106 protein-coding genes, 1 tRNA gene and 1 riboswitch (2 of these 108 only partly in view) are annotated in these 114124 nt (G+C 65.9%); of the genes, 49 read left to right on the top strand and 58 right to left on the bottom strand.

Annotated features, from left to right (window positions below; genetic code table 11):
* Positions 1-160 carry the beginning of an alpha/beta fold hydrolase gene (locus KIT25_24550; protein UYN98052.1) on the bottom strand. It extends 875 nt beyond the left edge of the window, so the window shows 160 of its 1035 coding nt (coding positions 1-160); its start codon is at positions 158-160; the stop codon falls past the left edge of the window.
* Between the two features lie 40 nt (positions 161-200).
* Positions 201-650, bottom strand: coding sequence for a hypothetical protein (locus KIT25_24545; GenBank protein UYN95144.1), 450 nt, complete (start codon positions 648-650; stop codon positions 201-203).
* Positions 651-666: 16 nt separating this feature from the next.
* Here KIT25_24545 and phaR point away from each other — a divergent pair, with 16 nt between their 5' ends.
* Together phaR and KIT25_24535 are read left to right on the top strand one after the other, a co-directional pair.
* Positions 667-1299 (top strand): polyhydroxyalkanoate synthesis repressor PhaR, encoded by a 633-nt coding sequence (phaR, locus tag KIT25_24540; protein UYN95143.1) that lies wholly within the window; start codon positions 667-669, stop codon positions 1297-1299.
* Positions 1300-1306: 7 nt separating this feature from the next.
* A complete protein-coding gene (locus KIT25_24535) occupies positions 1307-1498 on the top strand; it encodes a DUF1289 domain-containing protein (GenBank protein ID UYN95142.1) in 192 nt (63 codons plus the stop codon).
* On the opposite strand, the gene KIT25_24530 is transcribed toward KIT25_24535, so the two are convergent.
* Complete coding sequence (locus tag KIT25_24530; GenBank protein UYN95141.1) at positions 1495-2304, bottom strand: enoyl-CoA hydratase/isomerase family protein; 810 nt, start codon at positions 2302-2304, stop codon at positions 1495-1497. The genes KIT25_24535 and KIT25_24530 overlap by 4 nt on opposite strands.
* A gap of 74 nt (positions 2305-2378) precedes the next feature.
* Here KIT25_24530 and KIT25_24525 point away from each other — a divergent pair, with 74 nt between their 5' ends.
* The gene (locus KIT25_24525; protein UYN95140.1) at positions 2379-3983 is read left to right on the top strand and encodes a serine hydrolase; all 1605 of its coding nucleotides are present in this window, start codon (positions 2379-2381) and stop codon (positions 3981-3983) included.
* 12 nt (positions 3984-3995) lie between these two features.
* Here the strand turns inward: KIT25_24525 and KIT25_24520 are convergent, their stop codons facing one another.
* From KIT25_24520 to KIT25_24495, 6 genes are all read right to left on the bottom strand, one after another.
* Positions 3996-4772 (bottom strand): succinate dehydrogenase iron-sulfur subunit, encoded by a 777-nt coding sequence (locus tag KIT25_24520; protein UYN95139.1) that lies wholly within the window; start codon positions 4770-4772, stop codon positions 3996-3998.
* Positions 4773-4781: 9 nt separating this feature from the next.
* A complete protein-coding gene (locus KIT25_24515; protein ID UYN95138.1) occupies positions 4782-6614 on the bottom strand; it encodes a succinate dehydrogenase flavoprotein subunit in 1833 nt (610 codons plus the stop codon).
* 2 nt (positions 6615-6616) lie between these two features.
* Positions 6617-7003 (bottom strand): succinate dehydrogenase, hydrophobic membrane anchor protein, encoded by a 387-nt coding sequence (gene sdhD / locus KIT25_24510; protein UYN95137.1) that lies wholly within the window; start codon positions 7001-7003, stop codon positions 6617-6619.
* Between the two features lie 10 nt (positions 7004-7013).
* Positions 7014-7412, bottom strand: coding sequence for a succinate dehydrogenase, cytochrome b556 subunit (gene sdhC / locus KIT25_24505; GenBank protein ID UYN95136.1), 399 nt, complete (start codon positions 7410-7412; stop codon positions 7014-7016).
* A gap of 124 nt (positions 7413-7536) precedes the next feature.
* Positions 7537-8595 carry a MaoC family dehydratase gene (locus KIT25_24500; GenBank protein UYN95135.1) on the bottom strand — a complete coding sequence of 353 codons (1059 nt, stop codon included), beginning with the start codon at positions 8593-8595 and terminating at the stop codon, positions 7537-7539.
* Entirely contained in the window at positions 8592-9473 is an 882-nt protein-coding gene (locus KIT25_24495; protein UYN95134.1) for a CoA ester lyase, read from the bottom strand. The genes KIT25_24500 and KIT25_24495 overlap by 4 nt, the downstream gene beginning before the upstream one ends.
* Positions 9474-9540: 67 nt before the next feature.
* On the opposite strand from KIT25_24495, the gene pdxY reads away from it, so the two are divergent.
* Together pdxY and KIT25_24485 are read left to right on the top strand one after the other, a co-directional pair.
* On the top strand, positions 9541-10392 hold the full coding sequence (pdxY, locus tag KIT25_24490) for a pyridoxal kinase PdxY (protein ID UYN95133.1): 852 nt from the start codon (positions 9541-9543) through the stop codon (positions 10390-10392).
* 7 nt (positions 10393-10399) lie between these two features.
* Positions 10400-11095 (top strand): LysE family transporter, encoded by a 696-nt coding sequence (locus KIT25_24485; protein UYN95132.1) that lies wholly within the window; start codon positions 10400-10402, stop codon positions 11093-11095.
* Here the strand turns inward: KIT25_24485 and KIT25_24480 are convergent.
* The 5 genes from KIT25_24480 to KIT25_24460 form a co-directional block, all read right to left on the bottom strand.
* Positions 11092-11682 carry a malonic semialdehyde reductase gene (locus KIT25_24480; GenBank protein ID UYN95131.1) on the bottom strand — a complete coding sequence of 197 codons (591 nt, stop codon included), beginning with the start codon at positions 11680-11682 and terminating at the stop codon, positions 11092-11094. The genes KIT25_24485 and KIT25_24480 overlap by 4 nt on opposite strands.
* 57 nt (positions 11683-11739) lie before the next feature.
* Positions 11740-13161, bottom strand: a complete 1422-nt coding sequence (locus tag KIT25_24475) for a glycosyltransferase family protein (GenBank protein UYN95130.1) — start codon at positions 13159-13161, stop codon at positions 11740-11742.
* Positions 13162-13225: 64 nt separating this feature from the next.
* On the bottom strand, positions 13226-14239 hold the full coding sequence (locus tag KIT25_24470) for an aspartate-semialdehyde dehydrogenase (GenBank protein ID UYN95129.1): 1014 nt from the start codon (positions 14237-14239) through the stop codon (positions 13226-13228).
* Positions 14240-14287: 48 nt separating this feature from the next.
* The gene (locus KIT25_24465; protein ID UYN95128.1) at positions 14288-15259 is read right to left on the bottom strand and encodes a tripartite tricarboxylate transporter substrate binding protein; all 972 of its coding nucleotides are present in this window, start codon (positions 15257-15259) and stop codon (positions 14288-14290) included.
* A 14-nt stretch (positions 15260-15273) separates the two neighbouring features.
* Positions 15274-16686 carry a sulfatase-like hydrolase/transferase gene (locus KIT25_24460; protein UYN95127.1) on the bottom strand — a complete coding sequence of 471 codons (1413 nt, stop codon included), beginning with the start codon at positions 16684-16686 and terminating at the stop codon, positions 15274-15276.
* Between the two features lie 106 nt (positions 16687-16792).
* Between KIT25_24460 and KIT25_24455 the strand changes: the two genes are divergently transcribed.
* From KIT25_24455 to murJ, 9 genes are all read left to right on the top strand, one after another.
* The gene (locus tag KIT25_24455; protein UYN95126.1) at positions 16793-18004 is read left to right on the top strand and encodes a CoA transferase; all 1212 of its coding nucleotides are present in this window, start codon (positions 16793-16795) and stop codon (positions 18002-18004) included.
* Positions 18001-19215: a CoA transferase gene (locus KIT25_24450; protein ID UYN95125.1), complete on the top strand. Its 1215-nt coding sequence runs from the start codon at positions 18001-18003 to the stop codon at positions 19213-19215. The genes KIT25_24455 and KIT25_24450 overlap by 4 nt, the downstream gene beginning before the upstream one ends.
* An 8-nt stretch (positions 19216-19223) precedes the next feature.
* Complete coding sequence (locus KIT25_24445; protein ID UYN95124.1) at positions 19224-19559, top strand: DUF962 domain-containing protein; 336 nt, start codon at positions 19224-19226, stop codon at positions 19557-19559.
* A gap of 74 nt (positions 19560-19633) precedes the next feature.
* Positions 19634-20566 (top strand): co-chaperone YbbN, encoded by a 933-nt coding sequence (locus KIT25_24440; protein UYN95123.1) that lies wholly within the window; start codon positions 19634-19636, stop codon positions 20564-20566.
* Positions 20567-20587: 21 nt separating this feature from the next.
* Positions 20588-21301, top strand: coding sequence for an LON peptidase substrate-binding domain-containing protein (locus tag KIT25_24435; GenBank protein UYN95122.1), 714 nt, complete (start codon positions 20588-20590; stop codon positions 21299-21301).
* A gap of 20 nt (positions 21302-21321) precedes the next feature.
* The gene (locus tag KIT25_24430) at positions 21322-21537 is read left to right on the top strand and encodes a Trm112 family protein (protein UYN95121.1); all 216 of its coding nucleotides are present in this window, start codon (positions 21322-21324) and stop codon (positions 21535-21537) included.
* Positions 21534-21950, top strand: a complete 417-nt coding sequence (locus KIT25_24425) for a DUF971 domain-containing protein (protein ID UYN95120.1) — start codon at positions 21534-21536, stop codon at positions 21948-21950. The genes KIT25_24430 and KIT25_24425 overlap by 4 nt, the downstream gene beginning before the upstream one ends.
* Positions 21951-21955: 5 nt before the next feature.
* Positions 21956-23194, top strand: coding sequence for a flavin-dependent oxidoreductase (locus KIT25_24420; protein ID UYN95119.1), 1239 nt, complete (start codon positions 21956-21958; stop codon positions 23192-23194).
* A 118-nt stretch (positions 23195-23312) separates the two neighbouring features.
* On the top strand, positions 23313-24899 hold the full coding sequence (murJ, locus tag KIT25_24415) for a murein biosynthesis integral membrane protein MurJ (protein UYN95118.1): 1587 nt from the start codon (positions 23313-23315) through the stop codon (positions 24897-24899).
* On the opposite strand, the gene KIT25_24410 is transcribed toward murJ, so the two are convergent.
* On the bottom strand, positions 24868-25809 hold the full coding sequence (locus tag KIT25_24410; GenBank protein UYN95117.1) for a succinylglutamate desuccinylase/aspartoacylase family protein: 942 nt from the start codon (positions 25807-25809) through the stop codon (positions 24868-24870). The two genes, murJ and KIT25_24410, sit on opposite strands and share 32 nt — an antisense overlap.
* A gap of 140 nt (positions 25810-25949) precedes the next feature.
* Between KIT25_24410 and trpS the strand changes: the two genes are divergently transcribed.
* Positions 25950-27020 (top strand): tryptophan--tRNA ligase, encoded by a 1071-nt coding sequence (trpS, locus tag KIT25_24405; protein ID UYN95116.1) that lies wholly within the window; start codon positions 25950-25952, stop codon positions 27018-27020.
* Positions 27021-27224: 204 nt separating this feature from the next.
* Here the strand turns inward: trpS and KIT25_24400 are convergent, their stop codons facing one another.
* Complete coding sequence (locus KIT25_24400; GenBank protein ID UYN95115.1) at positions 27225-28937, bottom strand: heparinase II/III family protein; 1713 nt, start codon at positions 28935-28937, stop codon at positions 27225-27227.
* A 173-nt stretch (positions 28938-29110) separates the two neighbouring features.
* Between KIT25_24400 and KIT25_24395 the strand changes: the two genes are divergently transcribed.
* Positions 29111-29578, top strand: coding sequence for an Hsp20 family protein (locus KIT25_24395; protein ID UYN95114.1), 468 nt, complete (start codon positions 29111-29113; stop codon positions 29576-29578).
* A 19-nt stretch (positions 29579-29597) separates the two neighbouring features.
* Complete coding sequence (locus KIT25_24390) at positions 29598-29828, top strand: hypothetical protein (GenBank protein ID UYN95113.1); 231 nt, start codon at positions 29598-29600, stop codon at positions 29826-29828.
* A gap of 45 nt (positions 29829-29873) precedes the next feature.
* Here the strand turns inward: KIT25_24390 and KIT25_24385 are convergent, their stop codons facing one another.
* From KIT25_24385 to KIT25_24370, 4 genes are all read right to left on the bottom strand, one after another.
* The gene (locus KIT25_24385) at positions 29874-30344 is read right to left on the bottom strand and encodes a PTS sugar transporter subunit IIA (GenBank protein ID UYN95112.1); all 471 of its coding nucleotides are present in this window, start codon (positions 30342-30344) and stop codon (positions 29874-29876) included.
* Positions 30345-30435: 91 nt separating this feature from the next.
* Positions 30436-31971: an RNA polymerase factor sigma-54 gene (gene rpoN / locus KIT25_24380; GenBank protein ID UYN95111.1), complete on the bottom strand. Its 1536-nt coding sequence runs from the start codon at positions 31969-31971 to the stop codon at positions 30436-30438.
* Positions 31972-32050: 79 nt separating this feature from the next.
* The gene (locus KIT25_24375) at positions 32051-32662 is read right to left on the bottom strand and encodes a ribonuclease D (protein UYN95110.1); all 612 of its coding nucleotides are present in this window, start codon (positions 32660-32662) and stop codon (positions 32051-32053) included.
* Positions 32663-32689: 27 nt separating this feature from the next.
* A tRNA-Leu gene (locus KIT25_24370) sits at positions 32690-32774 on the bottom strand.
* A 116-nt stretch (positions 32775-32890) separates the two neighbouring features.
* On the opposite strand from KIT25_24370, the gene KIT25_24365 reads away from it, so the two are divergent.
* The 10 genes from KIT25_24365 to KIT25_24320 all read left to right on the top strand — a co-directional run bounded on the left by KIT25_24365 (position 32891) and on the right by KIT25_24320 (position 44741).
* Entirely contained in the window at positions 32891-33856 is a 966-nt protein-coding gene (locus KIT25_24365) for a complex I NDUFA9 subunit family protein (GenBank protein UYN95109.1), read from the top strand.
* A 257-nt stretch (positions 33857-34113) separates the two neighbouring features.
* On the top strand, positions 34114-35556 hold the full coding sequence (locus KIT25_24360) for an NAD(P)-dependent oxidoreductase (GenBank protein ID UYN95108.1): 1443 nt from the start codon (positions 34114-34116) through the stop codon (positions 35554-35556).
* An 8-nt stretch (positions 35557-35564) separates the two neighbouring features.
* Entirely contained in the window at positions 35565-36176 is a 612-nt protein-coding gene (locus KIT25_24355; protein ID UYN95107.1) for a glutathione S-transferase family protein, read from the top strand.
* An 8-nt stretch (positions 36177-36184) separates the two neighbouring features.
* On the top strand, positions 36185-36685 hold the full coding sequence (locus KIT25_24350; protein ID UYN95106.1) for a DUF2059 domain-containing protein: 501 nt from the start codon (positions 36185-36187) through the stop codon (positions 36683-36685).
* 20 nt (positions 36686-36705) lie between these two features.
* Positions 36706-36891, top strand: a complete 186-nt coding sequence (locus KIT25_24345; protein ID UYN95105.1) for a 4-oxalocrotonate tautomerase — start codon at positions 36706-36708, stop codon at positions 36889-36891.
* Positions 36892-36900: 9 nt separating this feature from the next.
* A complete protein-coding gene (gltB, locus tag KIT25_24340; GenBank protein ID UYN95104.1) occupies positions 36901-41460 on the top strand; it encodes a glutamate synthase large subunit in 4560 nt (1519 codons plus the stop codon).
* Between the two features lie 18 nt (positions 41461-41478).
* Positions 41479-42363 (top strand): DMT family transporter, encoded by an 885-nt coding sequence (locus KIT25_24335; GenBank protein UYN95103.1) that lies wholly within the window; start codon positions 41479-41481, stop codon positions 42361-42363.
* A gap of 11 nt (positions 42364-42374) precedes the next feature.
* Positions 42375-43175: an alpha/beta hydrolase gene (locus KIT25_24330; GenBank protein ID UYN98051.1), complete on the top strand. Its 801-nt coding sequence runs from the start codon at positions 42375-42377 to the stop codon at positions 43173-43175.
* A 50-nt stretch (positions 43176-43225) separates the two neighbouring features.
* Entirely contained in the window at positions 43226-43927 is a 702-nt protein-coding gene (locus KIT25_24325) for a CoA transferase subunit A (protein UYN95102.1), read from the top strand.
* A gap of 151 nt (positions 43928-44078) precedes the next feature.
* Positions 44079-44741, top strand: coding sequence for a CoA transferase subunit B (locus KIT25_24320; protein UYN95101.1), 663 nt, complete (start codon positions 44079-44081; stop codon positions 44739-44741).
* 4 nt (positions 44742-44745) lie between these two features.
* On the opposite strand, the gene KIT25_24315 is transcribed toward KIT25_24320, so the two are convergent.
* The 5 genes from KIT25_24315 to KIT25_24295 form a co-directional block, all read right to left on the bottom strand.
* Complete coding sequence (locus tag KIT25_24315; protein UYN95100.1) at positions 44746-45432, bottom strand: lipid-binding SYLF domain-containing protein; 687 nt, start codon at positions 45430-45432, stop codon at positions 44746-44748.
* A gap of 95 nt (positions 45433-45527) precedes the next feature.
* A complete protein-coding gene (gene cobU, locus KIT25_24310) occupies positions 45528-46097 on the bottom strand; it encodes a bifunctional adenosylcobinamide kinase/adenosylcobinamide-phosphate guanylyltransferase (protein UYN95099.1) in 570 nt (189 codons plus the stop codon).
* Positions 46097-46879: a class I SAM-dependent methyltransferase gene (locus KIT25_24305; protein ID UYN95098.1), complete on the bottom strand. Its 783-nt coding sequence runs from the start codon at positions 46877-46879 to the stop codon at positions 46097-46099. Before KIT25_24305 ends, cobU begins: the two co-directional genes overlap by 1 nt.
* A gap of 59 nt (positions 46880-46938) precedes the next feature.
* Positions 46939-47610, bottom strand: a complete 672-nt coding sequence (locus KIT25_24300; GenBank protein ID UYN95097.1) for a histidine phosphatase family protein — start codon at positions 47608-47610, stop codon at positions 46939-46941.
* Between the two features lie 10 nt (positions 47611-47620).
* Complete coding sequence (locus tag KIT25_24295; protein UYN95096.1) at positions 47621-48421, bottom strand: adenosylcobinamide-GDP ribazoletransferase; 801 nt, start codon at positions 48419-48421, stop codon at positions 47621-47623.
* 33 nt (positions 48422-48454) lie between these two features.
* Between KIT25_24295 and cobT the strand changes: the two genes are divergently transcribed.
* Positions 48455-49480, top strand: coding sequence for a nicotinate-nucleotide--dimethylbenzimidazole phosphoribosyltransferase (gene cobT / locus KIT25_24290; GenBank protein UYN95095.1), 1026 nt, complete (start codon positions 48455-48457; stop codon positions 49478-49480).
* Positions 49481-49516: 36 nt separating this feature from the next.
* Here cobT and KIT25_24285 read toward each other — a convergent pair whose 3' ends face one another.
* Positions 49517-50077, bottom strand: a complete 561-nt coding sequence (locus KIT25_24285; protein UYN95094.1) for a carboxymuconolactone decarboxylase family protein — start codon at positions 50075-50077, stop codon at positions 49517-49519.
* A gap of 41 nt (positions 50078-50118) precedes the next feature.
* Between KIT25_24285 and KIT25_24280 the strand changes: the two genes are divergently transcribed.
* Positions 50119-53304, top strand: coding sequence for a hypothetical protein (locus KIT25_24280; GenBank protein UYN95093.1), 3186 nt, complete (start codon positions 50119-50121; stop codon positions 53302-53304).
* Between the two features lie 2 nt (positions 53305-53306).
* On the top strand, positions 53307-54212 hold the full coding sequence (locus KIT25_24275) for an aldo/keto reductase (GenBank protein ID UYN95092.1): 906 nt from the start codon (positions 53307-53309) through the stop codon (positions 54210-54212).
* Between the two features lie 27 nt (positions 54213-54239).
* On the opposite strand, the gene dinB is transcribed toward KIT25_24275, so the two are convergent.
* A complete protein-coding gene (gene dinB, locus KIT25_24270) occupies positions 54240-55325 on the bottom strand; it encodes a DNA polymerase IV (GenBank protein UYN95091.1) in 1086 nt (361 codons plus the stop codon).
* A gap of 47 nt (positions 55326-55372) precedes the next feature.
* Between dinB and KIT25_24265 the strand changes: the two genes are divergently transcribed.
* A complete protein-coding gene (locus KIT25_24265) occupies positions 55373-55756 on the top strand; it encodes a nuclear transport factor 2 family protein (GenBank protein UYN95090.1) in 384 nt (127 codons plus the stop codon).
* Here KIT25_24265 and KIT25_24260 read toward each other — a convergent pair whose 3' ends face one another.
* From KIT25_24260 to KIT25_24225, 8 genes are all read right to left on the bottom strand, one after another.
* Entirely contained in the window at positions 55757-57253 is a 1497-nt protein-coding gene (locus KIT25_24260) for an efflux transporter outer membrane subunit (GenBank protein ID UYN95089.1), read from the bottom strand.
* Complete coding sequence (locus tag KIT25_24255) at positions 57250-60525, bottom strand: efflux RND transporter permease subunit (GenBank protein ID UYN95088.1); 3276 nt, start codon at positions 60523-60525, stop codon at positions 57250-57252. The genes KIT25_24260 and KIT25_24255 overlap by 4 nt, the downstream gene beginning before the upstream one ends.
* Complete coding sequence (locus tag KIT25_24250) at positions 60522-63647, bottom strand: MdtB/MuxB family multidrug efflux RND transporter permease subunit (GenBank protein UYN95087.1); 3126 nt, start codon at positions 63645-63647, stop codon at positions 60522-60524. Before KIT25_24250 ends, KIT25_24255 begins: the two co-directional genes overlap by 4 nt.
* A gap of 11 nt (positions 63648-63658) precedes the next feature.
* The gene (locus KIT25_24245; protein ID UYN95086.1) at positions 63659-64888 is read right to left on the bottom strand and encodes an MdtA/MuxA family multidrug efflux RND transporter periplasmic adaptor subunit; all 1230 of its coding nucleotides are present in this window, start codon (positions 64886-64888) and stop codon (positions 63659-63661) included.
* Between the two features lie 97 nt (positions 64889-64985).
* Complete coding sequence (gene thiC / locus KIT25_24240) at positions 64986-66797, bottom strand: phosphomethylpyrimidine synthase ThiC (protein UYN95085.1); 1812 nt, start codon at positions 66795-66797, stop codon at positions 64986-64988.
* A 45-nt stretch (positions 66798-66842) separates the two neighbouring features.
* Positions 66843-66963, bottom strand: a riboswitch (TPP riboswitch).
* Between the two features lie 36 nt (positions 66964-66999).
* The gene (locus tag KIT25_24235) at positions 67000-68193 is read right to left on the bottom strand and encodes a CoA transferase (GenBank protein UYN95084.1); all 1194 of its coding nucleotides are present in this window, start codon (positions 68191-68193) and stop codon (positions 67000-67002) included.
* 7 nt (positions 68194-68200) lie between these two features.
* A complete protein-coding gene (locus KIT25_24230; protein UYN95083.1) occupies positions 68201-68578 on the bottom strand; it encodes a hypothetical protein in 378 nt (125 codons plus the stop codon).
* A gap of 18 nt (positions 68579-68596) precedes the next feature.
* A complete protein-coding gene (locus tag KIT25_24225; protein UYN95082.1) occupies positions 68597-69127 on the bottom strand; it encodes a hypothetical protein in 531 nt (176 codons plus the stop codon).
* A gap of 112 nt (positions 69128-69239) precedes the next feature.
* Here KIT25_24225 and KIT25_24220 point away from each other — a divergent pair, with 112 nt between their 5' ends.
* The 8 genes from KIT25_24220 (at position 69240) to KIT25_24185 (ending at position 80094) form a co-directional block, all read left to right on the top strand.
* The gene (locus KIT25_24220; protein UYN95081.1) at positions 69240-70208 is read left to right on the top strand and encodes a tripartite tricarboxylate transporter substrate binding protein; all 969 of its coding nucleotides are present in this window, start codon (positions 69240-69242) and stop codon (positions 70206-70208) included.
* Between the two features lie 91 nt (positions 70209-70299).
* A complete protein-coding gene (locus KIT25_24215; protein ID UYN95080.1) occupies positions 70300-72153 on the top strand; it encodes an ABC transporter substrate-binding protein in 1854 nt (617 codons plus the stop codon).
* A gap of 22 nt (positions 72154-72175) precedes the next feature.
* Positions 72176-73270, top strand: coding sequence for a microcin C ABC transporter permease YejB (gene yejB / locus KIT25_24210; GenBank protein ID UYN95079.1), 1095 nt, complete (start codon positions 72176-72178; stop codon positions 73268-73270).
* Entirely contained in the window at positions 73270-74289 is a 1020-nt protein-coding gene (locus KIT25_24205) for an ABC transporter permease (protein UYN95078.1), read from the top strand. The genes yejB and KIT25_24205 overlap by 1 nt, the downstream gene beginning before the upstream one ends.
* Positions 74286-75917, top strand: a complete 1632-nt coding sequence (locus KIT25_24200) for an ABC transporter ATP-binding protein (protein ID UYN95077.1) — start codon at positions 74286-74288, stop codon at positions 75915-75917. Before KIT25_24205 ends, KIT25_24200 begins: the two co-directional genes overlap by 4 nt.
* 104 nt (positions 75918-76021) lie before the next feature.
* Complete coding sequence (locus tag KIT25_24195) at positions 76022-76984, top strand: TAXI family TRAP transporter solute-binding subunit (GenBank protein ID UYN95076.1); 963 nt, start codon at positions 76022-76024, stop codon at positions 76982-76984.
* A 124-nt stretch (positions 76985-77108) separates the two neighbouring features.
* Positions 77109-79166: a TRAP transporter permease gene (locus KIT25_24190; protein UYN95075.1), complete on the top strand. Its 2058-nt coding sequence runs from the start codon at positions 77109-77111 to the stop codon at positions 79164-79166.
* A complete protein-coding gene (locus KIT25_24185) occupies positions 79159-80094 on the top strand; it encodes a glyoxylate/hydroxypyruvate reductase A (protein UYN95074.1) in 936 nt (311 codons plus the stop codon). Before KIT25_24190 ends, KIT25_24185 begins: the two co-directional genes overlap by 8 nt.
* On the opposite strand, the gene KIT25_24180 is transcribed toward KIT25_24185, so the two are convergent.
* Positions 80095-80613: a hypothetical protein gene (locus KIT25_24180; GenBank protein UYN95073.1), complete on the bottom strand. Its 519-nt coding sequence runs from the start codon at positions 80611-80613 to the stop codon at positions 80095-80097.
* A complete protein-coding gene (locus KIT25_24175) occupies positions 80610-81986 on the bottom strand; it encodes a leucyl aminopeptidase family protein (protein ID UYN95072.1) in 1377 nt (458 codons plus the stop codon). The genes KIT25_24180 and KIT25_24175 overlap by 4 nt, the downstream gene beginning before the upstream one ends.
* A 72-nt stretch (positions 81987-82058) precedes the next feature.
* Between KIT25_24175 and KIT25_24170 the strand changes: the two genes are divergently transcribed.
* The gene (locus tag KIT25_24170) at positions 82059-82727 is read left to right on the top strand and encodes a glutathione S-transferase family protein (GenBank protein ID UYN98050.1); all 669 of its coding nucleotides are present in this window, start codon (positions 82059-82061) and stop codon (positions 82725-82727) included.
* A gap of 35 nt (positions 82728-82762) precedes the next feature.
* Here KIT25_24170 and KIT25_24165 read toward each other — a convergent pair whose 3' ends face one another.
* On the bottom strand, positions 82763-84328 hold the full coding sequence (locus KIT25_24165; protein ID UYN95071.1) for a sulfatase-like hydrolase/transferase: 1566 nt from the start codon (positions 84326-84328) through the stop codon (positions 82763-82765).
* A 41-nt stretch (positions 84329-84369) separates the two neighbouring features.
* Between KIT25_24165 and KIT25_24160 the strand changes: the two genes are divergently transcribed.
* A complete protein-coding gene (locus KIT25_24160; GenBank protein UYN95070.1) occupies positions 84370-84945 on the top strand; it encodes a DUF924 domain-containing protein in 576 nt (191 codons plus the stop codon).
* Here KIT25_24160 and KIT25_24155 read toward each other — a convergent pair.
* The 13 genes from KIT25_24155 to KIT25_24095 form a co-directional block, all read right to left on the bottom strand.
* A complete protein-coding gene (locus tag KIT25_24155) occupies positions 84908-85426 on the bottom strand; it encodes an O-acetyl-ADP-ribose deacetylase (protein ID UYN95069.1) in 519 nt (172 codons plus the stop codon). The two genes, KIT25_24160 and KIT25_24155, sit on opposite strands and share 38 nt — an antisense overlap.
* Positions 85427-85432: 6 nt before the next feature.
* On the bottom strand, positions 85433-85945 hold the full coding sequence (locus KIT25_24150; GenBank protein UYN95068.1) for a DUF882 domain-containing protein: 513 nt from the start codon (positions 85943-85945) through the stop codon (positions 85433-85435).
* Positions 85946-86160: 215 nt separating this feature from the next.
* Positions 86161-87570 carry a siroheme synthase CysG gene (gene cysG / locus KIT25_24145; GenBank protein ID UYN98049.1) on the bottom strand — a complete coding sequence of 470 codons (1410 nt, stop codon included), beginning with the start codon at positions 87568-87570 and terminating at the stop codon, positions 86161-86163.
* Positions 87570-90182 carry a molybdopterin-dependent oxidoreductase gene (locus KIT25_24140; GenBank protein UYN95067.1) on the bottom strand — a complete coding sequence of 871 codons (2613 nt, stop codon included), beginning with the start codon at positions 90180-90182 and terminating at the stop codon, positions 87570-87572. The genes cysG and KIT25_24140 overlap by 1 nt, the downstream gene beginning before the upstream one ends.
* 6 nt (positions 90183-90188) lie before the next feature.
* Positions 90189-91781, bottom strand: a complete 1593-nt coding sequence (locus KIT25_24135) for a sulfite reductase subunit alpha (GenBank protein ID UYN95066.1) — start codon at positions 91779-91781, stop codon at positions 90189-90191.
* Complete coding sequence (locus KIT25_24130; protein UYN95065.1) at positions 91778-93559, bottom strand: NirA family protein; 1782 nt, start codon at positions 93557-93559, stop codon at positions 91778-91780. Before KIT25_24130 ends, KIT25_24135 begins: the two co-directional genes overlap by 4 nt.
* Positions 93556-95256, bottom strand: a complete 1701-nt coding sequence (locus KIT25_24125) for a nitrate ABC transporter ATP-binding protein (GenBank protein ID UYN95064.1) — start codon at positions 95254-95256, stop codon at positions 93556-93558. Before KIT25_24125 ends, KIT25_24130 begins: the two co-directional genes overlap by 4 nt.
* A 13-nt stretch (positions 95257-95269) precedes the next feature.
* Positions 95270-96361 carry an ABC transporter permease gene (locus KIT25_24120; protein UYN95063.1) on the bottom strand — a complete coding sequence of 364 codons (1092 nt, stop codon included), beginning with the start codon at positions 96359-96361 and terminating at the stop codon, positions 95270-95272.
* Positions 96362-96391: 30 nt separating this feature from the next.
* Positions 96392-97792, bottom strand: coding sequence for an ABC transporter substrate-binding protein (locus KIT25_24115; protein ID UYN95062.1), 1401 nt, complete (start codon positions 97790-97792; stop codon positions 96392-96394).
* Positions 97793-97795: 3 nt separating this feature from the next.
* Complete coding sequence (locus tag KIT25_24110; protein UYN95061.1) at positions 97796-98947, bottom strand: ABC transporter substrate-binding protein; 1152 nt, start codon at positions 98945-98947, stop codon at positions 97796-97798.
* A 326-nt stretch (positions 98948-99273) separates the two neighbouring features.
* Complete coding sequence (locus KIT25_24105) at positions 99274-99861, bottom strand: ANTAR domain-containing protein (protein UYN95060.1); 588 nt, start codon at positions 99859-99861, stop codon at positions 99274-99276.
* Positions 99862-99897: 36 nt separating this feature from the next.
* On the bottom strand, positions 99898-101751 hold the full coding sequence (locus tag KIT25_24100; GenBank protein UYN98048.1) for a protein kinase: 1854 nt from the start codon (positions 101749-101751) through the stop codon (positions 99898-99900).
* A gap of 31 nt (positions 101752-101782) precedes the next feature.
* A complete protein-coding gene (locus tag KIT25_24095) occupies positions 101783-101959 on the bottom strand; it encodes a hypothetical protein (GenBank protein ID UYN95059.1) in 177 nt (58 codons plus the stop codon).
* 251 nt (positions 101960-102210) lie between these two features.
* Between KIT25_24095 and KIT25_24090 the strand changes: the two genes are divergently transcribed.
* Genes KIT25_24090 through KIT25_24080 form a run of 3 tightly spaced genes read left to right on the top strand, consistent with a single transcriptional unit; the run spans position 102211 to position 104450 of the window.
* Positions 102211-102966 (top strand): SDR family oxidoreductase, encoded by a 756-nt coding sequence (locus KIT25_24090; protein ID UYN95058.1) that lies wholly within the window; start codon positions 102211-102213, stop codon positions 102964-102966.
* Between the two features lie 11 nt (positions 102967-102977).
* A complete protein-coding gene (locus KIT25_24085; GenBank protein ID UYN95057.1) occupies positions 102978-103781 on the top strand; it encodes a putative hydro-lyase in 804 nt (267 codons plus the stop codon).
* Positions 103782-103784: 3 nt separating this feature from the next.
* Entirely contained in the window at positions 103785-104450 is a 666-nt protein-coding gene (locus tag KIT25_24080; GenBank protein UYN95056.1) for a DUF2848 domain-containing protein, read from the top strand.
* Here the strand turns inward: KIT25_24080 and KIT25_24075 are convergent.
* Positions 104417-105280 carry an alpha/beta fold hydrolase gene (locus KIT25_24075; GenBank protein ID UYN95055.1) on the bottom strand — a complete coding sequence of 288 codons (864 nt, stop codon included), beginning with the start codon at positions 105278-105280 and terminating at the stop codon, positions 104417-104419. The genes KIT25_24080 and KIT25_24075 overlap by 34 nt on opposite strands.
* 157 nt (positions 105281-105437) lie before the next feature.
* On the opposite strand from KIT25_24075, the gene KIT25_24070 reads away from it, so the two are divergent.
* Positions 105438-106640: a CoA transferase gene (locus KIT25_24070; GenBank protein ID UYN95054.1), complete on the top strand. Its 1203-nt coding sequence runs from the start codon at positions 105438-105440 to the stop codon at positions 106638-106640.
* A gap of 6 nt (positions 106641-106646) precedes the next feature.
* Here the strand turns inward: KIT25_24070 and KIT25_24065 are convergent, their stop codons facing one another.
* Both KIT25_24065 and KIT25_24060 read right to left on the bottom strand, forming a co-directional pair.
* On the bottom strand, positions 106647-106841 hold the full coding sequence (locus KIT25_24065) for a hypothetical protein (GenBank protein ID UYN95053.1): 195 nt from the start codon (positions 106839-106841) through the stop codon (positions 106647-106649).
* Between the two features lie 90 nt (positions 106842-106931).
* Positions 106932-107489 carry a hypothetical protein gene (locus KIT25_24060; GenBank protein UYN95052.1) on the bottom strand — a complete coding sequence of 186 codons (558 nt, stop codon included), beginning with the start codon at positions 107487-107489 and terminating at the stop codon, positions 106932-106934.
* Between the two features lie 67 nt (positions 107490-107556).
* Between KIT25_24060 and KIT25_24055 the strand changes: the two genes are divergently transcribed.
* A complete protein-coding gene (locus KIT25_24055; GenBank protein ID UYN95051.1) occupies positions 107557-108795 on the top strand; it encodes an amidohydrolase family protein in 1239 nt (412 codons plus the stop codon).
* A 12-nt stretch (positions 108796-108807) separates the two neighbouring features.
* Positions 108808-109482, top strand: a complete 675-nt coding sequence (locus tag KIT25_24050; protein ID UYN95050.1) for an aspartate/glutamate racemase family protein — start codon at positions 108808-108810, stop codon at positions 109480-109482.
* Here the strand turns inward: KIT25_24050 and KIT25_24045 are convergent.
* From KIT25_24045 to KIT25_24030, 4 genes are all read right to left on the bottom strand, one after another.
* Positions 109479-110102: a pyridoxamine 5'-phosphate oxidase family protein gene (locus tag KIT25_24045; protein ID UYN95049.1), complete on the bottom strand. Its 624-nt coding sequence runs from the start codon at positions 110100-110102 to the stop codon at positions 109479-109481. The two genes, KIT25_24050 and KIT25_24045, sit on opposite strands and share 4 nt — an antisense overlap.
* A gap of 9 nt (positions 110103-110111) precedes the next feature.
* Positions 110112-110549 (bottom strand): MarR family transcriptional regulator, encoded by a 438-nt coding sequence (locus KIT25_24040; GenBank protein UYN95048.1) that lies wholly within the window; start codon positions 110547-110549, stop codon positions 110112-110114.
* A complete protein-coding gene (locus tag KIT25_24035; GenBank protein UYN95047.1) occupies positions 110546-111604 on the bottom strand; it encodes an LLM class flavin-dependent oxidoreductase in 1059 nt (352 codons plus the stop codon). The genes KIT25_24040 and KIT25_24035 overlap by 4 nt, the downstream gene beginning before the upstream one ends.
* A 71-nt stretch (positions 111605-111675) precedes the next feature.
* Positions 111676-112575, bottom strand: a complete 900-nt coding sequence (locus KIT25_24030; protein ID UYN95046.1) for a transcriptional regulator GcvA — start codon at positions 112573-112575, stop codon at positions 111676-111678.
* Between the two features lie 135 nt (positions 112576-112710).
* Here KIT25_24030 and KIT25_24025 point away from each other — a divergent pair, with 135 nt between their 5' ends.
* Positions 112711-112914, top strand: a complete 204-nt coding sequence (locus KIT25_24025; protein ID UYN95045.1) for a DUF1127 domain-containing protein — start codon at positions 112711-112713, stop codon at positions 112912-112914.
* A 154-nt stretch (positions 112915-113068) separates the two neighbouring features.
* On the top strand, positions 113069-114124 hold the 5' portion of the coding sequence (locus KIT25_24020) for a tetratricopeptide repeat protein (GenBank protein ID UYN95044.1). Its footprint extends 120 nt past the window's final position; 1056 of the gene's 1176 nt are visible here — the first part of the coding sequence; the start codon lies at positions 113069-113071; the stop codon falls past the right edge of the window.

The following is a 114124-nucleotide window of genomic DNA, read 5'->3' as shown; positions in this document are numbered from 1 at the left end:
ACCGCGCGGCGCGATGCGTGGCGCCATAGTCGAGGATGCGCGTGTTGCCTTCGCTCCATACGGTCGGCGGCTCCGACAGCGAACGGTGCGCCGGGTGGCGGCGATAGGCCAGCACGCCTTCGGCCAGACGATCCATGCGTCGGGCAATCTCGCGATGCAGGGCGGCGGTAAAGCGCTCGGCGTCGGCCGGAGCGACCTGCTCAAGAACCGCGAAGCTTGGATTCGAGTTCGGCGATCCGCGCTTCCAGAGCCGCCACGCGTTTTCGCAGCTCGCCCAAGTCATCAGTGCCGTGCCCAGATGCAGCGGCAGCGGGCGAGGTCCCAGGCGGTGATGAGGCTGCATGGGTTGCTCCTTGGGCGGCTTGTATCACCGATGCCATTTGGGCATTCGCGCTGGCGAAGAGCCGGACGATCTGCTCGGTCAGCGCTTGATCCGACGCCAGCCCGGAGAGCTGGGTCTGCCATAGATCGAGATAGCGCCGCGCCAGCCGATCGACGTCGGACGCGTCGTCGTTTTCCGAAGCCATGGCGTCACTATAGCGGGTGTTTGCGAAAGGCGTGTTCGCAGCCGCAAAGCCCGCCTTGTCGCACTGCGGCACAGGCGCTAAGGTGATTTGTCGAAGTAAACGCCCGTTCACGTTCGAGACCATCAGGAGTGAGAGCGTAATGGCCGATCAGGCAGTCTCCGACGGCGGCCCCAAGCCCGCGCCGGTGGTCATCAAGAAATACGCAAACCGGCGGCTCTACAACACCGCGACCTCCGCCTACGTCACGCTCGAGCACCTGTCGCAGATGGTGAAGGACAAGACGGATTTCGTCGTCTACGACGCCAAGACCGGCGAGGACATCACCCGCCCGGTTTTGACCCAGATCATCTTCGAGGAAGAGAGCAAGGGCGGCCAAACGCTGCTGCCGATCCCGTTCCTGCGCCAGCTCATCTCGTTCTACGGCGACAGCCTTCAGGGCGTCGTTCCGCAATATCTCGAGATGTCGATGGCGCAGTTCGCGCGCAACCAGGAGCAGATGCGGCACTACCTGCAGAATGCCTTCGGCTTCAACCCGTTCCAGCAATTCGAGGCGATGGGCAAGCAGAACATGGCGATGTTCGAGCAGGCCATGCGCATGTTCAATCCGTTCGGCGCCAACCAGGGTGCACCGCCGGCGCCATCCAACGGACAGGACGCACACAAGTCGGAAAGCGCCCCGGCCACGCCCGCCAACGATGCGGCGATCGACGATCTCAAGCGCAAGCTCGACGAGCTGCAGAACCAGCTCGCCTCGCTCAGCAAGAAATCCTGATCCGGCGATGGCCGGGCAGACACCTCAGCCGACGCGGCGGGTCATGTCGCCCTGCATCGGCATCTGCATGATCGACCCCAAGGGCAGTGGTTTCTGCCTCGGTTGCAAGCGCACCATCGAGGAGATCGGGCGCTGGGCGATGATGGACGACTCGCAACGCCAGGCCGTGCTCGATCAACTGCCCGGCCGGACGTTCTAGCGCCCCTTGAACACCGGCTTGCGCTTCGCGCGGAAGGCCGACGTTCCCTCCCGGTAGTCGTCCGTCAGGCCGGTGAGCACGTTCTGATCGGCGTCCATGTGGGAGGCGAGATCGTCAAGGGCATGGGCGAGCCGGTTGATCGTCGTCTTGGTCATGCGCACCGGGATCGGCGGCTGAAGCGCGATTCGCCCGGCGAAGGCCATGGCCGCGGCGAGGGCCTCGCCGTCCTCGACCACCTTCTCGGCGAGGCCCCAGGCCAGCGCGTCGGCGGCCTCGATACGGTCGGAGGCCAGGATCACCGCCTGCTTGGTGCGCGCCGGCCCCATCAAGGCAAGCATGCGCGGAATCGAGCCCCAGCTCATGTTCATGCCGAGCTCGACCTCGGGGATGCGGAAATGCGCGCTCTTCCCGCAAAAGCGGAAATCGAGGGCGACGACCAGCGCCGCGCCCCCGCCGATGCAGTGCCCCTCGATGGCGGCGATCGTGACTTGATCCATGTCCTGCCAGGCGCGGCACATTCTCGGCCCCAACCGCTGGCGGTGGATGCGCTCGCCGACCGACAGAGAATCGCGCGCGCGCCCCTCGGGATCCTTGAGGTCGAAGCCGGCGGAGAACGCTCTCGCCGAGCCGGTCAGAACGACAACGGACGTCTCGAGATCATCCTCGAAGTCGCGCGGCACGTCGCGCAGTTCGCGCATGGCCTGCTGGCTCAGCGCGTTGATGCCGTCACCGCGGTCGAACCGCACCACGGCGATTCGACCCTGCGGTCCCAATCCCTTCTCGATCGTCACGAAGCGCCGTTCCATCGCGATGCTCCTCTTCTCGGGGCACGGTAGCGCCTCGGCTTTACAAGTGCGAGCCGCGCCGCTTGACTGACGAAATGGCAAAACCCGTCGATTCCCTTTCGCTTGAGCGGCGCGTCGATGCGCTGTTCGCGCGCTACGATCGCCCCGATTCACCCGGCGCGGTCGTTGCCGTCATGCGCTCGGGCCATGTCGAGCTGTGCAAGGGCTACGGCCTCGCCAGCCTCGAGCACGGCGTGCCCATCGCCCCCAAGACCCGCTTCCGCATCGCCTCGGTCAGCAAGCAGTTCACGGTGACGGCGGTGCTGATGCTGGCGCACGAGGGAAGGCTCAAGCTTTCCGATCCGCCGCAGGCCCACCTGCGCGAACTGGCGCCGCTGCCCGTCACCATCGACCAGATGATGCGCAACTGCTCCGGCCTGCCCGACTTCCTCGAGCTGCTGCGGCTCGGCGGCCACAGCCTCGACAAGCCGGCCCGGCCAGCCGACCTGCTCGCCGCCTGCGTGCGCAACCGGCATCTCAACTTCGCGCCCGGCAGCCGCTTCCTCTACAGCAACACCAACTTCCTGCTGCTCGGCGCCGTCGTCGAGCGTCTCTCCGGGAAGAAACTGGGCGAGTTCCTGGCCGGCCGCATCTTCAAACCGCTGGGCATGAGCCGCACGCTGCTCGCTCCCGAGATCGACACCGTGATCCCCGATCTGGCGACGGGCTATCTCGGCGACATCGACCAGGGGTTCCGTCGCGCCGGCCATGCCTATCCGCAGGGCGGCGAAGGCGGGCTCGTCTCCTCGGTCGAGGATCTGCTGATCTGGAGCCGCCACTTCGACCGGCCGCAACTCGAGCCGATCGACCTGCCGGCTCAGCTCCAGGCGCAGAAGCCGCTGCTCGACGGTCACGTCAATCACTATCGGCGCGGTCTCGACACCGCCCTGTTGCGCGGCCTGCATACCGTCGGCCATGGCGGCCTGTGGCCGGGCTTCCGCACCGAGTTCCTGCGCCTGTCCAGTGTCGACCTCACCGTGATCGTGATCTCCAACCTCGCGACGCTCGACCCGTGGCGGCTGGCACGTGCCGTCGCCGTCGAGGCCCTCGCCGGAACGCCAGCCCTCGCCAAGCCCGTGGCGCCGGCGACACAGGCCGAGATCAAGGCGATTTCGGGCGTGTGGTTCAACGCCGAGGAACCGTCGCTGTTCGAGCTGACCTGGCGCAACAACGAGCCCGTCGTGGTCCAGAACGGCATGCCCTTCGCGCTGGCGAGACGCGCCGACGGCTGGCTGGCCGCCGAGCGCGGATCCTTCGAATTCGCCTTGAAACCGCTCCGCAAGGGCACCCTGAGGGTCGATCTCGGCGCCGGACGCATCCTCACCTTCCGGAAGCTCGGCAAGCGCAAGCCGGTGCCGATGGCGATCGAGGGAACCTACGTGTCCGCCGACGCCGGCGCCGTCTGGCACGTCCGGCGCGGCGGCAAGGACGTCACCATCGCGGTGAGCGGCCCCCTGGTCACGGGTGGCGCACCCTGGAGCATCAACGGCCTCGATGGCGACACGGTCGAAATCGTGTCCGCTCCCGGCTGGATCGTCGCCACCCAACTCGCCCGCCTCGAGCGCAAACGCGGCGGCGCCGTAAAGGCACTCGTCGTCTCGACCGGCCGGGTGAAGAGGATGCGCTTCGAGCGCGTCTAGCGATCAGCGCGATCAAATCGTCCGTTCGACCATCATCTTCTTGATTTCCGCGATCGCCTTGGCGGGGTTGAGGCTCTTCGGACAGGTCTTGGTGCAGTTCATGATCGTGTGGCAGCGGTAAAGCCGAAACGGATCCTGGAGTTGGTCGAGCCGCTCGCCCTTGGCCTCGTCGCGGCTGTCGGCCAGCCAGCGGTAGGCCTGCAACAGGATGGCCGGGCCGAGATAGCGCTCGCCGTTCCACCAGTAGCTCGGGCACGACGTCGAGCAGCAGAAGCACAGAATGCATTCCCACAGTCCGTCGAGCCTGGCACGCTCCTCGGGCGACTGCAGGCGCTCTCGGGTCGGCGGCTGGGTCGCCGATTTCAGCCACGGCTCGATCGAGGCGAGCTGGGCGTAGGGCACGTTGAGATCGGGCACCAGGTCCTTCACCACCGGCATGTGCGGCAACGGATAGATCTTGATGTCACCCTTCACGTCCGAGATGTACTTGGTGCAGGCGAGTGTGTTGGTACCGTCGATGTTCATGGCGCACGAACCGCACACGCCCTCGCGGCAGGAACGGCGGAAGGTCAGCGAGCTGTCGACCTCGTTCTTGATCTTGATCAGCGCGTCGAGGACCATCGGCCCGCACGCATCCATGTCGACCTCGTAGGTGTCGATGCGCGGGTTCTTCCCGTCGTCCGGCGTCCAGCGGTAGATCTTGAACGTCTTGACGTTCTTGGCGCCATCCGCCTTGTAGGTCTCGCCCGTGCCGATCCTGGAATTGGCGGGCAGTGCAAACTCGGCCATCGCTTCCTCTCAGTAGACGCGCGCCTTCGGTGGGAAGGACTGAACGTCGTTGCTCATCGGCTGCAGGTTGACTGGCCGGTAGTCGATGCGGGTCTTGCCCGTCGCTTCATCGACCCAGACCACCGTGTGCTTCAGCCAGTTCTTGTCGTCGCGCTCGGGGAAATCCTCGTGCGCGTGCGCGCCGCGGCTCTCGTGGCGGTTGGCGGCGGAATAGATGGTTCCCATCGCCTGCGCGATCAGGTTCTCGAATTCCAGCGTCTCCATCAGGTCGGAATTCCAGATCATGGAGCGGTCCTTGACCTTGATGTCGTCCTTGCCGGCGAACACCTTGTCCATGTTCTGGCAGCCTTCCTGGAGGCTCTTGGTGGTGCGGAACACCGCGCAGTCGTTCTGCATCGTCTTCTGCATCAGCGCGCGCAGCTGCGACGTCGGCGTGCCGCCGTCGGCATGACGCGCCTTGTCGAGACGGGCGATCGCTTCCTCGCCGGCGCTCTTCAGATCCTTGTGCGTCTCGCCGGGCTTCATCAGTTCGGCGACCCGGTTGGCCGCGGAGCGGCCGAATACGACGAGCTCGAGCAGCGAGTTGGAGCCCAGGCGATTGGCACCATGCACGCCGATCGAAGCCGCCTCGCCCAGCGCCATCAGGCCCTGCACGACGGCGTAGGGATCGCCGTCCTTCACCGTCATGACCTCGCAGTGATAGTTCGCCGGGATGCCGCCCATGTTGTAGTGGCAGGTCGGCAGGATCGGGATCGGCTGGCGCGTGACGTCGACGCCGGCGAAGATGCGCGCGGTCTCGGCGATGCCGGGCAGGCGCTCGTGGATCACCTTCGGGTCGAGATGCTCGACATGCAGCTCGATGTAGTCCTTGTTCGGCCCGCAGCCGCGGCCCTCGCGGATCTCGATGGTCATCGAGCGGCTGACGACGTCGCGCGAGGCGAGGTCCTTGGCCGACGGCGCGTAGCGCTCCATGAAGCGCTCGCCGTTGCCGTTGGTGACATAGCCGCCCTCGCCGCGCACGCCCTCGGTGATCAGGCAGCCCGCGCCGTAGATGCCGGTCGGGTGGAACTGTACGAACTCGAGGTCCTGCAGCGGCAGGCCGGCGCGCAGCGCCATGGCGCCGCCGTCGCCGGTGCAGGTGTGGGCCGAGGTCGCGGTCTGGTAGACGCGGCCGTAGCCGCCGGTCGCCAGCACCGTCTTGTGGGCGCGGAAGCGATGGATGGTGCCGTCGTCGAGATTCCAGGCCATGACGCCGCGACACACGCCCTCGTCCATGATCAGATCGAGCGCGAAATACTCGATGAAGAATTCGGCGTGGTTGCGCAGCGACTGCTGGTAGAGCGTGTGCAGGATGGCGTGGCCCGTCCGGTCGGCGGCGGCGCAGGTGCGGTGGGCGATACCCTTGCCGTAGTCGGTGGTCATGCCGCCGAACGGACGCTGGTAGACCTTGCCCTCGGGCGTGCGGCTGAACGGCACGCCGAAATGTTCGAGCTCGATGATCGCCGGGATGCCGTCGCGGCACATGTATTCGATGGCGTCCTGGTCGCCCAGCCAGTCCGAGCCCTTGACGGTGTCGTACATGTGCCAGCGCCAGTCGTCGGGGCCCATGTTGCCGAGCGCCGCCGAGATGCCGCCTTGCGCCGCCACGGTGTGGCTGCGCGTCGGGAAGACCTTGGTGATGCAGGCCGTCTTGTAGCCCTTGTGTGCCATGCCGAAGGTGGCGCGCAGACCGGCGCCGCCGGCGCCGACCACGACCACGTCGTACTCATGGTCGACCACGGTGTAGGCGCGGCCACCGATGTTGAACGTGCCCGGCGCGGCGCCGTTGCTTTTCCCGGCCATGTCTAGCCTCCGAACCCGATACGCATGATGGCGACGATGGCGCCGAGGCCGAACAGCACGGCGACGAACCTGATCGCCACGATGAGCGCCAGCTTCCAGCCCTCGCCGTGGACGTAGTCCTCGATCACGACCTGCATGCCGAGCTGGCCATGATGCAGTCCGATCACGATGGTCAGGACCAGCAACACCATGACGAGCGGCGCGCCGATCCAGGCGCGCACGGTGGCGTAGTCGGCGCCGCTCAGCATCACCAGCGAGATCGCGAACCACACGGTGAGCGGGATGAGGGCGATGGCGGTGAGCCGCTGCGCCCACCAATGGGCAAGCCCGTCTTTCGCCGAACCGAGGCCGCGGGCGCGGGCAAGGGGAGTCCTGAGATCGCCGTTCATCGCGCCCTCCTCACACCAGCCCGAGGCCGACGACCCACGACAGCAGCGTGGCGACCGCCGAGACGGCAACGACGATCCAGCCGCTACGATAGGTGTCCTTGAGATCGAAGCCGTAGCCGGCGTCCCAGAAAAGATGCCGGATGCCGTTGCACAGATGGTAGAAGAGGCAGAACAGCCACCCGCCGAGGAATACCCGCCCGACGATCGAGCCATTGAAGTCCTGGAACAGGGCGTAGGCCTGCGGGTTGGAGGCGGCGTACATCACCCAGGTGGCGAGGTAGAGCACGCCGACCGACAGCGCGACACCGGTCGCTCGATGCAGGATGGAGAGCATCGACGTGAGCTGCGGGCGATAGACCTGCAGATGGGGGGAAAGCGGCCTCGATGTCGGCCGATTGGCGACGCTCATCGCGTTGATTCCTCGATTGGCCTAGTGCGGGACCGTTTTAGCGCGCGCCGCCTTCAAGTCAACGAAAGTCCCCGACGTCGCCGGGCTAAGTGCCCGAAACGGCAACGAAATCCGCCTATCGGCATCACCGCGGCATGAGCAGCCAATAGTCCAGATCGAGCACGACGGCGGGATGATACTTGCCGTCCGGCCCCTTGCCTGGGAACGATTCGCAAGTGCAGTCCTTGGCGGCGACGGTGCGCACGCGCAACGCGCCGACATCGTCGCGGCCAGGCAGCACCGCCTTCTCCAGCACCTCGGACCAGGCATAGATCGTGTCGCCGCCGAAACTCGGCCCGACGTGGCTGCCGGCGTTGAACGCAGCGACGCGAAAGCCATTGGCGAGGCCGTTGAAGGACAGCGCGCGGGCGTAGGAGATGATATGACCGCCATAGGCGAGCCGCCGGCCGAAGCGCGTGCCTTTCGCGGTGTGCGCCTCGAAATGCACGCGCGCGGTGTTCTGCGTGAGCCGCGTCGAGAACATGTGGTCGGAGTCCTCGAGCGTGTAGCCCGAGACATGGTCGATCTTCTCGCCGACCTCGTAGTCGCCCCAGCGGTGCGGCGAGCCCGAGGCGACGTCGTCGTACTTCGACGCGTCGAGCCCGGCCGGCACGATCAGAGCGCCGGGCGCGACCGCGAGCGCGGTCTTCGGAACCGAGGCAGGCTGCACAGCCGCCGAGGAATCGCGCTTGCGCACCATCACCCAGCGCACGTAGTCGAGCACCATCTCGCCTTTCTGGTTGCTGCCGACGGTGCGGACCCAGACGACGCCGCTCTCGCGATTGGAATTCTCGCGCAGGCCGAGCACGGTCGAGCGCACGGAAAGCGTGTCGCCCGGATAGACGGCAGCTCCCCAGCGGAACTCGGCATAGCCGAGATTGGCGACGGCATTGGCCGAGATGTCGGCGACGGTCTTGCCGATGACGACATGGAAGACCATCAGATCGTCGATCGGCGCGCGCGGCAGGCCGAGCCGGCGGGCGAACTCGTCCGACGAGTTCAAGGCAAAACGCGAACCGAACAGGCCGATGTTCAGTGCCGCATCCGCTTCGGTCAGGGTGCGTGGCGTGGCGTGACGGAACTCCCGGCCGACGTGGAAATCCTCGAAGAAATTGCCCGGCGTGGACTTGCTCTTGCCCGTCATGCCGCCGCCCGCAGCTCCTCGATGGCGGCGGCCAGCGCCAGCGCTCGCTCGGCCTGCTCGACATGCAGGTTCTCGATCATGCGGCCGTCGACCGTGGCGACGCCCCTGCCCTCGGCCTGTGCCGCCTTGAAGGCGGTGACGATCTTGCCGGCCATCTCCAGTTCTGCCGCCGATGGCGCGAAGATCTCGTTGCAGGGCTCGACTTGACCGGGATGGATCAGTGTCTTGCCGTCGAAGCCCATCTCGAGCCCCTGCCGGCACACCGCCTTGAAGCCCTCGGTGTCCTGGATGTCGTTGTATACGCCGTCGAGGATGGTGAGGCCGTGGGCGCGGGCGGCGAGCATGCAGAGCCCGAGCGCGGTGATCATCGGCAGGCGTAGCGGCGTGTGGCGCGCGCCCATGTCCTTCACCAGATCGTTGGTGCCCATGACGAAGAGCTGCAATCGCGGATGGCTGCCGGCAACCTCCCCGGCGCGCAGGATACCCCTGGGAGTCTCCATCATGGCCCACACCGCCATCGATTGCGGTGCGCCCGCCGCTTCGAGCAGACCGACCACGGCCGCCACATCGGCGGCGCTCTCGACCTTGGGCACGAGGACGGCATCGGCGCCCGAGCCGGCGACGGCGGCCACGTCGTCCTTGCCCCATTGCGTGCCGAGGCCGTTGCAGCGGATCACGATCTCGCGCCCGCCATAGCCGCGACTCCTTGCCGCCGCGACGACGTTGGCGCGCGCCGCCGCCTTGGCATCGGGCGCGACGGCATCCTCGAGATCGAAGATCAGGGCGTCCGCCGGCAGGGTGCGGGCCTTTTCGAGCGCGCGCGTGTTGGCGCCCGGCATGTAGAGCACGCTGCGTCGCGGACGGACCTTGCTCGCCATCTCAATCCTCCTGGAAAGCGCGGCGGACTATAATGAGGGGTCTCCTTGTGGCAAGCTGGCGGCGGCCATGCGTTTTCTCTCGCTTCAGAGCCACGTCGCCTACGGCTACGTCGGCAATCGGGCAGCGACCTTTCCCCTGCAACGATTGGGCCACGAGGTCTGGGCCGTGAACACGGTCGAATTCTCCAACCACACCGGCTATGGCGCCTGGCGCGGCCGGGTGGCGCCCGCCGACCAGGTCGCCGAGATCGTGCACGGCATCGAGGCGCTCGGCCTGCTGCCGACCTGCGACGTGCTGCTCACCGGCTATGTCGGCGACGCCGCCCTGGCCGACGTCGTGCTCGACACCGCGCGCCGCCTGCGGGCCGCCAATCCCGGGGCGATCTGGTGTTGCGATCCGGTACTGGGCGACATCGACACCGGCATCTACGTGAAGGAGGGCATCGATTCCTTCTTCCGCGACAGAGCCATGCCGGCCGCCGACCTGATCACGCCCAACCATTTCGAGCTCGAGCATCTGACCGGCCGCAAGGTCAGGCGAATGGACGAGGCGCTCGACGCGGCGCGGTCCCTTCTCCACGGGCCGAAGCTCGCCCTGATCACCAGCCTGCGTCGCGCCGACGCGCCTGCCGACGCGATCGAGATGGTCGCCGTCACGCGCGAGACGGCATGGCGGGTGGCGACGCCGTTGATCGGCTTCGAAATCGCACCCAACGGCACGGGCGATGCCGTCGCCGCGCTGTTCACGGCGCACTGGAGGGAGGACGGCGACGTCGCCCTGGCGCTCGGCAAGGCGGCGTCCTCGATCTTCGCCGTGCTGGAAAAGACGCACGCCATGGGCGAGCGCGAACTGCAGCTCGTCGCCGCCCAGGACGGATTGGTGGCACCGACCCGGCGCTTCGCCGCCGAGAAGCTGTAAGTCGGCGATGAACGTCCCGGGCTTCGTCTTCAATCCGGTGTCGCTCGCGATCGAAGGCGCCGTGATAGGCTTTCTGATCGCGGTGCCGGTCGGACCGGCGGCAGCACTTTGCATCCGCCGCTCGATAACGGTCGGTGCCGTGGCAGGCTATCTGACGGGCATCGGTGCGGCGCTGGGCGACGCGGTCTTCGGCGCCGTGGCGGCTTTCGGCCTCTCCTTCGTCGAGGCGTTCGTGGCCGAGCAGGAAGCGTGGCTGCGCGGAGTTGGCGGGCTGATCCTGGTCGTCATGGGCTGGATAACCATGCGCCATCGCGTGCGCACCGTCGGCGATCCCGTGCGCGACGACCGCGAGCACCGCGTCGCGACGCACATCAACTACGCGACCTCGAGCTTCTTCATCACCGTCTTCAATCCCCTGACCGTGATGGCCTTCGGCGCGGCCTTCGCCGGCCGCAACCTGGCGGGCGTCGGCGCCAGCCTGCCCGACGCGGCGCTGCTGGTGACTGCGGTGTTCTGCGGCGCGCTCGCCTGGTGGGCCATCATCTGCACCGCGGCAGCGTCGCTGCGCACGCACTTCACCGGCACCGGCATGCGCTGGCTGAACGGCATCGCCGGCGCCATCATCCTCGGCTTCGGCGTAGTTGCGCTCATTTCCCTGTTGCCGTTGCCGTGGCAGGAGATCGCCGACGCGCTCGATCTCTAGCCCAGCGTGCAAGCCTGCTCGAAGGTCAGTCGCGGATTGCGGCCGAACAGGCTGGCCGGATCGCCATAGCCGATGTTGCACAGGAAGTTCGACTTGAAGCGCCCGTCGGGAAAGAACGCCGCATCGACCTTGGCGTTGTCGAAGCCGCTCATGGCGCCGACATCGAGGCCGAGCGCACGGCAGGCCACGATCAGGTAGGCACCCTGCAGCGTGCCATTGCGCAACGCGGTCGTGCGCGCCACCTCCTCCTTGCCCGGCCCACTGAACCAGCTCTTGGCCGTTTGGTTGTGCGGGAAGGTCTCGGGCAGGTGCTCGTAGAATTGCGAATCGTAGGCGACGATCGCCGTCACCGGCGCCGCCATCGTCTTCTCCGTGTTGCCGGAGCTGAGTGCGGGCCGCAGTTTCTCCTTGCCGTCGCGGGTGCGGATGAAGACGACGCGAAGCGGCTGACAGTTGGCCGACGTCGGCCCCCACTTCATCAGGTCGTAGACGGCGCGCAATTGGTCGTCGGTGACCGGCCGGGGCAGCCAACCGTTGTGGTTGCGGGCGGTGCGGAGAATTGTATCGAGCGACGCGGCGTCCAGCATGCGGCTCCCCTTGGTGCGGGCCGAACCGTAGACGAGGCGTTGGGACGGGTCGAGCCGCTAAGCCGCGACGCCGTCGCCCTTAAGCGCGTCGATCTCACGCCGCACGTCGGTGAACACCGAGTCCCAGTCGGCCGGTCGCGGCTGACGGAACAGGCGCGCGTTCGGATACCAGCCCGGCAGCTGCCAGCGCCAATCGGCGGAGAAGGGCAGCATTATCCAGGTACGCAATCCCATGCCAGCAGCGAGATGGGCGACGGGCGCGTCGATCGACACCAGAAGATCGAGCTGGGCAAGAGCGGTCGCCGCTTCGGCGAAGTCGAAGATGCCGCGGCCGACATCGTGAACCAGGCCGCCCGCACCGTGCTGCTGGATGTCGCGCTGATGTACGCCGCCTTGCAGACTGAACATCAGCAGCTCGGGATCGCCGCCGAAGGGCAGGAAATTGGCGAACGACACCGAGCGCTGACGATCCTGCGGCTGGCCGGGCATGGCGGCCCAGTAGATGCCGATACGCAGTCGCGCCCGTTCGCGCCGCCCGAGCTTGATGCGGCTGTCGGTCGGCGGCGCCAGATAGGGCCGACCGACATCCGTGGTCTCGAAGTCGAGGCGACAAAGATGCGGTAGCGACACCATGGAAGCGTGCAGGTCGAACGGCGGCAACCGTTCTCCCTCGGCGATGGCCTCGTCGATGAAATCGAGACCGGCAAGCAGCTCCTTGAGCAAAGCCTGGCAGAGCACGAGGACGGTGGCGCCACGCCGCTTGAGCTCGCGCGCGAAGCGGACGAACAGCAGCACGTCCGACAGGCCCTGCTCGGGATGGAGCAGGACGCGCTTGCCCTCGACCGGCCCGCCATCCCAGGCCGGCTGCTCGAATTCCGGCGTCGGTGTCTCGGGCAGGCGCTTGCGCGCTTCGTAGGCGGCGAACCCCGGCGCGAGCTCGCCGCGCATCAACAGGGCAATGCCGAGCTCCATGCGCGCCCGCCGGTTGTCGGGAACGAGCGCCAGCGCGCGACCGAAGCAACCGATCGCCTCGTCGAGCCGGCCGAGATCGCGCAGGCAAAGGGCGAGATTGTAGAAACCCTCGGCATAGTCCCGGTTGAGCGTGATCGACTCGAAGTGATGCCGCACCGCCTCCTCGAGTCGATGAGCCGCGCGCAGCGCGTTGCCGAGATTGGAATGGAGCGCGGGATTGCCGGGATCGGCGGCGAGCGCCAGTCGGTGATGCGCGACCGACGCCTCGAGTTTGCCGGCGGCACGGAGTGCGACGCCCAGGTTGTTGTGCAGCTCGGCGTGGTAGGGCCGGACGTTCAGCAGCCGCAGGTACGACGTGATCGCCTCATCGAGCCGTCCGGCGCGATGGGCCTGCGCCGCCAGCCGCAGTTGCTGCACGAAGCTGTCGGCCTCGTTGGCGAAGAGCTGGATCGGCGCCGTGGCTTGCGATTCTGGTCGGGTCGGATGGATCCACGGAGTGTCGTTCACACTCTCATACTACATGAATCAACTCGGATAAGCATCTGTATTTCAATACTTATACGACGCGTCCCTAGATGTGGCCCTTGATCAATTCCTCGGCGATCTGCACGGCGTTCAGCGCCGCGCCCTTGCGCAGGTTGTCGCTTACCACCCAGAGCGCAAGGCCATTGTCGACCGTCGGATCGACCCGCACTCGGCTCACGAAAACGCCGTCCTGTCCGGTGATCTCCTGCGGCGTGACGTAGCCACCGGGTTCGCGTCGGTCGACGACCAGCACGCCCGGCGCCGCCGCCAGCAGACGCCGCGCCTCGATCTCGTCGAGCGGCTGCTCGAGTTCGAGATTGATCGCCTCGGCATGGCCGATGAAGGTCGGCACTCTCACACAGGTGGCATGGACCTTGATCCTGGGGTCGAGAATCTTCTTGGTCTCGACCACCATTTTCCACTCTTCCTTGGTCGCGCCGTCGTCCATGAAGGCGTCGATGTGCGGGATCACGTTGAAGGCGATGTTCTTGGTGAACTTCTTGGGGTCGAGCGTCTGGTTGACGAAGAAGCTCTTGGTCTGGTTCAGCAGCTCGTCCATCGCCTCCTTCCCGGCGCCAGAGGTCGACTGGTACGTCGACACGACGACACGTTTGATCGTCGCCGCCTCGTGAATCGGCTTCAGCGCCGTCACCATCTGGATGGTCGAGCAATTGGGATTGGCGATGATGCCGCGACGCTTGTAGCCGGCGATGGCCGATGCGTTCACCTCGGGCACCACCAGCGGCACGTCGGGATCCATCCGCCAGTAGGAGGTGTTGTCGATGACCACGGCACCCGCCTTGGCGGCGCGCGGGCTGTGCTCTGCCGATACCTTGGCGCCCGGCGAGCTCAGGACGATGTCGATGCCCTTGAAATCGAACTTGGCGAGGTCCTGGACCTTCAGCACCCTGTCCTCGCCGAACGACGTCTGCTTGCCGGCCGAGCGCGCCGAGGCGAGCGCCACGACGTCGTCGGCCGGGAAGTTCCTCTCAGCCAGGATCTGCAGCATTTCGCGACCGACATTGCCGGTCGCGCCGACGACGGCGACTCGATATCCCATGGGACCGCGAGATACGCGCCGTGCCCCTGCTTGGCAAGGCGTGGCCGCCTAACCGGCCGTCGCCCCGGACGTCTTGATGATCGGCAGCCACAGCTCGAGATCGTCCTTCACCAGTTTTTGTGCCGCCGCGGGTGGTCCGGGCGGCAGGGCTTCGATCCCTTGGGCCAGGAACTTCTCGCGCACCTGCGGCAATTGGCCGATGCGGTTCAGCTCGGTGTTGAGCCTGGCGATCACCGGCTCCGGCGTCTTCGCCGGCACCGCGAAGCCCATCCAGGTGTTGACGACGTAATCCTTCACGCCCGACTCGATCATGGTCGGCACGTCGGGCAGCAGCTCCGAGCGCTTCTCGCTGGTCACCGCGATCGGCTTCAGCTTGCCCGACTTGATCAGGCCGATGACGGTCGGCGTGTTGAACAGGCCGATCGCGACCTCGCCGTTGGCGACGCCCATGATGCCGGCGGGCGTCGCGCGATAGGGCACGTGCTGAAGCTTCACGCCGGTGCGCAACTCGAGCAGCACGCCCGACATGTGATGGCTCGTGCCGACGCCGCCCGACGAATAGGTGAGCTCGCCGGGCTTGGCCTTGGCCTGGGCAATCACGTCGGCCACGGTCTTCGCCGGATTGCCCGGGCTCACGATCAGCACGTTCGAGACGCCGCCGCTCGCCGTCAGCAGGCGCAGGTCCTTCAGCGAATCGTAGCCCGGCGTCTTGTAGAGGCCCATGTTGAAGACCATGGTGCCCTGCGACACCAGCACCATGGTGTAGCCGTCGGGTGCGGCGCGCGCCGCCTCGGCGGTGGCGATGGTGCCGCCCGCGCCGGTCTTGTTGTCGACCACGACCGTCTGGCCGAGCGCCTTGCCAAGCTCATCGGCGAACATGCGGCCCACGATGTCGGCGGTGGCGCCGGGTGCCAGCGGGATGATCATGCGGATCGACTTGCTGGGCCACGCCTGGGCATTCGCGGTGCCCGACGCCAATGCAACGCCACCCACCATCACGCCTCGTCTCGTGAGCCTCATCTCGCTCTCCCCCTCTAGAGTCCGACAGATTGCGCCACCAGGGACGCGAGTTGCTTGCGCAACCGCGCGACCGTGGCGCGCTCGCTGCGCTTGGCCGCGATGTTGTGTATCTCGAACGGATCGCTCTTGAGATCGTAGAGCTCGTCGCACTCCACGCCATCGAGCGACTTCTGCGTCCAGTGAATATATTTGTGGCGCCGGGTGCGGATCGCCTTGTAGCTCATACCGATCAGCCACGGCATGGCGTTCTCGCTGAAGTATTCGCACATGAAGGAGTTGCGCCAGCCCTTGGGCCGGGCGCCGCGCGCCAGCGGCCGGAGCGACAGGCCCTGCATGTGCTCGCAGTCGGCCGCCCTGCCGCCCGCTAGATCGACAAGAGTCGGCGCGATGTCGAGCGCCAGCACCAGCTCGTCACTCACCGTGCCCGGCCTGAACCAGGCGGGATAGCGGATGAGGAACGGCGACTTGATGCCCTCCTCGTAGGCGAAGCGGCGTTCCGGTCCGAGCCCGTGCTCGCCGAAGAAATAGCCGTTGTCGCCCAGGAACAGGATGAAGGTGTCGTCGAGTTGGCCGGTCTCCTCGAGCGCCTCGAAGATCTCGCCCATGCCCTCGTCGACCGACGCCATCATGGCCGCGCGCAGCCTGACCTCCTCGTCGGTGCCGGCCATGATGCCGTCCAGCAGCTTGCGCGACATTTCGCTGGTCCGTAGCTCGTGCGCCTCCTTCCAGGCTGGCTTGTCCTTCACCACCTCCGACGGCGGCAGTGCGTTCGGCCGACGCGGAAAGCGCGCACCCTTGTAAAGGTCCTCGTGTCGCGGCGCCGGCCGATAGCCGCGCCCCCCGCCCTTGGAGAAGTCGATCGTGCCGTCGGCCGCCTGGTGGGCGTCGGGGTGCACTGCCTTGTGCGCCAGGAAGAGCGAGAACGGCTTGTCGTGCTTCTTACGCAGAAATTCGACCGCGTGCGCATTCAGATGGTCGGTAATGTAACCGGGATATTTCTCCTCGATCCCGTCGATGTTCAGCACCGGATCGACGATCGAGCCGTGGCCGGGGAAGCTCACCCAGCGGTCGTAACCCGGCCGCGGCCCGCCCGAGTTGCCCATGTGCCACTTGCCGACGTGGGCAGTCTCATAGCCCAACCGCTGCAGGGTCACGTGATAGTTGGGCAAGCGATGGCTGTGGGCGTCGCGCGCCACATTGTCGATGATGCCATGCCGGCTGGCATACTGGCCGGTCACGATCGAGGCGCGGTTGGGCGAGCAGAGCGGCGTAGTATGGAATGCCGATGTGAAGCGCGCGCCCTCGAGGGCGATGCGGTCGATGTGCGGCGTCTTCATGAAGGGGTGGCCGCAGACGCCGACCTCGTCGAACCGCAGATCGTCGATCAGGACAACCACGAAGTTGGGCCTACGCTTCTTCGCCGCCATGTTCCTCCCCTTGCACGCCGCGTGCCGGAACGCACGCTAGCGGCCAGCCTTGACGACGGCCAGAGGGTCGCCGCTTTATCGGAGGGTAAATCGATCGGGGAGCGACATGACCGAGGCTGGCCTGCCCCTGGCGGGACTTCGTGTGCTGGACATCAGTTCGTTCATTGCGGCACCTGCCGCCGCCGTCGTGCTGGGCGATTGGGGTGCCGACGTGATCAAGGTGGAAGGCCCCGAGGGCGATCCCAACCGCCGGATCATGCACGATTCGTCGAACTATCCGAAAAGCGAGGTGAACTATCCTTGGCAGATGGACTCGCGGAACAAGCGTTCGATCGTGCTCGATCTCAAGAAGCCCGAAGCCCGCGCCGCCCTCGATCGGCTGATCGAGAAGTCGGACATCCTGATCTGCAATTTCCCTCCCCCGGTGCGCGACAAGCTGAAGCTCGCGTATGAGGACACGAGAAAGGTCAATCCGAAGCTGATCTATGCCTCGCTCACCGGTTACGGCGAGACCGGCCCCGACCGCGACCGGCCGGGTTTCGACGCCACCGCCTATTTCGCTCGCTCCGGCCTTCTCGACGCGCAGCGCTACGAAGGCGGTCCGCCCGGCGTGCCTGGTCCGGCGCAGGGCGATCGCGCCACGGCGATGGCGCTGGTGTCGGCGATCCTGATGGCTCTGATCCAGCGCATGAAGACAGGCGCAGGGTCATGGGTCGGCACGTCGCTGCTCGGCAACGGACTGTGGTCGTGCGGGGTTATCGCCCAGGCCGCCCTGGTCGGCGCGTTCCTGCCGCATCGCCCTCCCCCTGAACGGCCGCGTTCGGCCCTGGGCAACATCTATCGCACCGCCGACGATCGCTGGCTGCAGCTCACCATCGTGCGCACCGACAAATTGTGGGCGCCGCTCTGTCAGGCGCTGGAGCGCCCGGAGTTGATCGATGATCCGAGATTCGCTTCCGAAGCCGAGCGGCGCAGAAACTCCGCCGATCTCGCGGCCCTGATGAGCGCGATCTTCGCCGCCAAGCCGTACGAGCATTGGCGTCAGGCGCTGGCCGCCAAGGAAGTCACCTTCGGCGTCATCAGCCGGCCGCAGGACGTGCCTGACGACGAGCAGGCTGTCGCCTGCGGCGCCGTCATCGGGACCGAGATTCCCGGCATGCCGCGCACGCTTTCCAATCCAATCCGGCTGGGCTTTGCCGAACAGCGTATCGCGCACACCGCACCCGAGCTCGGCGAACATACCGAGCAGATCCTGCGCGAAGCAGGCCTTTCCGCGGAGGAGGTGGCGGCGTTGCGCCAGAACGGAGCGATCCGATGAGCGATGCACTGCCGCTCGCCGGCCTGGTGGTGCTCGACGTCAGTTCGTTCATCGCCGCACCGGCGGCGGCGGTCACGCTCGCCGACTTCGGCGCCGACGTCATCAAGGTGGAACCGCCCGGTGACGGCGATCCGCACCGCCAGAGCTACACCAGCCCGAACTATCCGCGGGCCGAGAAGCAGGTGAACTTTCCCTGGCAGCTCGACGGGCGGTTGAAACGATCGATCGCGCTCGACCTCAAGAACGAAGGCGCGCGCGGGGTACTCGAGCGGCTGATCCGACGCGCCGACGTCATGATCGTGAACTTTCCGCCGCCGGCTCGGGAGCGGCTTCGCTTGCGCTGGGAGGATGTCGAGCCGTTCAATCCGCGCCTCGTCTATTGCTCGCTCACCGGCTACGGCGAGACCGGCCCCGATCGCGACCGTGCGGGCTTCGACGTCACCGCCTATTTCGGCCGGTCAGGCATCCTCGACTCGGCGCGCTACGAAGGCGGGCCACCCGGCTTGTCGCTGCCCGCCCAGGGCGACCGCGCGACGGCCATGACCCTGGTTGCCGCAATCCTGCTCGGCCTGCGTCATCGCGACCGGACCGGCAAGGGCGGCTGGGTCGGCACGTCGCTTTATGCCAACGGCGTGTGGGCCAACGGCACCTCGGCGGCCGGCGCCCTCGTGGGCGCCAAACTGCCGCCGCGTCAGTCTCCCGACAGGCCGCGCAACGCCATGACCAACCTCTATCGCACCGCGGACGATCGCTGGCTGCAACTCATCATGGTGCGCGACGATCGCCTGTTCGAGCCCTTCTGTCGCACCGTCGGCCGAGAGGATCTCGGCCGTGACCCTCGCTTCGCCGATCGTGAATCGCGGCGCAAACACGCTCGCGACCTCCAACGCGAACTGGCCACGCTCTTCCTGTCCAGGACCTACGCGGCATGGGAGAAATTGTTGAGTCCGGTAGGCGTTCCCATCGGCGAGATCGGCAGGCTGGCCGACGTGGTCACGGACGAGCAGGCCGAGCACGCCGGCATCTTCGCCGACACCACCAACCCGGAGATTCCGCGTACGGTGAACAATCCGATCCGGCTCGGATTCGCCACACCGCGCCCCGCCGGCCCGGCCCCGGCCGTCGGCGAGCACGGTGACGAAATCCTGCGGGAGCTCGCCTACGGCGACGACGAGATCGCCGCCCTGAAAAAGGCCGGCGTTTTGGGTTAGAATAGTTCATGGCCCAGCGCTTCCAGACCTATGCCGAGTTCTGGCCGTTCTACTTGCGGGAACATGCCAAGCCGGCGACACGCGCCGTACACTATTTCGGCACCGTCTTGTCGGCGGTGGTCCTGGTCTGGGCGGTTGCGACCCAGAGCTGGTGGTGGCTGCTCGTCGTGCCGGTCCTCGGGTACGGGCCTGCCTGGTTTGGCCACTTCTTCATCGAAAAGAACAGGCCGGCCACGTTCGAGGCACCGGTCTGGTCATTGATCAGCGACTATCGCATGTGCGGCCTGTTCCTCGCCGGACGGCTTGGCGACGAGCTGAGGAAGCACCAGATTCACGGCCGCTAGGCTGAAGCGCCGCCCCTTGCGTCTCCATGGGACGGAGGCCACATTGCGGGCGAAACCGAAATCCCAGAGGCCCCATGGAAACGCTGCTGAAGGGCGCCGCGCCGCAGGCTGCCCCCGCCGACATCATCAAGGACAGCGACCAGACCAAGTTCGCCAAGGACGTGCTCGAAGCCTCGCGTACGGTGCCTGTCATCGTCGATTTCTGGGCGCCCTGGTGCGGGCCGTGCAAGCAACTCCAACCCGCGCTCGAGAAAGTGGTGAAGGCTGCCAATGGCGCGGTGAAGCTGGTCAAGATCAACATTGACCAGAACCAGATGCTGGCGCAGCAGCTGCGCATCCAGTCGATTCCCGCGGTTTATGCCTTCTTCGGCGGCCGGCCGGTCGACGGCTTCATGGGCGCGGTGCCGGAGAGCCAGATCAAGCAGTTCGTCGACCGGCTGGTGCAGGCCGCCGGCGGAAAGCCCGGTGGCGAGCAGGGCGACGACCTGGCAGCGGCACTGGAGCATGCAAAGCAGGCCGTGGCGGAGAACGACTTCGCTCTGGCTTCCCAGATCTACGCCGAGGTGCTTGAGGTCGAGCCGGAGAACCTGCCGGCGCTGGCCGGCCTCGCGCGCTGCCATGTGCAGGCAGGCGATCTCGGGCAGGCCAAGGCGGTGCTGGCGCGCGTTCCCGCGAAGGACAAGGCCCATGCCGACATCGCCGCCATACAGGCGTCGATCGATCTTGCCGAACAGGCCAAGGCTGCCGGACCGGTCGGCGACCTCAAAGTCAAAGCAGCCGCCGATCCGCGCGACTTCCAGACACGTCTCGACCTCGCGCTTGCCTACTGGGCGGGTGGACAACGCAAGGAGGCGATCGACGAGTTGCTGGCAATGATCAAGCTCGATCGCAAATGGAATGAGGAAGCGGCGCGCCAGCAGCTCTTAAAGTTCTTCGAGGCGCTGGGCTTCACCGATCCGCTCGCCATCGACGGCCGCAAGCGGCTGTCGACCATCCTTTTCTCCTGAACCGCCGAGCGGCCGGCAACCATGTCCGTCCGCAATCCCGGCCTCAACCCGTTCGAGCCGTCCTTCGAGCAGTTGCCTGAAACGCTGCCTCTCTTTCCGCTCTCAGGCGTACTGCTGTTGCCCGGTGGCAAACTGCCGCTCAACATCTTCGAGGCGCGCTATATCGCAATGGCGTTCGACGCCCTGGCCGGCCATCGCATGATCGGCATGGTGCAGCCGATGCAGCCGGGTGGCTATGCCGGCGACGGCCTGCCCACCGCCGACGGACTGCCAAAGGTCCAAATGACCGGCTGCGCCGGCCGTATCGTGAGCTTCAACGAGACCGAGGATGGCCGCCTGCTGCTGGCGTTGAGCGGCGTCTGTCGCTTTCGGATCGCGCGAGAGCTCGAGTTGGCGCAGGGCGGCTATCGTCGCGCCTCGGTGCTGTTTTCTCCCTATCGCGACGATCTCGAGCACTCAGACGAGATCGTCACCCTCGACCGCGAGCGGCTGATGGCGGCGCTGGCGGCCTTCTTTCGCGGCCGCAATCTGTCGACCGACTGGGATGCCGTGAAGCAGGCGGCCGACGGCAACCTCGTCACGTCGTTGTCGATGGTGCTACCCTTCGGCCCGGCCGAGAAGCAGGCATTGCTCGAGGCGCCCGACACGACGGCGCGGGCCAAGCTGCTGGTCGCCTTTCTCGAGATGACCGCGTTCGGTACGAATTCCGGCGACAAGCCCAACCGCGCGAACTGACGCATGCTATAGTTCAATACATGGCTTCTTCCGATACAACAGCCGCCCCTCGGCGCGCCGGAATCGATCCCAAGCTGCTGGAGATCCTGGTCTGCCCGGCGACGCACGGCCCGCTCGAATACGATGCCGTTGCCGGCGAGTTGATCAGCCGCAAGGCAGGCCTCGCCTATCCGATCCGCGACGGCATACCGATCATGCTGGTGAGCGAGGCCCGCCCGTTGAAGGATACGCCATGACGCCGGCGGACATACCCCCCAAATCGGTGCCCGACGAAGGCAACTACGAATCGTCGGGCGCTCCGTGGCCGAAGGAGCTGCGCGTCTTCAAGGAGGAAGCCAGACTCGAGATCGACTTCTCCGATGGCAGGAACTTCTCCCTTCCTGCCGAGTATCTGCGCGTGGAGAGTCCGTCAGCCGAGGTACAGGGCCATGGTCCCAACCAGAAGAAGATCGTCGCCGGGCGCCGCCACGTGAAGATTTCCACCGTCGAACCGGTCGGCCACTACGCGGTGCGGATCGTGTTCGACGACAAGCACGACACCGGAATCTTCAGCTGGTCGTATCTACGCGAGCTCGGCGAGACCCAGGCCGAGCGCTGGGCTGCCTACCAGGCGGCGCTGCTCTATCGCGGGCTGGGCCGCGATCCCTGACGGGCATGAAGATCGCCATTGCCGGGGCCGGCATCGGCGGCCTCACCGCCGCCCTGTGCCTCCATCGCGCGGGCTTCGACGTGGAAGTCCACGAAGCGGTGGCTGAGCCGAAGCCGCTGGGTGTCGGCATCAACATCCAGGCCGGCGCCGTGCGCATCCTGTCCGGTCTCGGCCTGGAGCGGGCCTTGGCCGCCACGGGGATCGAGACGCGCGAGCTCCGCTACGCCAATCGGCACGGCCAGACGATCTGGGCCGATCCGCGAGGCCGTCACGCCGGCCTTCCCTGGCCGCAATTCTCGATCCACCGTGGCGAGCTGCAGATGGTGCTGCTGAACGCGGCACGCGCGATGCTGGGCGACCGGCGCCTGCAATTCGGCCAGCGCATCGCGGCTTTCGAGCAGAGCGGTGCCAAGGTGATTGCGCGCTTCGCCAACGGCACGCAAACCGAGGCCGACTTGCTGATTGGCGCCGACGGCATCCATTCGGCCATACGCGCCCAGCTCTATCCCGACGAGGGGCCGCCCAAGTGGCAGGGCATCCTGATGTGGCGCGGCGTCACCGTCGGCAAACCCTATCTCGGCGGCGCGACGATGGTGCAGGCGGGCCATCATACGCAGAAATTCGTCTGCTACCCGATCAGTCGCACCCACGCCGAGCGCGGCGAGGCGCTGATCAACTGGATTTGCGATCTCCATATGGGCGCACAGGCCTCGCCGCCGCGCGAGGACTGGAACAAGCCGGGGCGCCTCGAGGATTTCCTGCCGCGCTTCGCGGACTGGAAGTTCGGCTGGCTCGACGTGCCCGAGGTGATCCGCTCGGCGCATGCGATCTACGAGTTCCCCATGGTCGACCGCGATCCGTTGCCGCGCTGGAGCCACGGCCGCGTCACCCTGCTGGGCGATGCGGCGCATCCGATGTATCCGATCGGTTCCAACGGCGCGTCGCAGGCCATAATCGACGGCGAAGTGCTCACCGAGGAGCTGTCGAAGGGTGATGCTCCCGAAGCCGCCTTGCAGCGCTACGAGCAGCGCCGATTGCTGCCGATGGCGCGCATCGTCGAGAGCAACCGGCGCAAGGGCATCGATATCATGCTCGACATCGTCGAGGAGCGCGCACCGCACGGATTCACCGATCGCGAGACCGTGCTCCCCTCCTCCGAGTTGGAGAAGATCGTCGGCGACTACAAGAAGCTTGTGGCGCAGGATCGAGAGACGTTGCTGCGCCTGGCGGCGCGCACCCAATAGAAAACCGGCCCCTCCCCGGGACCGGCCGTGGTAGCGGTTTAAACCGGCCATCACATCGCCGGCCGCCACCGAGGACGTATATGGCAGACGATGATGACAGGATTGTGGCGATAACGACATGAGCCTCGGCCGCGCCATCGCCACCGTCGGCGGCTTCACCATGGTGAGCCGTGTCGTGGGATTCCTGCGCGACATCGTGCTGTCGGCCGTACTCGGCTCGGGGGCGGTGGCTGATGCCTTCTTCGTCGCATTCAAGCTGCCGAACTTCTTTCGCCGCCTGTTCGCCGAGGGCGCCTTTTCCGCAGCCTTCGTGCCGCTGTTCGCCCGCGCCCTGCAGGAGGGCGGTCGGGTCGACGCCATCGTGTTCGCCCGTCAGGCGCAGGCGGCGCTGCTGGCGGTGTTGCTGCCGTTCTCGGCGCTGCTGATCCTTGCCATGCCGTGGGTGATGGCCGTGATGGCCCCCGGCCTGCGCCCAGAACCGGCGACCTTCGACCTCGCCGTCGCGTTCGGCCGCATCACCTTTCCCTATCTGCTGTTCATCGCCCTGACGGCGCTCTACGGCGGCGTGCTCAACAGCCTCGAACGCTTCGCCCACGTCGCGGCGACACCGATCCTCCTCAATCTCACGGTCATCGCCGCCGTTCTCGGCCTCACGCCCTTCCTGCCCAACAGCGGCTACGCCGCAGCGCTCGGCGTGGCGGTCGCAGGCGTCGTCCAGTGGCTGTGGCTGCTGGCCGCCTGTGCGCGCGAGGGCGTCGGGCTGACGATCGTGCGGCCACGCTGGACCGGGCGCGTGGCGCGGCTGGTCAAGCTCGCCACCCCGGTCGCAATCGGCGGCGGCGTGCAGCAGATCGGGCTGGTGCTCGACGTTGTCTGGGCGTCGCTGCTGCCGGTCGGCACGATCTCGGCGCTGTACTATGCCGACCGCATCGCCCAATTGCCGCTCGGCGTGGTCGGCGTCGCCATCGGCACCGCACTGTTGCCGCTGCTCGCCCGCCAGCTGCGCGCCGGCGAGACCGACGCGGCAATGGCCAACCAGAACCGCGCCATCGAGGTCGGCCTGCTGCTCGGTTTGCCCGCCGCCGTCGCGCTGCTGCTGCTCAGCGAGCCGATCATCCGCATGCTGTTCGAGCGCGGGCGTTTCGGCGCCGAGGATACCTGGCGAGCGGCTGGCGCGCTGGCCGCCTTCTCCGCGGGCCTGCCCGCCTTCGTGCTGGTCAAGGCCCTGACGCCGGGCTTCTTCGCCCGCGAGGACACCCGCACGCCACTCTACATCGCCATCGCCTGTATCGCCGCCAACGTCATCCTCAATCTCGTCTTCCTGCTGGCGACCACGCTCGCCCATGTCGGCATCGCGCTCGCCTCCTCGCTGGCGGGCTGGCTCAACGCGGCACTACTGGCGGCGATGCTGCTGGCGCGACGCCACTGGATCGCCGACCGCCGCTTGATCTCGCGAGCTTGGCGCATCGGCCTCGCGACGGCCGGCATGGCAGTTGTGCTGTGGATCGCCCTTGGGCCTCTCGCGCCGGCCCTGGCGCGCGCCGACTTCGCAGGGGTCGGCGCGCTGGCCGGCCTTTGCCTGCTGGGCATCGGCGTCTACGGCGCGCTCGGCATGGCGTTCGGCGTCGTCGACGTCGCCGAGCTGCGCTTCATGATGCGCCGCCAGCCCGGTCTCAGGTCAGCCGCCCCAGACGAACCACAGTGACGCCCGCGCGCAGCGGCCGGTTCGACGACGGCATCACCAGCACGCAATCGTCGTAGGGCGTGGTCACCGGCTCGCCGTCGTCGTGGCCGAGCACGGTGCCGGCCTTGGCGATCACCTCCTGGCCCTCGAAATGGCGCGCCGGCCGGAAGTTGCCGCGCCGGGTGGCGATGGCGTGTGTCACCTCGACGACGCGCTGATGCGGCGGGTCGGGCTGCCGCCAGTCGGCCGGCAGGTCGGACGCTTCGACGATGCCCGACGCGGCGAGGAAGCGGAAAGTCACATCCTTGGCGACGGCGACCGACGAAGCCCGCCAATGCTGGCCGGTCTCGATCAGCAGCGCGCTCCTTGCGCTTCGGGGATCGCCGAACCCGCCGTAGTCCCGCATGCGCATGCCGGCGGCATGACCCGAATCGCGCACGATGTCGACCGGCGTGCCGACCCGGCGCGCCAGCGCCACGCCCTTGTCGAGCGGGCCCGACAGCATCAGCGGCACGCCGTCGTCGTGCATGGAATGCAGATCGAGCAACAGATCGGCTCGCTCGACGAAAGGCCGCAGCACCCGGGCGCGGCGGGTCTCCACCGTCGTCGCCGGTTGGTCGAGCCGGCCCCAGGTGCGGTTGAAGTCCTCGTCGATCATGCGCGAGCGGAAGGGCGCGGCGGGATCGAACGAGTGGAAGGCCTCGATATTGTTGAAGGAGAAGATCAGCGCGCCGCGTCGCGGCTTGAGCCCGCGCGACAGCAGATCGTCGATCACAACGGCGCCCGACACCTCGTTGCCATGGGTCAGAGACGCCACCATCACGGTCGGGCCGGGCTTGCCGCTCTCGAAGACGTGGACATAAGGCGCCGTCCCCTTCTCCCACTTGCGAAGCTCGGGGAACTTGAACTCGATCGGCTGGTTCTGGGACATGCGGCCTCCGGCCCGCGCTTATAGCCCGCCTTGATTCCGTCCGCGACCTGGGCGATACCCGCGCGCCCTCGCCTTCCACCGGCGGGGTGCGCGGAGGTCCAAACCCCGCGCCCTTCCACACTGAGCGGAGTCCACATCCCATGCCCGACGTGACGAGCGGCGCCGCTGCGCCCAACCCGCATCTGGCGCAATATGCCGCGCGCGGCCTCAAGGGCCGCATCCTGAGCGGCGTGCAGCCCACCGGAAACCTGCATCTCGGCAACTATCTCGGTGCTATCCGCAACTTCGCGCGCCTGCAGAGCGACTACGAGTGCCTCTACTGCGTGGTCGACCAGCACGCCATCACCCAGCCGCAGGACCCCACGCAGCTCGCCGCCCAGACGCGCGAGATCGCCGCGGCCTTCCTCGCCGCCGGCATCGACGCCAAGAAGCAGATCGTCTTCAACCAGTCGATGGTGCCCGAGCATTCCCAGCTCGCCTGGATCTTCAACTGCGTGGCCCGCGTCGGCTGGATGAACCGCATGACGCAGTTCAAGGAGAAGGCGGGCAAGGACCGCGAGAACGCCTCGCTCGGCCTCTACGCCTATCCCGCGCTGATGGCCGCCGACATCCTTATCTACAAGGCCACCCACGTGCCGGTCGGCGAGGACCAGAAGCAGCATCTCGAGCTGACGCGCGACATCGCCATCAAGTTCAACAACGACTTCGCCGCGCCGGACTTCTTCCCGATCACCGAGCCGCTGATCCTCGGCGCGGCGACGCGCGTCATGAGCCTGCGCGACGGCACGAAGAAGATGAGCAAGTCCGATCCGTCGGACTTCTCGCGCATCAACCTCACGGACGATGCCGACGCCATCGCCCAGAAGATCCGCCGCGCCAAAACCGACCCGCACCCCATGCCCGAGATGGCGGCGGACGCGGAGAAGCGGCCCGATGCGGACAACCTGCTCGGCATCTACGCCGCCCTCGCCGACCAAGCGAAGGACGACGTGATCGGCGCGTTCGCCGGCAAGCAGTTCTCCGAGTTCAAGGCGGCGCTGACCGAGCTCGCCGTCGCCAAGCTCGGGCCGGTCGGCGCGGAGATGCAGCGGCTGATGAAGGAGCCGGCCCATGTCGATGCGGTCCTGCGCAACGGCGCCGAGCGCGCCCGCGCGCTGGCCGCGCCGATCCTCGAGGAGACCTACAGGATCGTCGGCTTTCTCAAGCCGTAGGAAACTCCCCATGGCTGGCGGGACCTGACGCTACTGAGCCCGTCGCCCAGATGTCGTGGCTGGGCAAGGTCGAACGTCCGCAGACGAACAAGCCCCGACGGCCCGATTTGAACCAGATTCTCCGGCGTTCGACCCCTGGCGCACTGGCGGAAATTGCGGGGATTGCCCTCCGCTCCCAGAACCTCCCGCGCGACCGGGAGGTCTTCAGCCTTCCATGCGCGTGAGCGCCCACTTCACCGCGGTGCCCTCCATCGGCACCTGTCCGACCAACACGATCTGCTCGGTGCGTCGCTGACGGCCTTCCTCGCCGAGATAGATGCTCTCGGCGAGGCCGATGCCGGCGCCCGAGGCGCGCAGCCGCCAGCCGCGCCCGCTCGGCAGACGCATCAGCACCGCCTGCCCGCTCTGGGCCAGCGTCGCCTTGACCGCCGGATGCAGATGGAAGCGGACGATGAAGCGCCGGTCGGGATGCGTGACCGGCCGTCCCTCGTGGCCCACGAACATGTCCTCACCCCGCAGATCGCCGCCGTCGGCGGACAGCCACAATCTGCGGCGGTGGATGATTCCGAACAGCGAGCGATAGCCGTCGTGGCTCATGTCGAGCCATTGCGCGCCCTGATCGTCGGCGCGATCGATCAGCACGTTGCCGGCGCGATACTCGAGCGATCCGTGATCGGTGATCTCGCTGGAGTTCGTATCGTCGACCACCGCCGTCGAATGCGCGGCGGTGTAGCGCATGAAGCGACGCCATTCGCTCGGCGCGCCGGGGAACGTGCCGCAATTGACGATCAGCCGCTCGTGCGCCGTGCTCATCTCGAAGCTGAGCGTGCCGGCATGGGCAAGGCCATCCATGCCGCGGCCTGGCGGGCTGCCGGCATCGGCGATGACCAGCGTGGTACCGGCAGTCATGCGCTGGAAGCCGCTCACCAGCGCGAGCTGCGGCGGCGCCTGGTTGGAGCCCGATCGCGCCAGAACCAGGTCCATCACGCTGCGGTCGCCCTCCCAGGCACCATTGAAGAGCGCGAGGCCGCCATCGCCATGCCGGAAAAAGCGCAGCATGGGTGCCAGCCGGTCGATTGCGGCGATGATCTCGGCCGGAGCCTGACGCTCGGCCGAGGCCAGGGCTGCCCTGACATCGAGGAGATCGCGCAGCACACCAAGCTGGAGATGAGGCGCGCGCTCGGCGACGATACCGTCATGCAGCACATAGCGCTTCACGAAGCGCGCGAGCCGGCCGAGCGACTGGGCCAATCCCTTCTCGTGCTGCTTGCCGTCGCGCAGGAAGGCGAGGTCGGCATAGACCAGCGCCGTCAACACCTGCACCGCCTCCCGGCCGGCCAGGCTCGTTCGCGCGGCGCGGCGCAAATGAGTGCGCTGGCGGGCGAGGGAGTTCACGAAGCGCGCGGCAAAGCCCGGGTCGGCCGACGCGGCCAGCCAATCGTAGTGGCGTACCCAGGAGATCAGGCGACGGGCCAGAATGTCGCGCCGCCACGTCAGCGGCGACCAGCGCCATTCGCGCTGGCTCCAGTCGTCGATCAGGCGCACGCCGAGCGCTGCCGAGCCGGGCTCGCCGCAGTCGCGCAGGTCGCGTAGCCAGCAAAAACCGTTCAGCGTTTCGAGCCAGATCGAGGCAGCGCTGGCCCGGCGCCATGGCGGATCGTCGCTCGCCGGTGCGACCCTCCCGACCAAGCCATGTGTCACGAATTCGCCGGCCAGCAGCCGGCGACCCTGCAAGCTGTCCCCCGGCCAGGTATCCGGCGCGACGGCGAAGAAACTGCGCGGCTTGCGCAGGCCAAGTGTCAGGGCATAGGCGGAGGTCCCCAGCAGCCATCGACCGAGCGATCGCTGGTCGCTCTGCCTGCCCGTGCGGGCGGGGGCGGATCGAATCGGACGCGCGTCGGAAGCGATCAGGGTCATCGGCTTTTGGTCGTTGGTCCGGGTTTTCCCAGACAGTTGAGGGGAATTGTTCATAGTTTACCTGAGGTCAAGGGTCGTGGCGACCCTTGAACCGGCCCCCAGGCATCCCAATTTTCCCTGCAAGGGAAAGGCTCTTTGGGCTTCCCCGGCCGCTCGCTCCTTGGAGGAGGGTTATGAGTCGCGTGTCGATGTTCAATTCGCCATTGCTGCTGGGCTTCGACCAGCTCGAGCGGACGCTCGATCGCCTGACCAAAGGTGCCGAGGGCTATCCGCCCTACAACATCGAGAGGATCGGCGAGAATGGGCTGCGTATTACGTTGGCGGTCGCCGGCTTCACGCTGGACGACTTGATGATCGAGTTGATCGAGAACCAACTCACGGTGCGTGGCAAGCAAACCGACGACGCGAGCCGGGTCTACCTCCATCGCGGCATCGCCGCGCGCCAGTTCCAGCGCAGCTTCATGCTCGCCGACGGCATCGAGGTGACCGGTGCGCGTCTCGACAACGGCCTGCTATCGATCGATCTCGTGCGCCCGCAGGCCGAACCGCGCATCCGTACCATCCGCATCGACGATGGCAAGCGAGCGGATGGCAAGGACAACACCATCGATATCGCCGCGCGGCGGGTCGCGCCGCGTTGACGCCATCGAGGAGGTAGCCATGGAAAACAACGATCAGGGCACGCCTGCCTTCATCCCTCTGGCAGAAGACGCGTTCTTGAGTTTGGGCGCGCATCAGATCGCCTATGTGAGGCCGATCAATTTGCCCGATGGCGCCAACGCGATCGGCATCTTCTCGGCCGACGGCAAGCCGATGGCCTCGGTGCCCTCGGTCGAAGTCGCCCAGGTGCTATTGCGTCAGCACGACCTCGAACCGGCGTTGGTGCATTGAAGACGGTGCACTGACGGGCGCGGCGTTCGCCCGCTGCGCCCGGCGCTAGGCGGCGCTTTGCGCCTGGATCGGCTCGACGAGCAGCGCATACAGGGCATCGGCGTTATCGGTGGCGCGCAACTTGTCGACCAGGTTGTGATCGCGCAGCAGCCGCGACACGCGAGCCAGCGCCTTCAGATGATCGGCGCCGGCGCCCTCGGGAGCGACCAGGAGGAAAACCGTGTCGACTGGCCGTTCGTCGATCGAATCGAAGTCGACCGGATTGCAAAGCCGCGCGAACAGTCCGCGCGGCGCCGCGAGCGATGCCATCCGGCCGTGCGGAATGGCGATGCCGCCACCGATGCCCGTCGACCCCAGGCGCTCGCGCTCGAGCAGACGATCGAAGAGACGGCGTTCGTCGAGCTTGTAGGTCGTGGCGGCGCGGCTTGCGAGTTCTGCGAGAAGCGCCTTCTTGCCGGACGCTTTCACGCTGGCCAGAACGGCATCCGGTCCGGGCAGCAAATCGGCGATTTCCACAATATCACCAGAGGGTTAGCAGACGAACGCGAGCCCAGGAGCCGGCCGCGAAGTGCGCCGTATAGGCGCCTCGTCCGCACCGGTCAAGCGATCAATCGGCGGGCCCCGACAGGGCCTGGGAGACGACGGCGACGGGCGATGTCATCGGGGGCACGCCGCGCGCCATGCCGAGGCGCCCGAGGCGACGGCGCTCCGCCGACGACGGAATGCGCATGGCCTCGCGGTACTTCGCGACGGTGCGTCGGGCGATCTCGACACCCTCGCCCTTCAGCAGATCGACGATGCGATCGTCGGACAAGGGCTGGTGTGCGCTCTCGCTGCCGACCAGATGGCGAATGCGCGAGCGCACGGCTTCGGAGGAGACGACGACTCCGGGTGTGCGTGCCGGCAGGGCCGACGTGAAGAAATATTTCAGCTCGAAGATGCCGCGCGGCGTGGAGATGTACTTGTTGGATGTCACGCGGCTCACCGTGCTCTCGTGAAGTTCGGTGGCCACGGCGATGTCGCGCAACACCAGCGGCTTCAGCGCACTGACACCATGGCGGAAGAAGCCGTCCTGCTGGCGCACGATCTCGCGCGCCACCTTGAGGATTGTCGTCGCTCGCTGCTCAAGCGTCTTCACCAGCCAGTTGGCCGACTGGAAGCGCTCGGCGACAAAGTCGCGATCCGACTTGGCGCGCGTGCCCTTCATCAGGGTCGCGTGGTAGTTGCGATCGACCAGGACCTTGGGCAGCGCATCCGTGTTCAATTCGATGTGCCAACCCTCTTCGCCGGTCTCGGGATCCTTCGCCGGAGTCAGGAAGAGGTCGGGCGCGACCAGTTGGATCGGCTCGTAGTCGAAGGCCTGGCCGGGGCGCGGATCGAGCGTGCGCAGTTCCGCCAGCATGTCGCGAAGATCCTCATCGTCAACGCCGCAGCGACGACGGAGCTGCGTCAACTCGCCGGCGGCGACGAGATCGAGATTGTCGAGCAGCGCCTTCATCGCCGGGTCGAGACGATTGCGCTCGGCGAGCTGGGCGGCGAGGCATTCGGCGACGGTGCGGGCGAACAGGCCCGTCGGTTCGAACTGACGCAGACGCGCCCATACGCGCTCGACGGTCCGGAGATCGGCACCGACGGCCTGCGCTATTGCAAGGGCATCGAGGCGACAATAGCCCGCCTCGTCGAGACCCTCGGCGAGCTTCAGCGCGATGCGCCGCAGCCCGAGGTCGGCGAAGACGATGCCGATTTGCTCAAGAACATACGCCGCAAGCGACGGCTTGCGTTCCGCCACGAAGTCGAGGGCGTCGGGCGCGCCCTCACGCTGCCCGACCCGACTGGCGGAGGCGTCGCCACCGCGGTCGGCGAACTCGCGCGTCCATCTTTCGTCGGCATCGGCCAACGCCGGGGCGGCCGCAGCCAATGCTTCCGCAGTGTCGGTCGGCGTTTTGGCCGGAGGCTCGTTGTCTCGTACCGCCCCATCGTCGGGCGCGGCCTCGGACAGCAAGGGGTTCTTTTCGAGTTCCTGCTGGATGAAGGCGGCGAGTTCGAGGTGCGAGAATTGCAGCAACTTGATCGCCTGCTGCAGCTGCGGCGTCATTGCGAGCGTCTGGCGCGATGCCAGAATAAGACTCGGACCGATACGCATGAACCCCCACCCTCGGGGTCATTTGACCCCTCTGAGAGTGCTTAAGCAAGATTCATGCCAATGACAATAAAGTTGCGGCTCAGTGGGCAAAGATGTCGGTATCGGGCCAGCCGGCGATATCGAGCCGGGCCCGTGACGGGAGGAAATAAAACGCCGCTTGGGCAAGCTCGGCGCGCCCCTCACGCTCCAGCAGGGCGTCCAGCCGGACCTTCAGCGCATGCAAGTGGAGAACGTCGGAGGCGGCGTAGGCCATTTGCTCGTCGCTCAACGTGTCGGCGCCCCAGTCGGAGGTCTGCTGCTGCTTCGACAGATCGACGCCGAGCAATTCCTTGCAGAGGTCCTTCAGGCCGAACTTGTCGGTGAAGGTGCGGGTCAGGCGCGCGGCGATCTTCGTGCAGTAGACCGGTTCGCAGCGGACGCCGAGCGCGTACTCCAGAACGGCGATGTCGAAACGGCCGAAGTGGAAGAGCTTCAGGATCTTCGAATCGGACAGCAGAGCTGCGAGACGAGGCGCCTTGACCGGCCCGCGCGGGATCTGGACGAGATGGGCATTGCCATCGCCAGCCGAGAGTTGGACCAGGCACAACCGGTCGCGATGGGGGTTCAGACCCATCGTCTCCGTGTCGATCGCCACGACCGGGCCGAGGTCGAGGCCGGCGGGAAGGTCGCCCTGATGAAGCTTGATCGCCATTCTAGGAGAAGCCTCGCACGCCCCGCATGGTGCCCAGGAGAAGACTCGAACTTCCACGCCTCGCGGCGCTAGTACCTGAAACTAGTGCGTCTACCAATTCCGCCACCTGGGCACGGCATGCGGGCAAGTGCGGAGGCGTGAGTTAGGGCCCGTCCGGCCGGATGTCAACCGCGGCGGACGCGTCGACCACTGGTGCAGCCGGCAGCCGATAGGCTATAGGCCGGGACCATGGATATCAGGCAGGTCACGGTTTTCGGCGGCTCCGGCTTCATCGGTCGGGCGATCGTTCGGGCACTGGCGCGGCAGGGCTTCGTCGTGCGGGCCGCGGCTCGACGGATCGAATACGCCGAGGTTCTGAAGACGGCGGGTGACGTCGGCCAAGTGACGCTCGTTCGTGCGAACCTGCGTATGCCCGAGTCGGTGGCGAATGCCCTGCGGGGCAGCCAGGCGGTGGTCAATGCCGCGGGCATTCCCTATCAGCGCGGGCGGCAGACCTACGACGCCGTCCACGCGCAGGGCGCGCGCGTCGTCGCCGAGGCGGCCCGGTCCGCGGGTGTCCAGCGGCTGGTACAGATTTCGGGGCTCGGGGCCGACAACCGGTCGTCGCGCAACGCCTTCATCCGATCGAAGGTCGCCGCGGAGGATGCCGTCGTATCCGCCTTCGACGACGTCACCATCCTGCGCAACTCCGTGGTCTTTGGCGCCAACGACGCGATGTTCAATCGTCTCGCCGGTATTGCCTGGGCGGCGCCCTTCGTGCCGCTGGCAGGCAACGGGAAGGCCAAGGTGCAGCCGGTGTTCGTGGGCGATGTCGCTCGGGCGACCGTCGCTGTGCTCGCCAGAAGGGATAGCGCCAAGTCGGTATTCGAACTCGGTGGACCGCGCGTCTATACCTACCGGGAGATCGCCGAATTGGTGCTGCGCGTGATCAATCGCAGGAAGCCGATCGTCGCTGTGCCGACCGGCCTGATGAAGTTCGGCGCGTTCTTCGCCCAACAAATCGCCCTCGTCGGGCTGACCCCGCCGATCACGGTCGATCAGGTCGAACTGATGCTGAGCGACAATGTGGTCCGGCCAGGCGCTCGATCCCTAGCCGATCTCGACATCGAGCCGACGGCGGCTGAAGTCATCTTGCCGACCTATCTCGACCGGTTCCGCGTCGGCGGCCGTTACAACCAGCACGCACCGGCCTGAATTTATCAAGTATTGCACCGGCATGAGGCTTCAGGTTTTTTGCGCTCCGAGAATATAGTCTCCTAATGGTATTATATTATCCCCGCATTGAGTCCAGAAGGGCACTCGACAATCGGAGGTGCCTATTTTGATCCAAAATAGGTCACTCTATTTGACTTATCGTTCGTTACATGGTGAAACAGCGCCGCCGGCGCAGTTTTGGCGCGATCGGCTCATTTCTTGCGTAATAAAATTTCACGAAAGCTCGGGGAGCGACTGTGACAGAGCGCATGCTGAAGTTCGTCGGAACGCCCCAAGCCCTGCCGCCAAAGCGGCCACCGGCCGAGCGCTGTCATGACTTCCGGGAGATTTATCGCGACTATGCACGCGAGAAGGCTGCCGAGCAGGCGTCCCGCTGCTCGCAATGCGGGGTGCCGTTCTGCCAAGTCCACTGCCCGCTGCACAACAACATCCCCGACTGGCTGAAGCTCACGGCCGAAGGGCGCCTCGACGAGGCCTACGAGCTCTCCTCGGCGACCAACAATTTCCCGGAGATCTGCGGCCGTATCTGCCCGCAGGACCGGCTGTGCGAAGGCAACTGCGTCATCGAGAAGGGCTTCGAAGCGGTGACGATCGGCTCGGTCGAGCGCTTCATCACGGACACCGCCTGGGAGCAGGGCTGGGTCCGGCCGATCCGGCCGCGCCGGGAGAGGCCGCAAAGCGTGGGCATCGTCGGCGCCGGTCCCGCGGGCCTGGCCGCCGCCGAGCAGCTGCGCCGCAGGGGCTATCAGGTCGCGATCTACGATCGCTACGACCGCGTCGGCGGGCTGCTGATCTACGGCATCCCCAACTTCAAGCTCGAGAAGGCGATCGTCCAGCGGCGCGAGGCGCTGCTGCGCGAATCGAAGGTGACGTTCCACCTGAACTGCGAGGTCGGCCGCGACGTTGCCTTCGCCGAGCTGCGCCAGCGTCACGACGCGGTGCTGCTCGCCACGGGCGTCTACAGGGCACGCGATATCCAGGCACCCGGCGTCGGGTTACCCGGCATCGTCGCCGCACTCGACTATCTCACCGCGTCCAATCGCGCGGGCCTGGGCGACAAGGTTCCCGAGTTCGAGTCGGGTGCGCTCAACGCCGAGGACAAGAACGTCGTCGTGATCGGCGGCGGCGACACGGCGATGGATTGCGTGCGCACCGCCGTGCGTCAGGGGGCCCGATCGGTGAAATGCCTCTATCGCCGCGACCGCGCCAACATGCCGGGTTCGCAGCGCGAGGTGAAGCACGCCGAGGAAGAGGGCGTCGAGTTCGTCTGGCTCGCCGCGCCGCAGGCGTTCCTGGGGAAGGATGGCGTCACTCACGTGCGCACCACCCGCATCCGTCTCGGCCTGGCGGACGCGACCGGCCGGCAGACGCCACAGGAAATCCCCAACAGCGCCACCAACATCGAGGCCGACCTCGTGCTGAAGGCGTTGGGCTTCGACCCGGAAGACCTGCCGGCTCGGCTCGAAGCCGCCGACCTCGGCGTCACCGACTGGGGCACGCTCAAGATCGATTGGCGCAGCATGATGACCAGCCTCGACGGCGTGTTCGCCGCCGGCGACATCGTGCGCGGCGCCTCGCTGGTGGTTTGGGCGGTGCGCGACGGCAGGGACGCCGCCGACCGCATCCACGCCCATCTCGAGACCGCGGCGCGCCACGCGCTGCCGGTCGCCGCGGAGTGAGTCTCCCGATGATGACGCTCCACGACTACATGGACTCCGGCAACGGCTACAAGGTCCGCCTCGTGCTGGCCCATCTCGGCTTGCCCTACCGACTGGTCGAGCACGACATCCTCAAGGGCGAGACGCGCACGCCCGAGTTCCTGAAGATGAACCCCAACGGCCGCATCCCGACATTGCAGCTCGAGGACGGCACGTACCTGTTCGAGTCCGACGCCATCATCTGGTATCTGGCCGAGGGCACGGAGCTCGCGCCGGCGAGCCGGCTTGCGCGCGCCCAGACGCTGCAATGGATGTTCTTCGAGCAGTACAGTCACGAGCCCTACGTCGCGGTGGCGCGCTTCTGGAAGCACTACCTGCCGACGCTGACGCCGCTGCAGGAGATGGACCTGCCCAACCGCATGAAGGGCGGCTATGCGGCGCTCGGCGTCATGGACCGCTACCTCGCGGACCGGGACTTCTTCGTCGATGGCCGCTTCGGCCTGGCCGATGTCGCCCTCTATGCCTACACCCACGTCGCCGATGAGGGCGGCTTCGACTTGGCGGGCTACCCCAACGTCCGGGCCTGGCTGGCCCGGGTTGCCGGCCGGCCACGCCACGTCACCATCCAGCACCGGAATTGAGGGACGCCATGCGCCTCCTGCTCTCGGCCTGTCTCATGCTGCTGGCGTTCGCCGGCGTCGCCCAGGCCCAACGCACCGCCGATCCGGCCTCGCTCGTCGAGGCGCGGGCGTTGATGGAGAAGGCCGGCATGGGCACCCTCACTCAGCAGGTCGCGCGCGCCACCATGGACCAGTACAGGGCCGCGCTCGAGCACGCCAATCCCGGCCGCGGCGAGGCGGTGGCGGAGATGATGGCGCTGATGGATGCCGAGTTCACCAAGCGGCTGCCGTCCATCATGGACGCCTACGCGCGCATCTACACCCTGCATTTCACGCTCGAGGAGCTGCGCGAACTCAACGCCTTCTACGATAGCGCGATCGGCCGCAAGCTGGTGCGCGAGACGCCGTCGATCTCGACCCAGGCGATGGCGGTGGGCCAGGCGTTCAATCACGAGATCATGACCGAAGTGATGCGAGCGCTCACGCCAGAGATGGAAAAGCGCCACCTCAGCGATCCGCGCAAGACCTGAAACGGAAAGGGAGAGAGTCCATGCCGACGATCAACGTGCAGATGTTCGAGGGCCGCACCGTCGAACAGCGCCGCAAGCTGGCGAAGGAACTGACCGACGCCACCTGCCGCGCGCTCGACTGCTCGCCCGACGCCGTCCAGATCATCCTGACCGACGTCAAGAAGGAGAACTGGGCCGAAGCCGGCAAGCTCTCCTCCGACACCTAGGAACACACGATGTCCACCACGCCGTTCGACGCCGCCACCTTCGTCCGCGACCACCGCGAGGGCACTGCCAGACTCACCGCCGCCTACGGCTACAATCCCGCCGAGGAGAAGGATTCCTGCGGCGTCGGTCTCGTCGTGGCGCTCGACGGCAAGCGGCGGCGCGACGTCGTGGCGGCCGGCATAGACGCGCTGAAGGCGGTGTGGCATCGCGGCGCTGTCGACGCCGACGGGAAGACCGGCGACGGCGCCGGCATCCATGTCGAGATCCCGCAGGATTTCTTCTACGAATACATCCGCGATTCGAGCGGCCAGGATCCGCAGGGCAGCCGGGTCGCCGTCGGCATGGTGTTCCTGCCGCGCACCGATCTCGCCGCGCAGGAGCGCTGCCGCACCATCGTCGAGACGGAAATTCTGCGCTTCGGCCACGTCATCCTGGGTTGGCGACAGGTGCCGGTCGACATCTCCGTGATCGGCGAGAAGGCCAACGCCACGCGGCCCGAGATCGAGCAGATCCTGATCGGGCGCGGCGATCCGGGGCTCGACAACCGCGAGTTCGAGAAGCAGCTCTACATCCTTCGCCGGCGCATGGAGAAGGCGGCGATCGCCGAGAATATCGCCGAGTTCTATGTCTGCTCGCTCAGCTGCCGGTCGGTCATCTACAAGGGCATGTTCCTCGCCGAGCACCTGTCGGCCTTCTATCCCGACCTGCTCGACGAGCGCTTCGTGTCGCGCTTCGCCATCTTCCACCAACGCTACTCGACCAACACCTTCCCGCAATGGAGGCTGGCGCAGCCGTTCCGCGTGCTGGCGCACAACGGCGAGATCAACACCATCCTCGGCAACGTCAACTGGATGAAGAGCCACGAGGCGCGCCTCGAGCACGAGAGCTTCGGCGGCTACGTCGAGGACCTGAAGCCGATCATTCAGCCCGGCGCCTCGGATTCGTCGGCGCTCGACAACGTGTTCGAGCTGCTGGTGCGCGGCCATCGCAACCTGCCGATGGTCAAGACCATGATGATTCCCGAGGCTTGGGCGTCGAACCCCAACGTTCCGCCGCGGCACCGCGCCATGTACAACTACGTGAACGGCGTGATGGAGCCGTGGGACGGTCCGGCCGCCATCGCCGCCGTCGCCGGCAAGTGGGCGCTGGTCGGCATGGACCGCAACGGGCTGCGGCCGATGCGCTATGTCGTGACCGCCGACGATCTCGTCATCGCCGGCTCGGAGGCCGGCATGGTGCCGCAGGACGAGAGCCGCATCCTCGAGAAGGGCAGGCTGGGTCCGGGCGAGATGCTGGCGGTCGACATGGACGAGCCCCGCCTCTTCAAGGACGGCGAGCTAAAGGACATGCTCGCCGGCACCCACGACTATGGCGGCTGGATCGGCCGCACGGTCGAACTCGACACGCTGATCAAGCAGGACGCGCCGGACGGGCGGCGGTTCTCCGCCGACGAATTGCGCAGCCGGCAGTTCGCGGTCGGCTGGTCGATCGAGGATCTCGAGATGATCCTCCATCCCATGGTGGAGGACAGCAAGGAGGCCGTCGGCTCGATGGGCGACGACGCGCCGCTCGCGGTGCTCTCCGACACCTATCGCGGCATGCACCACTACTTCCGGCAGAATTTCAGCCAGGTGACGAATCCGCCGATCGATTCGCTGCGCGAGCGCAACGTCATGACCCTGCGCACGCGGCTCGGGAACCTCGGCAACATCCTTGACGAATCGCCCGAGCAGAGCGAGATGCTGTCGCTACAGTCGCCGATCGTTCTCAACGCCGAGTTCGAGGCGATGCGCAGGTACATGGGCGATACTGCCGCGCGCATCGACTGCACCTTCGACCCACACCACGGCGACGTGCGCGGCGGGCTCGACGCGATGCGCAAGGCGTTCGAACGCATCTGCCGGGAGGCCGAGGACGCGGTGCGCTCGGGCTGCCTGCATATTGTGCTGACCGACGCCAATGTCGGGCCCGACAGGGCGGCGCTGCCGATGATCCTGGCGGCGGGCTGCGTGCACGCCTATCTGGTGCGCCAGTCGTTGCGCACCTTCACCTCGCTCAACGTGCGCTCGGCCGAATGCCTCGACGTGCACTATGCCGCCGTGATCATCGGCGTCGGCGCCACGACGGTGAACCCCTATCTGGCCGAGGAGACGATCGCGGCACGCCACGCACGCGGTCTGTTCGGCAAGCTGTCGCTTTCCCAATGCGTCGCCAACTACAAGAAGGCGCTGGACGAGGGTCTGCTCAAGACCATGTCCAAGATGGGCATCTCGGTGCTGTCGTCGTACCGCGGCGGCTGCAACTTCGAGGCGGTCGGCCTGTCGCGCTCTCTGGTGCAGGAGTTCTTCCCCGGCATGCCGTCGCGCATCTCGGGCATCGGCCTGCGCGGCATCGAGGAGAAGATCGCCGCCCAGCACGCGCGCGCGTTCGACGAGGACGTCGTCGCGTTGCCGATCGGCGGCTTCTACAAGGCGCGCCGGGGCAGCGACCCGCACAATTTCGAGGGCAACCTGATCCACATGCTGCAGGACGCGGTGAACTCCGAGTCCTACGCCAAGTTCCGCAAGTACAGCGAGGCAGTGCGCCATCTGCCACCGATCAACCTGCGCGACCTGCTCGACTTCAGGGCGGACCGCAGGCCGGTGCCGATTGACGAGGTCGAATCGATCACCGAGCTGCGCAAGCGGCTGGTGGCGCCCGGCATCTCCCTGGGCGCGCTGAGCCCCGAGGCGCACGAGACGCTGTCGATCGCCATGAACCGCATCGGCGCCAAGTCGGACTCCGGCGAGGGTGGCGAGGACGCGGCGCGTCACAAGCCGCGGCCGAACGGCGACAATGCCTCGTCGGCGATCAAGCAGGTGGCATCGGGCCGGTTCGGCGTGACGGCCGAGTACCTCAACAATTGTCGCGAGCTCGAGATCAAAGTCGCACAGGGCGCCAAGCCCGGCGAGGGCGGCCAGCTGCCGGGTATCAAGGTGACAGAGATGATCGCCCGCCTGCGCCATTCCACACCCGGCGTGACGCTGATCAGCCCGCCGCCGCACCACGACATCTACTCGATCGAGGATCTGGCGCAGCTGATCTACGACCTCAAGCAGATCAACCCCGAGGCGCGGGTCACGGTGAAGCTGGTGGCGCGCTCGGGCATCGGCACGATCGCGGCCGGCGTGGCCAAGGCCAAGGCCGACGTCATCCTGGTGTCGGGCCATTCGGGCGGCACCGGCGCCAGCCCGCAGACCAGCATCAAGTACGCCGGCATCCCCTGGGAGATGGGCCTGTCGGAGACCCATCAGGTGCTGACCCTCAACCGGCTGCGCGAGAAGGTGCTGTTGCGCACCGACGGCGGCATCAAGACCGGCCGCGACGTGGTGATCGCCGCCATGCTGGGCGCGGAGGAGTATGGCATCGGCACCGCCTCGCTGATCGCCATGGGCTGCATCATGGTGCGGCAGTGCCACTCCAACACCTGCCCGGTCGGCGTCTGCACGCAGGATCTCAAGCTGCGCGCCAAGTTCGAGGGCTCGCCGGAAAAGGTGGTCAACCTCTTCAGCTTCGTCGCTGAGGAGGTGCGCGAGATCCTGGCTCAGCTCGGCTACCGCTCGCTCAGCCAGGTCGTCGGACGCTCGGACCTGCTGAAGCAGGTGAGCCGCGGCGCGCGCTATCTCGACGATCTCGATCTCAGTCCGCTCCTGACGCGGGCCGATGGCGGCAGCGGCGCGGTGTTGTGCACGCTGGAGGGCCGCAACGAGGTCCCCGACACCCTCGACGCGCAGATGATCCGCGACGCCCAGCCGCTCTTCACGCACCGCGAGAAGATGCAGCTGCAATACAGCGTACGCAACACGCACCGTGCGGTCGGCACGCGCTTCGCCGCGATGATCACGCGCAAGTACGGCATGGCGGGCCTGCAGCCCGACACCGTGACCATCCGCCTTCGCGGCACGGCCGGCCAGTCGCTCGGCGCTTTCGCCGTGCAGGGTATGAAGCTCGAAGTCTTCGGCGACGCCAACGACTATGTCGGCAAGGGTCTGTCGGGCGGCACCATCGTGGTGAAACCGACGGTTTCCAGCCCGCTGGTGCCCGAACACAATGCCATCATCGGCAACACCGTCCTGTACGGCGCGACGGCCGGCAAGCTGTTCGCCTCGGGCCGCGCCGGCGAGCGCTTCGCCGTGCGCAACTCGGGTGCCGATACCGTGGTCGAGGGCGTGGGCTCCAACGGCTGCGAGTACATGACCGGCGGCACGGCGGTCGTCCTGGGGCCGACCGGGATGAACTTCGCCGCAGGCATGACGGGCGGCATGGCGTTCGTCCACGACGCCGATGACACCTTCACGCGCAACGTCAATCCCGAGACGGTGGTCTGGCAGCGCATCGACCATCCTCATTGGGAGGAGACCCTCAAGGCGCTGGTCGAGGAGCATGTGCGCGAGACCAAGTCGCCGCTCGGCGCGCGCCTGCTCAACGACTGGGACCGGGAGCTCCGGCGGTTCTGGCAGATCGTCCCGAAGGAAATGCTGACGCGCCTGCCGCAACCCCTGTCGCGGGCGCTCGAGAAACGGGCCTGACGGACCGCCCGCTCGGCCATGACGGGAACGCCCCGCATCGCGTGGCTGCAGCTTGCGGCCGCAGTCGTCCTGTTCGGGCTCGCCTTCCCGGTCCTCAAGCTCGGCCTCACCGCCAGCACGCCGGTCTGGCTGGCGGCTGGTCGCGCGAGCCTGTCGGCGCTGACCGCCTTCGCCCTGCTCGCCGCCCTCCGGCGCCTGCGCTGGCCGCAACGCGATGACTGGCCGATCGTGCTGTCGGTCGGCACGTTCCAGCTCACGCTCTACTTCGCGCTGGCTAACATGGGCCTGCAGCACGTGCCGGCCGGACGTTCGGGCGTGCTGAGCTACACCGCCATGCTGTGGATGGTGCCGTTGTCGCTGGTGGTCGGCGAGCGGGTCGGCTGGCGCGGTGTTCTCGGAGTCGCGCTCGGCACGGCGGGGATCGTCGCCCTGATCGATCCCGCCCGCTTCGACTGGACCGATCGTGCCGTGATCGAAGGCCACGTCTGGCTCCTGCTGGCCGGCTTCTCGTGGGCGATCGCCATCCTGCATGCCCGACGCCATCGATGGCGGTCCACCCCGCTCGACACGCTGCCCTGGCAGATGTCGGTGGCGAGCGCGCTGCTGTGGGGCCTTGCCTTCGTCGTCGAACCGAACGGACATCTCGATGCCGGGAATGCCAATCTCTGGATCGCGCTCCTCTATATCGGCTCCTTCGCGGGGCCGATCGGAACCTGGGCGGCCGTGTCGGTCGCGCGCGCCCTGCCGCCGATCACGGGCTCGCTCGGCATGTTGGCGACGCCGCTGGTCGGCATCGCCGCCTCGGCCGTGCTGCTCGGCGAGCCGGTCACAACCGCCCTTGCCATCGGCACTGCTCTCGTGCTGGCTGGCATGGCAGTCGTCATCCTGGAGAAGACCAAGTGAACTGGGGCACGATGAGCCGCGCCGAGCGCGACGCGGCCTACAACAACTCCAACGCTGTCAGGAACAGCGGCGAACTGAATGCGGCGCGCGAGGCCGCCTCCAAAGCCTACCGCGAGAAGCACCCCGCGCATCTCGACCTCCGCTACGGGCCGCGCGAGCGCAACGCATGGGACCTGTTCCCGGCCGCCGATCCGAACGCGCCCTGTATCGTGTTCATCCATGGCGGCTACTGGCAGCGCAACAGCCGCGAGCAGTTCGCCAACCTGATCGCCGGCCCCGCGGCTCGGGGCTGGGCGGCGGCGCTGCCGGGCTATACGCTGGCGCCGGATGCCTCGCTCACCGAGATCGTCGCGGAGATCAATGCGGCTCTCGACTGGCTGGCGACCAATGGACCATCGCACGGCATCGCCGGCAAGGTCGTACTGTCGGGCTGGTCGGCTGGCGGGCACCTGACGGCGGCCTGCCTCGGCCATTCCCGCGTCAGCGCCGGCCTCGCCATCTCCGGCGTGTTCGAGCTCGGCCCGATCCGCGACACCTATCTCAACGAGAAGCTGAAGCTGACGGACGACGAGATCGTGAAGCTATCACCGCTGCGCCTGCCGATGGTGAAGAAGCCGCTCGCCATCGCCTACGGAACGGCCGAGCTGCCGCCGCTGGTCGGCGACAGCCGCGACCTGCACGCCCGGCGCTCGGCCGGACACCTCCCGGGCGCGCTGATCCCAGTGCCCGGCGCCGACCACTTCACCATCGTGCACGAGCTGCGCGACACGGATGGCATGCTGTCGCGGCATCTGCCGCTGTTGCTGGACTGAAACGCCGCCCGTTGATATTCGGGCGGTACGGCTTTTGCAGGAACGGGTGGATGGCGAACAAAGTCTACAAGGATGCCAGGTCGGCGCTCGACGGCGTGCTGCGCGACGGCCAGATGCTGATGTGCGGCGGCTTCGGCCTGGTCGGCATTCCGGAACGGCTGATCGAGGCGGTGCGCGCGTCCGGGGTCAAGAACCTGACCTGCGTCAGCAACAACGCCGGCATCGACGGTGCGGGTCTCGGCCTTCTTCTGGAGACCGGACAGATCAAGAAGATGATCAGCTCCTACGTCGGCGAGAACAAGACGTTCGCCAAGCTCTACCTCGAGGGCAAGCTCGAGCTCGAGTTCAATCCGCAGGGTACGCTCGCAGAGCGCTGCCGTGCCGGCGGTGCAGGCATTCCCGCCTTCTACACCAAGACCGGCGTCGGTACGCTGGTCGCCGAGGGCAAGGAGACCAAGGTGTTCGACGGCGAGGAATACGTGATGGAGCGCGGCCTGTTCGGCGACATCGCGCTGATCAAGGCCTGGAAGGGCGACGCTTCCGGCAACCTCGTCTATCGGAAGGCCGCGCGGAACTTCAACCCCATGATGGCGACGGCCGCGCGCCTGTGCATCGCCGAGGTCGAGGAGCTGGTGCCGGTCGGCCAGCTCGATCCCGACCACATCCACACGCCGGCGGTTTTCGTCAAACGCATCTTCTGCGGCGCGCCGTACGACAAGAAGATCGAGCAGCGCACCGTGAGGAAGTCGTAATGGCCCTTGACCCAAAGGCCCTCACCCTGAGAAGCGCCCCGCAGGAGCGCGTCTCGAAGGGTGGGCAGGCGATGGCTGTTTGTTGCCCATGCTTCGAGACGGCCGCTCTGCGGCCTCCTCAGCAAGAGGCCTTGCGCTAGAGGAGACGATCATGGCCTGGACCCGCGAGCAGATGGCGGCGCGCGCCGCCAAGGAACTGAAGGACGGCTTCTACGTCAACCTCGGCATCGGCATCCCGACCCTGGTGTCGAACTACGTGCCGGAGGATGTCGACATCACGTTGCAGAGCGAGAACGGCATGCTGGGCGTCGGCCCCTTCCCGCTCGACAACGAGGTCGACGCCGACATCATCAATGCCGGAAAGCAGACGGTGACCGAGGTCAAGGGCACGGCCTATTTCAGCTCGGCCGATTCTTTCGGCATGATCCGCGGCGGCCATATCGACCTGTCGATCCTGGGCGCGATGGAAGTGGCGGAGAATGGCGATCTCGCCAACTGGATGATCCCCGGCAAGATGGTGAAGGGCATGGGCGGCGCGATGGATCTCGTGGCCGGCGTGAAGCGCGTCATCGTCACCATGGAGCACGTCTCCAAAGACGGCCAGTCCAAGCTCCTGAAGAAATGCACGCTGCCGCTCACCGGCAAGCGCGTGGTCGACATGGTGGTGAGCGAGCTCGGTGTCTTCACCATCGACAAGAAGGGCAATGGCGGCGTGACGCTGATCGAGCTCGCCGACGGCGTGAGCGTCGACGAGGTCAAGGCCAAGACCCAGGCGAAGCTGTCGATCGCGCCGTCGCTGAAGGTGACGGCTTAGCGCGTCACCACTGGGCGAGGAACTGGCGGAGCGGTTCGGCGCCCGGATTGGTGAAGCGGTGGTCGACCACGACGCCGCGACCCGTCGCGCCGGCGCCGTAGTAAAGCGCGTTCCAGTCGTTGTCTGCGTCGAGGTAAGAGCCTTCCAGCGACACCCCGGCGAACAGCCCGTTGGAATTGGCAAAGGCCACGATGTCGGCGCCGCCCGCGGCGGTCGATGCGCCTTCGAAGCCGACGCCGACCGCAACCAATGTCACGCCAGCCTCCGCGCCAAACTTGAACTTGTGGTCGAGGACGGCGTGCAGGCCCTTGTCGGTCAGGATGATGAAGACGATTTCGCTCACCTTGCCGCCGACCTGCAGGCCGACGCTGCCCGAGCCCATGCCGTAGAACGCCGGGTAGCTCCAGTCCGCGGGACTGCGCTTCGTGAGCATCACTCCCCTGCCACCGGCAGCGCCGACGATGAAGCCGCCCTGCACGAGTTCGGGCACGATCAGCACGGCGCGTGCCTTGGACATCAGCTTCACGGCGTCGGGAAAATCCTTGCCGCTCAGAAGCTTGCGCACTGAGTTCAGCGACTGGTCGATCAGCGACTGACGCCTGGCGTCGGCGAGAACAGGCGGCGACAAGACAAGAGAGGTGGCGAAGGCGGACGCAGCTCCGCCCAGAACGGTTCGGCGATCGAGCTTCATTCTACTGCTCCTTGGTCGGCAGCCGGCGCGAGGGGGGCGCTCTTCGTTGACTGCCACTTTACGATAATACCATGTTTCAGGGCCAAATTGCGGCGTCAGCCGCGCGGCGCCGGGCGATCTTTCAGTGTCAGCGGCAGGCCGGCCGTCATCAGCACGACCCGATCGGCCCGTTCGGCTACGCGCATGTTGAGCCGCCCCTGGGCATCCCGGAAGGTCCGGCCGAGCGGCGTGTCGGGCACGATTCCCAGCCCGACTTCATTGCTCACGAAAACCACGGGGGAGCGACACTCGTCGAGGACGGCCAAGAGTTCGTCGGTCGCCCGGTCGATGTCTTCGCCGGCGAGCACGAGATTCGACAACCAGAGCGTGAGGCAATCGACCAGTACCGGCCGGCCGCCTTCCGTAGCTCTCCGCACCGCCTCGTCGAGCTCGCGTGGCGCCTCGATCGTGGTCCAGTTGGCGCCCCGTCGCGCGCGATGGGCCATGATCCGTGTCGCCATCTCGACGTCACCGGCTTCCGCGGTGGCGATATAGGTCGCCGGCCGAGGTGGTGCACCGCTCAGGGTCCCTGCCGTCAGCCTCTCGGCATGCGTACTCTTGCCTGATCGTGCCCCCCCCAGCACGAGGGTAACCGGCGGCAAGCTCGAAGCGGGCGTGTGTTCCATCAGGCTGGACGTGCCTGCACGATCCAGGCGGCGCCAGGCAGCGCCACTCCTTGCGGACCGACATGGGGTTGAAGCGCCAGGGCGACCGCCGCCAAGGCCTTGTCCGCATCCGTCGCTGGCACCTCGGTGAGAACGCGTGCGAGGGGGCCGAACCGTCGCAGTCCTTCGGTCACATCCGCAACGTCGTGCCCTAGCACCAGGGTGCCGTCGACCGGCTGGAACGAGACGTCGGCAAAACCGGCCTTCGCGAGGATGCCCTGAACGTGGTCGCGGTCTCCAAAGGCAAAGGGCCCGGGCTCGCCCGGGCCTGGCCGGGGCATCGGCGGCAAGTGAGGCGCCGCTGCCTGGATCGGCAGTCGTTGCCAGGGGTTCTCGGCGGCCGACCGCCAGCACAGAAACGTGACCCGGCCGGCGGACTTGAGAGCACGCCGGAGGTTCGCGAAGGCCGCCACTGGATCGCCGAAGAACATGACGCCGAAGCGCGAGAACAGAAGGTCGATCGCCGCCGGCGCAAAGGCGTGGGTCGCGGCGTCGAGAACCTCGTAGCGCAGGTTGGCGAGAACCTGTGTGCGCGCCACCCCGATCAGCGTCCGGGAGATGTCGATTCCTAGGGCGCTGCCTGTCGGGCCGACGGCGCGGGCGAGCGCCAGGGTCGTCTGACCCGTGCCGCATCCCACATCGAGCACCGACTCGCCAGCCTGTGGTGCCGCAGCGACCATGAGTTGCCGACCGAACTCCGCGATCTGCCGCTCGATGCGCCGCTCATAGGCGGCGAGCCACATGCTTCCGCCGGGCCCGTCCCAGAACGCGGCCTGTTCGGCAGCAAGCTCGCTCGCGGTCTTCATGCCGGCGCGGCGGCAGAGACGCGCACGAGCTCGCGTGGCATGTAGTTGGTGAAGGCAACCCGCCAAGCATGCGCGGGATCAGCCTGCTCGAAGTGCTCGATCAGGGTCAACGAGACATTGTCGATCTCGAAGCGCACGGCCGCCTCCGGATGCATGTCGAAGGCGTGCGCAAGGGCGGCACGGATCGTGCCACCATGTGCCGTCACCACGATGTCGCCGCCGCGATGCTCGGCCGTCAGCCGTTCGATGCTGCGCACGGTACGCAGCCTCAGATCGACGAAGCTCTCGCCGCCCGGCGGGCGGAACTCCGGTGGACCGAGCCAGAACAGGTGGTTGCTGCCATGATCCCGGGCGATTTCGGAATAGGTCAGGCCCTGCCAGGTTCCGAAGTGCTGTTCGGCAAGATCCGGGTCGATCCTGAGTTCCGCCATGTCGGCGCCGGCCTTGGCGAGATGCTCGGCGGTCTTGCGCGCACGCAGCAGGTTCGACGAGTACCAGACTGCCCCTCTTGGAAGCAGCGCCGCCTGATGCCGAAACAGCCCCTCGTTGCTGACGTCGCAATCCTTGTCGGTCTGCCCGTAACAGCGCGCCTCGGGATTGGGAACCGGCGCATGTCTCACCCACCACCAGCGGGTGACCGCGCCCGTGATCTTCGCTCCAGTTGCCATGGCGGCGTTCTTAGCCGATGAGGATCGCCGCGACCACGAGGAAGGCAATCTCCGATTTCTGCTGGACGGCGCCCAGCGTGTCGCCGGTATAGCCGCCGATGCGGCCGGCGATCCAGCGCGCGGTCCACCAGGCGGTGCCGATCGCGGCCAGCGGCGCCAGGATGGCGACGAAGAAGCCCTTGCCCAGCAGCAGCAGGAAGGCCAGCACGGCGCCGATACCGACGGTCAGCCAGACGTCGTTGTCGGTCGGTTTGCCCACCTGCGCGCCCAGGCCGTCGGGATGGACAGGCGAAAACGCAAGCAAGGGATAGGCGATCAGCGCCCGCGACAGCGCGTGCGCGGCAATCAGCACGACCAGGCCGGTCGCGCCGCCGAACTCGGCGAGGCAAGCGACCTTGACGAGGACGGACAGAACGAGCGCGAGCACGCCGAAGGCGCCGCTGCGACTGTCGCGCATGATCTCGAGACGGCGCGGCGAGTCGATCCCGTGCGGACCCAGGCCATCGGCCGTGTCAGCGAGGCCGTCCTCGTGCAGGGCGCGCGTGACCGCGATGGCGGTGCCGACGGCCAATATGGCAGCCAGCCAATCCGATCCGCCGATGCCTTGGACGACGGCGAAGACCACGCCTGCGGCGATTCCCACCAGGACGCCGATGAACGGCAGCACGGGCAGGACATCGGCCAGCGGCCAGCGTGGCGTGCCGACATCCAGCTTCAGGCCGGTGAAGAACACCACCTGTTCCTTGAAGGCCTGCAACCATTCGTCGAACGAAGCGGGGCGGCCACCGGAAAGGTCGTTGGGGCTGGTCATGGTGGGGCAAATATAGGATGGTCCGCGCCCGCCATGAATGCCCCAACAGCGACATTTGCGGAAATGCGCCGCATCCTGAGCGAACTGCCGGGACCCGACCTCGCGGCGCGGGCCGAGGTGGTGCGCCGCCAGGCGGAGCTGACCAAGCCGCCAGGCTCCCTCGGCCGCCTGGAGGAGATCGCCGAATGGCTCGCCGCTTGGCAGGGACGCGCCCAGCCCCGGATCGAACGGCCGCGCGTGGCGGTTTTTGCCGGGACACACGGCGTGGCCCGCCAGGGTGTTTCGGCCTATCCGCCGGAAGTCACGCAGCAAATGGTCAAGAACTTCCTGTCCGGTGGCGCGGCCATCAACCAGCTGTCGGCCGTCATCGACGCCGATCTGCGCATTTACGAACTCGATCTCGACCACCCGACCGAGGATTTCACCCGTGCGCCAGCGATGAGCGAAGCTCGCGCCGCTAACGCCATGACTTACGGCATGATGGCGGCGGAGCCTGGTATCGATGTGCTGTGCCTGGGGGAAATGGGAATCGCCAACACCACTTCCGCCGCCGCACTCTGCGCGGCGCTGTTCGGCGGCACGGGCGCCGACTGGGCCGGCCCGGGCACCGGCGTAGGCGGCGCCGCCCTCGCCCGGAAGGTCGCCGTCATCGACGAAGCCCTGAGGCATCACGCCGCCGCGGTTGCAGAGCGAGACCCCCTCGCCTTGCTCGCTGCACTGGGCGGCGAGGAGTTCGCCGCAATCGCCGGCGCCGTACTGGCGGCCCGTATGGGCCGTATTCCGGTGCTGCTCGATGGCTACGCCTGCACCGCCGCCGCGGCCGCGCTCCATGCCTGCGACAGCCGTGCACTCGACCACTGCGTGGTCGCCCATCGCTCGGCGGAGCCCGGACACCGGCGGCTCCTCGACGCAATTGGCCAACGTCCCCTGCTCGATATGGACATGCGGCTCGGCGAGGCCTCGGCGGCGGCCCTTGCCGTTCCCTTGCTCAAGGCCGCCGCCGCTTGCCACAACGGCATGGCGACCTTCGCCGAAGCGGGCGTCAGCGGAAAGGCGTGACGCGACCGGCCCGGCAGAAAGCGGAAATGATCCGTATCACGCCTTACGTCTGGAATCGGGCAGGAAGTCGTCGAGCGGCACGCCAAAGCTGTTGAGCGCCCACGACACCAGATTGTACTGGCCGACCGTGAACACGGCGTCCATGAGTTGCTCGGTCGAGTAGGACTTCGACAGCACCGCCCATGTCGCGTCCGACGCCACCGAGTTCTCATGCAGATCGTCGGCGAGCTGCATCAGCGCTGCCTCGTGCTCGTTCCACCCCTGGGCCTTGGATCCCTGCTTGACCCGTTCGATATCCACGTCTGAAAGCCCGCCACGCCTGGCGATCAACTCGTGCTGGGCGAATTCGTACTCGGCCTGGTTCAGCCAGCCGATGCGCAGGATCAACAATTCGCGATCCCGAAACGGCAATGTCTGCTTCGACAGGATATGGCCGGCGAACGGCGTCCAGCGCTTCACCAGCTTGGGATGATGGGCGAGAACCTTGAATATATTGAAGACTTGGCCGTTCATCGCGTTCTTCTCGATGGTCTCCCGATCTTCCGCCGACAGACTGGCGAGATCGCGCATGGGAATGCGCTGTTTGCGCTTGATCATCATCTTTCCTCCTCGATCGCAGCGTAGCATGCTCTTCAACGATGTCCTTTTCGATCGACCGCCGCCGTTTGCTGCTCGGGACCACGGGGCTGGCCATGGCGCCGGCGTTTGCCCGCGCCCAAGGCCGGCCCGAGCTGTTCGAGGTAACACGCAGCGAAACCGCCACCATCGACGGACGCCATTGGGACACGACTTTCCCCGGCGGCATGACGGTCGATGCGGTTCACCGTTCCGTACTGGTGCGGTTTCCGACCGCCGCCGAGGACATCGCCCATGTGCTGCGGCGCGGACGCGTGCTGATGAAGGCCGAGCTGTCACTTGCCTATCACAGCTACGAGATAGTGCCGGAGGGCTATTTGTGCCGCGACGGACTGGGCCGCAAGGTCTGGACTGAATCGCCTCCAACCTGGCACGTGCAAGCCTGGCCGCTGCGCCAGCCATGGGTGGCCGACAAGGCGAACGGCCCGACCTTCAATGCCAGTGTCGACGGGCGGCGCTATTGGGCGCGCTTCGGGGCGGCCGATCTCACCAAGGACCGCTTTCCTGAAGTCGACACCCCCCAGGAACTGTCTCTGGCGGCGCGTGAGGCGCGCTTCGACATCACCAAGATCCTCTCGACACCCTTCGTTGAGCGCGACGCCGGCGAACGCCTGCGGTGGCTGGAACATTGCGGCTTCCTGCTGCGCAAGCTCGAAACCTACGACACGCGCTATCGCGAGCCCGGCAACGCCTATGAGTGGGCGATGCCCGTCGGCGGCCATGGGCTGCGCTTCGCCCGACCGCGCCTGCTCCTGACCTGCCGCCCGGTCAGCGGTGGAATCGTATCGGTCTCGCTGCCACCCGATGTCGAGCGCGAGTGGCACCTGCGGACGGCCGACGGCTCGGCGCCGACCGCAGTGATGCTGACGGCGGCCGAGGTCGCCGAACGCTCCAATGCTGCCATGCGCGTCTCAGGTCCGCGTCAGGCATGGGAGCTGGCCCGGATCGAGGAATTGCGCCGGCTGGGCGGAGACGACGTCAGCCGATGGGCCAATCTTCAGGACGAAAAGGGTTACCGGGACTATCTCCATTTCGTGCGCGAGATGCTTTCCATGCCGCCGCGCTACTGGCAGGGCTGGTCGATCGCCGACTACCTGCTGATCTCCCTGGTCTTCGACCGGCTCCTGCCGACGCCGCTGCAGGAGCATCTCAAGAACTACTGGCGCGCCTGGCTGCAATCCGACGTTCCGACTTCGTCTTTCTTCCATCCGCAGAGCCCGGAAGCCATGGACTATTGGAAGCGCACGCGGGACTGGCGCGGCCGCGCCTCCTTCTTCCGCGCCGGCTACAACTTCGCCGTCAGCACCCAGAACTTCAATCACACCGCCGCGATGGGCGCGTTGCTCGGCGGCACGCTCGTCGGCTCGGACAACGCCATGGCCGATGGACGCCACGGACTCGAGGCCCTGCTGCTGCGCTTCTGGGCATTCCTCGACGGCAGCTCGCAGGAACTTCTCGACCACTACTACCTGTCGATCACGCTCAGTGCGCAGAAGATGTTCGCCGACTACGCCCCGACGGCGATCGACCGCCTGAAAGGCCGCATCCTGACCGACCGCACGATGGAAATGCTGATCACGGCCTTTCACCCCAGGCTGCGGCGCTTCATCTCCTCCTCCGGACGCTCACGCATCTCGGGCCTGCTGGTCGAGCAGGACGGCGTCTATGCGGTACTCCACACGGTATCGAAGGAAGGCACGGTCAACTACACAGATCAGCCGCCCCCGGCGACGGTGCACGGCATGCCGATCTGGGGCTACGACTTCCCGCCCGGCCGCGTCGCCATCCAGGCCGTCAAAGCGCCCTGGGCACCGTCCTGGGTCTCCGGCCTGGTCGACGACAAGCCGGTACCCTTCGAGGAGACCGCGGCCGAGACCATCCGCAACAACTTCAAGCAGCCGCTGTGGCGACGCGTCTACATCGGTCAGTGGCACGGCCTCGCCAGTACCGACATCAAGGCCAGCACCATCGATGTCATGGCCCAGTGGGTTCGCGAGCCGCGCCGCTCGAACCGACTCGAGGACATCGGCACCCTGACGGCGCGCTACGTCGCCAACGAACCCAATCTCGCCACGACCATCGACGGCACGATCCCGCAGGCCGGACTCACTCTCACCTATCAGAGCCGGAATCGCGCCATCGTCTTTGCCAAGCCGCACACCAATCGCGACCGCTTCCTGGAAGGCGTCGGCATGGATCGGGCCGTCTCGAGGCTGGCTACAGTCATAGGCTTGTGGAATTTCATGCCGACTCCCGATTGGCGGATCGACTCGTCCAATCCCAGGTACATCCTGATCCGCGACGGCGTCACCTATCTCGCGCTCATGCCCTTGCCGGCCAACGATCTCGGGCGAGAGGTCGCGATGGAGATCGGGCCGGGCGGTGGCGGACCGGCGACACCCACCGACAAGCATGTCGCACCAGCCCTCATCGTCTCGCTCTACAACATGAAGCGCAGCAAGCCGGTGCCCATCCGCGATCTCGACTTCCGGGCCATCCTGACGCGCACCTACAACGGCTTCGTCATCGAAATGGGCGACGAGGCCCAGTACGGCAGCTTCGAGAATTTCGCGCGCCACATCGATGCAGCGGAACTCAAGGCGACCTGGCACGAAGGTGAGCGGCGTGTCGAGATCGCCTACCGCAGCGGCAGCGACCTCATGGAAGCAGCCTTCGGCACCGACTTCGGCCAATCGTCCGAACTGCACTTCCCGATCAATCCGGGCAGCCTCGACAAGGCCATCCCATGGCGGCGGCTGAACGGCCAATGGCCCTATCTCCCGCCGGGCCTGGAACGCGACACGAGTTGGTCGCAGCAGGGCGTGGCCGGCCGTCTCGAGAAGAACGGCGCCGTCCTGACGAGCGAAGCTGGCCGCAAAGCCTATTTGCTGGCCGATCCGCTGAGCGGCGGCGTCGTCGCCTACAACCCCATCCCGGATCCGCAGACCTGGGCGCTCGCGACACGCGACGGCGTCTCAGTGCGGGCTGACGGCAAGATCGGACTGCTGCGGCTGGAATATCGCCCGTGGGCGCGCGAGGTCGAGATCGACCATGCTCCCAAACCGGGGCAGGGCAACCTCGCCAAGACCATGACCGTGACAGGACTCACGGATCCGCCGCGTGTGACCGTCAATGGGCGTCCGGCGATCGTCACCGCGACCGGCACGGGCTTCCAGATCGGCCTGTGACAATGTTGCTGTCGCGCGCGCATTTCATTCAACTCGGCGTGGCCGGACTTCTCGCCGGGGCAGCACGGGCGCAGTCTGGAGAACTCATGCACAAGCGCACCATCCCCTCCACGGGTGAGGCCCTTCCGATCGTTGGCTGCGGCACCTGGCGGACCTTCGATGTCGGTGCCGATCCGGCCGCCCGTGCACCGCTTGCCGAAGTCCTCAGGGCGTTGTTCGAGGCAGGCGGCTCCGTGATCGACAGTTCGCCGATGTACGGTGCATCGGAAGGCGTTGTCGGCGAGCTGCTCGCCGCCGCGGGCATGCGCGACAAGGCCTTCATCGCCACCAAGGTCTGGACCAGCGGGCGCGACAACGGCATCACCCAGATGCGGCAGTCGATGCGCCTGCTGCGTGCCGAGCGTATCGACCTCATGCAGATCCACAATCTCGTCGACTGGCGCGCCCATTTGCCGACCTTGCGCGCCTGGAAGGCCGAGAAGCGCATCCGGTTCCTTGGCATCACGCACTACACCGATTCGGCGCATGCCGAGCTGGAAGCCGTGATGCGAACGGAGAAATGGGACTTCGTGCAGCTCAACTACGCCGTCGACGATCGTGCCGTCGAGCGTCGGCTCCTGCCGCTCGCTGCCGAGCGCGGCATTGCCGTGATCGTCAACCAGCCGTTCGGCGGCGGCGGGCTCCTGCGCCGCCTCCTGCCGCGGCCGTTGCCGGACTGGGCCGGCGAGATCGGCTGCACGAGTTGGGCGCAACTCCTGCTCAAGTTCGTGCTGGCGCATCCCGCCGTCACCTGCGTCATTCCCGGTACCAGCCGGCCGCAGCACATGAAAGACAACGTCCAGGCAGGTTTCGGCGGCTATCCCGACGCCGCGCAGATCAGGCGCCTGATCGCGGACGTCGACGGTTGAAGCTCCCGAGGCGGGCACCAACACCCGTCAGGACAGGCCGAGGGTGAGTTGCGGCGAGGGTGCCGCCTCCTGCGGCCGGTCAAGATTGTGCAGCGACACGCCGAGCAGGCGCACGCGCTTCTCGAGCGGCAGGATCGAGCGCACGAGTTCGACGCTGGTCCGTTCCAGCTCCTCGCGGCTCGACAGAAGCGACGGCAGGGTCCGGCTGCGGGTCACGATCTGGAAGTCGGCGTACTTGATCTTCACCGTCACGGTGCGGCCGGAAATTCCGGTGCGCTCACAGTAACCCCAGACGTCGTCGAGTACCGAGCAAACCCCCTCCTCGAGCTCGGCCGGCGTGCCGAGGTCCCGGAGGAAAGTGGTCTCCGAGCCGATCGACTTGCGCGGCCGGTCGGGGACGACGCGACGATGATCCTCGCCGCGTGCGATGGCGTGATACCAGGGACCCGACTTGCCGAAATACTGCGTCAGGAATTCGAGCGACTGGGCCTTGAGATCGGCGCCGGTGTGGATGCCCAACCGCTTCATCCTGGCTTCGGTCGCCGGCCCCACGCCATGGAACCGCCCGACCGGCAGTCCTTCGACGAAGGCCGGTCCGCGCTCGGGCGGAATGACATACTGGCCGTTGGGCTTGCGGTGGTCCGAAGCGAGCTTGGCCAGGAACTTGTTGTAGGAGATGCCGGCCGACGCGGTCAGCCCCGTCTCGGCGAGGATGCGGGCCCGGATCTCGCGGGCGATCTCGGACGCGAGCGGGATGTTCCTGAGATTGGTCGTGACGTCGAGATAGGCTTCGTCGAGCGACAGCGGCTCCACCAGCGGCGTGTACTCCAGGAAGATCGCGCGAATCTGCTGCGACACCTGCTTGTAGACGTCGAAGCGAGGTTTGACGAACGACAGCTCGGGACAGAGACGGCGCGCGGTCGCCGAAGCCATCGCCGAGCGAACGCCGAATTGCCGCGCCTCGTAACTCGCCGCCATGACCACGCCGCGCTCGCGCGCACCGCCCACCGCGACCGGCCTGCCGCGCAGCGAGGGGGCGTCGCGCTGCTCCACGGACGCGTAGAAGGCGTCCATGTCGAGATGAATGATCTTGCGAATCGTCGGCTCGGCCATCGCCCCCGGATTATGCCATGATCGGCCGCAAACGAAGGAGGAGCGCCATGCCTGTCGACGCCAAGTTGATGAAGGATATTTCCGCAGCCTTCAACAGTCGCGATGTCGAGCGGATCGTCAGCCATTTCACCGACGATGCCACTTTCTGGCTGGCGCGCGGGCCCGAGCCCGTCGGCCGCACGCTGGCCGGCAAGGCCGCCATCCGCAAGGCGCTGGCCGACCGCTTCGAGGTGATCCCCGACATGCGCTGGGACCACAAGGAGTACATCTTCGCCGGCGATCGGGCGATCTCGGTCTGGACGGTGAAAGGCAAGGGCGCCGACGGCGAGGACCTCAACTACGAGGGCTGCGACATCTATACCTTCCGCGGCGACAAGATCGTGGCCAAGAACACCTTCTGGAAAATGGTTGAGCACAAGGACCGATTGTAGTCAGAACGGCCACCAGCTCGCCTTCTTGACCCGCCGGCTCGTTTCCGAACCGGCGACCGGCACCGGTGGCGGCAAGTCCTGCTCGCGCCAGCCGCCGCCCAGCGCCGACACGAGATTGGCGCTGGCGGTGAAGCGGGCGAGGCGAATGTTGATCAGGGTCTGCTCGGCACCGAGCGCCGTCGTTTGCGCCTGGATCACCGTCGTGTAGGCGACCGTGCCCGCCTGATACTGATTGATCGACAGCCGCTCGGCATCGCGCGCCGCCGCGACTGCGCGACGCTGGATCGCCTCCTGTTCGGCCAGATAGCGCTGCTGGGCGAGCGCGTCCTCGACCTGCTGGAAGGCAGCGATAACGGTCTGCCGATATTGCGCCACCGTGCGGTCGTAGTTGGCTCGCGCGCCTTCGACCTGGGCGCCGCGGGCGCCGCCGTCGATCAGGGTGCCGGCCAGCTGTGGACCGAGCGACCATACGGCCGAGCCGATCTGTAACAGATTGCCGATCACCGTGCTCAGGAAGTTGATGCTGGCCGTGAAGGTGAAGTCGGGGAAGTAGGCTGCCTGGGCCACGCCGATCTGCGCGTTGGCCGACGCCATCTGCCGTTCCGCCGAGGCCACGTCCGGCCGCCGTTCGAGCAGCGCCGATGGCACGCCGGCGTCGAGAGTCGGAACGTCGCCAGGCGGCGTGCCTTGGGCGATGCTGAGTTCGGCCGGCGCGCGGCCGATCAGGGCGGCGACGGCATGCTCGAACTGGGCGCGATTGGCGCCCTCGGCGACGTAGAGGGCGCGCGTCTGCTCCAGGATGGTCTGCGCCTGCGCCAGGTCGAGCCGGGAGGCGATCCCGGCATTCATCTGATTGCGCACGATCTCCAGCGAGCGCGCGTAGGCCGCGATCGACCGCTGGTAGAGCGCGCGGCGTTCGTCCGAAATCCGCAGCGAGAAGTAGTTGGCCACGAGATTGGACTGGATGGACAGGCGAGCTGCCGCCAGATCGGCGGCGCTCGCCTGCGCCGCCGCCGAATCGCTCTCGATGGTACGGCGGATACGACCCCAGACGTCGACCTCCCAAGTCAGGCTGCCGCCAACGGCATACTGGCCGACCGAGTTGCCGACAGTGCCGCTCGCGCTGCGCGTGCCGGAGCTGGAGCTGGTCTGCTGCATGGACCCCGAGAAGCCGACCGTGGGATAGAGCGGCGATTGACTCTGGCGGATCAACGCCACGGCCTGCCGATAGGCGGCCTCGCTCTGCTTGAGCGTCTGGTTGGACACGTCGACCTGGGCGGCGAGATGATCGAGTTCGGCGTCGCCATACAGTGTCCACCACGGCCCCCGGTCCACGGTCTCGCGCGGCATCGCCGGTCGAAAGTCGACGCCAAGCACTTCCTTGTAGGAAACCGTTGGCGCGGTCGCCGGCGACGGCCGTTCGTAGTCCGGCCCGATGAGGCATCCCGACAGGACCAGCGAGGCCATGAAAACGGAAGCACAGCGCAACGGCCTCATGCGTGCGCCTCGAAGCCGCCCATGCGCCGCGCCAGCCGGCTCGCTGGATCGCGATCGCGCCGGCGAAAGCGGTCGAGATAGAGATAGATTACCGGGGTCGTGTAGAGGGTCAGGATCTGGCTGACGGCAAGGCCGCCGATGATCGCGATGCCGAGCGGCCGTCGCAACTCGGCGCCGTCGCCGAAGCCGACCGCGAGCGGCAACGCCCCGAGCATGGCCGCGACCGTGGTCATCAGGATCGGGCGGAGGCGCAGCAGGCAAGCCTGGTGGATGGCGGTGCGCGGGTCGAGCCCCTGGTTGCGCTCGCGCTCGAGCGCCACGTCGATCATCATGATGGCGTTCTTCTTGACGATGCCGATCAGCAGCAACACGCCGATCATGGCGATGATGCTGAACTCGACCTGGGAGTACTGCAGCGCGAGCAGCGCGCCGAGGCCAGCCGACGGCAAGGTCGACAGGATGGTGAGAGGATGGATGTAGCTCTCGTAGAGGACGCCGAGCACGATGTAGATCGTGACCAGCGCCGCCAGCACGAGCAGCAACTGGTTGTTCAGCGACTGCTGGAAGGCGCGCGCCGTGCCTTGGAAGGAGCCATGGATGGTGGCTGGCACCCCGATCTCGCGCATCGTCGCATTCACGTAGTCGACCGCGTCGCTCAGCTTCCTGCCGACTGCCAGATTGAAGGACACGGTCGTCGCCGGGAACAAGCCCTGATGGCTGACCGACACCGGCGTCGTGCCGAACTCGGCGCGCGTCAGCTGCATCAAGGGAATCATCCTCTCCGGAGCCGTGCTGACAGCGGCCGCGGTCGAGGCCGCGCCCCGACCGCCGACTGCGATCTGGTTGGTGCGTTGATTGCGCACGGCTGCGGCCGGATCGGCGGACGTTCCCTGAACACTGGTCGCGGTGACGATGGCGGACGTCGCCGACGCGCCGCTGATCGTACCGCCGCTGGTGCTGACGTAGAGTTCCTTCAGTGTCTCGGGGCTGGCCCAGTACTGCGGCGCCACTTCCATGACGACGTGATACTGGTTGAGCGGATTGTAGATCGTCGACACCTGTCGCTGCCCGAAGGCGTCGTAGAGCGTCGCGGCGATCGATCTCGTACTCACCCCCAGACGACTCGCCGCGTCGCGGTCGATCGTCAGGTCGATCTGCAACCCGCGTTGCTGCTGATCCGAATCGACGTCGGTGATGACCGAGGTGTCCTGGCGCAGCGCCTCCACAAGCTTCGGCGCCCATTCGTAGAGCTCTGCCAGTGAGTCCGCCTGCAGGGCGAACTGGTACTGCGAACTGCTCTGGCGGCCGCCGATCCGGATGTCCTGCACGGCCTGCAGGAAAAGATTGGCGCCGACCACTTGTGCAAGCTTGATCCGCAGACGCGCGATCACCTGGTCGGCCGGTATGTCGCGCTCCTTGAGCGGCTTGAGCGTGGCGAAGACGAACCCCGTGTTGGTCTGAAACCCGCCGGTGAAGCCCGCCACGCTCTCGATCGCGGGATCCTCTCCCATGATGCGGATGAACTGGCGGAACTTGCCGCGCATCGACTGGAAGGAGATGCTCTGGTCCGCCCGGATGAAGCCAACGATGCGGCCGGTGTCTTGCTGCGGGAAGAAGCCCTTGGGAATCGTCACGTAGAGCTGGATGTTCAGGATGACGGTGCCGAGAAACACCAGCATCGTCAGCCGCGGATGACGCAGCACCCAGCCGAGCGTCTGCCCGTAGAAGGCATGCATGCCCGCGAAGCGACGTTCGGCGAACCGGGACAGTCTCCCCGGTGGACGTTCCGGGCCCGGCGGCTTGAGCACGTGGGCGCACATCATCGGCGTGGTGGTCAGCGAAACCACCATCGAGATCACGATGGCGATCGACAGGGTCATGGCGAATTCACGGAACAATCGCCCGACGATGCCCTCCATCAACAGGATCGGCACGAACACCGCGACAAGCGACAGCGTCATGGAGACGACCGTGAAGCCGACCTCCCGGGCACCCAGGAGAGCGGCTTCCGCTCGTGACATGCCCTGCTCGATGTGCCGTTGGATGTTCTCGAGCACGATGATGGCGTCATCGACCACAAAGCCGGCCGCGATGGTAAGCGCCATGAGCGACAGGTTGTTGAGGCTGTAGCCCAGCAGGTACATGACGCCGAAAGTGCCCACCAACGACACGGGCACGGCGACCGACGGCACCAATCCGGCGCGGAACGAGCGCAGGAACGCGAAGGTCACCAGCACGACGAGGACTACCGCGATGGTCAGCGCGTGCTCGACCTCCCGCAGCGAGGCGCGGATGGTCGTGGTCCGGTCCGACACCACCGACACGTCGACGTCATTGGGCATCGCCGCCTGCAGGTCGGGCAGCATCGCCCTGATCCGGTCGACCGTCTCAATGATGTTCGCGTTGGGCTGCATATAGACGATCACCAGCACCGAGCGCTTGCCGTTGGCCTGACCTTCGTTGCGGATGTTCTCGGTAGCGTCGATCACCTCGGCGACGTCGGAGAGACGCACCGGTGCGCCGTTGCGCCAGGCGACGATCAGCGGCCGGTACTCTTCGGCCGTTCGGGACTGGTCGTTCGTGTAGATCTGGTACCGCGTGTCGCCGACCTCGATCGCCCCCTTGGGCGTGTTGGCGTTTGCGGCGGCGAGCGCGGCACGAACGCTCTCCAGCCCGATGCGATACTGAGTCAATGCGCCAAGGTCGATTTCCGCGCGCACGGCGGGCAGCGAGCTGCCGCCGATCGCCACTTGGCCGACGCCGCTCACCTGGCTGAGCTTCTGCTGCAGGATGTTCGAGGCGGCATCGTAGAGCCGGCCCTGGCCGATCGTGTCCGACGTGAGGGCGAGCACGATGGCCGGTGCGGCGGCGGGATTGATCTTGCGATAGACCGGATTGCTGCGCAGGTCGCGCGGCAAGTCGACCCTTGCCGCATTGATGGCGGCCTGCACGTCGCGCGCCGCCCCGTCGATGCTGCGGGACAGGTCGAACTGCAATGTGATGCGGGAATTGCCGACCGTGCTGGTCGAAGTGATCTCGGTGACACCGGAGATGGCTCCGAGCCGGCGCTCCAGCGGCGTCGTCACGCTGGTCGCCACGGTCTCGGGCGACGCGCCCGGCAGGGACGCCTGGACCTGGATGGTCGGAAACTCGACTTTCGGCAGGGGAGCGACCGCGAGCTTCGTGAACGCCATCAACCCGGCCAGCATGATGCCGACAGTGAGCAGGGTCGTCGCGACCGGCCGCGCTACGAAGGGAGCGGCGAGGTTCATGGCCGCATGACCGGATGCAGGGGCGTGTCGAGGGGCAACCCCCGCAAGCGTCGTCCGAGCCGATCGAAGGCGAGATAGATCACCGGCGTCGTGAACAGCGTCAGGAGCTGACTGACGATGAGGCCGCCGACGATCGTGATGCCGAGCGGCTGGCGTAGCTCCGAGCCGGTGCCGGTGCCGAGCATCAGCGGCAGGGCGCCGACCAGCGCGGCGATGGTGGTCATCAGGATCGGACGGAAGCGCAGCAGGCAGGCCTGATAGATCGCCTCGTGCGGCGTCTTGCCCTCGTTGCGTTCGGCATCGAGGGCGAAGTCGATCATCATGATCGCGTTCTTCTTCACGATGCCGATCAGCAGCACGATGCCGATGATGGCGACCACGGTGAGGTCGCGGCCGGCGACCATGAGCGCCAGCAGCGCACCGATGCCCGCCGACGGCAGGGTCGACAGGATCGTGACCGGATGCACGTAGCTCTCGTAGAGCACGCCCAGCACGATGTAGACGGTCACGATCGCCGCGAGAATCAGCAAAAGCTGGCTGTCGAGCGCCTTCTGGAAGGCCAATGCCGCACCCTGGAAATGCGACCTGATGGAGCTTGGCATCTCGATCTCGCGCTGGGCCGCCTGAATCGCCTCCACGGCGTGCCCGAGCGATGCGCCCGGCGCCAGGTTGAACGAAATCGTGGTCGCCGGGAACTGGCCGATACGATCGAGGCGCAGCGGCGCGCTGCGCTGCTCGAAACTGGCGACGGCCGGCAGCGGTACCTGCTTGCCGCCGGCACCCGGCAGATAGAGGCTGTAGAGGGAGTCGAGCGAGCTGCCGAACCGCGGATCGACTTCGTAGATCACCCTGTACTGGTTCGACTGGGTATAGATGGTCGAAACTTGGCGCTGGCCGAACGCATCGTAGAGCACGTTGTCGATGGAAGCCGCCGTGATGCCGAAGCGCGCCGCTGCATCTCGGTCGATGCGGATGAACATCGCCAGCCCCTTGCTCTGCAGGTCGCTCGCGACGTCGACGATTTCTGGAATTTGCGACATTCGCGCGACGAGGCGCGGCACCCAGGCCTCGAATTCGTCCGGATTGGCGGTCTCGAGGACGAACTGGTACTGCGTGCGGCTCACCGTCGAATCGACGGTGAGATCCTGTGACGGCTGCATGTAGAGCGAGATTCCGTGCACCTGGGCAGCGGCAAGCTGCAATCTGCGGATGATCTCGCTGGCAGTCGCCGTGCGTTGCTCTCTCGGCTTGAGGTTGATCAGCATGCGCCCGGAATTAAGAGTCGGGTTGGTGCCGTCCACGCCCACGAAGGAGGACAGACTCTCGACGTCGGGATCGCCCAGGATGACGTCTGCGAGAGCCTGCTGACGCCGGGCCATGGCCTCGAACGAAACGCTTTGCGGTCCTTCGGTGACGGCCTGGATGAGGCCATTATCCTGCACCGGGAAGAAGCCTTTGGGAATCACGATGTAGAGCAGCACCGTGAGCAGCACCGTCGCGACGGCGACCACCAGCGTCAACGGCTGGTGGCGCAGCACCACCACGAGCGCGCGATCGTACAGGTCGATCAGCCGGGCGAACCACCGCGCGCCGAACACGTGCGGCTCGCGATACCGGCCATGGCCGGCCAGCGCGCCGCTGGCGCGGCGCCGCAGCAGCTTGGCGCACATCATCGGCACGAGCGTCAGCGAGACCACCGCGGACAAGAGGATGGTGACGGAAAGCGTCACCGCGAACTCGCTGAACAGGCGGCCGACCACGTCGCTCATGAACAGGAGCGGGATCAGCACGGCGATCAGGGAGACCGTCAACGAGACGATGGTGAAGGCGATCTGGCGGGACCCCTTGAGCGCGGCCTCCTCGGGGGCGTCGCCCGCCTCGATGTAGCGCGCGATGTTTTCGATCATCACGATGGCGTCGTCGACAACGAAGCCCGTGGCGATCGTCAGCGCCATGATCGAAAGGTTGTTCAGGCTGAAGTCGGCGAGATACATCACCGCCAGCGTGCCCACGAGCGAAAGCGGCACGGACAGGCTGGGGATCAGCGTCGCCCGCCAATCGCCGAGGAACAGGAAAATGACAGCGACCACCAGCACGACGGCGAACGAAAGTTCGATCTGCACGTCGCGCACCGAAGCACGGATCGTCACCGTCCGGTCCGTGAGCACGGTCACGTCGAGCGACGGCGGCAGCGTGCTGCGCAGCTGCGGCATCAGTGCCTTGATGTTGTCGACGACGGCGATGACATTGGCACCGGGCTGGCGTTGCACATTCACGATCACCGCCTGGGTCGTGTTCATCCAGGCCGCAAGCCGGTTGTTCTCCTGCGCCTCCTCGACCGTGGCCACGTCGCGCAGCCGCACCGGAGCTCCGTTGCGGTAGGTGACGATGACATTGCGGAACGTCTCGATATCGGTGATCTGGTCGTTCGCATTGATGGTATAGGCACGCGCCGGCCCGTCGAAATTGCCCTTCGGCGTGTTGACGTTGGCGGTCGTGATCGTCGTGCGCAGATCGTCGATGTTGATGCCATAGGCGGCCAATGCTGTCGGGTTGGCGCGGATGCGCACGCCGGGCTTCTGCCCCCCCTCCAGCGAGACCAAACCGACGCCGGGCAGCTGGGCGATCTTCTGGGCGAGCCGCGTGTCGACCAGATCGTGCACCCTGGTGAGCAGCTCCGTCGTCGACGTGATCGCCAGCGTCAGGATGGGCGCGTCGGCCGGGTTGACCTTGGCGTAGATGGGCGGCGCCGGCAGGTCGCCCGGGAGCAGATTGCCAGCCGCATTGATCGCCGCCTGGACCTGCTGCTCGGCGACGTCGAGACCGAGCGCGAGGTCGAACTGCAGCGTGATGGCCGATGCACCGGCCGAGCTGGTCGACGTCATCTGATTGAGGCCCGGCATCTGGCCGAACTGGCGCTCGAGCGGCGCGGTCACCGACGACGTCATCACTTCAGGCCCCGCGCCGGGATAGAGCGTCAGCACCCGGATGGTCGGGTAGTCGACCTGCGGCAGCGCCGACAGCGGCAGGAACCGGTAGGCGATCATGCCGACCAGCATGATCGCGACCATCAGCAGCGAGGTCCCGACGGGGCGCTCGATGAAGACCCGCGAGGGGTTCATGCGCGACCGCGCTAGTGGCTGGAAGGGGTGCGCCGCTGCGGTCGGGCGGCGCCGTTGGGGCCCCGGGATTCGCCGCCTGGAGCGGCGGCTACCGGCCGTTCGCCCGCGCCGCGCACGCGGCGAATCTTCGCGCCGTCGCGCAGCCGGTCGGTGCCATCCACCACCACCTGGTCGCCAGCCTGCAACCCCTTGATCACGGCGATCCCGACACCGTCGGTGACGCCAGTCTCGATCACACGGGTTTCCACCGTGTCGTCGGCCCTCGCCAGGTAGACGAAGGTACCGATCGGGCCGCGCTGGATGGCCGCCACCGGCACCACCGTGGCGCCGCGCACCGTGTCGACCAGCAGGCGAACATTGACGAACTGGTTGGGGAAGAGCTTCTCGTCGGTGTTGTCGAAGATGGCGCGCAACCGGACCGTACCCGTCGTCATGTCGATCTGATTGTCGGTCGTGGCGAGACTGCCGATGGCCAGCTCGTTCTGCTGGCTGCGATCGAGCACGCGGACCTCGAGGGACCCGCCGGCGCGCATGCGCTCGCGCACCGCCGGCAGGGTATCCTCGGGGATGGCGAACAGCACCGACATCGGCTGCATCTGGGTGATCACGCAGATGCCGGTGGCGTCGCCCATCGTCACGTAGTTACCTCGGTCGACGAGACGCAGACCGATGCGGCCGGTCACCGGCGCCGTGATGCGGGTATAGGCAAGATTGAGCTTGGCCTGGTCGACCAACGCCTGGTTCGCGACGATGGTGGCCTCGTATTGCCGCACCAGCGCGGCCTGAGTGTCGTATTGCTGGCGGGCGATCGATTCCTGGGCCACCAGGGTCTTGTAACGCGCGAGATCGATCTGTGCGTTCTTGAGCAGCGCGTGATCACGCCCCAAGGTGCCTTCGGCCTGCTGCAGGGCGACCTCGTACGGGCGCGGATCGACGACGGCGAGCAAGTCACCCTGCTTGACGTGCTGGCCTTCCTCGAACTCGACCTGGACGAGCTGGCCGGTGATTTGCGTCTTGACGGTGACGGTGGCCAGCGGCGTCACCGTACCCAAGGCCCTGAGCACGATCGGGATGTCGCCCTTGGCCGCCGTCGCCGTGCCCACGGGAATGGCGAAGTTCACTCCCGCACGTGGCTGCTGCCGCGCCGGCGGTGGCGCGCTTTTTTGGGAGATGTACCAGCCGGCCCCTGCGACCACGGCAAGCCCCAACCCAATCCCTAGTAGGGTCCGCAGTCGCTTCATCGCCTAATATGTCCCTGATCCCAAGACCGTCCCTCTCTATACGCAGGGTCGGCTCGGAGTCTCCCCCGCCTATGCAGGGCGCGCAAGGCAGCCTACTTCAGTCGACCGCCGTGTCCGGAACATAGAGCTGGTTGCCGCCGGCTCTGAACTTCTCGCTCATCTCCTGCATGCCGCGGGCGGCATAGTCGCGGATATCCTGGGTGATGCGCATGGAGCAGAACTTCGGCCCGCACATGGAGCAGAAGTGTGCCGTCTTGTGCGCCTCCTTGGGCATCGTCTCGTCGTGGAACTTCTCGGCCGTGGCGGGATCGAGCGACAGGTTGAACTGATCCTTCCAGCGGAACTCGAAGCGTGCCTTGGAGAGCGCGTCGTCGCGCAGCCGCGCCGCGGGATGACCCTTGGCGAGGTCGGCAGCGTGGGCGGCGATCTTGTAAGTGATGACGCCGACCTTCACGTCGTCACGGTCGGGCAGCCCGAGATGCTCCTTGGGCGTGACGTAGCAGAGCATCGCCGTGCCGAACCAGCCGATCATGGCGGCGCCGATGCCCGAGGTGATGTGGTCGTAGCCCGGTGCGATGTCGGTGACGAGCGGCCCCAGAGTGTAGAACGGCGCCTCGCCGCATTCGCGCAGCTGCTTGTCCATGTTGACCTTGATCTTGTGCATGGGTACATGGCCCGGGCCTTCGATCATGACCTGGCAGCCCTTGTCCCAGGCGACCTTGGTAAGCTCTCCCAGCGTCTCCAACTCGGCGAACTGCGCGGCGTCGTTGGCATCGGCGTTGCAGCCGGGCCTGAGCCCATCACCCAGCGAGAACGACACGTCGTACTTGCGCATGATGTCGCAAATGTCACCGAAATGCTCGTAGAGGAAGCTCTCGCGATGCTCGGTGAGGCACCACTGCGCCATCATCGAGCCCCCACGGCTGACGATACCGGTGACGCGCCTGGCGGTCAGCGGGACGTGGGCGAGCCGCACGCCGGCATGGATGGTGAAGTAGTCGACACCCTGCTCGCACTGCTCGATCAAGGTATCGCGATAGACCTCCCAGCTCAGCTTGGTCGGATCGCCGCCGACCTTTTCCAATGCCTGGTAGATCGGCACCGTGCCGATCGGCACCGGCGCGTTGCGCACGATCCATTCCCGCGTGTCGTGGATGTTGCGGCCAGTCGACAGGTCCATGACCGTGTCGGCACCCCAGCGGATCGCCCACACCATCTTCTCGACCTCTTCCTCCATCGACGAGGACACCGCCGAGTTGCCGATGTTGGCGTTGATCTTGACCAGGAAATTGCGGCCGATGATCATCGGCTCGAGTTCGGCGTGATTTATGTTGGCGGGGATGATGGCGCGGCCCGCTGCCACTTCCCGGCGCACGAACTCCGGCGTGATGAAATCGGGCAATGCCGCGCCGAAGCTCTCGCCGTCGGCCAGGCGCTCCTTGGCGAGCTCGTGCGCTGCCTTGCGGCCGAGGTTCTCGCGAGCCGCCACATAGATCATCTCCTTGGTGACGATGCCGGCGCGCGCCCATTCGAATTGCGTGATCGGCTTGCCGTCGAGCCCGCGCAGCGGCCGTGGGCTGTTGGCGAACGGCTGCAGCGCCGAGACCTTCACGTTGCCGTTGTCGACCGCCTGGATCGGCCGGCCGGCATATTCCTCGACGCCGTCGCGCGCCTGCACCCAGGCGCGGCGCGTGCGTGCCAGGCCCTTGCTCACGTCGATAGGGATCGACGGATCGGTGTAGGGGCCGGTCGTGTCGTAGACGCGAACACTCGGTTCGGTCGGCACGCTGAGCTCGATCTCGCGCAGGGGTACGCTGAGGTCGGGCGACTCGTCGGGGGTGATGTAGATCTTGCGCGAGGCGGGCAGTGGCCCGGTGGTCACATTCGGAGTGGCGATGATGCTATCCATGACAAGGATCTCCCGTAGCTGAACAGACGGAGACCCGGCGCGTCGTGCAAAGGAGATATCCTGTCCCTTCGCCGGCATGACCCGGATCAGGTTCAAAGGGTCACCGCGCTGCCGATATCGGCCGTCGGTATCTCAGCCCCCTGTCGGGGCACCCCTTGGACGAGATCACTCTAGCGGGAATCGTGCCGGTGCAAAACCCGGTTCAGACGACCGCCTGTTTGCGCATTTCTGCGATTTCGTCAGCGGAATAACCAGCCTCTGCCAGCACCTCATCGGTGTGCTGGCCAAGCTTGGCCGGCGGTCGGTCGACCGAGCCGCCACCATGCTCCAGGCGGAAGCCCGAGCCCACGACCTGGATGGGGCCATGCTCGGTCTCGACCGTCTGCAGCACGGTGCGGTGCTTCATCAGGTCCAGCCTGGCGGTCTCGGGGATGGAGAGGACGCGGCCGGCCGGCACGTCGGCCTTGGCGAAGCGCTCGGCCCAGGTGGCCGAGGTCTCCTTGGTCATCGCCGCCTCGACTATCTCGTGCAGCGCCTTGTTGTTGTCGATGCGCTTGGGCCAGTCGGCGAAGCGCGGATCGGCCAGCACTTGCTCGCAGCCCAGCACCTTCATCAGGCGTTGGAACTGCGGATCGGTCATGACGGCCAGCACCATCCAGCCGTCTCCGGTCTTGAAGAGATTGCCGGTTGGCTTGCGGGTCACGGAGAGGTTCTGCGCCTGCTCATGCACGCGGCCGGTCATCAGGTGCTCGGTGAACTGCTGGGCGAGGTAACCCATCACCGCATCGATCATCGCAACGTCGACCAGCTGGCCCTTGCCGGTGTGGGTGCGTTGGAACAGCGCCGCAGCGACGCCGAACGACGCCGTCGCCCCTGACATCACGTCGGCACCAGCGAATCCTACGCGCGTCGGGCCGTTGGACGGAAAACCCGTGATCGACATCAACCCCGACATCGCCTGGATCATGCCGTCGAACGCCGCCGTCGCGCGCTCCGGACCGACCTGGCCGAAACCCGACACGGCGCAATAGATGAGCTTCGGATTGATCACCTTCAGCGTCTCGTAGCCGATGCCGAGCTTGTCCATCACGCCCGGCCGGAAGTTCTCCATCACCACGTCGACCTTGGGCACCAGGCGCTTGATGATGTCGATCGCCTTGGGCTGCTTGAGATCGAGCGTGATCGACCGCTTGCCGGCATTGACCGCGACCCACGGCGCGGCCAGCCCGCGCTTCTCCCAGTCGTTGGCGCGGTTGCCGTAGCGCATGTCGTCGCCTTCGCGCGCCTCGACCTTGATCACGTCGGCACCCAGCAGGGCGAGCTGATAGGAACCGTACGGTCCCGCCAGCACGCGCGTGAAATCCAGGACCTTTACTCCGGTGAAAGGTTTGCTCATGGCTTGCTTAGGCGACGCCGGCCTTCTTGCGCTGGTCGAACGCGACCTGCTTCACCTTGTCGAACTCGGCGCGGCGCTTCGCGACCTCCTCGGGCGGCATGCGCTCGAGGTTGTTGTAGTCCCGCTTCCAGTCGCCGTCGTCGTTCCAGCGCAGCGGCGACTGAACAGTCGTGCGTGGGCCTACGGCGCTCTCCAGCACCTTGAGCGCGAGATCGAGCGTGAAGCGCTGCGTGTCGGGTTCGTGCGGCTTGCCGCACGAGTTGCCGAGCGGGAAGTCGCTGAACAGGAAGCGCGGCACGCCCACCCATTCAACGATGTCCTTGGCGGCCCCCATCACCACGGTCGGGATGCCGTTCCTCTCGAGATATCGGGCGATCAGACTCACGGTCTGATGGCAGACGGGTCACGTCGGCACCAGGAGCGCCGCATCGACTGAGTCCTGTCGACAGCGTTCGAGAATTTGCGGCGCGTCCGTCTCGAGGGTAACGCGCTGGCTGCGGTTGGTCGGAGCTCCATGGAAGCGCCCAGCGAGCTTGAACCGCCCCGCCTTGGCGAATTCGCGCATCAACGGCAGCGGGAACCATGTATTCGAATCCGTCGCCGTCGTGTGCTTGCGGTCGTAGCCGATGTGCGAGATGCGCGTGTCGTGGTCGACCGACATGTCGCCCGAATACACCGAATAGAACTTGGCGGAGGCGTTGTAGACGGCCCCGGGACCCTGATCTCCCTTGTCGGGCTGATAGGGGGCGGCCGTGCTGATCAGGGCCAAGGTGCTGTCCCGCAGCGGCTTCTTCAGCGGCTGGAACGGCGCGTCGACATAGTGCGCCCAGCGATAGGGATTGTCGTATCCCAAGGCGAGGTAGTAGTCGCGCGTGCGCCGCATGTACTCGATGGGCGCGTCGTATTCGGGCGCGAAGTTGGAAGTATCGGCCATTGTCCAAAACTGAGGCGGTTGGTGCGTGAAGTCAATTCGCGCACGCCTCCAGAGCGATGACATTTCGTCAGGCGTGCTCTAGGTTTCTCACAATTCGAGGGGAGGATACATCGTGATCAGTTTGACCCGCCGCGCAGCCATCGGCGCCGGTGCCGCCTTCGCCATCGCGCCGGCGGCGCTGGCCCAGGCCTGGCCCTCCAAGCCGATCCGCTTCCTGGTGCCGTACCCGGTCGGGGGTATCGTCGACATCGTCGCGCGCACGATCGGCGAGCCTCTGGCGGTCGAACTCGGTCAACCGGTCGTGGTCGATCCCAAGCCCGGTGGCAATTCGACGCTCGCCACGGCAATGGTGCCGCAGGCCCCGGCTGATGGATACACGTGGGTAATCGCCACCATCAGCCATGTCGTGGCGCCACATCTGCAAGCCGTCAGCTACGACGTATTGAAGGATTTCCAGGGCGTCGCACTGGTCGCGGTCGCGACCTCGGTCGCTACCGTCAATGCGAGCTTGCCGATCCACAATCTCAAGGAGCTGGTCGAGTACGGCCGCGCCAATCCGGGCAAGCTCAACTACCTCAATCCGGGTAACGGCTCGTCGATCCATCTCTCGGCCGAGCTGCTGAAGAGCTACGCCAAGTTCGACATGACGGCGGTGCCCTACCGCGGAATTCCGCCGGGACTGCCCGACCTGCTCGAGGGACGGTTGCAGGTGGGGTTGCTGCCCGGACCGCTGGCCCTCCCGCATGTTCAATCGGGCAAGCTGCGTGCCATCGCCTTCATCGGCGACAGGCGCAGTAAGGTCCTTCCCGACGTCCCGACTTTCGCCGAGCAGGGTTTCGGCGATGCCCAGGTCATGAGCTGGTACACGATCGCGGTCCGTTCCGGAACGCCTTCGGAGATCGTCAAGCGCATCCACGACGCGACAATGAAGGTGGTTGCCATCCCGGAGACACGGGAACGCTTCGACAAGGCATCCTGCGAGGTCCCGTCCGCGCGCACGCCCGATCAGGTGCAAGCCCTCTATGCCTCCGACTATGCGCGCTATGGCAAGCTCGTGAAGGATGCCGACATCAAGGGATGAAGCTGACGACAATGTAATCCGGCAGCCATAGTGCGGCCCAACTCCCACGGGCTATATAGTTCCCGACGGGGACCGATTTGGGAGCGCACTCATGGCGATCGGAAGGCGCAACTTGCTGGCAGGCGGCGCAGCCCTGTGGCTGGGCGGAGCTCCTGCTCTCCTGCATGCCCAGGGTGTGCCGAAGATCCATACCGGTCACGGTTTCGCCATCCATGGCCAGCCCAAGTACCCGGCCGACTCGGGTCCGCCGGAGTACTTCAATCCGAACGCACCCAAGAGCGGCACCGTTCGCCTCGGCGCCCGCGGCACGTTCGATTCGCTGCACCCGTTCATCGTCAAGAGTGTGCCCGCGGCGGCGATAACCTCGATCTGGGACACCCTGTGCTGGGCGTCGCGCGACGAAGCCTCGACCGAGTACGGCTTGATCGCGCAAAGCATGGAGTGGCCCGAGGATCGCTCATGGGTGGCATTCACGCTGCGGCCCGAGGCGCGCTTCCACGACGGCAGTCCGATCACCGTCGAAGACGTCATCTTCACGTTGGACATCCTCAAGACCAAGGGTGCCCCCAACTACGCCTTCTATTATCACGATGTGATGTCGGCCGAGAAAGTCGGCGACCGCAAGGTGCTGTTCAAGTTTCGTGACGCCGGCAACCGTGAGCTGCCGATGATCGTCGGGCAGCTTCCCATCCTGCCGGCGAAATGGTGGGCGAGTCGCGACTTCGAGAAGGTGTCGCTCGAAGTGCCGCTCGGAAGCGGCCCTTACAAGGTCGATTCGTTCGACCCCGGTCGCTTCATCGCCTATCGCCGGGTGCCGGATTGGTGGGCCAAGGATCTCTGGATGAATCGGGGCCGCCATAATTTCGAGATCATCCGGTACGAGTACTACCGCGACGCCACGGTGCAGTTCGAAGCCTTCAAGGCGGGCGATCTCGACCTTCGCCAAGAGAACATCGCGCGCAACTGGTCGACCGCCTACGACATCCCACCGGTGAAGGACGGTCGCCTGGTGCGCGACGAGATTCCCCACGAACTGCCGACCGGCATGCAGTGCTTCGCCTTCAACACCAGGCGCGACCTGTTCAAGGATCGCCGGGTGCGCGAGGCGATCGGCCTGATGTTCGACTTCGAGTGGAGCAACAAGAACCTCTTCTATGGCCTCTACAAGCGCAACGTCTCCTACTTTGGCAACTCGGAGCTCGCCTCGTCCGGCCTGCCCTCGCCCGCCGAGTTGAAATACCTCGAACCGCTACGCGGCAGGATTCCTGACGAAGTCTTCACCAGGGAGTTCAAGCTGCCTGTTACCGACGGCACCGGCAACGTGCGCGCTCAGGCAAGGCAGGCACTGGCGCTGCTCAAGGACGCGGGTTGGGAGATCAAGGACGGCAAGATGACGGAGGCGAAGAGCGGCAGAAAGCTCGCCTTCGAGTTCCTGCTGAACGATGCCAGCTTCGAACGCGTCGCCTTGCCCTACAAGCAGAACCTCGAGCGCATCGGCATCGACATGACAGTGCGTACCGTCGATACCGCACAGTTCAAGCGGCGCGACGACGAGTTTGACTTCGACATGATCCTCGCGGGCTTCGGCCAGTCGCTTTCGCCGGGCAACGAACAGCGCGACTATTGGGGATCGCGGGCGGCCGACACCAAGGGCAGCCGCAACACGATCGGCGTCAAAGACGCCGCTATCGACAGCCTGATCGATCAGCTGATCGTCGCGCCGGACCGCGAAGCCCTGATCGCCGTCACTCACTCCCTCGATCGCGTTCTGTTGTGGAGCCATTTTGTCGTGCCGAACTGGCACAACAACAAGGCGTTCGTGGCCTACTGGAATCGCTTCTCCCGTCCCGCCAAGTCGGCGAAGTACGCGCCCGTCGCCTTCGACACCTGGTGGGTCGACGACGAGAAGGAGCGGGCGCTGCGCCAGCGCGGCGAAGGAAAGTGAACGGCCAGCTCGCGACGCCTCGATGCTAGCCTACATCCTGCGCCGTCTGATGCTCGTCGTGCCGACGCTTGTCGGCATCATGGTCATCAACTTCGTGGTGATCCAGGCGGCGCCCGGCGGGCCGGTCGAACAGATGCTCGCCCAGATCCAGGGAACGGCGGTCGGCGCGACCGAGCGCTTCTCCGGCAGCGCAACGGGTGGCGAGACGGTGCGTGGCACCCAATCGGAGTCGGCCGGCGCCTATCGCGGTGCGCGCGGCTTGCCGCGTGAGCTGATCGAGCGGATCGAGAAGATGTACGGGTTCGACAAACCGGTGCACGAACGTTTCCTGCTGATGATGAAGAACTACCTCGTCTTCGATTTTGGCGAGAGCTTCTTCAGCAACAAGCGAGTCGTCGATCTGGTGATAGAGAAACTGCCGGTGTCGATTTCACTCGGCCTTTGGACGACCTTGCTTATCTACCTCGTGTCGATCCCCCTCGGCATCGCCAAGGCCGTGCGCGACGGCAGTCGCTTCGACCTCTCGACCTCGACGACATTGATCGTACTGAACGCGATTCCCGGTTTCCTGTTCGCTCTGCTGCTCGTTGTCCTGTTCGCCGGCGGGAGCTATTTCAAGTGGTTCCCGCTGCGCGGTCTCGTCTCCGACGATTGGCAGGAACTGGGCCTGATCGGCAAGATCACCGACTATTTCTGGCACATGGCCCTGCCGATCGGCGCCATGGTGATCGGCGGCTTCGCCTCCCTCACTTTCCTGACCAAGAACTCGTTCATCGAGGAGCTGCACAAGCAGTACGTGCTCACGGCACGAGCGAAGGGACTGGTCGAGCGCCGGGTGCTCTATGGCCACGTCTTCCGCAACGCCATGCTGATCGTCATCGCGGGCTTCCCCGCCGCCTTCTTGGGTGTCCTGTTCACGGGCTCGCTCCTGATCGAGGTGATCTTCTCGCTCGACGGGATCGGCCTCCTCGGATTCGAAGCGGCCCTGAATCGCGACTATCCGGTGATGTTCGGTACGCTCTACTTCTTCGGGTTGATCGGGCTGTTGATGGGCATCGTCGGTGACCTCATGTACACGATCATCGACCCGCGCATCGACTTCGAGGCGCGCGCCTGATGAGTCCGCTCAATCGCCGCCGCCTCGCGATCTTTCGCTCCAGCAGGCGCGGCATGATCTCACTGATCGTGTTCGGTCTACTCTTCGCAGTGTCTCTGTGCGCCGAACTGCTGGCCAACAATCGCCCGATCCTCATCTACTATGATGGCGGCGTATACTCGCCGATGCTTCGCGACTATCCCGAGACGACGTTCGGCGGCGATCTGCCGACGAACACCGTGTACACCGATGTCGAGGTTCAGGAGCTGATCGCGAAGAAGGGCTGGATCCTGTGGCCGCCAATTCCGTACAGCTACGACACCGTGATCCGCGGCGAAGGCCGCAAGGCCCTGCTGCCGCCATCGGCCGGTCATTGGCTTGGAACGGACGACCAGGCCAGGGATGTCATGGCGCGTCTGATCTACGGCTTCCGGATCTCGGTGTTGTTCGGACTGGCGCTGACGGTCCTGAGCACCGTAATCGGCATCGCCGCCGGTGCGGTCCAGGGCTACTTTGGCGGTTGGGTGGATCTTCTGTTCCAGCGTTTCCTCGAGATTTGGTCGAGCATGCCGACGCTGTACCTGCTGATCATCCTGGCAAGCTTCATCCAGCCGAGTTTCTGGGTACTGCTCGGCATCATGCTGCTGTTCAGCTGGATGGCGCTGGTCGGCGTGGTCCGAGCCGAGTTCCTCCGGGGTCGCAATTTCGACTATGTCAGGGCGGCCCGCGCCCTCGGGATGTTGGACGCCCGCATCATGTTCCGGCACATCCTGCCAAACGCCATGACGGCGAGCCTCACCTTCCTACCCTTCATCCTGGCCGGCTCCGTGACAACGCTCACGTCGTTGGATTTTCTTGGCTTCGGCCTGCCCGCCGGTTCGCCATCGCTGGGCGAACTGTTGCTGCAGGGCAAGAACAACCTCAATGCCCCCTGGCTGGCCCTCACCGGCTTCGCCGTCATCGCGCTCATGCTGTCGCTGCTGGTTTTCATCGGCGAGGCGGTGCGCGACGCCTTCAACCCGCGCAAGGTTCCGACATGAGCGAGCCTCTCCTCCAGGTCCGTGACCTGTCCGTCACGTTCGGCACCGATGGCGCCGAAGTGAGGGCCGTGAACCGGGTCAGCTTCGACATCGCCCGCGGCGAGACTTTGGCACTGGTCGGCGAGTCGGGCTCGGGCAAGTCGGTGACGGCTCTGTCGGTCCTGCAACTGCTGCCCTATCCCATGGCGAAGCATCCCTCGGGATCGATCCTCTTCCAGGGTCGGGAGCTGGTCGGCGCGCCGGCCCGCGAGTTGCTGGCAGTTCGCGGCGACCGGATCTCGATGATTTTCCAGGAACCCATGACCTCGCTCAACCCCCTGCACACGATCGAGCGGCAGGTGAATGAAGTCTTGATCCTGCACAAGGGCCTGAACCGCGACGCGGCGCGCCGCCGTACCCTCGAGCTGCTGGAGCAGGTCGGAATTCCTGAAGCCGCCCGGCGACTGGACGCCTATCCCCATCAACTCTCCGGAGGACAACGCCAGCGCGTCATGATCGCCATGGCTCTCGCCAACGAGCCCGATCTCCTGATCGCCGACGAGCCGACAACGGCACTCGACGTCACCATACAGGCGCAGATATTGAAGCTGCTGAAGACCTTGCAGGCGCGCTACGGCATGGCGCTGTTGTTCATCACTCACGATCTCGGAATCGTGCGCAAGATGGCGGACCGGGTCTGCGTAATGACCAATGGCCGGATCGTCGAGCAGGGTCCGGTCGCCCAGGTCTTCGATCGTCCCCAGCACTCCTACACGCAACACCTGCTGTCGGCCGAGCCCAAGGGTAAGCCCGTGGAGTTCGACTCCACTGCGCCGGAATTGTTGCGCCTCGACGATCTCAAGGTGCATTTTCCCATCAAACGCGGCGTGCTGCGCCGTACGGTGGGACACGTCAAGGCCGTCGATGGTGTCAGTATCGCGCTGAAGGAAGGTCACACGATCGGACTGGTGGGTGAATCGGGTTCGGGGAAGACGACACTCGGCTTGGCCCTCCTGAAACTCGAGAAAAGTCAGGGTGGTATCCGGTTCGACGGCTTGGATCTCCAAGCCATGAGCCAACGCGACATACGTCCCCTGCGGCGACAGATGCAGATCGTGTTCCAGGATCCGTACAGCTCACTGAGCCCACGAATGTCGGTGGGTGAGATTGTCGGCGAAGGCCTCGACGTTCACAGGATCGGCACCGAGGCGGAGCGCAGCCGCATGATCGACGAGGCGTTGCGCGAAGTGGGCCTGGAACCCGCGATGCGGGTGCGCTATCCACACGAATTCTCAGGCGGCCAGCGGCAACGAATATCGATCGCCAGGGCGCTGGTACTCAAGCCGCGTCTCATCGTGCTCGACGAACCGACGTCCGCTCTCGACATGAGCGTGCAGGCGCAGATTGTCGATCTGTTGCGTGATTTGCAGCGCCGTCACAAACTTGCCTATCTTTTCATCAGCCATGACCTCAAGGTCGTACGGGCCCTGGCCGACGAGGTCGTGGTGCTTCGGCACGGAAAGGTCGTCGAGCGAGGCCCCGCCACCAAGATCTTCGCCGCACCCCAGACGCCCTACACCCAGGCGCTGATTGCCGCGGCCTTCAATCTGGAGGCCATCGGAGTCGAGAGTCGCGCGGTCACCAGCTGACTTGCGAAAGGCCGGACTTGCGGTCGAGGTGCACCGAACCTAAGAGAGGCTCATCGAAGGGTTTCCGGCCTCGGAAATCCGGACCGTTTGGGAGGAAGCTGTTTATGAGTTACATGCGTAGGGGTTTGTTTGCCGCGGCGATCGCCTTTGTCGGAACGGCCGCATTCGCCCAGCCCAAAACCATGACTTTGGGCACCGCCTCCGTGGGCGGCACCTACTTCGTCTATGGCGGGGTTGTCGCCAAGATCCTGACCGACAAGACGGGCATCCAGGTTTCGACCCAGCAAACCCAGGGGCCGAACCAGAACGTCATCCTGGTCGACGACAAGAAGATCGAGCTCGGCATGACGACGATGGGCGTCGCGTTGCAGGCCTGGACCGGCAAAGGTGATTGGACCAAGGGCAAGAAGTTCGAGAACATCCGCGCCCTGTTCCCGATGTACGACACGCCCATGCAGTGCGTCGCGCTCAAGAAGTCCGGCCTCACCAGCTTCAAGCAGCTCGAAGGCAAGACCGTCGGCGTCGGCCCCAGGGCGGGGACGCCCGGGACTTACCTGCCGTTGTTCTTCGAGGCACTGGGAATGAAGGTAACCATCCGCAACGGCCAGGGCGCCGACATGGGCAGCCAGCTCGGTGACGGCATCCTCGACGCATTCTGCTTCGGCGCCGGCCTGCCGATCCCGATCTTCTCGCAACTCGATGCGGAAAAGGAAGTGGTTTTCTTCACCTGGACGGACGCAGAGCGTGAGGCAATCCGCAAGAAGATGCCGGAGTGGTCCGAGGCGGTGATCCCCAAGGGCACCTACAAGTCGCAGACGGCGGACCAGAAGACTATCGGTCTCTACAACTTCGGCATTGCCCACAAGGACATGGCCGACGACGTCGCGTATCTCGTCACCAAGACCATCCTGGAGAACAATGCAGCGATGGTGCAGGGCCATGCCGCGGCTTCCGAGACCATAGCCAAGAACGCCGACCGCAACGCCTTCCTTCCCTTCCACCCGGGCGCGGTCCGTTACTACAAGGAGAAGGGCATATCGCTGAACCCTGCGACGCTGCCCAAGTAAGCAGCGCGACAAGCCGCGCAGGACGCCCGCTCCCCTCGGAGCGGGCGTTTTGCTATTGAGACTTGAGTAAAGCCATGCCGACAGGCCAACGCGGCGCAAGACCACGATGACACCGGGAGAGATGATGGCATCGAACAAGAACGCACCGGCGGCGGGTGATGTGAGTGAGATCGGCCGGGTGGACGTCGACAGCCTGGAGTATTCCGGCGACAAGCGCGAGCACCGTCCCTGGCAGCGCACCCTGTTCTTCTGGTTGTGCGCCGGCTTCTCGGCTTTTCATCTCTGGGTGCTGGTCGGCCCTGTCGTCGTCAAGGAGATCGACAACCTTCTGGGCCTCGATCAGGCCTTCTACAGGGCGATCGCCGCCAACCTCGATCAGGAACTCTTCCGCGCCATCCACCTCGCCTGGGGTGCGACGCTGGGTTTCGGATTCTACAGCATCGCTAAGGGGCGTGGGACCAACGGGATTCCCTGGTACGACTGGCTGCTGATGTTCGCTGCGCTCGGCTGCGCCGTCTACATGTGGCGCAATCTCGACGAGCTTCAGATGAATCAGGGCGCGCTCTACGACACACCCGATCTGGTCTACAGCCTGGTGGGCTTGGTCGTGGTGTTCGAGTTCACGCGTCGTACCGCCGGCAATGCACTGACCATCATTGCAGGCGCCTTCATGCTGTATGCCATGGTGGGGCATATCTTTCCCGAGGGCTCTGCGCTCTATCACAACAAGTCGATCAAGGACCTGTGGTTCGCCTTTCCCTACATCTACAGCAATCTCGGAATTTTCGGCCCGACACTCGAAGTGTCGTCGACCTTCATCATCATGTTCACCGTGTTCGCGGCCTTTCTCGGTCGCTCCAAGGCAGGGGACTATTTCAACGACCTTTCGGTGTCGTTGGTCGGCTGGGCGCGCGGCGGCCCGGCCAAGGTCGCGGTCCTTTCGGGTGTGATGTTCGGATCGGTGAGTGGTTCCTCCGTCGCGAACGTCGTCGCATCCGGAGCAATCACCATCCCCATGATGCGCCGTGTCGGCTACGACCGGAACACCGCGGGCGCCATCGAGGCGACCTCGTCCACCGGAGGACAGATCACGCCACCGGTACTCGGCGCCGCCGCCTTCATCATGGCGGAGGCGACGGGCATCAAGTATGCCGAAATCGCCGGCGCGGCGATCATTCCCTGCCTGCTCTTCTACATCGCCTGCTATTCGCACTGCGACCTGCATGCCGCCAAGCACGGCCTGCGCGGCCTGCCGCGCGCCGAACTGCCGCGACTGGGGCCTCTCCTGGCGCGGCTCTACATGCTCGCGCCGATCGGCGTGCTCATCTGGGCCTTCGTCACCGGCTATTCCGCCTTTCTCGCCGCCGGTCTCGGCATGGCGCTTTGCATTGCCGTGAGCTGGTTCAACGGCTTGCGCGTCGAAGGCGGAGGCCTGCGATGGCGCCGCGACGAAAGCGTCATGGGAGGACGCGCGGTTGTCGAAGCGCTCGAGCGCGGCGCCAGGGATTGCATCCAGCTCGTCGCCGTGTGCGCCGCAGCCGGCGTCATCGTCGGTGTCATCGCGCTCACGGGCATTGGCGGCCGCTTCGCCCAGATCATGCAGGCGATCGCCGGCGAGAATCAGCTCCTTGCCATGTTCTTCACGATGATCATCGTCGTCATTCTCGGCATGGGCATGCCGACGACGGCGGCCTATGCCATCGGCGCTGCCGTGGTGGCGCCCGGCCTGCAACAGATCGGTGTGCCCAAGCTCGTCGCACACATGTTCATCTTCTACTTCGCCGTCCTGTCGGCGATCACGCCGCCCGTCGCCGTCGCCTCCTTCGCTGCCGCCGGCATGGCCAAAGGCGATCCATGGAAAACATCCTGGATCGCCGTGAAGATGGGTCTCGCCACATTCCTCGTCCCGTTCATGTTCTTCTACAGCCCGGTCCTGCTCGGCCAAGGCAGCGCCTGGGAGATCGTGCATGTGTTCATGACGGCGGCGATCGGCGTCTGGCTACTGGCGTGCGCCACCGAGGGGTGGTTGTTCGGGCCGCTCGTCGTACTGCCTCGGGTCATCTTGGGAGTCGCGGCGATATCACTGATCACGCCGGGCGCCGAAACTGATCTCGTGGGTATCGGGCTTGCCGGGGTTGCCTGGCTTCTGCAGCGTTTCTTGTTCGGAGTGCGCCATGTCTGAGGCTATCGCCTATATAAGCCGGGACACCGATGGGGCGGCGTGGAAGAAGGTACTGGAAGCGGGTCTCGGCCCGATCGACTATCGGGTCATCGACTCGCTCGGCGATACCGACGCCATAGCCGTGGCGTTGGCATGGAAGCCGCCGGCCGGGCTGTTGGCGTCGTTTCGGAACCTCAAGTTGATCGTATCGCTCGGGATGGGCGTCGACCACCTGCTCGCCGATGACAAGTTACCCGCAGGCGTGCCGATCGTTCGCATCATGGACGACGGCCTGATCGGCCAGATGAGCGAGTACGCCCTGTACTGGGCGTTGCGACATCATCGCGAGATCGATCGGTACGAAGGCTTCCAGCGCACCCGTGAGTGGCGCCAGCTCGATCTGATCGACACCCTGCATCGGCGGATCGGCATCATGGGTCTGGGTTCGATAGGCCAGGACACGGCGAAAAAGTTCGCGATGCTCGGCTTTCCAACGGCCGGCTGGAGCCGCACTGCCAAAACCATCTCGGGTATCGAGACCTTCCACGGTTCCGACGGGTTTCGGTCCTTCCTGTCCCGCAGCGACATCCTGGTCGACGTGCTCCCCCTCACGCGCGACACTCAGGGCTTGCTCGATGCCGCAGCATTCGCGGCGCTACCCAGGGGCGCTTACTTCATCAACATGGCGCGCGGCGGTCACGTCGTCGACGAGGCGCTGCTCGCCGCGCTCGATTCGGGCCATCTGAGCGGCGCCGCGCTCGATGTGTTCAATCAGGAGCCGTTGCCGGCCAACCATCGCTACTGGACCCACCCCAAGGTCCATGTGACGCCCCACATCGCCGGAGCCACCAATCCGCGTACGGCCTCGCCGGGTGTGATCGAGAACATCAGGCGGCTGCGCGCAGGGCAGCCGCTCATCCACACCGTCGATGCGAAGACGGGATACTGATCAGGCCGCGACTTTCGACGCGGCCTTGATGTTCGACCGCTTGATACGGTCGAGGTTGGCGCCCTCGATGCGCACGAGCTTCGTCAGCGTGTCGCGCTTGGGCGAGTGGATGACGCCGACATCGTAGAAGTGAGCGTCGCCTGGACGCAGAACGTAACTGCGGTCCGGTTCGACGAGGGTTGGCGTTGCGTCGTCGCCCTTCCGGACGACCTTCCAGTCGGTCATCTCGGTGTCGCCGACCGCGAGCCCGTAGATCGCCCAGCTCGAGCCATGGTCGTGCGGTTCGCCATGAGCAGGCTTCTCGTAGACATGGCCGCAAATGCAAAATCCAAGCTCCGGATCCTCGTAGAGCACCTTGCGCGGCTTGCACTGATCCGACGTCAGGTGCCGCTCGACGAATTCGCGGTCGAGCAACACCCCGGAAACCAGCCTGCAGACGGCCTGCTTGCCACCGACGCCGGAATCGGCCTTCAATGCCGCACGGATGTCGATGGCGAGTTGTTCGAGCGTGTCGGTCATTTCTTCACCCTCTTTTCGATGGCGGCAAAGATAGCACGGACGGCCTGGGCTTCACCCCCCTCGGGGCGGCCCGGACGGGACATATTGTTCCAGGCCATCATGTCGAAATGGGCCCAGGGTACGTCGTCCGGAACGAATTCCTTGAGATAGAGAGCCGCCGTAATCGCGCCGCCGAACGCAGCTCCCGGCGCATTGTTGATGTCCGCCACCTTGCTGTCCAGCATGCGACGGTAGCCGGCGAACAGCGGCAGGCGCCACATCGGGTCCGCCTCCCGCTGGCCGGCGGCGACCAGTTCGTCCGCCAGTGCATCGTCGTTGCAGAACAGCGCCGGCAAGTCGGTGCCCAATGCGACGCGGGCTGCCCCGGTGAGCGTGGCGCAATCGATCAGCATGGTCGGCTTCTCCGATGCTCCCTCATGCAGGGCGTCGCACAGGATCAGCCGGCCTTCGGCGTCGGTGTTGCCGATCTCCACCGTGATCCCCTTGCGGGTGGGCACGACGTCCATCGGCCGGAAGGCGTTGCCCGACACGCTGTTCTCGACCGCAGGGATCAACAGGCGCAATCGCACCGGCAGCCGCGCCGCCATCACCATGGACGCCACAGCCATCACCGCGGCCGCACCACCCATGTCCTTCTTCATCATGAGCATGCCGGTCGACGGCTTGAGGTCGAGGCCGCCGGTGTCGAAGCAGACTCCCTTGCCGACCAGCGTCACCTTCGGATCGCTCTCTCGACCCCAGACGAGATCGATCAGACGCGGCGCGCGACTGCTGGCACGGCCGACGGCGTGGACCATCGGATAGTTCTGCTTAAGCAAGTCGTCGCCGACGATGACCTTGATCTTGGCTCCGTGCTTTCTTGCAAGTTCCCGTGCCGCGCCCGCCAGTTCGGCGGGACCCATGTCGGACGACGGCGTCGTGATGAGATCTCGTGCCATCGAGACCGCTTCGATCGTCGCCGTCGCGCGCGCCTTGTCTGCGCCCCGCGGCCACACGATCCTCGGTCCCGGTTCGCCCTTTTTCGAGCGATAGCGCTCGAAACGCCACATCCCCAGCCCGATGGCAACCGCGGCATCTGTTGGCGATATCGGGGTGGTCTCGGCGAGCTTCCAGACGCCTGCTGGCAGCTTCGTGGCGAGCATGCCGAAATCCCACAATGTCGGCTGCGGCGAGAGCATCAGCACGGCGCCGCCCACTTTACCGTCACGGCCCGGCAGCAACGCGAAATCACCGGGCTTGCCGGCAACCCTCGACGATTCCAGCCACGCTCGGCGCGCCGCACTCTGCTCCTTCACCCAGGCACGCCACTTGCCGTGGCCCACAAACTGCACGGACAACGCGGAAGCGGCACGGTCGACGAACGGCAACGGCATAGCCAAGCTCACCAATCTGTAGTGTAAGGGTCAACATTGCAGGCCAAACTTGGCAGCTGGCAAGGAGGGGATATGGCCGAGTTCACTTTGGTCATCGGCAACAAGAACTATTCGTCCTGGTCGCTACGGGGATGGCTGATGGTCAAGATGGCGGGCCTCGACTTCGAGGAGGTCCTCGTGCCTCTCGACTTGCCCGAAACGCAACCCACGATCCGCAAGCACTCGCCGTCAGGGCGGGTGCCGGTGCTCTTGCATCGCGGCCTTGCGGTGTGGGATTCGCTGGCCATTGCCGAATACCTCAACGACATCAAGCCCGAAACCGGCCTGTGGCCTGCCTCCGTTGCGGCGCGCGCGCACGCTCGTTCGATCTCAGCCGAGATGCACTCGGGTTTCATCGACCTGCGCAACGGCATGCCGATGAACATCCGCGCCTCCTATCCGGGCAAGGGCATGACACCGGCCGTGCGCGCCGAAATAGAGCGCATCACGTCGATGTGGCGCGACTGCCGCAAGCGCTTCGTCGGTGCAGCGCCGCGCGACGACGGCTTCCTGTTCGGGACGTTCACCGCCGCCGATGCGATGTATGCCCCGGTCGTCACACGCTTCAAGACCTACGCCGTTCCGGTTGATTCGGATGCCGAGGCCTATTGCTCGGCAGTTCTCTCACATGCGGCGATGAAAGACTGGATTTCCGCCGCAAGGAACGAACCCTGGCTCATTCAACAGTACGAGTTCAAGTAGGGTTGTATCCCTGAATCAAGCAAGAGCAGCGACCGTCACCACACGCCGAAGAAGATGCCGTGCTTTTTGTGCGACGCAGTACGGGCCTCGATATAGTCGTCATCGACGGTGACCCGCGTCTTCCGGCCCTTCAGCCACGCCGCCAGACGCTCTTCCATCTCTTGGCGCACATGCGCAAAGGCAGCGTAGGCACCCAGGTCGGCTAGCTCGCCGGGATCGTTGACGAGATCGAACAGCATCGGCCTGAAGCCCTGCCACCACACATATTTCCACTTGTCGGTGCGCACCATCATGGCTCGGCATTCCTGCGGCTTGCGGCTCAGGATCCGGCGCGCCTCCCGGAAGGAATAGTCGAGCTCGGAAAACACCGCATCGCGCCACGCGCCTGCCGGTCCTCCGCGCAACAGGGGCAGCAAGGAGCGGCCCTCCACCAGGTGATCGTGCGACGCCTCGCCGAGTGCGGCAAGGATGGTCGGCACCACGTCGACACTTTCGACGAAGCGATTGTCGATCGTCCCCCGGGTCGCATCCGCCGCCGGGTCGGGATCATAGACGACGAAGGGAACGCGCAGCGCTTCCTCGTAGAACATCTCCTTCTCACCCAGCCAATGGTCGCCGAGGAAATCGCCATGATCCGATGTGAAAAGGATGAGCGTATCGTCCATCCGGCCCTTCGCCTGCAAGTGAGCGAACAGGCGGCCGAGCCAATCGTCGAGTTGGCGGATCAAACCCATATATGTCGGGCGCACGGTCGAGGGACCGTCCGCCCGCTGGAAAGACACCGATTCCTCGTGCTTACGGTACGCCGCCAGCACCGGATGCGGGTCGACGAGCTCCAATTCGGAGCGATTGAGCGGCAGGCAATGCTCGGGGTCGTACATCGCGTGATAGGGTGCCGGCGCCATGTAGGGCCAGTGCGGCTTCACATAGCTTAGATGCAGGCACCACGGCTGATCGCCCATGTTGTCGATGAAACGTATCGCCTCGCGCGTCATATAGGCGGTTTCGGAGTGCTGCTCGGCGACGCGGGCGGGCAGGCGCGCGTTGCGCATGTGCCAGCCCGAGAGCTTCTCGCCGTTCGGCCCGTTGGCGGCGATCACGTAGTCGTTCCACGGATCGTCGGAATTGTAGCCCTGCGCTCGTAGATAGCCCGCATAGCCGCTCTCATCGCCGGGTGGCGAATGGCCATCGTAGCGATCGAGTTCCTCGAACCGTCCAGCGCGCATGAGAGCGGCGATCGCCGAGCCCCCTTCGATACCGTAGCGCTCGAGCCCGTCGAGGTCGGGCAGTACGTGGGTCTTGCCGGCAAGCGCCACACGGACACCGCTCGGTCGCAGATAGTCGCCGATCGTCTTCTCGCGGAGCGACAGGGGAACGCGGTTCCATGTGGCGCCGTGCGAGAATACGTACCGCCCGGTGTAGTAGCTCATGCGCGAAGGACCGCAGACTCCGGATTGCACATAGGCGCGCGGGAACAACACGCCACGACTGGCCAAGCCGTCGATGGCGGGTGTCCGCAGGTGCGGGTGGCCAGCGCACGAGAGGTGGTCGGCCCGCAGCTGATCGCACATGATGAAAAGGATGTTTCTGACCTTGGCCACGCTGGCTTTCCTCCCCTCCGCCAAGTCACTATCTAAGCCGCATGCGCGACAAGACGTCCATCCGTGAAATCCTCGATTTCTGGTTCCTGCCGCTCGCCAACCACGGCCATGGCAAGGAGCGTGAGATATGGTTCCGCAGCACGCCGGCATTCGACGCGGAGATCGTGGAACAATTCGCCGGAGCACTCGGCCGCGCCGTCCGGGGCGAATGCGACTCATGGGTGCAATCCCCCGACGGCGCATTGGCGTTGATCGTGCTGTGCGACCAGTTCCCCCGCCATATCCATAGGCGCACCGCGCTTGCCTATCGCGGCGATGGCAAGGCCCTATGGGCGGCCCGACGGGCGCTCGCGCGTTTCTATCCGGCGCTCTTTCCTCCCGCCATGCGCGTCTTCTTCTACATGCCCTTCCAGCACAGCGAGTCGCTGGCCGATCAGGAACTGGGCTGCGCCCTGTTCGAGGTCATGGAGAACGATGAGAACATGAAATATGCGATTGAGCATCGCGATATCGTCGCCCGCTTCGGTCGATTCCCGCATCGCAACGACGTACTCGGTCGAGCCAGTTCTGAGGCAGAGCTCAAGTTCCTGAAGAGCGCCAATCGGTTTGGCCAATGACGCCTCGGTAGAGCGTCGCCATTTCGGCGCCGAAGCAGCAGAACACGACGCGCCCGATCCGCGCCCCGTGGCGTACTTCGCGTACGGCAATCTCTGTCGCCAAGTCCTTCGGGTACCCATACACGCCGGTGGAGATCGCCGGGAACGCGAGAGATCGGAGCCCATGACGATCGGCCAGCAGCAGGCAACTGCGATAGCAACTCGCCAGGAGCGCCGGCTCGTTCGCCGCACCGCTACGCCAGACGGGGCCGACGGTATGAATCACATGGCGCGCCTTCAGCCGATATCCACGCGTGATCCTCGCTTCGCCCGTGGGGCAACCACCGATCGTACGACATTCGGCCAACAGCTCCGGGCCGGCGGCACGATGAATGGCGCCGTCGACACCGCCGCCACCCAACAGGCTCTCGTTCGCTGCGTTGACGATGGCATCGACATCGAGATGGGTAATATCTCCTTCAACGACCTCGAGCGTCGTCATCCGACGTCACCAGTATCGGATCGGACCGGTGTCGAGATGGACAAATCCCGAGCGCGGATAGAAGCCGACGCCGCCCATGCCGAGCGATCGTGCGGCCTGTCGGATCTTGAATACAGGTACACCGGGAAAGCGCACGTCCACGGCATTGCCACTCATGTGCTGACTGTCACGCGCCACGCCGCGGCTCACGCTCGCCAACCACGCATTTGTCGCCGGCGAACGATAGGCGGACAGGATCTCGACCTGGCCGCCGTAGCCCGCGAGCTGCTGCGTGTGCCATAGGACGTCGAAGAGCAACGGGTCCATCTCGGTCTGGGCATTGTCCCGCGTATCGCGCAGGAAATGGTTCAGCCGATCGAGCGCATTCCGATGATAGCTGCCGTGCGACCAGTAGGTGACGGTCAGGGTTTCCTTCGAGTTGACGTTGAGAAGTGAGAGAGTGCGCGGGCTGACCAGATCGAGTACCGGTGGCTCGACGGGTGCCGAGGGGGCGAAGCCGCCGTATCGCGAGCCTCGCAAACTTTGCGGTGTCGTCGCCTGCCGTGGAGCGGGCGGAGGTTTCTGTACGTTCGCCGACTGGGTCGCCGGAGCCTTCTTGTTCGAGGTCGAGGTGCCACGGAGTACTTCTGTCTGGGCGACGCTCGCACCCGTGAAGGCCACAGTGATCGCCGCGCTCAAGAAGAAGCCGCGCATCCCGCCCCTGCATTGTTGCATTTTTACCACATCGGCTTCTATCAGAGGCCAATTCGCGACTCAAAGCGAAAATCCATGACCCTCGCCGCCGCCGCACCAACGGTTTCACCAACCATGCACAAGGTCGGACCGTCGAAGCGCGCGCGCGCTGCCAAGTCCTCGATGGTCGCGAGCGTGCCGACGAGGCGGCGCTCGCGTTCGGTCGTGCCACTTTCGATCAAGGCGACAGGCGTGTGCGCAACCATGCCGAAGCGACGAAGTTCGGCAACGATGATCGGAAGCGTCCTTACGACCATGTAGATGACGACGGTTTGCTTCGGCCTTGCCAGCAGGCGCCAATCGAGATCGACTTTCCCATCGCACATCTGGCCTGCGACGAACACGCAAGCCTGTGCGTGATCGCGATGGGTAAGCGGTATGCCCGCGCTCGCAGCACACCCCAAGGCGGCCGTGATGCCGGGAACGACTTCCACGGCGATACCGGCATCGAGCAACACCTCGAACTCTTCGCCACCGCGACCGAATACGAAAGGATCTCCCGCCTTCAGACGAACTACGCTCCTGCCGGCGCGTGCCAGGGCTATGAGCCGCGCGTTGATCTCAGATTGTGTGACGTGGTGATGGCCGCGTCGCTTGCCGACATAGATCCTCTCGGCATCCCGCCGCGCCATCGCCAGCACCGCAGTCGACACGAGCCGATCATAGACGACGACATCGGCCTGCTGCAGCAGTCGATGGGCCTTGAGCGTGAGGAGATCCGGGTCACCTGGCCCAGCACCGACCAGATGCACCATCCCTTGGCACGGATGGCGCTCGCCGCGCACGCCATCGAGCAAGCGGATCAACTCGCGCCGCGCGCCGATCTCGTCTCCAGCCAGAGCGAGCTCCGCCGCCCGACCTTCGAATACCCGATCCCAAAAGCGGCGGCGGGTCTGCGGTTCCGGCAAGGTGCGCCGGACCTGCGCCCGGAAAATGTCGGCAAAGCGCGCCAGTCGACCGATCGTCGCCGGCAGGACGCGCTCGATTTCCGCCTTCAGCCGACGCGCCAACACGGGAGCCGCGCCACCGGTTGAGATCGCGACGGTGACCGGCCCGCGATCTACAATGGCCGGCATGGTGAAGCTCGAGAGCGCCGGCCGATCGACGACATTGACCGGCACACCGCGCTGCTGTGCCGCGTGCGATACGCGCGCCTGAAGCACGTCGTCTTCAACGGCGACGATAACCAACGAGACGCCGATCAGGTCTGCATCGTCGAATGCGCGGCCGCCCCAAATGATGCGTCCATCGGCGATCTGCTGAGCGATTTCGCCCACCACAGTCTGGGCTATCAAGGTAACCTGCGCGCCTGCTGCGAGCAGCAGTTCGATCTTCCGCACGGCCGCCTCGCCGCCCCCCACGACGAGCGCTCGGCGGTCCTTCAATGCGAGGAAAAGCGGGAAGCTCCCCATCACGCGGCCTTCCTCGTCCGGCCTCGGCGCAACAGGGCACGCAGTTCGGGTCGGCACGAGCCGCAGTTCGTGCCGGCGCGCGTCGCCGCCCCGATGTCATCCAGCGTGGTGGCGCCATCGCCGATCGCGGCTGAGACCGCGGCGCGCGACACGCCATAGCAGGCGCAGACCTCGCCACCTCGCTCCGCACCGTCGCCACCCAGCAACAAGGCCGTACGCTGCTCGACGCTCAACCGGCCGGCCGCCATGAATGGTGCCAGCCGATCGCGCAGCGCGCCGTCGTAGGTCGACTGCAGAGCCAGCACCGCCTCGAGGCGTCCGTCGCTCACCACGGCGCCGATGCCGCGATCGCCTGTGATCCACGGCCCCGGATTGGCCGCACGCATCGCAGCCGATAGCGATTGCTGCGCCGCAGCAATCGACTGGTCGCCAGCCAGCACGTAAGCGAGGTGGCCGGGGCTCTTGATGCGCGCCCAATAGGAAACGTCCGGCAACATGACCGGGCGTCGAGCGAGAATCGTGCCATGCCAGCGCATATCCAGACGACAGACTTGCACCGGTGTGTGCTTGAATTCCGGCTGGCCAGAGATCGGATCGACCTCGGGGTTGACCGCCGCGTTGACCCGCGCGGCCCGCGCGAATCGCGCCGTCCAATGCATCGGTGCGAACGTCTCCCCGGTACGCATCCCACCCGTGACTTGGACACGCAGGCGTGCCCTACCCCATCGGCTGCGCAGCTCGGCGATGTCGCCATCGGCCAGACCGCGTGCAGCCGCATCTTCGGGACGGATTTCGATGCAGGGCTCCGGGCGATGCCCGGCGAGCCGCGCCGATTTCCCGGTACGCGTCATGGTGTGCCACTGGTCGCGCAGGCGCCCGGTGGTCAGTCGGAGCGGCCGCAGATCGTCGACGTCATGGGCCGGTCCGCGAGGTGTCGTTGAAACGAAGCGGGCACGCCCGTCGGCATGGAAAAATCGGCCATCGGCAAAAAAGCGTCCACCCTCGACCGTGCTGCCCGCCCGCGCCGGCCACGCAAAAGGTTCGAGCGCGTCGTACCCCGTATCGCTGACTGTCGCCTGCGCGCCGATGTCGAAATCGCGCGTGCCCTCGTTCTCGAAGGCCGACAGCGATGCATGTTCTCGGAAGATGTCGGTCACGCCCTTCCACGCGAAGGCCGAGCCAAATCCCAAACGGCGGGCCACCTGCGCGATGATCCACCAATCCTGCCGCGCCTCCCCTGGCGCCGGAAGGAAGGAGCGCTGGCGCGAGATCATCCGCTCGGAGTTGGTAACGGTGCCGTCCTTCTCGCCCCAAGCAAGCGCAGGCAGCCGGATACGGCAGGCATCGACCGTGTCGCTGGCGCGGGTCGCCTCCGAGACGATCGACAGTGCGCAACCCTTCAGCGCAGCGTGCACCGCGTCGGCATCCGGCAGGGTCACCACCGGATTGGTTGCCATGATCCAGATCGCCTTGATTTTGCCTTGCCGCACCGAATCGAAAAGTTCGACCGCTTTGAGACCCGGCCGTGTCGCCATGCGAGGTGCCTTCCAGAAGCGCCCGACACGGTCGATATCCTCCGCGGCGAAGTCCATGTGGGCGGCGAGTGTCGTCGCCAGCGCACCAACCTCGCGGCCTCCCATGGCATTGGGCTGGCCGGTGACTGAGAACGGGCCCATGCCGGGCCGGCCGATGCGGCCTGTCAGCAGATGGCAATTGATGAGGGCATTGACCTTGTCGACACCTGCAATCGACTGGTTCACGCCTTGCGAGTAGAGCGTGACGGTCTTCTCCGTGGCCGCGAACCACTCGAAGAAGGTGGCGAGATGGGTGTCCAGCAGATCGCATATCGCGACGTCGGTCGCCTGCGCCGTCGCGAGTGCGCTCTCGAGGCCGGTAGTGTGGTTGTCCACGAAGTCGCCGGCGACAACACCGCGACGATGAAGCTCGGCTAGTAATCCGTTGAACAGCGCGACATCGCTGCCCGGCCTCAGCGCCAGGTGGAGATCGGCAATGTCGCATGTCTCGGTGCGCCGCGGATCGACGACCACCACTTTCATCGCCGGTCGCTCGCGCTTGGCGGCTTCCAGCCGCTGGAACAGCACGGGATGACACCAGGCAAGATTGCTGCCGACGAGAACGACGAGGTCGGCCCGTTCAATGTCCTCGTAGAGCCCGGGCACTGTATCGCTGCCAAAGGCGCGCTTGTGACCCGCAACCGAAGACGCCATGCACAGCCGCGAGTTGGTGTCGATGTTGGCCGTACCGAGGAAGCCTTTGACCAGCTTGTTCGCGGCGTAGTAGTCCTCGGTGAGAAGCTGGCCGGAGACGTAGAATGCGACAGCATCTGGCCCATGCGTCGCAACAACGTCGCGCAACCCGTTGGCGACGGCATCGAGCGCTTCGTTCCAGGACACGCGCCGCCCGTCGATTTCAGGATGAAGCAGCCGGTCCTCGAGCGACAGGGTCTCGCCGAGCGCCGCGCCCTTCGAACAGAGCCGGCCGCGATTTGCTGGATGGTCGAGATCGGCGGCGATATCCGCCTCACCCCGTCCGTCTGGGCTTGCCACGACTCCGCAACCAACGCCGCAATAAGGACAAGTCGTGCGGATCATGGCGCCTCAGTAGACGTCGCGCTGGTAGCGCCCGGACTTGGCGAGCCCCTCGAGCCACGCCCGGGCGTCGGTCCCACCCCAGCCGCCCTGCTCCTGGGCGATCTGCAGCAATGTATCCTCGACATCCTTGGCCATGCGCTTGGCATCGCCGCAGACATAGAAGTACGCCCCCTCTTCCAGCCAGCGCCACAACTCAGCGGCACTTTCTCGCATGCGATGCTGGACATAGATCTTTTCCGGCTGGTCGCGCGAGAAGGCGAGATCGAGGCGGTTCAGTACGCCGCGCCGCTGCCAATCCATGATCTGGTCTTCGTAAAGGAAGTCCGCTCCACGTTTCTGATCGCCGAAGAACAGCCAGTTGCGACCGCCCTTCTGTCCAGCGCCACGCGCCTCGCGTTCCTCCAGGAAGGCGCGAAACGGTGCAATGCCCGTTCCCGGTCCTACCATGATGGCATGAGCCGAATCGTCCCGCGGAGGATGGAAGCCGTGGTTCTTCTGCACGAAGATCGGCACGACATCACCCGGCTTTGCGAAGTCGGCGAGGTAGCAGGAGCCGATACCGGTGCGCTGCCGCTCGTTGCTCTCCCAACGCACCGCAGACACGGTGAGGTGCACCTCGCGCGGATGCACCTTCGGCGAGGAGGCGATGGAATAGAGGCGTGGCTGCAGGCGATCGAGCGATCTCAGTAGACCAGGTAGAGACGGCATGACCGAAGGGCAGGCCATCAGAAGATCGAGAAGGTCTGCAGAAGCGAGTTCCGGCGGGCCCTCGCCACGCGTCAAAGCCTGCAGCATGAGCACGTCTTTCTCTTCGAACGCGCGCTCGGCCAGGAACAGCATGCATTCGTCACTCGGCCGCGTGATGTCGACCTTGCCGAGCAGCACTTGGCGCAACGGCAGCGCCTCGCCATCGAAGGCGACCATCTCTTCGCCATTGGCACCCAGGCGGTCGAGCACGGATTGCACGAGTTGCGGGTTCTTCCGCGCGAAGACACCGAGACTGTCGCCCGCGTCGTAAGTGACATCGGTGGCCGAGAGGTCGAGTACGACGTGCCGCACGTCCTTCTCCGACCCGGGACGGTTGAGTGGATGCGCATCGACGAGCGTGGCAAGCGCCGGCCGATCGCGCGAGAAGCCGGGCGGACTCGAGAACTTGACAGTGGGCGTGGCGATGGTGGCGCTACCGCGCAATGGTTCAAGCGTCGCCAGCAGTTCCTTGAGTTTGCGTTGAGTCTCCTTGCCACCCGGCACGCAGCGGCCCATGTCGATCTCGGCGCCTGACCACACCGCCTCGGCATAGGTTTGGCAAAGATAGCCGCATTGCCCGCAATCGAGCTGCGCCATCGCCGCCATGAGCTGGCGCTCCGGCTTGCGGTCCTTCGCGAGGGCGAGGCGATCGGACATCGGGAGAGACGCGTCGTGCCAGGGGAATTCTTCGCCCATGTCGGCTGGGCCTGTCGACGATCCGCCATCGTCACCCATCGTCCCAGTCCCAACCTCGAGATAGGCGGCGAAGAAGCCGTTCAACCAGGCGCGTTGCTCCGGCGAGAACGGCGCGTTGTCGGGGATGATCCGCGGCTGGGCTGCGATCGCGTTCATGCAGCCAACGCCCGAAGCGGCGTGCGGCCGGCAAGGTCCCGCAGCGCGGCGATCTCGTGGCGACGGCAAAATTCGAAGAAAGTTTCGGTTGGCACCTGGCGATGGGCGAGCCATGCCGCCAGAAGGCGCTCGACCAGAGACGGCAGGTCGTCGAATGCCACCGACTGGGCATATTCACGAGCCATCGCCTGCTCAGCGGTAGAGGCCGCGCCGCCACCGATGAAGACATGATAGCCCTCGGCACTGTCCTCGCCGCGGTCGACCTTACAGGCAATCAGCCCGATATCGCCGACATAATGCTGAGCGCAGGAATGGTGACAGCCAGTGAGATGGATGTTTATCGGCAGGTCGACGGCGAGCCGCGCCTCCAGATGGTCGGCCAGCCTCAGCGCGTGACCCTTGGTGTTGGAGGCAGCGAACTTGCAGCCGGCATTGCCGGTACAGGCCACGAGTCCACGGCGGATGGCGCTCGCCTCGACATCGAGGCCCAACGCCCTGACGGCAGCGATGCAGACGCCGACATCACCGGTGGCGACATCCGAAATCAGCACATTCTGCCAAACCGTCAAGCGCAGCGTGCCGCTGCCGAACCGCTCGGCGATCTCGGCAAGGCCGCGCATCTGCTCCGTGGTCAGGCGTCCGACCGGCAGGATAAGACCCAGATAACTTCTGCCGGGCTGCTTCTGGGAATGCACCCCGACATGGCCATGCTTGTCGGATCGCAACCGGGGCGCGATCTCGACGCCTGCCGAGCGGCGCAGCGGCACACCATACTCGACTTCCACCTCTCTGAGGAAAGCCTCGCGCCCCATGCGATCGAGTACATACTTGAGACGAGCTTTCTGTCGATTGGTTCGGTCACCATGGGCGATGAAGGCTCGCACGACGGCGCCGGCGACCTTCACACACTCCTCGGGCTTCAGCAGAACGCCGGTCTCGTGGGCGAAGTCGAGATGCCCCGTGATGCCGCCGAGCTGCAGGCGAAAGTAGACTCCCGGGTCGACGCCCGGGCCGCTGACGACCCGGCAGGCCACGAAGCCGATGTCGTTGGTGTCTTCCAGTACGGGAACGCCTCCGCCGCCATCGAAGGCGATGTTGAACTTGCGCGGCAGGCCGTACATCTCGCGGTGATTCAGGATGTAGTGATGCATGTCCCGGCACAGCGGCCGCGTGTCGATGAGTTCTTGTGGATCGATGCCGGCCGTCGGGCTGCCGGTGATGTTGCGGATGTTGTCGGCACCGGAACCGCGCGCCGTCAGCCCGAGTTCCTGTACCGCGAACAGCATGCCGACCGCATGGCGAGCGGGAATCTCCCGAATCTGGAGGTTGGCGCGTGTCGTAACGTCGACATAGCCGCCGCCAAAGACCTCAGCCGCGTCGGCGAGACCACGAGCCTGCCAGGCTTTCAGGATGCCGTTGGGAATGCGCAGCCGGCACATGAAGGAGTCTTGTGCCGGCGCGACGTAGAAAAGGCCGTGGTACTTGGTGAGGAAGACGTCGATGCCCTTGGGGAACTGACCGGCTTCGGCACGACCCACGACCTCGTCCCAACGATCGAGTGGATGGCGCTGCCGCTTGGCTGTCTCCTCGGCGACCAACTTGCCACCCCACGCGACAGCACGATCTTGGGCGGCATGCTGCAGCGCGTCGGGACCGACCGGCGGGCCGACCGTCGACACCGGGGGCCGGCCGGCTAACCGATCGGCGGCCTTGCGCGCCTCCAGGCCGCTGACGAAGCCCTGCAGCCACTGCTTCTGTGACTCATCGAATACGCTCATGCCGCCGCCCTGGCGACCACCGGCGCCGCAACCCTCGGCTTGGCGCCGTGCTCGTACTCTTGGAGGAAGGTCAGAACCTCGCCGCGATAGCGGTAATAGTCGGGATGCTCGAGCAGTGCCTTGCGCGTGCGCGGCCGGGGCAGCGGCACGTCGAGGATGTTGCCGATGGTGGCGTTCGGCCCGTTGGTCATCATGACAATGCGATCGGCCAGCAGGATCGCCTCGTCGACGTCGTGGGTGACGCAGATTGCGGTGACCTGTGTGCGCTTCCAGACGTCCATCAACACTTCCTGCAGCTCCCAGCGAGTCAAGCTGTCGAGCATGCCGAACGGTTCGTCGAGCAGCAGCAGCTTGGGCGACAGAGCGAAGGCGCGGGCGATGCCGACACGTTGCTTCATGCCATTCGACAGCTCGCTAGCCGGCTTGTGCATGGAATCAGCGAGGCCGACCCGCGCGAGGTAGTATTCGACAATTTCCCGGCGCTCGGCCGGTGTGGCGTGGGGATAGACCTTGTCGACTCCCAAGGCGACGTTCTCGCGCGCCGTCAGCCAAGGCATCAACGATGGTGCCTGAAACACGACCGCGCGGTCGGGACCGGCGGCGTCGATCTCGCGGCCGTTCAGCACGACGCCGCCACCAGAGATCTCGGTCAGGCCGGCGACCATGGACAGCACGGTCGACTTGCCGCAGCCGGAGTGGCCGATCAGCGAGACGAACTCGCCCTTCCTCATCAGGAACTGGAATTTCTCGACGACCGTGAGCGGTCCCTTGGGCGTCGGATAGACCTTCGTCACGTCGAAGAACTCGACATAGCGGTCGAGGATCGCCGAGCGCGCCACCTTGCGCACCGCCTCGGGCGGCGGCTCGAGCTGGGTCACTGGCTGGACGTCGGGCAGGCATCGGTCGTCGCCCTCGCTTCGACGCTCAATGCCGAGATCCATCAAGTACTTGGTCACGTCGGCGCGCAACCGCTTGAATGTCGGATCGCCGTTGAGCGCCGTGCGCTGGCGGGGTCGCGGGATCGTCACCTTGAAGGACGGCCCGAGAGTCGCCCGGGGACCGGGTGTCAGAGGGACGATGCGGTCGGCCAGCAGAATCGCCTCGTCGACGTCGTTGGTGATGAGGACGACTGTCTTGCCTTCCTGCGCGCGGATCTCCTCGAACTCGTCCTGCAGCTTGGCGCGAGTCAGCGCATCTAGCGCCGACAACGGCTCGTCGAGCAGCAGGATCTCGGGATCGATCGCCAGTGCGCGCGCCACGGCGACGCGCTGGCGCATGCCACCCGACAACTCGGCCGGACGGCGATCGGCAGCGTGACTCAGCCCGACCATGTCGATGTAACGCCGTACGCGGGCCTCGCGCTCGACCTTGCCGCTGCCCTTGAACACCGAGTCGACGGCCAGCGCGACGTTGGCGGTGACCGTCAGCCACGGCATCAGCGAGTAACTCTGGAAGACCAGGCCACGGTCGGGGCCGGCGCCTTCGACCGGCCGTCCCTTGAGCCGCACCTCACCGACATCGGGCTCGAGCAGCCCGGCCATCAGCGATACGAGAGTGGTCTTACCCGACCCCGAGAAGCCGACGATGGCGACAAACTCACCCTCCTCGACGGCGAGGTCGATGTCATGCAGAACCTCGGTGCGTCGCCCGGCGCCGCCGTAGCCCTTGCACACGCCCTTCAGCTCGAGAAAAGCCATCGTGGGCCTCCGGTCAGCGGTTCATGCCGTGGGTGAAGGCGGCTTGCAGCGCGTACATAACGCGGTCGAGCAGGAAGCCGATCAGGCCGATGGTGAGGACCGCGACCATGATCTTGGCTAGCGACGCCGACGATCCGTTCTGGAACTCGTCCCACACGAACTTCCCGAGGCCCGGGTTCTGCGCCAGCATCTCGGCGGCGATCAGCACCATCCAGCCGACGCCCAACGACAGCCTCAGCCCGGTGAAGATCAGCGGCAGCGCCGAGGGCAGCACGAGCTTGCGGATGGTCGTGGCGGTCGAAAGCTGCAGCACCTTGCCGACGTTCACTAGGTCACGGTCGATCGACGAGACTCCAAGCGTGGTGTTGATCAGGGTCGGCCACAAGGAGCACAGGGTCACCGTGATGGCGGAGATGACCAGTGACTTGGGCAGCCAGCCGGTCGGGTCGACGTAGAGGGCCGACACGACCATGGTCACGATCGGCAGCCAGGCAAGCGGCGACACCGGTTTGAAGATCTGGATCAGGGGGTTGAGCCCGCTGTTCACCGTCCGTGACAGGCCGCACATGATGCCGAACGGCACGGCGATTGCGGTGGCGATCAGGAAGCCGAGCGCCACCGTCTTAAGGCTGGTCAGGATCTGGTCGAGGTAGGTGGGCTTGCCGGTGTAGCTGCGCCACCGCACTTGGTCGGCCCTGCCATCGGCCTCGAGGCGGCGGTTGCGCTCGGTTTGGCGGGCGTAGAACGCTTCCTCCTTGGCGCGCTCAGCCACATGGTCGTCGTAGAGATTGATGGCCTGGTGCCACACCTGTACCGGACCAGGCACCGCGCCGAGCGATGTCTTGACCTGCGGTGCGAGCACGCCCCACAGCACGAGGAAGACGGCAATGCCGGCCAGTGGCACCAGCAGCACATGCCGCAGCTCGCCGAGCTGGTGGCGCGGGCTGTCGCCCGCCGCCATGCGCAGCAGAGGCACCAGCCAGCCCAGACCAGCGACGTTGAGATAGGCCGAGGCGCGAGCGATGCGGCTGAAGATCAGTTCGCGGCGCTGCACGCGCCGCAGCGCGGCCGGGTCGACGACGAGATTGTCACTGATGCTGGACATCGCCTGCCTCTTTGTCATGCGCTGCGCCGGTCAACCGCCGACCACGTCGGTGCCCTCGACAGTCTGTCTGCCCTTGAGACCGAGAGGCAGGCTGTCGATGTAGGCGTTGGGCGTGCGGCCGTCATAGGGGATGCCGTCGATGTTCTCGGCAGTACGTGCGCGATAGCCATCGGTGCCGAACGGGAAGTCCGCCTTCTTCGCCTTGCCCTCATCTATCAGCAGCTTCGCGGCCTTCAGATAGATATCGGGCTTGAACACCTTCTTCGCCGTCTCGTGGTACCACTCGTCAGGCCTGTGCTCGGGAATCTGCCCCCACCGGCGCATCTGCGTCAGATACCAGACGGCGTCGGAGTAGAATGGGTGGGTCGCGTGATAGCGGAAGAAGACATTGAAATCTGGCACCGGCCGCTTGTCGCCCTTCTCATACTCGAAAGTGCCGGTCATTGAGTTGGCTATCACCGCATAGTCGGCGCCGACATATTCGGGCCGCGAAATGATCTTCACCGCCTCGGGACGGTTGGCGTTGTTGTCGGCATCGAGCCACATGCCGGCGCGGATCAGCGCCTTGGTGATCGCCAGCATCGTATTGGGGTGTTTCGCGGCGAACCCAGCGGTGACGCCGAACACCTTCTCCGCGCGGTCCTTGAAGATGTCGTAGTCGGTGACCACCGGCACGCCGATGCCCTTGAACACCGCCTGCTGGTTCCACGGCTCGCCGACGCTGTAGCCGTGGATCGTGCCCGCCTCCAGGGTAGCGGGCATCTGTGGCGGCGGCGTCACCGACAGGAGCGCGTCCGCCTTGATCTGACCGGTGATGTCGGTCTTGGAGTAGAAGCCGGGATGGACGCCGCCGGCGGCGAGCCAATAACGCAACTCGTAATTGTGTGTCGAGACGGGGAAGACCATGCCCATCTTGAAGGGCTTGCCTTCGGCCTTCATCCTCTCGATCACCGGCTTGAGCGCATTCGCCTTGTAAGGATGCTGCGGCTTGCCGTCCGGACCGACCGGGATGTGCGTCTTCATCTCGGCCCAGACCTCGTTGGAAACGGTGGTGCCGTTGCCATTGAGGTCCATGGTGAACGAGGTCACCATGTCGGCCTTGGTGCCGAAGCCGATGGTCGCGGCGATCGGTTGACCGGCCAGCATGTGCGCGCCGTCGAGTTCGCCGGTGATCACGCGGTCGAGCAGCACCTTCCAGTTGGCCTGCGGCTCGAGCGTAACGAACAGGCCTTCGTCCTCGAAGAAGCCCTTCTCCTTGGCGATCGCCAACGGCACCATGTCGGTGAGCTTGATGAAGCCGAACTTCAGTTCGTCCTTTTCGGGCTTGAGCGCCTGCGCGCGCGCTGAGCCGCCAATGAGCCCGGCGGCGGCTGCGGCGCCGGCGAGAACGCCGCGGCGGCCTATCGATATGCGCGATCCACTTATGCTCATGCTCTACCCCTGTTTGATGCTCGAGTTGCTCGTGCGGACCCGGTCTGGCTCACGGACCATCGGCTCGCCGTGGGCGCCCTCCGGAAGGCGATCGTCAATGGGGCACGCCATGCCCATCTCCGCGGCGGCCACGCGGTAGAGATCGGTGCGGAACACGCGATCGGCGACGGCCAGCAGATCGACGTCGACGCAGAGTTGGCCCCAGCGGACCATCTGCGCCAGGAACCAGTCGGCATGGCTGCGCCAGGGATAGTTGGCGTCGCCACGATGGAAGATGTGAAAGCCCGGCATCGCCAACGACCGGCCGATTACTTCGAAGGGCGCATTGACGTAGCGCGGGCTGGCCAGCACGCGCGCCGCTTCGACGCGATTGGCCGGCTCATCGAGCCAGGCGCAGGCTTCGACGATGGCGCCGATCAGCGCGCGCAAGGTCTTGGGGTGGCGCCGTGCCCACGCCTCGGTGGTCCCCAGCACTTTCTCCGGCATCGCGCCCCAGAGCTGGCAGCCGGCAATGGCGATGCGGCCGAGGCCCAGTGCGACTGCCTGCTGGTTCCACGGCTCGCCGACGCAATAGCCGTCGATCAGGCCGCCCGACATGTGGGCGACCATGTGCGGCGGCGGCACGACGGTGAGGCGCACGTCGCGGTCGGGATCGAGCCCTCCCGACGCCAGCCAGAGCCGCAGCAGATAGTTGTGCGACGAGTAAGGGAAGACCGACGCCAGCGTCACGGGCGGTCGCCCGACCACGGCCCGCGCCTGCACGACAGCGGCCAAGGCGCGCGCGTCGAGAGACCGGCCCTGCGTCGCCGCCGCCTCCACAAGAGCGGGCGCACAATGCTCGATTTCGTCCCACAAGCCGGCGCTCAGGGTGATGGCATTGCCGTTCTGGTCGAGCGTCATGGCTGCGATCATCGGCACGCCGACACTGTCGATGCCGAGCGTGGTGGCCAGCGGCATGGGCGCGAGCATCTGGGCGGCGTCGAGCAGACCCAGCGCGACCTTGTCTCGAATGGTCGCCCACGACGCCTCCCGGCGGATCTCGACCTGAAGGCCGCGCCGCTCGAACGCGCCCAACTCCTCGGCCAGCACGATCGGCGCACAATCGACCAAGGGCGTAATGCCCAGGGTCACCTTCGATCGTTCGAGCTCAACCATCGTCACTCCACGCACAACAAAATGACGCCACATGCGGCCGACTCACGTCGACCGCGCAGGACGTCTTTGTCCGAGCGGACCATCATTGGCCCGCATCTCGTTCAGGGATGGCCCGCCGTTGGGCCGGGACCGCAATGATGCATTGCGGCAGCTTCGACTACACAGCAGGAACCATGCCAAGCATGCCGAGTCGGCCAAAACACCTCAACTCATTGAGTTGACGAACCGTGCGATCGGGCCTTGTGCGATGCAAGGCTGGCACGGAGGTGTCGTTCGCGTGTGCAGCGTGACCAGCCGGCAGGCAAGGCGGGCGGCGGCGACGGCCCTCAGTCCTTGAGCGCCTTGGCGTAGGTCAGCAACTCCTGCGCCACCTCGCCGACTCGCTTGTTTTGGTTCATGGCCAGCTTGCGCAGCAGCCGATAGGCGGTGTCTTCGCTCAAGCCGCGCTGCTCCATCAGCAGGCCTTTGGCACGATCGATCGCCTTGCGTTCCAACAGCGTCAATCGTGCCTGCTCCAGTTCCTCGCGCATGGCGTGGTAGCGGTTGAAATGGCCGATCGCCACGTCCAACACCGATCGCACGCGATCCTTCGCAAGACCCTTCACCACATAGGCCGAGACGCCGGCCTCCATGGCGGCCGCGATGGTCACCGGATCGGACTGGTCGACGAACAGCGCGATCGGCCGTGGTTGCTGTTCTGTGCTCCGGCGCATGTCCTCGATAGTATCGCGGCTCGGGCTGTCGGTACTCACGACCACGACATCGGGCGCCAGCTCACGCACCCGCGCCGGTAGGTCCTGCGTGCCTCCCAGCCGGGCCAGCAGGCGATAGCCGGCCGCGCGCAACCCCGCTTCGACGATCTCGGCTCGAGCGGGGTTGTCGTCGATCAACAAGACGGAAAGCGCTTTGGACACGGTGTGCCGCGGGGCGCAACTTCTGTGCCACAGTCGTCAGGGCGCAGAATCGACGAGCTTTCCATCGTCCCACCGCCCGGACACGGTCTTCTGGTCGGTCCCGGTGAGCTGCCCGAAACCATGTCGCCGACCGGCGCGAAAGCCGCCTTCGTACCGCTCACGTTCCCCCACCGTCTCAATGCCAGGTCCGTTCAACATGCCGTCTGTCCACTCGCCGGCCTGCACCGTGATCGGAGCGCCGAGCGTACGACGGATAGCAGGGCCTTCCGGGCGACCGGCTACGAAATTCCCCTCGATTCGCTCGATGCCCGGTGTTTCGCGCAAGCCGAGGCCGTTGGCTTGGCCGTCGCGCCAGCGGCCTTCATAGCGCGTGCCATCGCCCCGGCGCTCGATCGCCAGCCCGTCCAGCGCATTGGCTTTCCATTCGCCGGCCCGACGATCGCCCTCCTTCGTCTCGAGGACTCCCAGGCCCTCGCGTTCACCGCCCTCGATCTGGCCGACGTAACTCGCGCCATCGAAGGTCTCGCGTTCGACATTCTCGAGGCCCGGTCGTGCGGCGCGCGCGGCGACGATGCGCGCCTCGCCGGCCAACGTGCGCGCGGCGTCAGCGGCGTCTTTCGCGCGCTCGAAAACATCGCGCGCTTCCGCAGCCACACGCTGCGCCTCGTCGATCAGACGCTTCTTCGTCTCCTCTGCAGCGGCTTCGGCTGGGGGAGGCGCCGGGACTGGCGCAAGAACCGGCGGAGGTGACGGATCGGGGTTCGCCGCGACGGCGCCGGGTGGCGCAATTTCCCTGCCTGGCGACAGCACCCACCATGTCATCGCAACGGCCGTGGCGGCCGCAACGGCCACGAGACCCACGAGACGCAAGCGCGTCGGCGGCTCCGAGGCGGATTGCGCGAGATGCTCGTGCTCATCGCGACGGGCGCCACCCAAACGCGGTTGAATCGTCGATGCAGATGCGGGCGCGTGGGGCGCCGTGACGAGTTGGGTGGTCGTCTCCTCGCGAACCGGTAGCGTCGCTCCGAACAGAGCACGCCACGCCTCGACCGACCGCGGCCTCTCGTCTGGCGCGAAGGCCAGCGCGCGATCGACAGCTTCGAGGAAGGCCTGATCGTAGCGATCGGCCTGGGTGCGCGAGAGCGGACGGTAGGGGTCCTTGCCGACCCGCGCGGCGGCTTCGGGCGGCGGCTCACCTGCGATGGCATGATGCAGCAAGGCGGCCGCTGAATAGATGTCACTCCAGGGGCCCTGTTTGCCGTCGAGAGCATACTGCTCGATCGGCGCATACTGGGGCGTGAGCACGGACGTGAGGGTACGCGTGCGCCCGCCGATCGCCTGCCGCGCCGCACCGAAGTCGACCAGGATGGGCACGCCATCGCGGCGGATGATGACATTGGACGGTTTGATGTCTCGATGCAGGAATCCCTGTGCGTGCACCGCGCCAAGGCCGCTGAGCAGCCCTTGCGCGAGGCGCCTCACCTCGTCGGGCGGCAGGCGGTGGGCGGGCTCGCGCAGGATTTGCGCGACGTTGCGACCATCCTCGAATTCCATGACGGTGTAGGCCGTGCCATTGGCTTCGATGTAACGAAGCACAGGCACGATGTGCGGGTGGCGAAACCGCGCGAGCGCACGGGCCTCGTCGAGAAAGCGCTCCCGTCCCCATTCGAAGTCCTCGGCGAAGCGCGCACCACGTGGCACGACTTGGCCATCGGCGCGGCGGATCGCGAACTCGACTGGCAGATACTCCTTGATGGCGACGATCTTCGCGAGTTGACCGTCGAAGGCGCGATAGGTGATGCCAAAGCCGCCATGGCCGATCACCGCGTCCAGCCTGTAGTCGCCGAGGGCACTGCCAAGCGGCAACGCTTGGACATTATCGAGAGTCATGGGGCCGAGAATCCTCAGCCCCTTGTTTGCCCTAGCGGGCTTCGGTTGTCGAAGGTGAAGCCCCTGCAAAGCGCGACGAGACGTTCTGAATCTCCGGAATGAGCTGGATCATCATGATGAGCACGCAGAGACCGATGGCGGTGAGCATCGTCGCAGGCCGCGTGCGTAAATGCGGCGAAGTGGTCGATGCGCGGCGATCGTCCGGCATCGTGGGAACTCCCCCTGGCTGCATGGCATCCCTCGAAATCGATCGCGACGGCCGGAAATGAAGTGCGTTGAGCCGTGGCGAGGAGCAGGCTAAAGCGAGGCCAATTTCAATTCAAGAAAATTGCTTAAGTACAGCGATTTAAGAAATATTTCAGATGTATTGAATTAACCACTGGGAATCGCGGCCCGCGGCGCATGCACTACTTTCCATGGTCGCAGGACTTCGGTCCATGCGCGGAGTAGACTGGTTTTATGAACAGTCCGTCTCTGCACGACAACACCCGGACCCTGGTCCTGACCGGAGCGAGCCGCGGAATCGGACACGCAACGGTCAAGAAGTTCAACGCTGACGGCTGGCGTGTGATCACAGTGTCGCGTCAACCTTTCAGTGCCCTTTGCCCATGGCCCGGCGGCGGCGAAAGCCATGTCCAGCTCGATCTCGCCGATCCGGTCGATATCGGGCGCGGCATAGAACAGATTCGTGCACGTCTGTCGGGCGGACGGCTCGACGCACTGGTCAACAACGCCGCCATCTCTCCCAAGAACGGCGAAGGCGGACGGCTTGGCGCGATCGACACGCCATTCGATCTCTGGCGTCAGGTCTTCAACGTCAACTTCTTCGCGCCGGTGGCACTGGCCCGCGGCTTGATCGAGGAGTTGGCCCAGGCGCGCGGATGCGTCGTCAACGTCACCTCTATCGCCGGCAGCCGGGTCCATCCCTTCGCCGGTTCCGCCTACGCAACGTCCAAGGCGGCGCTGGCGGCACTGACCCGCGAGATGGCGCATGACTTCGGCCCGCTGGGCATTCGCGTCAATGCGATCGCTCCTGGCGAGATCGACACGTCGATCCTCTCACCCGGCACCGAGAAGATCGTCGAGAACCAGATCCCGATGCGCCGTCTGGGGACGCCCGATGAAGTGGCCGACGTGATCCACTTCCTGTGCGAGAAGGGATCGAGCTACGTTTCCGGCGCCGAGATCCAGATCAACGGCGGCCAGCACGTGTAGGAGGAGTCTCCATGGACACCACGATCACGACCCTGAAAGGCGAGACCGGCCGTGACGCGAGACGCCGCATCCGCGGCGGTGGCCATCGCCTGCCCACCGCCGGCATGGCCCCCGGCTACGTGCAAGGCAATCTCGCCATCCTGCCGAAAGAACTGGCCGCCGACTTTGCGCGCTTCTGCGCGCTCAATCCGAAGCCTTGCCCGCTGCTCGGTCAGTCCGAGGCGGGCGACTGGCGCCTGCCGATGCTCGGCGAGGATCTCGACATCCGCACAGACATCCCGAAGTATCGCATCTGGAAGAACGGCGAGCTGATCGAGGAGGTCACGGACCTCAGGGGCGTATGGCGCGACGATCTCGTGTCGTTCGTGCTGGGCTGCTCGTTCTCTTTCGAGGAGGCACTGATCGAGAACGGCCTCGAGCTGCGGCACATGACCTGCAACAGCAACGTGCCGATGTATCGCACCAACATCGAATGCACGCCGGCGGGGCCGTTCCATGGGCCGATGGTGGTTTCCATGCGGCCCTTCACGCCTGCCAAGGCAATCCGTGCGATTCAGGTGACGACCCGTTTCCCTTCGGTGCATGGCGCGCCGGTTCATATCGGCAAGCCCGAACTAATCGGCATCAAGGACATTGCCAAGCCCGACTACGGCGACGCGGTCCCGGTGCGCGACGACGAGTATCCCGTGTTCTGGGCGTGCGGCGTCACACCGCAGTCGGTGGTGGCCACGGTCAAACCGGAGTTCTGCATCACCCATGCGCCGGGCTACATGCTCGTGACGGATTTGCTGAACTCTCAGCTTGCCGTCCTCTAGGAGATGGCGCGTCTGACATTCGATGTCGGCTCCGCCGACATCGGGCAACTCGTCATTGCCGGCTGGACGGGCCGGGACGTCGCAGCACTCGAACGACACATCGAGGAGCTGAAAGCCATCGGCGTGCAGCCGCCGGGCCGGGTGCCGCTTTACTACCGTGTCGGCGTCGAGCTGCTGACTCAGGCCCGATCGATACAGGTGCTCGGGCCCGACACGTCGGGCGAAGCCGAGGTCGTGCTGGTCGGGGCGCCAGAACGGCTCTGGGTCACGCTCGGCGCCGATCACACGGACCGCAAGGTCGAGAGCTACGGCATCGCCGTCGCCAAGCAGATTTGCCCCAAGGTCATCGGTCGCACCGCCTGGCGCTTCGAGGAAGTCGAGCCACATTGGGATCGGCTCGTTCTGCGTTCCTTCCTCGAGGAGGGCGACAAGCGCACGCTCTATCAGGAAGGTCCACTCGTCGGACTTCGCGAGCCACGCGGCCTCATCGCCGGCTGGACGGGTGGCAGCACCCGGCTACCGGATGGCGTCGCGATGTTCCTCGGCACCATGCCCGCGATCGGCGCCATCCGCGGAGGCCCGCGCTTCGAGATGGAACTCGAGGATCCTGTGCTGGGGCGCAAGCTCGTGCACGCCTACAACGTGGAGACGCTGCCCATCGTCTCGTGAGCTCCGACGAACCGGACGACGGCGGCGATCACCTTCGGATCCGCGAGCAGGCGATTGTGACCGAGGCCCTGCGTCACCATCAGGTCGGCGGTCGAAAGCATGTGTGCAGCGCGCGCCGATTCGAATACCGGCACCTGGCGGTCGTTCTGGTCGTGGATCAACAACACCGGCATGTCGATCGAGGCGGCGACATTGCGGACGTCGAAATCGTCGGCCGGCCGGCCGACATGCTTCTCGACCGAGCGGATGAAGGCACGCGTGCCGCGTCGGGACAACCCGATTGAGGCGGCGAAACGGCGCAATTCGCGTCCAAGTGCTGACGGCGCGGAGATCAGGGCGACGCGCGGCGCGGTGCATCGCCCGGCGGTGCGCGTGGCAAGCGTATGCAACGCCATCGCCCCGCCCATCGAATGGCCGATCACGGCATGAATCGGCGCCAGCCGATCGAGCGCCCGCTCGAGAGCATCGGTGAATATGACCGCCGTCAGTTCGTCACCTTCGGAGTCGCCGTGCGCCGGCACATCGATAGCCACCGCGGCGTAGCCGCGCTCCATCAACGCATCGACCATGGCGGCGAACTGGCCGCGATGACCTTCGAAACCGTGTACCAACAACACCGTCGGCACCTGCGCCTGCCCGGGGCTCCATCGCCACGCGATCAACCCGTCACCGAGATCGAGGCGCTCCTGGCCAGTCGGCAGATCGAGGGTGGGCGGCGGGCGCACATGGCGTCGCGGCTTCAGCATGAGGCGTCGGAAGAACGGCGCCACGAGGGAGGGGGCGACGTGGCTGGCCGCCGCGAGGGCGGCGATGGGGAGAGGAGTGTGCATATGCACATTTTGGGCTCTGCCGATGACGCGCTCAAACGAGCTTCCGTGCCGCTTTACGTGACTTTTGTTCATGCCGCGCATGGCTCGCCTGCGGACGCGGCCTTGCTTCGCTGTGCCGTGTGAACGTACGTTCAGGTCGAGGGAGGAGCAGGAATTGATGGGCAAGGGCGCATTCGACGGCGTTACCGTTCTCGATTTCACGCAAGGCATCGCGGGGCCGCACGCCTCGATGCTGCTGGCGCTGCACGGCGCCGATGTCATCAAGATCGAGCCGCCTGAGGGCGACTGGGGCCGCGCGCTGGGCGAACTCAAGGGCGATCATTGCGCCCATTCGGTCGCCTTCAATCGCGGCAAGCGCTCGATCGCACTCGACCTCAAGTCGCCCGACGGCATCGCCGTGGTGAAGAAGATCGCCGCCAAGGCAGACGTGGTGATGGAGAGCTTCCGTCCCGGCGTGATCTCGCGGCTCGGGTTCGGCTACGAGGACATGAAGAAGCTCAATCCCAAGGTGATCTATTGTTCGGTATCGGGCTTCGGACAAACCGGCCCCTACAGCAAGCGGCCGACGGTCGACGGCCTGATCCAGGCCTTCAGCGGCATGATGGTGATGAACCGCATGCCCGACGGCACGCCGTGGCGCCAAGGCATGATCGCCGTCGACGTCACGACCGGTCTGTACACCTTCCAGGCGCTTGCCACCGCCATCGTGCGCCAGTTCCGCTTTGGCGAGGGCAGCTACATCGATTCCAGCTTGATGCGCTCGGCCGCTGCCTTTCAGGGCGCGAAGCTGATGGAATGGGTGTTCTCCAAAGGCAACCCGCCGGTGCTCTATATGCCCGCCGGCAGCTTCAAGACGAGCAACGGCTACCTCATGGTAAGCGCCATGAGACCGCATCACTTCCGGCTGCTGTTCGAGCTGATCGGCCGTCACGACATCGCCGACGACCCCGACCTGCAAAGCCACGAATCGCGCATCAGGAACGCACCCCGAATCATCAAGGCACTGCAGGAAACCATGCCGACCAAGACCACCGAGGAGTGGATATCGATCCTGCAGCCCAAGGACGTCTTCTGCGAGCGCGTGAACAACTACCAGGACTATCTCGACCATGCGCACGTCAGGGAATCGGGTGCGATCGACTGGATCGATCAGGACGGCTTTGGTCGCATGCCGGTCGCCAACATCCCGGGCCTGCCGCCGGCGAGCCAGCACGTACCCCAGCAACACGCGCCCCACATTGGCGAGGATGGACCGGACATCCTGCGTGAGCTCGGCTACGGCAAATCGGAGATCGACGCGATGTTCGCGAAGGGCGGCGTGCGCGCGCCTGCCACTGCGGCAGCGAAGGCCGCAGAATAGCGATCGTCAGAACATCCAGTGCGCCGCGGACCGCTTGCCCGGTGAATGGGCAAGGGAGGGTGCGGGCACAGTCGCCGCGCGTGCGGCGCTTGCCTCGTTTTGCACGCTGGCGCGAGTCTGAAGAATCCCGGCAAGCCCCCAGACCAACATGGCGCCCGCGACGAACATCGCGGCACCCTTGATCAAACCCTTGACGATCATCGCATTTTGCTCCGCCCGCATCCCACTGCGGACAGGAATCAGATGGGCACCGCCTGTGACAATTGTGGGGCAGCAGCGGGGAATTTTGTGTCAGTCGGCAATTTGCAGTCGGTGCGCCTCGGACGCGCCCAAGCCGGCGGCGAAGCGTTCAAGTTCCGCTGCACTCCGTAGCCGGACGATATGGCGGCCTTCCTTGTAGTGCTCGCATTCCTGAGTGAAGCGCACTCTATTGCGGCGATGGGTCTGCACCGCCCACAACAGGATCGAGTGCCGGCTGAAGAACGTGCGGACGAAGGACTCGGTGTTGCCGGTGCCCCATAGATCTTCCTTCGTCCAAGCCCGCTTCAGCGTCCGCCGTAGCAACCGCCAGGTGACCAACGGCAAGGGCAGATCGAGCCAGACCAGCGTGTCGGCCGCGCCCCACGTGATGTCGCGCACCTGACCGTAGATGCCGACGACGATCCAGCCGCCATCCCGAGTCTCGCAATCGACACGATGTCGGAAGAGGTCGAGCGGAACGGGCTGCCAGTCGCGACCCCAGTAGAGCGCATCGAGTTCGACCACGCGCAGGCCCATTCGCTCGGCGAGCCGTCCGGCCAGCCAACTCTTGCCCGACCCCGTGGTCCCGAACACGACGATCCTCCGCATCCCGCGTCGACTGTAGCGCCGAATCGAGCGCCATCGTAGGGTTGCGGCAGGATTCGGCCGAGCATCGATGTCGCAGACCCTGTTCCGGAACTTCCGCCTGCTCGACCCTCGCTGGGACGAAGTGCGTGGCGGCTACGAAGTGCTGATCGAGGGCGGCACCGTACGCGAGGTCTCGAGCAGGCCGATCAAGGCGCCCGATGCGCGCACGATCGACGGCGGCGGGTGCACGCTGATGCCGGGCCTGATCGATTGCCACGTCCACGTCTTCTTGACTGAGGTGAACCTGCGCCATCTGGAAGCCGTGCCACTCACCCTGCTGGCCGCCCAGGCGGCTACGCTGATGCGCGGCATGCTCGACCGCGGCTTCACCACCGTGCGCGACACCGGTGGCGCCGACTGGGGAATCAAGATGGCCGTCGAGTCAGGCCTCATCGACGGTCCTCGGCTCTTCATATCCGGCCGTGCCATAGGGCCGACCGGCGGACATTCCGATTCGCGGCGCCGAACCGACGTCCAGTTGGCCCCCTGCCACTGCTGCAACGCCATGACCTATTGCATGGCCATCGCCGACGGTGCCGACGAAGTGCGCCGGACGGTACGCGAACAGATGCGGCTCGGTGCCGACCAGATCAAGATCATGTGTTCTGGCGGAGTCGCCTCGCCCTACGACCCGCTCGACTCGCTGCAGTTTTCCGCCGAGGAGATTGCCGCCGCCACGGACGAGGCACGCAACTTCGGCCGCTACGTGCTGGCGCACGCCTACACGCCCGAGGCCATCACGCGCGCCATCGAGAACGGCGTGCGCACCATCGAGCACGGCAACCTGATCGACCTCAAGTCGGCGCGACGGTTGAAAGCCAGCGGTGGCTTCATGGTCGCCAACCTCGTGACCTACTTCGTGATGAAGGAGCGGGCCAGGCAGTTCGGCATGAGCGCCGACATGCTGGCGAAGAACGACGTGGTGCTGGAAGGCGCGCTGCGCTCCCTCGAGATCTGCAAGAAGTCGGGTGTGGAGGTGGGTTACGGTTCCGATCTGCTGGGCCCGCTCCAGGTCGAACAGAGCCGCGAGTTCCTGTTCCGCGCCGAGGTGCTGAAGCCGCTGGAGATCATTCGGCAGGCGACGACGGTCGGCGCGAAGATCCTGCGCCAAGAGGGCAGGCTCGGCGTGATTGAGCCAGGCGCCCACGCCGACCTGATCGCCATCGACGGCAACCCGCTGCGCAGGCTCGAGCTCTTCCTCGACCAGGGCGCGCACTTGCCAATGATCATGAAGGCCGGGCGTTTCCACAAGAACACACTGACCTAGGACGGAGCGCCCATGCATATCGGGCTGATCGGCGGCATCGGACCCGCCGCGACGGATTTTTACTATCGCGGGCTGATCGACCGGCATGCTGCTGCCGGCATTCCACTGGAATGCACCATCGCCCATGCCGACGTCCGTGAGATGTCGCGCAACCTCAACGACCGGAATCCCGGTCGGCAGGCGGAGATCTTCGCGCGCCTGATAGGCCGCATGAAGGCGGCCGGAGCGCAAGCGGCTGCCGTGACCTCGATGGGCGGACATTTCTGCATTCGGGAGCTCGAGCCGATTTCACCGCTCCCGCTCGTGAACGCCATACCCGAGGTCGACGCGGCCATCGTGGCGCGCGGCCTGCGAAGGATCGGCGTGATGGGCACGCGCACGGTGATGGAAAGCAAGCTCTATGGCGGCGTCGCCTCGGCGGAGCTGGTCGCGCCGGAAGGGGACGACCTCGACCGCATTCACGCCGCCTATGTCGACATGGCGAGCATCGGCCGGATCACCGATCATCAGCGCCAGATATTCCTGAATGTCGGTCGCCATCTCGTGCGTGAACGCGGCGTCGAGGCAATCATGCTGGGCGGCACCGACCTCTTCCTCGCCTTCGCCGGTCACGATCCGGGCTTCCAGCTGGTCGATTGTGCCGACATTCATATCGACGCGATATACCGGCTGACGTCGAAGCGCTAACCGTTGCTCCAGAGGCGTGTCGTATAGGCGCCCTCGACACTGGCGTCGATCTGGGCGGCGACGTCGTCGCCCGCCCCGATCTTGGGCGCGATGATCTTGCCGAACGAGACCCGGCCCGGCGTCGGCCAGGATTCCGGCCTCCACAAGCCCGCGCGTACCACCGAGCGGGCGCAATGGAAATAACAGTGTTTGATGCGCACGCGGGTCGCCAGCAACGCCGGCTTGCCCAGCGAAGAAAGCGAGGCGACCAGATCGGCATCGTCGTAGACCTCGGCCGTGCCCGAGATGCGCAGGGTCTCGCCGGTCGCTGGGACCAGGCAGATCATGCCGATCCTGCCGTTGTCGATCATGTTGGAAAGTCCGAACGCGAGGTTGTTGCCCACGCGCTCGGGGATCAACAGCGTGTGCGGGTCCTCGACGCGGATGAAGCCCGGCTCGTCTCCCTTGGGCGAGACTTCGAGCGTGCCGTCGGCGGACACCGTGCCGACTAGGGCGAAGGGACACCTCTTCAGGAAAGCGATCGACTGCTCGTCGAGCGCATCGAGTATCTTGGTGCGCGTCGCCGGCCGCGGCTCGGTGACAATCCGACGCAGATCCTCGATCGACTTGAGTTGCGCCATGGCGACCTCCTATTCCTTGCGCAATCCATCCATGTTGTCGAAGAGCCGGCGTAGTGCTGTCTTCAACCGCGTGGTTTCAGCGCTGCCGAAGCCACGGAGCGCCACTCTTTCGTAGCGTTCGGCGATCGGCAAGATTTTTCGCGTGAGCCGGCGGCCCGCGGCCGAGACGTGGAGGGCGACGGCGCGCGCATCCGCCCGGTCCTGCCGCCGCACCACGAGAGTCTTGCGTTCCATGCGGTCGATCAGGCGGGTGAGCGTCGAGACCTTGATCGACGTGATCGCCGCGAGGTCGCCCATGCGCCGCCCGTCCCGCTCGTGCAGCGCCGCAAGCACGCGCCACATCTGCAGGTTTGCGCCGAGAGGACGGATTTCCTCGGCGAAGGAGGCGGCCAGCCGCGCACCGGCACGGTTCAGCAGGTAGGGCAGGTAGTCGTCGAGCGCCTTCATGACGCGAAGTGCGGGGCGACCTCGCGCATGAAGCGTTCCATCTGCTCCTTCACCAGCGCGTGCGGCTTCTGGCCGTAGTTGAAATAGAGAATGACCTCGGAGATCCCCGCCGCCTCGACCTTCTTCAGTGTATCGACGATGTGTTGCGGGTTGCCGCACAGGATCGACTTGTCGGTGAGCTTCTCCGGCCGCATGTCGCGCAGAATGTTCACGATGTCGACGAAGTACTTGTAGGTCGGCGGCACCTTCTCTCCCGACGCCGACGGGAACGCGGCGATCAGGGCATCCTGAAAATAGCGCACCAGGGCTTCCTTGCCGTACCGCTCCTCCTCCGGCGTCGACGCGATATGCACGAAGTAGGAGCACATGGCACGCCGCATCGGCCGCCCGAACTGCTGCTCGCAGGTCTCGCGATAGATGCGGACGGCATCGCCGAGCGATCCGTAGACCATGGCGGCGGCAAAGGGTGCATAGATCACGTGCCAGTCGTTGCGGGCAGCGAGCTCCATGGAGGGACGCGAAAAGCAGGCCACGTAGGGACGCAGGGGTCGTTGCGCCGGCCTGGGACGTATCTCGATATCCTCGAACTGGTAGAACTTGCCGCGGTGGCTCCATCTGCCGGGCTCCGTCCAGGCCCGCCACACGATCTCCAGCGCCTCGGCGAACAGCTCGGAGGAATCCTCGAAGGAGGCGCCGAACGGCTCGTATTCCTTTCGGTCGTAGCCGCGTCCGGCGGCGAAGTCGACGCGGCCGCCCGACAGCAGATCGAGGGTCGCCCATTCCTCAGCGACGTGCAGGGGGTGATGCACCGGCAGCAGCGTGACGGCCGGCGCGAGCCTGAGTTTCTTCGTCGCGCCGGCGAGCTGTGCCAGGATCGCGAGCGGCGAGGCATTGACGCCCAGCAGATTGAAGTGATGTTCGCCGATCCAGGCCGAGTTCAGCCCGACCCGCTCGGCGAACAGCGCCTCTTCGTAGATGTCCGCGATGAACGACTCGGCGCTGCGCGGGTTGTTCGGATAGCGGTTGTCGCTCAGCGTGAAGTAGCCGAAGTCCATCGCGTTCCTCCCGGAGCCGATATTTGTAAATGCAAATATCGACGGAGTCACGGAACCGATGTCGAGGCCAGTCAGGGCGCGGGTGCGGCTTCGGCCAGGGTCATCAGCCAGTCGCGAAACGCCTTGATCTTGCGGCGGCGAATCGCCTCGGCCGGATAGACGGCATAGTAGGCGAGCTCGGTCGGCAGCTTGAAGTCGAAGGGCGCCACCAGACGGCCCGCCTTGAGGTCGGGAGTGACCAGCGGATTGCGGCCGAGCGCCACGCCCAGGCCGTCCATCGCGGCCTGGTAGGCGACGACGGCGTTGTCGAACGTGACGCCGCGAGTGGCGTCGATGCCCTTGATGCCGGCAGCGGTCAGCCAGACCTGCCAGTCGTCCGGAAAGGTGCCGATATGCAGCAGCGTGAAACGCTTGAGATCGACGGGTTTCCTGAGCGCGTTCGGGCCCTTGAGCAGCGACGGTGCGCAGACCGGCAACACGTCCTCACCGACCAGTCGCTCGGCCACGAGGTTGGGCCACTGACCGCGGCCGTAGCGGATGCCGATATCGACGTCCTCGCGCGAGAAATCGACGAGTCCCGTGCCGGTGCTGACGCGCACGTCGATCTCCGGATTGGCGCGCTGGAACCCGCCGAGGCGCGGCACCAGCCACTTAGTGGCGAAGGACGCCGTGGTCGTCACGGTGAGATTGCCGCCGCGATCCTTGTGCAGCAGTTTCTCCGTCGCCTCGTTCAGTTGATCGAACGCGGCGCGCACCGCCGGCAGGTAGGCCTGGCCCGACTCCGAGAGCAGCAGCGAGCGGTTTCTGCGCACGAACAATTTTAATCCGAGCCGCAGTTCCAGCCCGCGCACCTGATGGCTGATCGCGGCCTGGGTGACGTTCAGTTCCTGGGCCGCATCGGTGAAGCTCATGTGGCGTGCGGCCGCTTCGAAAGCCCTCAAGCCATTGAGCGGAGGCAGCGTGCGCTTCATGGGAAATCCCTTCGGGAAGCAGTGTCTATCGGATGAGGTAAATTAATCAAAAGCGGACAAAGGGTCATTTGTAAAGAGCGGCTCGCGGGCGCACATCACCGGCCAGCAAACACCCACCTTCTTCAGGAGCCGACCATGGCCCGGATGTCCCCGTCCTACACCTCGCCGACCCTGCATCTCGGTTCGATCGCCACCTTCGCCGACGTGGTCAAGACCTGGCGCCGGCGCAGCCGCGAGCGGCATGAGCTTGGCAACCTCGGCGCCCGCACCCTGCACGACATCGGGTTGAACGCCGGCCAGGTCGCCTTCGAGGCCAACAAGCCCTTCTGGCGGGCCTAGTCCGGCGGTTTCCCGAGTTCCGGAGACGGGCCCGAACCCTACCCTGCCGGGCCCGATCCTCTCCGGACGCTGCCGGCGGTCGACTCCCCAGCCTCCCTGTCGACCGCCGGCTTTTTCTTTGCCCTTGCGCCGCCGGCTCTGTTAGAGCCCGCGCGTGACTGTCTCCGATTCAAAGGTCGACGAACTGGCACGCGATGCCATCCGGCACGCCGCGACGGGCGACTTCGCGGGCGCCGAACGGCTGTTCGCCCGCGTGGTGGCGGCGCGGCCCAACTCCGGCCAGGCGCTTCATCTGCTCGGCCAAGTGCGCCTGAAGCTCGGACGCTTCGCCGAGGCACGCGAGCCTCTCGATCGCGCCGCCAGGTTCCTGCCGCGCGACGCCGCCGCCCAGATCAATCTCGCCGGCTGCCTGTCGATGCTGGGCGACCATGCACCGGCCCTCGCCGCGCTCGACCGCGCCGCGGCGCTCAAGCCCGGCGATCCCGCGATCGCCCACAATCGCGGCCGCGCGCTCGAGGCACTCGGTCGGGCCGAAGAGGCGGAACGCGCCTTCGACGAGGCGCTGTCGATCGACCATCGCCTGGTGCCCTCGCTGAGCGCGCGCGCCCGGCTGCTGGCGGCGCGCGGCGACTGGATGGGCGCACTTGCCGATCTCGATATGGCGCTGACGACGCGGCCCGACGATGCGGCGCTGAGGTTGAGGCGAGGCGAGTTGCTGCTCGAGCGCGGCGACTGGCTGCGCGGCTTGGACGACCACGAGGCACGGCTCGACCTGCCGGGCGAGCGCTACGCACCGGATCTGCCGCGTTGGCGGGGCGAGCCGCTCGACGGCCGGTTGCTGGTCTACCCGGAACAGGCCGACATCGAGAGCGGCGCCGCCCGGCGCGACACGCTGATGCTGGCCCGCGGCGTCGACGCGGTCGTTCAGTGCGGGCCAACCCTCGCACCGCTGCTCGGCGGATCCACGATCGTGCGCGGCGCCGGCCTCGACGGCTTCGCGGCGGCCGCGCCGCTGCGCAGCCTGCCGCATCTCCTGGGCTGGACGCTGTACTCGCTGCCGCCGCCGCCGCCGCTCGCCGTCGTCGCGCAACCCGACGGTCGCGTCGGCTGGTTCACCGACGCAGCGCCGCCCGACGGCCAATCGATCGAGCGCGACCCCGCCAACATCGCGCGCTGCGCCCGCGTGGTCGGCGACGATGTCTGGCCGACC

Origin of the sequence: Enhydrobacter sp., from assembly GCA_025808875.1 — a bacterium.
GTDB lineage: Bacteria > Pseudomonadota > Alphaproteobacteria > Reyranellales > Reyranellaceae > Reyranella.
Note: the sequence above shows the minus strand (reverse complement) of the source record. Positions and strands in the feature narration are given on the sequence as shown.

Excerpts from the sequence above, each read along its gene's own strand:
- KIT25_24325 (UYN95102.1), top strand. The coding sequence starts at position 43,226 with ATGGCGAACAAAGTCTACAAGGATGCCAGGTCGGCGCTCGACGGCGTG.
- KIT25_24260 (UYN95089.1), bottom strand. The coding sequence starts at position 57,253 with ATGAGGCCGTTGCGCTGTGCTTCCGTTTTCATGGCCTCGCTGGTCCTG.
- KIT25_24295 (UYN95096.1), bottom strand. The coding sequence starts at position 48,421 with ATGACCAGCCCCAACGACCTTTCCGGTGGCCGCCCCGCTTCGTTCGAC.
- KIT25_24205 (UYN95078.1), top strand. The coding sequence starts at position 73,270 with ATGAGTCCGCTCAATCGCCGCCGCCTCGCGATCTTTCGCTCCAGCAGG.
- KIT25_24355 (UYN95107.1), top strand. The coding sequence starts at position 35,565 with ATGATGACGCTCCACGACTACATGGACTCCGGCAACGGCTACAAGGTC.
- trpS (UYN95116.1), top strand. The coding sequence starts at position 25,950 with ATGCCCGACGTGACGAGCGGCGCCGCTGCGCCCAACCCGCATCTGGCG.
- KIT25_24515 (UYN95138.1), bottom strand. The coding sequence starts at position 6,614 with ATGGCCGGGAAAAGCAACGGCGCCGCGCCGGGCACGTTCAACATCGGT.
- KIT25_24545 (UYN95144.1), bottom strand. The coding sequence starts at position 650 with ATGGTCTCGAACGTGAACGGGCGTTTACTTCGACAAATCACCTTAGCG.
- KIT25_24330 (UYN98051.1), top strand. The coding sequence starts at position 42,375 with ATGAGCCGCGCCGAGCGCGACGCGGCCTACAACAACTCCAACGCTGTC.
- KIT25_24485 (UYN95132.1), top strand. The coding sequence starts at position 10,400 with ATGAACGTCCCGGGCTTCGTCTTCAATCCGGTGTCGCTCGCGATCGAA.
- KIT25_24030 (UYN95046.1), bottom strand. The coding sequence starts at position 112,575 with ATGAAGCGCACGCTGCCTCCGCTCAATGGCTTGAGGGCTTTCGAAGCG.
- KIT25_24315 (UYN95100.1), bottom strand. The coding sequence starts at position 45,432 with ATGAAGCTCGATCGCCGAACCGTTCTGGGCGGAGCTGCGTCCGCCTTC.
- KIT25_24130 (UYN95065.1), bottom strand. The coding sequence starts at position 93,559 with ATGAGCGTATTCGATGAGTCACAGAAGCAGTGGCTGCAGGGCTTCGTC.
- KIT25_24465 (UYN95128.1), bottom strand. The coding sequence starts at position 15,259 with ATGAGGCTCACGAGACGAGGCGTGATGGTGGGTGGCGTTGCATTGGCG.
- KIT25_24410 (UYN95117.1), bottom strand. The coding sequence starts at position 25,809 with ATGTCCCAGAACCAGCCGATCGAGTTCAAGTTCCCCGAGCTTCGCAAG.
- KIT25_24120 (UYN95063.1), bottom strand. The coding sequence starts at position 96,361 with ATGTCCAGCATCAGTGACAATCTCGTCGTCGACCCGGCCGCGCTGCGG.
- KIT25_24200 (UYN95077.1), top strand. The coding sequence starts at position 74,286 with ATGAGCGAGCCTCTCCTCCAGGTCCGTGACCTGTCCGTCACGTTCGGC.
- KIT25_24495 (UYN95134.1), bottom strand. The coding sequence starts at position 9,473 with ATGGCGAGCAAGGTCCGTCCGCGACGCAGCGTGCTCTACATGCCGGGC.
- KIT25_24245 (UYN95086.1), bottom strand. The coding sequence starts at position 64,888 with ATGAAGCGACTGCGGACCCTACTAGGGATTGGGTTGGGGCTTGCCGTG.
- KIT25_24050 (UYN95050.1), top strand. The coding sequence starts at position 108,808 with ATGCATATCGGGCTGATCGGCGGCATCGGACCCGCCGCGACGGATTTT.
- KIT25_24520 (UYN95139.1), bottom strand. The coding sequence starts at position 4,772 with ATGGCCGAGTTTGCACTGCCCGCCAATTCCAGGATCGGCACGGGCGAG.
- KIT25_24395 (UYN95114.1), top strand. The coding sequence starts at position 29,111 with ATGAGTCGCGTGTCGATGTTCAATTCGCCATTGCTGCTGGGCTTCGAC.
- KIT25_24115 (UYN95062.1), bottom strand. The coding sequence starts at position 97,792 with ATGAGCATAAGTGGATCGCGCATATCGATAGGCCGCCGCGGCGTTCTC.
- sdhC (UYN95136.1), bottom strand. The coding sequence starts at position 7,412 with ATGAGCGTCGCCAATCGGCCGACATCGAGGCCGCTTTCCCCCCATCTG.
- KIT25_24225 (UYN95082.1), bottom strand. The coding sequence starts at position 69,127 with ATGGCCGATACTTCCAACTTCGCGCCCGAATACGACGCGCCCATCGAG.
- KIT25_24045 (UYN95049.1), bottom strand. The coding sequence starts at position 110,102 with ATGGCGCAACTCAAGTCGATCGAGGATCTGCGTCGGATTGTCACCGAG.
- KIT25_24390 (UYN95113.1), top strand. The coding sequence starts at position 29,598 with ATGGAAAACAACGATCAGGGCACGCCTGCCTTCATCCCTCTGGCAGAA.
- KIT25_24175 (UYN95072.1), bottom strand. The coding sequence starts at position 81,986 with ATGCCGTTGCCGTTCGTCGACCGTGCCGCTTCCGCGTTGTCCGTGCAG.
- KIT25_24320 (UYN95101.1), top strand. The coding sequence starts at position 44,079 with ATGGCCTGGACCCGCGAGCAGATGGCGGCGCGCGCCGCCAAGGAACTG.
- KIT25_24350 (UYN95106.1), top strand. The coding sequence starts at position 36,185 with ATGCGCCTCCTGCTCTCGGCCTGTCTCATGCTGCTGGCGTTCGCCGGC.
- dinB (UYN95091.1), bottom strand. The coding sequence starts at position 55,325 with ATGGCCGAGCCGACGATTCGCAAGATCATTCATCTCGACATGGACGCC.
- KIT25_24280 (UYN95093.1), top strand. The coding sequence starts at position 50,119 with ATGTCCTTTTCGATCGACCGCCGCCGTTTGCTGCTCGGGACCACGGGG.
- KIT25_24440 (UYN95123.1), top strand. The coding sequence starts at position 19,634 with ATGGAAACGCTGCTGAAGGGCGCCGCGCCGCAGGCTGCCCCCGCCGAC.
- KIT25_24055 (UYN95051.1), top strand. The coding sequence starts at position 107,557 with ATGTCGCAGACCCTGTTCCGGAACTTCCGCCTGCTCGACCCTCGCTGG.
- gltB (UYN95104.1), top strand. The coding sequence starts at position 36,901 with ATGTCCACCACGCCGTTCGACGCCGCCACCTTCGTCCGCGACCACCGC.
- KIT25_24365 (UYN95109.1), top strand. The coding sequence starts at position 32,891 with ATGGATATCAGGCAGGTCACGGTTTTCGGCGGCTCCGGCTTCATCGGT.
- KIT25_24275 (UYN95092.1), top strand. The coding sequence starts at position 53,307 with ATGTTGCTGTCGCGCGCGCATTTCATTCAACTCGGCGTGGCCGGACTT.
- KIT25_24435 (UYN95122.1), top strand. The coding sequence starts at position 20,588 with ATGTCCGTCCGCAATCCCGGCCTCAACCCGTTCGAGCCGTCCTTCGAG.
- KIT25_24250 (UYN95087.1), bottom strand. The coding sequence starts at position 63,647 with ATGAACCCCTCGCGGGTCTTCATCGAGCGCCCCGTCGGGACCTCGCTG.
- KIT25_24450 (UYN95125.1), top strand. The coding sequence starts at position 18,001 with ATGAGCGATGCACTGCCGCTCGCCGGCCTGGTGGTGCTCGACGTCAGT.
- KIT25_24375 (UYN95110.1), bottom strand. The coding sequence starts at position 32,662 with ATGGCGATCAAGCTTCATCAGGGCGACCTTCCCGCCGGCCTCGACCTC.
- pdxY (UYN95133.1), top strand. The coding sequence starts at position 9,541 with ATGCGTTTTCTCTCGCTTCAGAGCCACGTCGCCTACGGCTACGTCGGC.
- KIT25_24035 (UYN95047.1), bottom strand. The coding sequence starts at position 111,604 with ATGGACTTCGGCTACTTCACGCTGAGCGACAACCGCTATCCGAACAAC.
- KIT25_24185 (UYN95074.1), top strand. The coding sequence starts at position 79,159 with ATGTCTGAGGCTATCGCCTATATAAGCCGGGACACCGATGGGGCGGCG.
- KIT25_24480 (UYN95131.1), bottom strand. The coding sequence starts at position 11,682 with ATGCTGGACGCCGCGTCGCTCGATACAATTCTCCGCACCGCCCGCAAC.
- KIT25_24525 (UYN95140.1), top strand. The coding sequence starts at position 2,379 with ATGGCAAAACCCGTCGATTCCCTTTCGCTTGAGCGGCGCGTCGATGCG.
- murJ (UYN95118.1), top strand. The coding sequence starts at position 23,313 with ATGAGCCTCGGCCGCGCCATCGCCACCGTCGGCGGCTTCACCATGGTG.
- KIT25_24170 (UYN98050.1), top strand. The coding sequence starts at position 82,059 with ATGGCCGAGTTCACTTTGGTCATCGGCAACAAGAACTATTCGTCCTGG.
- KIT25_24305 (UYN95098.1), bottom strand. The coding sequence starts at position 46,879 with ATGTGGCTCGCCGCCTATGAGCGGCGCATCGAGCGGCAGATCGCGGAG.
- KIT25_24285 (UYN95094.1), bottom strand. The coding sequence starts at position 50,077 with ATGATCAAGCGCAAACAGCGCATTCCCATGCGCGATCTCGCCAGTCTG.
- KIT25_24065 (UYN95053.1), bottom strand. The coding sequence starts at position 106,841 with ATGATCGTCAAGGGTTTGATCAAGGGTGCCGCGATGTTCGTCGCGGGC.
- KIT25_24445 (UYN95124.1), top strand. The coding sequence starts at position 19,224 with ATGGCCCAGCGCTTCCAGACCTATGCCGAGTTCTGGCCGTTCTACTTG.
- KIT25_24190 (UYN95075.1), top strand. The coding sequence starts at position 77,109 with ATGGCATCGAACAAGAACGCACCGGCGGCGGGTGATGTGAGTGAGATC.
- KIT25_24160 (UYN95070.1), top strand. The coding sequence starts at position 84,370 with ATGCGCGACAAGACGTCCATCCGTGAAATCCTCGATTTCTGGTTCCTG.
- KIT25_24235 (UYN95084.1), bottom strand. The coding sequence starts at position 68,193 with ATGAGCAAACCTTTCACCGGAGTAAAGGTCCTGGATTTCACGCGCGTG.
- phaR (UYN95143.1), top strand. The coding sequence starts at position 667 with ATGGCCGATCAGGCAGTCTCCGACGGCGGCCCCAAGCCCGCGCCGGTG.
- KIT25_24425 (UYN95120.1), top strand. The coding sequence starts at position 21,534 with ATGACGCCGGCGGACATACCCCCCAAATCGGTGCCCGACGAAGGCAAC.
- KIT25_24085 (UYN95057.1), top strand. The coding sequence starts at position 102,978 with ATGGACACCACGATCACGACCCTGAAAGGCGAGACCGGCCGTGACGCG.
- KIT25_24135 (UYN95066.1), bottom strand. The coding sequence starts at position 91,781 with ATGAACGCGATCGCAGCCCAGCCGCGGATCATCCCCGACAACGCGCCG.
- KIT25_24400 (UYN95115.1), bottom strand. The coding sequence starts at position 28,937 with ATGACCCTGATCGCTTCCGACGCGCGTCCGATTCGATCCGCCCCCGCC.
- KIT25_24080 (UYN95056.1), top strand. The coding sequence starts at position 103,785 with ATGGCGCGTCTGACATTCGATGTCGGCTCCGCCGACATCGGGCAACTC.
- KIT25_24300 (UYN95097.1), bottom strand. The coding sequence starts at position 47,610 with ATGGCAACTGGAGCGAAGATCACGGGCGCGGTCACCCGCTGGTGGTGG.
- KIT25_24255 (UYN95088.1), bottom strand. The coding sequence starts at position 60,525 with ATGAACCTCGCCGCTCCCTTCGTAGCGCGGCCGGTCGCGACGACCCTG.
- KIT25_24075 (UYN95055.1), bottom strand. The coding sequence starts at position 105,280 with ATGCACACTCCTCTCCCCATCGCCGCCCTCGCGGCGGCCAGCCACGTC.
- KIT25_24040 (UYN95048.1), bottom strand. The coding sequence starts at position 110,549 with ATGAAGGCGCTCGACGACTACCTGCCCTACCTGCTGAACCGTGCCGGT.
- KIT25_24530 (UYN95141.1), bottom strand. The coding sequence starts at position 2,304 with ATGGAACGGCGCTTCGTGACGATCGAGAAGGGATTGGGACCGCAGGGT.
- KIT25_24125 (UYN95064.1), bottom strand. The coding sequence starts at position 95,256 with ATGGCTTTTCTCGAGCTGAAGGGCGTGTGCAAGGGCTACGGCGGCGCC.
- KIT25_24455 (UYN95126.1), top strand. The coding sequence starts at position 16,793 with ATGACCGAGGCTGGCCTGCCCCTGGCGGGACTTCGTGTGCTGGACATC.
- thiC (UYN95085.1), bottom strand. The coding sequence starts at position 66,797 with ATGGATAGCATCATCGCCACTCCGAATGTGACCACCGGGCCACTGCCC.
- rpoN (UYN95111.1), bottom strand. The coding sequence starts at position 31,971 with ATGCGTATCGGTCCGAGTCTTATTCTGGCATCGCGCCAGACGCTCGCA.
- KIT25_24095 (UYN95059.1), bottom strand. The coding sequence starts at position 101,959 with ATGCCGGACGATCGCCGCGCATCGACCACTTCGCCGCATTTACGCACG.
- cysG (UYN98049.1), bottom strand. The coding sequence starts at position 87,570 with ATGGGGAGCTTCCCGCTTTTCCTCGCATTGAAGGACCGCCGAGCGCTC.
- KIT25_24110 (UYN95061.1), bottom strand. The coding sequence starts at position 98,947 with ATGGTTGAGCTCGAACGATCGAAGGTGACCCTGGGCATTACGCCCTTG.
- KIT25_24335 (UYN95103.1), top strand. The coding sequence starts at position 41,479 with ATGACGGGAACGCCCCGCATCGCGTGGCTGCAGCTTGCGGCCGCAGTC.
- KIT25_24430 (UYN95121.1), top strand. The coding sequence starts at position 21,322 with ATGGCTTCTTCCGATACAACAGCCGCCCCTCGGCGCGCCGGAATCGAT.
- KIT25_24535 (UYN95142.1), top strand. The coding sequence starts at position 1,307 with ATGGCCGGGCAGACACCTCAGCCGACGCGGCGGGTCATGTCGCCCTGC.
- cobU (UYN95099.1), bottom strand. The coding sequence starts at position 46,097 with ATGGAACACACGCCCGCTTCGAGCTTGCCGCCGGTTACCCTCGTGCTG.
- KIT25_24195 (UYN95076.1), top strand. The coding sequence starts at position 76,022 with ATGAGTTACATGCGTAGGGGTTTGTTTGCCGCGGCGATCGCCTTTGTC.
- KIT25_24215 (UYN95080.1), top strand. The coding sequence starts at position 70,300 with ATGGCGATCGGAAGGCGCAACTTGCTGGCAGGCGGCGCAGCCCTGTGG.
- KIT25_24090 (UYN95058.1), top strand. The coding sequence starts at position 102,211 with ATGAACAGTCCGTCTCTGCACGACAACACCCGGACCCTGGTCCTGACC.
- KIT25_24155 (UYN95069.1), bottom strand. The coding sequence starts at position 85,426 with ATGACGACGCTCGAGGTCGTTGAAGGAGATATTACCCATCTCGATGTC.
- KIT25_24345 (UYN95105.1), top strand. The coding sequence starts at position 36,706 with ATGCCGACGATCAACGTGCAGATGTTCGAGGGCCGCACCGTCGAACAG.
- KIT25_24070 (UYN95054.1), top strand. The coding sequence starts at position 105,438 with ATGGGCAAGGGCGCATTCGACGGCGTTACCGTTCTCGATTTCACGCAA.
- KIT25_24180 (UYN95073.1), bottom strand. The coding sequence starts at position 80,613 with ATGACCGACACGCTCGAACAACTCGCCATCGACATCCGTGCGGCATTG.
- cobT (UYN95095.1), top strand. The coding sequence starts at position 48,455 with ATGAATGCCCCAACAGCGACATTTGCGGAAATGCGCCGCATCCTGAGC.
- sdhD (UYN95137.1), bottom strand. The coding sequence starts at position 7,003 with ATGAACGGCGATCTCAGGACTCCCCTTGCCCGCGCCCGCGGCCTCGGT.
- KIT25_24470 (UYN95129.1), bottom strand. The coding sequence starts at position 14,239 with ATGGGATATCGAGTCGCCGTCGTCGGCGCGACCGGCAATGTCGGTCGC.
- KIT25_24265 (UYN95090.1), top strand. The coding sequence starts at position 55,373 with ATGCCTGTCGACGCCAAGTTGATGAAGGATATTTCCGCAGCCTTCAAC.
- yejB (UYN95079.1), top strand. The coding sequence starts at position 72,176 with ATGCTAGCCTACATCCTGCGCCGTCTGATGCTCGTCGTGCCGACGCTT.
- KIT25_24100 (UYN98048.1), bottom strand. The coding sequence starts at position 101,751 with ATGACTCTCGATAATGTCCAAGCGTTGCCGCTTGGCAGTGCCCTCGGC.
- KIT25_24025 (UYN95045.1), top strand. The coding sequence starts at position 112,711 with ATGGCCCGGATGTCCCCGTCCTACACCTCGCCGACCCTGCATCTCGGT.
- KIT25_24420 (UYN95119.1), top strand. The coding sequence starts at position 21,956 with ATGAAGATCGCCATTGCCGGGGCCGGCATCGGCGGCCTCACCGCCGCC.
- KIT25_24140 (UYN95067.1), bottom strand. The coding sequence starts at position 90,182 with ATGATCCGCACGACTTGTCCTTATTGCGGCGTTGGTTGCGGAGTCGTG.
- KIT25_24460 (UYN95127.1), bottom strand. The coding sequence starts at position 16,686 with ATGGCGGCGAAGAAGCGTAGGCCCAACTTCGTGGTTGTCCTGATCGAC.
- KIT25_24060 (UYN95052.1), bottom strand. The coding sequence starts at position 107,489 with ATGCGGAGGATCGTCGTGTTCGGGACCACGGGGTCGGGCAAGAGTTGG.
- KIT25_24500 (UYN95135.1), bottom strand. The coding sequence starts at position 8,595 with ATGACGGGCAAGAGCAAGTCCACGCCGGGCAATTTCTTCGAGGATTTC.